The organism is Serratia sp. Nf2 (assembly GCF_003028435.1).
Taxonomy (GTDB): Bacteria; Pseudomonadota; Gammaproteobacteria; order Enterobacterales; family Enterobacteriaceae; genus Serratia; species Serratia marcescens_L.
In genome coordinates this window covers 344884-434246 of record NZ_PYTW01000004.1, presented here as the reverse complement: position 1 = coordinate 434246, position 89363 = coordinate 344884, and the positions used below count along the sequence as shown (strand labels likewise).

Genomic DNA, 89363 nt, shown 5'->3' with positions numbered 1-89363 from the left:
ATTTGCCTGGCGGCAATAGCGCGGTGGTCCCACCTGACCCCATGCCGAACTCAGAAGTGAAACGCCGTAGCGCCGATGGTAGTGTGGGGTCTCCCCATGCGAGAGTAGGACACTGCCAGGCATCAAATTAAGCGTGCTGATATGGCTCAGTTGGTAGAGCGCACCCTTGGTAAGGGTGAGGTCCCCAGTTCGACTCTGGGTATCAGCACCACTTTATTTAAAGTGGGTTTAGAAGTTCGGCAGAAAAAAGAATTTGCTTGGCGGCAATAGCGCGGTGGTCCCACCTGACCCCATGCCGAACTCAGAAGTGAAACGCCGTAGCGCCGATGGTAGTGTGGGGTCTCCCCATGCGAGAGTAGGACACTGCCAAGCATCAAATAAAGCAACAAGCCCCATGCGAAAGCATGGGGCTTTTTGTTTTATCTGTTATCTGGCGTTCTGCACGAGCATGGCCTTTTCGCTTTTCAGCCCCTTTACTCCCTCTACTCATATCTTGGCGCAGATCGCGCAATGAAACATTTTCACCTTCTCGCTGAATGCTCGACAGCGACGGAAAAAAACGCTATCTTCGGGCATCTAGAAGTCTAAACGTATAAATGGATGTGTGAGGGTTAAGCAATGCCGATTCGTGTTCCTGATGAGTTACCTGCGGTCAATTTCTTGCGCGGTGAGAATGTCTTCGTGATGACATCCTCGCGGGCAAAAACACAGGAAATCAGGCCACTGAAAGTGCTGATCCTCAACCTGATGCCGAAGAAGATCGAAACGGAAAACCAGTTTCTGCGCCTGTTGTCCAATTCGCCGCTGCAGATCGATATCCAGCTGCTGCGTATCGATAGCCGCGAATCGAAGAACACGCCAGCCGAGCATCTGAACAACTTCTACTGCGACTTTGAAGACATCCAGAACGAGAACTTCGATGGTCTGATCGTTACCGGTGCGCCGCTGGGGCTGGTCGATTTCTGCGATGTTGCCTACTGGCCGCAGATCGAACGGGTGATCGACTGGGCCAAGAACCACGTGACCTCCACGCTGTTCGTGTGCTGGGCGGTACAGGCGGCGCTGAACATCCTGTACGGCATTCCCAAGATGACGCGCGAAGTGAAGCTCTCCGGCGTTTACCCGCACCAAACGCTGCAACAGCATGCGTTGCTGACGCGCGGCTTCGACGAAAGCTTCCTGGCACCGCATTCACGCTATGCCGATTTCCCGACCGAGGTGATTCGCCAATATACCGACCTGGATATTCTGGCCGAATCCGAACAGGCCGGCGCCTACCTGTTCGCCAGCAGGGACAAGCGCCTGGCGTTTGTCACCGGCCATCCGGAATACGATACGCTGACCCTGGCGGGGGAGTATTGTCGCGACAACGAAGCTGGCCTCGATCCTGCCGTTCCGCTCAACTACTTCCCCGATGACAACCCCGCCCTGACACCGAAAGCCACCTGGCGCAGCCACGGGCATCTGCTGTTTTCCAACTGGCTCAACTATTACGTCTACCAGATCACGCCGTACGATCTGCGCCATATGAATCCGACGCTCGACTGATCTTTTCTGCTTGCCGGCGGCTGAATCGAGGCCGCCGCACTGTTGACCCTCTGCACGCCCTTCTTTTTATCCGTCACTTCTCCAAAAAATCTATTGTCCAACAAGGCGTTAGTGCGTCTTCATTAAGTTACTGGAAGCAGTTTCCTTACCTGGTGATTGTGTTATTTATCCTAACTAATTGATAATAAAGTGTTAATAAAATATTTAATAATAAAATGGAAATGGTTTTTGATTTTTATTTTTTGTTGAGTATTCTTAACTCTATCGGGATGAGATCTGACCAGTTGAGGATCGTTTCATCCGCCCTGATCCACAGTGATTTCTGATGAAAATGCGCCGGTCGCTCGGGCGCAACGATAGGAAGGAGCAAGGTCATGACGCAACAGATAGCAGGCACGGAGTTAAGGTTTACGCAGGGTTTCGCCGCAGCGGAGCGCCAGGTATTGACGGATGGAGCGGTTGAATTCTTGGCGGAACTGGTGGGGAAATTCACGCCGCGGCGCAACGAGCTGCTGGCGGCGCGTGTCCGCTGGCAGCAAAATATCGATCGCGGCGAACTGCCGGGGTTTATTTCGGAAACCGATTCCATTCGTGAAGGCGACTGGCAAATCCGTGGTATTCCGCAAGACCTGCGCGATCGTCGCGTGGAGATCACCGGGCCGGTCGAGCGCAAGATGGTGATCAATGCGCTGAACGCCAACGTAAAAGTGTTCATGGCGGATTTCGAAGACTCGCTGGCACCAAGTTGGAACAAAGTCATCGATGGCCAAATCAACCTGCACGATGCGGTTAACGGCACCATTTCCTACACCAATGAAGCCGGCAAAATCTACCAGCTGAAGCCGAACCCGGCGGTGTTAATCGCCCGCGTGCGCGGCCTGCATTTGCCGGAAAAACACGTGCTGTGGCGTGATGAAGCCATTCCCGGCGGCCTGTTCGATTTCGCGCTGTACTTCTATCACAACTATCGTCAGCTGCTGGCCAAGGGCAGCGGCCCATATTTCTACCTGCCGAAAACCCAGTCTTGGGAAGAGGCGGCCTGGTGGAGCGATGTCTTCAGCTTTACCGAGGATCGTTTCGATCTGCCGCGCGGCACCATCAAAGCGACCGTGCTGATCGAAACCCTGCCGGCGGTGTTCCAGATGGACGAAATCCTCTACCACCTGCGCGACCACATCGTCGGCCTGAACTGCGGCCGCTGGGATTACATCTTCAGCTACATCAAAACGCTGAAGAATCACGGCGATCGCGTGCTGCCGGATCGTCAGTCGGTGACCATGGAGAAGCCTTTCCTCAGCGCCTATTCGCGCCTGCTGATCAAAACCTGTCATAAGCGCGGCGCGTTTGCCATGGGCGGTATGGCGGCGTTTATTCCGAGCAAAGACGCCGAGAAAAATGACTGGGTGTTGAACAAGGTACGGGCGGACAAAGAGCTGGAGGCCAGCAACGGTCACGATGGCACCTGGGTGGCGCACCCGGGGCTGGCGGACACGGTGATGGAGGTATTCGGCAAAGCATTGGGCGATCGCCAAAACCAGCTGGAGGTGCTGCGTGAGCGAGACGCGCCAATCAGCGCCGCACAGTTGTTGGAACCGTGCGACGGCGAACGCACCGAAGCGGGGATGCGCGCCAATATCCGCGTGGCGGTGCAGTACATCGAAGCCTGGATCTCCGGCAACGGCTGCGTGCCGATTTACGGTTTGATGGAAGATGCGGCGACGGCGGAGATCTCCCGTACGTCTATCTGGCAGTGGATCCACCACGAGAAGAGCCTGAGCGATGGGCGCCCGGTCACCAAGGCGCTGTTCCGCCAGATGCTGCAAGAAGAGATGTTGGTGGTGCGTGAAGAAGTAGGGGAAGCGCGCTTTAACGCCGGCCGGTTTGAAGAGGCGGCGCGCCTGATGGAGCGCATCACCACGCAAGATGAATTAATCGATTTCCTGACGCTGCCCGGCTATGAGCTGCTGGCCTGAATTTTCCCAATCAACCCTACATGACTGAAAGGATAAAAATTATGTCTACCTCTCGCTCTCAACAGATCCAGCAGCTGGAACAGGAATGGAAATCGGCCCGTTGGGAAGGCATCACCCGCCCTTACAGCGCCGAAGACGTGATCAACCTGCGCGGTTCGGTCAACCCGGAATGCACCCTGGCGCAAAACGGCGCCGCCAAACTGTGGGCATTGTTGAACGGCAAGGCGCGCAAAGGCTACGTGAACTGCCTGGGCGCGCTGACCGGCGGCCAGGCGCTGCAGCAGGCCAAAGCCGGCGTCGAGGCTATCTACCTGTCCGGTTGGCAGGTGGCGGCGGACGCCAACAGCGCGGCGGCCATGTACCCTGACCAGTCGCTGTATCCGGTGGACTCGGTGCCGAAGGTCGTCGAGCGCATCAACAATACCTTCCGCCGCGCCGATCAGATCCAATGGGCTAACCAGATTGAGCCGGGCAGCAAAGGCTACACCGATTATTTCCTGCCGATCGTCGCCGATGCGGAAGCCGGCTTCGGCGGCGTGCTGAACGCCTTCGAGCTGATGAAAGCGATGATCACCGCCGGCGCCGCCGGGGTGCACTTTGAAGACCAGCTGGCGGCGGTGAAGAAATGCGGCCATATGGGGGGCAAAGTGCTGGTGCCGACGCAAGAAGCGATCCAGAAACTGGTCGCCGCGCGCCTGGCGGCCGACGTGCTCGGCGTGCCGACGCTGGTGATCGCCCGCACCGACGCCGATGCGGCCGACCTGCTGACCTCCGACTGCGATCCGTATGACAGCGCCTTCGTCACCGGCGAGCGCACGGCGGAAGGCTTCTTCCGTACCCATGCCGGCGTCGAGCAGGCGATCAGTCGCGGCCTGGCTTACGCCCCTTACGCCGATATGGTGTGGTGCGAAACCTCAACGCCGGATCTGGACGCCGCCCAACGCTTCGCCGACGCCATCCACGCCAAATACCCGGGCAAGCTGCTGGCCTACAACTGCTCGCCGTCGTTCAACTGGAAGAAGAACCTCGACGACCAGACCATCGCTCGCTTCCAGCAGGCGCTGTCGGACATGGGCTACAAATATCAGTTCATCACGCTGGCGGGCATCCACAGCATGTGGTTCAACATGTTCGACCTGGCGCACGCCTATGCGCAGGGCGAGGGTATGAAACACTACGTCGAGAAGGTGCAGCAGGCGGAGTTCGCCGCGGTGGATCGCGGTTATACCTTCGCGTCGCACCAGCAAGAGGTGGGCACCGGCTACTTCGACAAGGTCACCACCATCATTCAGGGCGGCGCCTCTTCGGTCACCGCGCTGACCGGTTCGACGGAAGAACAGCAGTTCTGATGCGGCAAGCTTGAAGACGTTTCACCCGGAGCCTGCATGCGCAGGCTTCTTTTTCTGGCGGGGGTAAGGATGGCGGCAAAACTGGAGTTGTTGATCGCACAGACGATCCTGCAGGGCTTCGACGCGCAGTACGGCCGCTTTCTGGAGGTGACCGCCGGCGCGCAGCAGCGCTTCGAGCAGGCGGACTGGCCGGCGGTGCAGCAGGCGATGAAAAAGCGCATCCATCTGTACGACCATCACGTCGGCCTGGTGGTGGAGCAGCTCAAATGCATCACCGGGCAGAAATACTTCGACGCCGACTTCCCCAGCCGGGTCAAAGCAGTCTATATCGACCTGTTGCCGGACTATCCGCGTTTCGAGATTGCCGAAAGCTTCTTTAACTCGGTCTACTGCCGGCTGTTTAAGCACCGCGATCTGACGCCGGACAAACTGTTCGTCTTCAGTTCGCAGCCGGAGCGGCGTTTTCGCGACATTCCGCGTCCGCTGGCGCGCGATTTCACTCCCCATGGCGATCTGCCGGCGATGCTGCGCAGCGTGCTGAGCGATCTGCCGCTGCGGCTGCCGTGGGAGGATTTGACGCGCGATATTCGCGACATCACTCAGGCGCTGCAACGTGCCTTCAGCGCACAGCAGCTGGCGGGGGCAACCTTCCAGATCGCCAACGAACTGTTCTATCGCAACAAGGCCGCCTGGCTGGTTGGCAAGCTGCGCCTGGCCGACGGCGTTTATCCGTTCTTGCTGCCGATCCACCATAGTGAATCGGGCGCGCTGTTTATCGACGCCTGCCTGACCGGTAAGGCCGAGGCCAGCATCGTCTTCGGCTTCGCCCGTTCTTATTTCATGGTCTACGCGCCGCTGCCGGCGGCGATGGTGGAGTGGCTGCGCGAGATCCTGCCGGGCAAGACCACCGCCGAGCTGTACATGGCGATTGGCTGCCAGAAGCACGGCAAAACCGAATGCTATCGCGAATACCTGACCTTTATGGCGCAGTCGCAGGAGCAATTCATCATTGCGCCGGGAGTGAAGGGCATGGTGATGCTGGTATTCACCCTGCCGTCTTTCGATCGGGTATTCAAAGTGATCAAAGACGAATTTGCCCCGCAAAAAGAGGTGACGCAGGCGCAGGTGATGGCCTGCTATCAGTTGGTGAAAGAGCACGATCGCGTTGGGCGCATGGCGGATACCCAGGAGTACGAGAATTTTGTCGTCGACAAGGCGCGCCTCAGCCCAGAGCTGTTGGCAGAACTGCGGCGCGAAGTGCCGGGCAAGCTGGAGGATCTCGGCGACCGCATCGTAATCAAGCATCTGTATATGGAACGGCGCATGACGCCGCTGAACCTGTATCTGGAGCAGGCCAACGACCAGCAGATGCGCGATGCGATCGAAGAGTACGGCAATGCCATCAAGCAGTTGGCCGCCGCCAATATCTTCCCCGGCGACATGCTGTTCAAGAACTTTGGCGTGACGCGCCACGGGCGGGTGGTGTTCTACGACTACGACGAAATTTGCTACATGACCGAGGTTAACTTCCGCGACATTCCGCCGCCGCGCTATCCGGAGGACGAGCTGGCCAGCGAGCCGTGGTACAGCATCGCGCCCAACGACGTGTTCCCGGAGGAGTTTCGCCACTTCCTGTGCGGCGATCGGCGCATTCGGCAGGTGTTTGAAGAGCTGCACAGCGATCTGTTTACGGCGGAGTATTGGCGCGGGTTGCAGCAGCGCATCCGCGAGGGGCATGTGGAAGACGTGTTCGCTTATCGCAAGAAGCAGCGGTTCAGCCAGCGCAGCGGGGCGGCGCTACCGGCCGCCACCGCTGCGATGTAAATCAGGCCTGAGCGCCCGCGACGGCGGCGCGCGCCAGTTCGGTGATGCGGGCGTAGTCGCCGCTTTCCAGCGCGTCCGCCGGCACCAGCCAGGAGCCGCCGATGCACAGCACGCTTTTCAGCGCCAGATAGCTGCGGTAATTGTCCGGCGAGATGCCGCCGGTCGGGCAGAAGCGCACCTGTGGGAACGGGCCGCCGATCGCCTGCAGCGCTTTTACGCCACCGTTGGCTTCAGCCGGGAAGAATTTAAACTCGCGCAGGCCGTAATCCATGCCCTGCATCAGCTCGGAAACGGTGCTGATGCCCGGAATAAGCGGAATAGACCCGGCGGTGGCAGCCTTAAGCAACTCGTCGGTCAGGCCTGGGCTGATGGCGAACTGCGCACCGGCCTCGGTCACTTCACGCAGCTGCTGCGGATTGATCACCGTACCGGCGCCGATGATCGCTTCCGGCACTGCTTGGGCGATGGCGCGAATGGCGTCCATGGCGCAGGCGGTGCGCAGCGTTACTTCCAGCACTCGCACGCCGCCGGCGACCAGCGCTTTCGCCAGCGGCACCGCATGTTCCAGCTTGTTGATCACGATGACCGGCACCACCGGCCCCGCCGTCAGGATCTGCTCGGCGCTTGTTTTCCACTTGTTCATGATGACGTTCTCCTCTGTGGCCGCCGCCAGGCGGCGATGCGGCCAGGCTATCGATTAAAATGTGATGCAGCAGGCGCCCTGTTCGGCGCCGGACAGCTGGCTGCGCAGCGCGCCGAACAGCTCGCGGCCGCAGCCGATGTGTTCGGCGCTCAGATCGGGTTGGCATGGCGTGCGCTGGGCCAGTTCGTCGGCGTCGACCAGCACCTGGAGCTCGCCGCTGCGGCCGTTGACGCGGATCGGATCGCCGTCGCGCACTTTCGCCAGCAGGCCGCCGGTATAGGCTTCCGGGGTGACGTGGATGGCGGAAGGCACCTTGCCGGAGGCGCCGGACAGGCGGCCATCGGTCACCAGCGCCACTTTGAAGCCGCGATCCATCAGCACGCCCAGCGGCGGCATCAGCTTGTGCAGCTCAGGCATGCCGTTGGCCTGTGGCCCCTGGAAGCGCACCACCACCACGCAATCGCGATCCAGCTTGCCGGCTTCGAACGCCGGCACGATGTCGTGCTGGCTGTCGAACACCACCGCCGGCGCTTCGATGATCTGGTTGTCGGCGGGCACCGCCGAGGTTTTCATCACCGCACGGCCCAGATTGCCGGCCATCACTTTGGTGCCGCCGTGATGCTCAAACGGCTGAGCGACGCTGGCGATCACGCTGGCGTCGAGCGAGCTGGCTACGCCTGCGCGCCACACCAGCTGGCCATTATCCAGCCACGGTTCCTGGGTGTAGCGGTGCAGGCCGAAACCGGCCACGGTGTGCACGTCTTCGTGCAGCAGCCCGTGTTGCAACAGCTCACGCACCACCAACGGCACGCCGCCGGCGGCCTGGAACTGGTTGATGTCGGCCGGGCCGTTCGGGTAGATGCGACACAGCAGCGGCACCGCCTCCGACAGCTCCGAGAAATCGTCCCAGGTGATGATGATGCCCGCCGCCCGCGCCATCGCCACCAGATGCATGGTGAGGTTGGTGGAACCGCCGGTGGCCAGCAGCGAGACGATGCCGTTTACCACCACTTTCTCGTCCACCAGGCGGCCGATCGGCAGGTAGTTGCCGGCGGTGTCGGTCAGTCGCGTCACCTGGCGCGCAGAGGCGTCGTTCAGCGCGTCGCGCAGCGGCGTGTCCGGATGCACGAAAGAGGCGCCTGGCAGATGCAGGCCCATCACTTCCATCACCATCTGGTTGGTGTTGGCGGTGCCGTAGAAGGTGCAGGTGCCGATGCCGTGATAGGAGGCGGCCTCAGCTTCCAGCAGCGCCAGACGATCGGCCTTGCCCTCGGCGTACAGCTGGCGCACGCGCACCTTTTCCTTGTTGGGCAAACCGCTGCTCATCGGGCCGGCCGGCACGAACAGCGCGGGCAGGTGGCCGAAGGAGAGGGCGGCCATCACCAGCCCCGGCACGATCTTGTCGCAAATGCCGAGGAACAGCGCGCCGTCAAACATATTGTGCGACAGGCCGACGGCGGCCGACATGGCGATCACGTCGCGGCTCATCAGCGACAGCTCCATGCCGTCCTGCCCCTGCGTCACGCCGTCGCACATCGCCGGCACGCCGCCGGCCACCTGGCCCACGGCGCCCACTGCCTTCAGCGCCTGTTTCAGCCGCTGCGGGTAGTGTTCGTACGGCTGGTGGGCCGACAGCATGTCGTTGTAGGCGGTAATGATGGCGATATCGCTGCGCACCATGTTTTTCAGCGCCGTCTTGTCATCAGGCTGACAGGCGGCGAAGCCGTGGGCCAGGTTGCCGCAGGCCAGCTGCGCGCGGTGGACGGTTTGGGAACGGGCCGCCTCGATGCGCGTCAGATAGGCGGCGCGGCTGGCCTGGGAACGGTGGATGATGCGCTGTGTGACACGGGACAAGGTTGGATTAATCATGCCTTCCTCACATTGCTGTTGTTATAGTCGCCGCCTGTGGCGGTGCCCCCGGGGGTAATTTGCAGCCCTGGTGTGCAAGGCCGGGGGCGATTTAGGATTTAAAACATCGTGAATGCAATCATGCCGATGGCGCCGCCGACGCTGCCCAGAATCGTTTCCATCACCGTCCAGGTTTTCAGCGTTTGCAGTTCGTTGGCGCCGGTAAATTTGCCGAACAGCCAGAAACCGGCGTCGTTGACGTGGCTCAGCACGATGGAGCCGCCGGCGATGCAGATAGCCAGCGCGGCCAGTTGCCCGCCGCTCAGCCCGAGCTGGCTGGTGACCGGCAGCATCAGGCCGACGGTGGTCAGGCAGGCGACGGTGGCCGAGCCCTGAATCACCCGCACCATGGCGGACAGCGCGAAGGCGGCCACGGCGATCGGCAGGCCGGCGCCGATCATGGCATCACCCAGCGCCGGCCCAACGCCGGAATCTACCAGGATCTGTTTGAACACCCCGCCGGCGCCGGTCATCAGCAGGATGATCCCGGCCGGTTGCACGGCGGCGGAGCAGATGGCCAGCGTCTGTTCGTTGCTCATGCCGCGCGGTTTCGCCAGGCCGTAAATCACGATCAGGCAGGCCAGCAGGATGGCGGTGAACGGGTGGCCGATAAACTCCAGCCACTGCTGCAGCTGCGAGCCGGGAGTGACCAGCCGCGCGCCGATGGTTTTCATGCCGACCAGCACCAGCGGGCACAGCACCAACGCCAGGCTGAAGCCGAACGACGGCAGATTGCCCTTGGTCAGCGTAGGCTCGTTCTCTTCCGGCGGCATCGGCCAGTTGACGAAGCGGCTGATAAGGCTGCCGTACAGCGGGCCGGCGATCAGCATGCCGATCACGGCCGCCACCAGGCCGATGGCGATCATCCAGCCGAAGTCGGCCTTCATCTGCGAAGCCAGCAGCATCGGCACTGGCCCCGGCAGCAGGAAGGACGCTGCGGCGGCCACGCCGGCGAACAGCGGGATCGCCAGCTTGACGATATTGCCGTCGGTGCGGCGCGCCACGGCGAACACGATGCCGATCAGCAGCACCACCGCCACGTCGAAGAACAGCGGTAGCGCGCAGATCAGGCCGGCGATGCCGAGCGCGTAGTGCGCCTTGCTTTGTCCGAATCGTTTCAGCAATTGCGCCGCAATTTGATCGAGCGCGCCGACCTCATGCAGGATCTTGCCGAACATCGCCCCCAGCGCCACGACGATCGCCAGGAAGCCCAGCGTGTCGCCCATGCCTTTTTGCATGGTGTCGGCGATATGGTCCAGCGGCATGCCGGAGAAGATGCCGGCGGCGATGGACACCAGCATCAGCGCGACGAAGGCGTGCATGCGCGCCTTCATCACCAGGAATAACAGCAGTAAAACCGAGCCGACTGCGGTACCGACCAGCGTAACGGTACTCACGCGCACACGTCCTGCGGCAGGAAGCTCTGGATATGGCGCACGGTATCGGCGATCACCGCGTCCAGCGGCTGATTGATGTCGATCGCCATCACGTCGCTTTCGTCGGCGCCCGGCTGCTCGAGCGCGGCGAACTGGGTCACCAGCATTTGCGGTTTGAAGAAGTGGCCGTTACGCGCCGCCAGGCGGGACTCGATCACCGGGAACTCGCCGTGCAGATAGATGAACGACAGGTTGCCGTTGCCGGCGCGCAGGCGGTCGCGATACTGCTTTTTCAGCGCCGAGCAGACGATGATCGACACGTTGTTGGTGCGCTGCATGGCGAAGGCGGCGTCATTGAGCGCGGCCAGCCACGGCGCGCGGTCGTCGTCGTTCAACGCTTCGCCGGCGGCCATCTTCAGGATGTTGCTGCGCGGATGCAGGAAGTCGCCGTCGAGGAAACCGGCGGAGAGTTGGCGGGCCGCGGCGGCGGCGACGGCGGACTTGCCGCTGCCGGAAACGCCCATAACGACGTAAATGCGATTTTGATTGTTGGTCATGGCTTGGCTCCAAAACACCGGGTGACGTTACCTTCGTTCAGCTTGTTGTTACCGGTAACATGTTATCGGTAACATTGTCGAAGGAAGTTTGAGCGGTTGCAATGGGCTTTCGCCGTGAGGATCGTTAACTGTGATCGGCTTCAAGCTTTTTTCCGTGTGCTAAACAGGATGCCGATAGCCTGTTACATGCTGACAACAGATCAAGGAATCAGGAGAGAGGGCGCGCAGGGGCGCCCCTCGGAGGGGGGATCAGCGCACGCCGCCGTAGGCCAGGCTGATCTCTTTCGCCGCGTGGATCACCAGCGCCCCCAGTTCGATCACGCGGTCATCGGTGATGCGCGACACCGGGCCGGAGATGGAGATGGCGGCGAAGGCTTCGCGGTGCTCGTCGAAGATACAGGCCGCCACGCAGCGCAGGCCGAGCGCGTGCTCTTCGTCGTCAAAGGAGAAGCCCTGTTTGCGGATCTGCGCCAGCCCCTCTTTCAGGTTGTGCGGCGTCAGGGTGTGCGGCGTGTAGGTGTGCATACCTTTCTTGTGCAGCAGTTTGGTCACCTGATCGTCCGGCAGGGTGGCGAGGAACGCTTTGCCGGCGCCGGAGGCGTGCATCGGCAGTTTGCCGCCGATCGGCGCCGACATGCGCATCAGCGCCGTACACTGCACCTGATCGATGATGATCGCCTGGTACTCGCTGGTATCCAGCACCGCCAGATTGACGGTTTCGCCGGACTCTTCCATCAGGCGGCGCAGCGTCGGATGCACCATCGCCAGCAGGTTGCGGCTTTGCAGGAAGCTGCTGCCGACCACAAAGGCGTGCGAGCCGATGGTCCACAGGCCGAGATCGCCAACCTGGCGCACGAATCCCTGCTGCTGCATGGTGGTGAGCAGGCGGTGAGTGGTGGAGTTCGGCAGGCCGGCCTGCTGGGCCAGATCGGTCAGCGCCACGTTGCCCTGGGCTTCCGAAATGTATTCCAACAGCTTCAGGCCACGGGTCAACGATTGTACCTGGCCGGTCGCCGCACTGGCGGCCGGGGCTGCTGCGCGGGGCTTCTTGCCGCGTTTGGCGGGAGCAGGGGTGGCCATGGATGAGATTCCTTTTTCCGTATGATGGAATTCATTTTCGTTTTTTGTCGATGAATTGCAAGTCGCCGTCAGCTCATCGGAGGTGTTGGCGCACAACCTGAAAAACTCTCAATTGTCGCCTGGCCCTTTGTCCCTACAAGCTGTGCTAGGATGACTCGTTGGTTTTTGCGGCAGTTGAGCAATGGGCTGGATGGCAATGGAAGGGGTTACAGTGACGAATCGAGTAGAACAACTGCGCCGCCAGTTAGCGCAGCGCATTTTGGTGTTGGACGGCGGCATGGGCACCATGATCCAGAGCTACCGTCTGGAGGAGCGCGATTTCCGCGGTGAGCGTTTTGCCGACTGGCGCAGCGATCTGAAAGGCAATAACGATCTGCTGGTGCTGACCAAGCCGGAAGTGATCACCGCCATTCATTACGCCTATCTCGAGGCGGGTGCCGATATCCTTGAGACCAATACTTTCAACTCGACCTCCATCGCCATGGCCGACTACCACATGGAGTCGCTGTCCGCCGAGATTAACTATCAGGCTGCCTGTCTGGCGCGCGCCTGCGCCGATGAGTGGACGGCGCGCACGCCGGAAAAACCGCGCTACGTCGCCGGGGTGTTGGGGCCGACCAACCGCACCGCGTCCATCTCGCCGAACGTCAACGATCCGGCGTTCCGCAACATCTCGTTCGATGAGCTGGTGGTGGCTTACCGCGAATCGACCCGTGCGCTGGTGGAGGGCGGCGTCGATCTGATCATGATCGAAACCATCTTCGACACCCTGAATGCCAAGGCCGCCGCTTTTGCGGTGGAAACCGAATTCGAAGCGCTGGGGGTGGAACTGCCGATCATGATTTCCGGCACCATCACCGACGCCTCCGGCCGGACCCTGTCCGGCCAGACCACCGAAGCGTTTTACAATTCGCTGCGCCACGTCAAGCCGCTGACCTTTGGCCTGAACTGCGCCCTGGGCCCGGACGAACTGCGTCAGTACGTCGCCGAGCTGGCGCGCATCTCGGAGACCTACGTCACTGCGCACCCGAATGCCGGTTTGCCGAACGCCTTCGGCGAGTACGATCTGGATGCGGCCGAGATGGCGCGCCAGGTCGGGGAGTGGGCGCAGGCCGGCTTCCTCAATATCATCGGCGGCTGCTGCGGCACCACGCCGGAACATATCGCCGCGATGGCCAAGGCGGTCGAGGGCGTGCCGCCGCGCCGGCTGCCGGAGATCCCGGTTGCCTGCCGCCTGGCCGGTCTGGAGCCGCTGACCATCGACGCCAACACCCTGTTCGTCAACGTCGGCGAGCGCACCAACGTCACCGGTTCGGCGCGATTCAAGCGCCTGATCAAAGAAGAGAAATACAACGAGGCGCTCGACGTGGCGCGCCAGCAGGTCGAGAGCGGCGCGCAGATCATCGACATCAACATGGACGAGGGGATGCTCGACGCCGAAGCGGCGATGGTGCGCTTCCTCAACCTGATCGCCGGTGAGCCGGACATCGCCCGGGTGCCGATCATGATCGACTCCTCCAAGTGGTCGGTAATCGAAAAAGGCCTGAAGTGCATTCAGGGCAAGGGCATCGTCAACTCGATCTCGATGAAGGAAGGCGAAGAGGCCTTTATCCATCACGCCAAACTGGTGCGCCGCTACGGTGCCGCGGTGGTGGTGATGGCGTTCGACGAAGTGGGCCAGGCGGACACCCGCGAGCGCAAGTTCGAGATCTGCCGCCGCGCCTATAACATTCTGACCGAACGCGTCGGCTTCCCGCCGGAAGACATCATTTTCGACCCGAATATTTTCGCCGTCGCTACCGGCATCGAGGAACACAACAACTACGCCGTCGACTTTATCGAAGCCTGCGCCGACATCAAAACCCACCTGCCGCACGCGATGATCTCCGGCGGGGTGTCAAACGTGTCGTTCTCGTTCCGCGGCAACGATCCGGTGCGTGAAGCGATCCATGCGGTGTTCCTGTATCACGCCATTCGCAACGGCATGGACATGGGCATCGTCAACGCCGGGCAGCTGGCGATTTATGACGATTTAAGCGCCGAGCTGCGCGACGCGGTGGAGGACGTGATCCTCAACCGTCGTGAGGACGGCACCGAACGCCTGCTGGAGCTGGCCGAAAAATACCGTGGCAGCAAAGATAATGACGTGGCGGTGCAGCAGGCCGAATGGCGCGGCTGGCCGGTAGAAAAACGGCTGGAATATTCGCTGGTGAAGGGCATCACCGAGTTTATCGAGCTGGACACCGAAGAAGCGCGGCAGCAGGCCGAACGCCCGATCGAAGTGATCGAAGGGCCGCTGATGGCGGGAATGAACGTGGTCGGCGATCTGTTCGGCGAGGGCAAGATGTTCCTGCCGCAGGTGGTGAAATCCGCCCGCGTGATGAAGCAGGCGGTGGCCTACCTGGAACCGTACATCGAGGCCAGCAAGCAGAAAGGCTCCACGGCGGGAAAAATCCTGCTGGCGACGGTGAAGGGCGACGTGCACGACATCGGCAAGAACATCGTCGGCGTGGTGCTGCAGTGCAACAACTATGAAATCGTCGATCTGGGCGTGATGGTGCCGACGGAGAAAATCCTGCGCACCGCGCGCGAGGAGAACGTGGATATCATCGGCCTGTCGGGCCTGATCACCCCGTCTCTCGACGAGATGGTCAACGTGGCCAAAGAGATGGAGCGCCAGGGCTTTACCCTGCCGCTGTTGATCGGCGGCGCCACCACCTCTAAGGCGCACACGGCGGTGAAGATCGAACAAAACTACAGCGGCCCGACCACCTACGTGCAGAATGCTTCGCGCACCGTGGGCGTGGTGTCGGCGCTGCTGTCCGCCACCCAGCGCGACGAGTTTGTGGCGCGCACCCGCAAAGAGTATGAAACGGTGCGCATTCAGCACGCACGCAAAAAGCCGCGCACGCCGCCGGTCGATTTGCAGAAGGCGCGCGCCAACGCCATGGCGCTGGACTGGGCCGATTATCAGCCGCCGGCACCGCGGCAGCTTGGCGTATTCCCGGTGGCGGCCGGCATCGAGACGCTGCGCCACTACATCGACTGGACGCCGTTCTTCATGACCTGGTCGCTGGCGGGCAAATACCCGCGCATCCTGGAAGACGAGGTGGTGGGGGAAGAGGCCAAGCGCCTGTTCCACGACGCCAATCAGATGCTGGATCGGCTGGCCGCCGAGCGCAGCCTCAACCCGCGCGGCGTTTACGGTCTGTTCCCGGCCAACCGCGTCGGCGACGACGTGGAAGTGTACCGCGACGAGCAGCGTGACGAGGTGCTGGCGGTGAGCCGCCATCTGCGTCAGCAGACGGAAAAAACCGACTTCCCGAACTACTGCCTGGCGGACTTCGTGGCGCCGAAAAGCAGCGGCAAGGCCGACTACTTCGGCGCCTTTGCGGTGACCGGCGGGCTGGAGGAGGACGCGCTGGCCGCGGCGTACGACGCGCAGCACGACGATTACAACAAAATCATGGTCAAGGCGCTGGCGGATCGCCTGGCGGAGGCCTTTGCCGAATACCTGCATGAGCAGGTGCGCAAGCTGCACTGGGGCTATGCCGCCGATGAGAGCCTGAGCAACGAGGAACTGATCCGCGAAAACTATCAGGGCATCCGGCCGGCGCCGGGTTACCCGGCCTGCCCGGAGCACACCGAGAAAGCGACCATCTGGCAGCTGTTGGACGTCAACCGCCACACCGGCATGGAGCTGACGGAGTCCTTCGCCATGTGGCCGGGGGCGGCGGTGTCCGGCTGGTACTTCAGCCATCCCGAGAGCAAGTACTTCGCGGTGGCGCAGATCCAGCGCGACCAGGTGGAGGACTACGCGGTGCGTAAAGGGATGAGCGTGAGCGAGGTCGAACGCTGGCTGGCGCCTAACCTCGGCTACGATGCCGACTGATTTCCTCTTTGAAGGGCGCAGCGATGCGCCCTTGTCATTTACAGCGCTTCCACGTCGATGTGCAGCGCATCGTAACGCCAATACTCCAGGTCACAATCGATCACCCGGTCGTGCTGATCGCGGTTCACCCGCGTAATGAACAGCGCCGGGCTGCCGTAGGTCACCTTCAGCATGGCGGCGGCCTGCTGCGGCAGCAGGGTGGGCAGCATGTCGAAACGCACTCGCCCGTAGTGGATGCCATAGCGCGCGGCGTACAGTGCGGTCAGCGACTGGGTCAGATCTTCGTCCAGAATGCCGGGGAAATAGGCCGGGTTGAGGTAGTGCTCGCAGTACAGCACCGCGCGCCCGTCGATGTAACGCAGCCGGCGAATGCGATAGACCTCGGCGCCGGGGGGCAGCGCCAGGCGGTTGGCCAGCGGCGCGTCGAGCGTGACTACCGCGCTGTCGATCGCTTCGGTATGGGCGGCGCGCCCCTGCTGCTGGGCCATGGCGTGAAAATGGCTGCGCTGCAGCGGGTTGTAGATAAGACGTGGGGGCGAGATGAACCAGCCGCGCCGCACCTGGCGGTAGATGACGCCCTGCGCCTCCAACTGACCGAGCGCCTCCTGCAAGGTAATGCGGGTAGTGGCGAACTGTTCGCTCAGGGCGCGTTCGGAGGGCAGCTTGCCGCCCACGGCAAACTCGCCTGCGGTGATGCGGGCGTTCAGCGTTTGGCAGATGGTCGCGACGGTCGTCGGTGCTTCACTCATACAGCGGGTGTCCCGTTTCAGTGCGTTTGGCCTCCCTTAAGGTAGACCAGCGTCGCGTTTTCGCCGTTGCAATGGGTGATAAAACTGTCGCTTTTTTAAGCTGACATATAATTATCACATTCGTCCGTTAGATTGGTTTGGTCCTTGCTGGACTAGTCCAGCCATCCCCACACTACCACCTGGAGCATCAGTTATGAAACGTTTGTGCGCTTCTGTGTTAACCAGTGCCATCGTGTTATCCAGCCAGATGAGCTGGGCCGCGGATACCGATCTGGCGGCGCTGGAGCAGGCCGCTAAAAAAGAAGGCGAAGTCAACAGCGTCGGCATGCCGGACAGCTGGGCCAACTGGAAAGGCACCTGGCAAGATCTGTTGAGCAAATACGGCCTGAAGCATGTCGATACCGACATGAGCTCCGCACAGGAGATCGCTAAATTCGATGCGGAAAAGAACAACGCGACGGCGGACATCGGTGACGTCGGCGCGGCCTTCGGCCCGGTGGCGGTGCAGAAGGGCGTGACGCAGCCGTACAAACCCTCTACCTGGAATCAGGTGCCGGACTGGGCGAAAGACAAAGATGGTCATTGGGCGTTGGCTTACACCGGCACCATCGCCTTCATCATCAACAAGCAGCAGGTGAAAGACATCCCGCACAGCTGGGCCGATCTGCTGAAGGGCAGCTATCAGGTCACCATCGGCGACGTCGGCACCGCGTCGCAGGCGGCCAGCGGCGTGCTGGCGGCCACCTACGCCATGGGCGGCGACGAGAAAAACCTCAAGCCGGGTCTGGAGTTCTTCGGCAAGCTGGCCAAGGCCGGCCGCCTGAGCCTGAGCAACCCGGTGATCGCGTCGCTGGAGAAAGGGGAAGTGCAGGTCGGCGTGGTGTGGGACTTCAACGGCCTGAACTACCGCGACCAGATCGACAAAACCCGCTTTGAAGTGCTGATCCCGTCGGACGGCTCGATCACCTCCGGCTACACCACCATCATCAACAAATATGCCAAGCACCCGAACGCCGCCAAGCTGGCGCGCGAATACATCTTCTCCGACGCCGGCCAGATCAACCTGGCGCGCGGCTATGCCCGCCCGATCCGCGCCGAGCATCTGACGCTGCCGGACGACGTCAAGGCCAAGCTGCTGCCGGCCGAGCAGTACAAGAACGCGCACCCGATCGCCGATCCGGCGGCCTGGGAACAGAGCGCCAAAGCGCTGCCGCGTCTGTGGCAGGAAAACGTCATTATGTTTATGCAGCAGTGAGTTAACGCACCATGAAAACGATCCTCGTGCTGCTGGACGGCCTCAACTACCGGGTGGCGCACGACGCCATGGGCTATCTGCAGGCCGAATGCGCGGCGGGACGCGGACGGTTGTACCTGCTGGAGAGCGAGCTGCCCTCGCTCTCCCGGCCGCTGTATGAATGCATCCTCACCGGCGTCACGCCGGTGGAGAGCGGCGTGGTGCATAATCACGTCTCGCGCCTGTCTCATCAACAAAGCGTGTTTCATTACGCGCGCGCCGCCGGACTAACCACCGCCGCCGCCGCGTATCATTGGTTCAGCGAATTGTATAACCGCACGCCGTTCGACGCCGCGCGCGACCGCCATACCGACGCCCCCGAGCTGCCGATCCAGCACGGGCATTTCTATTACGACGACGGCTACCCCGACAGCCATCTGTTCGACGACGCCGAAAGCCTGCGCCAGCGTCATCAGCCGGACTTCCTGATGGTCCACCCGATGAACATCGACGACGCCGGGCACCGCTTCGGCCTCTCTTCGCCGCAGTACCGCAATGCGGCGCGGCGCGCCGACGGTTCGCTGTCGCGCTACCTGCCTGAGTGGTTGGCGGCCGGTTATCAGGTGCTGGTCACCGCTGACCACGGCATGAACGACGATCGCAGCCACGGTGGCGTGTTGCCGGAAGAGCGCCAGGTACCGCTGTTCGTGTTCGGGGCGGGGTTCAGCCAAGATGACGCCGATCCGCAGCAAACCGAGCTGTGCGGCACGATTTGCGATCTGCTGCAGGTGGCGCATGACAAGCCGCGTTGTCGGGCGCTGTTGGCCCAGGATGCGCGATGAACGGCAAAACCAAATGGATCGCCGCGCTGTGCCTGTTGCCGTTTATCGTGCTGTTCGGCGCGTTTCAGATCGCCCCGCTGGTGTGGATCGCCGTTCACAGCTTTTTCAGCGAGAGCAGCGGCTGGGGCTGGGGCAACTATGTCGATATCCTCACCTCGCCGTTCTACCTGCAGGCCTTTCAGTTCTCGCTGGAGATCTCGCTGTGGTCGAGCGTCTACGGCTTGCTGATTGCGTTAGTGGGCAGTTACTCGCTGCGCCAGCTCGGCCAGACCCGATTTCATGACTTCGTGATGTCGTTCACCAACATGACCAGCAACTTCGCCGGGGTGCCGCTGGCGTTCGCCTTCGTCATCCTGCTGGGGCTGAACGGTTGCCTGACGCTGCTGCTGCGCAAATACGGTCTGATGGAGAGTTTCAACCTCTATTCGAAGAGCGGCCTGATCGTGCTGTATACCTACTTCCAGATCCCGCTGGGGGTGCTGTTGCTGTATCCGGCGTTCGACGCGCTGCGCGCCGACTGGCGCGAGTCGGCGGCGCTGCTCGGCGCCGGCCCCTGGCGCTATTGGCGGCATATCGGCCTGCCGGTGCTGGCGCCGGCGCTGATGGGCACCTTTGTCATCCTGTTGGCCAACGCGCTGGGCGCCTACGCTACGGTCTACGCGCTGACCACCGGCAACTTCAACGTGATCCCGATCCGTATCTCGGCGCTGGTGGCGGGGGACATCTCCCTCGATCCGAACCTGGCCAGCGCGCTGGCGATGCTGCTGGTGGTGATGATGGCGTTTATCACGGTGATCCACCAATGGATGCTGCGCAGGAGCTACCTCAATGCGCGCTCGTAACCGGATGGAGAGTGTCCATGTCGCATGCTGAACGCCTGTACCATCGCACGGTGACCGGCCTGCTGCTGCTGATCCTGCTGCTGCCGTTGGCGGCGACGCTGATTTATGCGCTGGCCACCCAGTGGGGGGCCACCATTTTGCCGGACGGTTTTACCCTGAAGTGGCTGACGGCGCTGTGGAACGACCCGCGCTTTTTGCAGGCACTGTGGCACTCGCTGCTGATCTGTTTCGGCACGCTGCTGCTGTCGGTGGTGGTGATCCTGCCGGCGATGTTTGTGATCGCTTACTACTTCCCCAAGCTGGACGCGGTGATGAACGTACTGATTCTGCTGCCGTTCGCCGTGCCGCCGGTGGTGTCGGCGGTGGGGCTGATGCAGCTGTTCGCCGCCGATCCGCTGCCGCTGCTCGGCACTCCGTGGATTTTAGTGGGCTGCTATTTCACCATCGCGCTGCCGTTTATCTACCGCGCCATCAGCAATAACATGCAGGCGATCAACCTGCGCGATCTGATGGACGCCGCGCACCTGCTCGGCGCCAGTACCTGGCAGGCGGCGCTGTGGGTGGTACTGCCGAACCTGCGAAAGGGCGGAATGATCGCCGTGCTGCTGTCGTTCTCGTTCCTGATCGGCGAGTTCGTGTTCGCCAACCTGCTGGTGGGCAGCCAGTATGAAACGCTGCAGGTTTACCTGTTCAACATGCGCAACGGCAGCGGGCATTTCACCAGCGCGCTGGTCATCTCCTATTTCGCCGTGGTGCTGCTCGTCACCTGGCTGGCGAACCTGCTGAATAAAAACAAGGGTTAACCCGATGGCTTATCTCAACGTCACCCGCCTGAACAAACACTATGGCCAGACCCAGGTGTTTCAGGATATCGATTTCACCGCCGAAGAGGGGGAGTTCGTCACCCTGCTGGGGCCGAGCGGCTGCGGCAAATCGACGCTGCTGCGCTGCCTGGCCGGCCTGACCCCGGTCGACAGCGGGCACATTTTGCTGCAGGGCCAGGATCTGGTGCCGCTGGCGCCGCAAAAGCGCGGCATCGGCATGGTGTTCCAAAGCTATGCGCTGTTTCCCAATATGACGGTGGAAGGCAACGTGGCCTTCGGCCTGAAAATGCAGAAGCTGGCGGCCGGGCAGATCGGCCAGCGGGTGCAGGAGGTGCTGGCGCTGGTGGAGCTGAGCGATCTGGCGAAGCGCTATCCGCATCAGCTGTCGGGCGGCCAGTGTCAGCGTGTGGCGCTGGCGCGATCGCTGGTCACCCGTCCGCGTCTGCTGCTGCTCGACGAACCGCTGTCGGCGCTGGATGCGCGCATCCGCAAACACCTGCGCGAGCAGATCCGGCGCATTCAGCGCGAGCTGAACCTGACGGCGATCTTCGTCACCCACGATCAGGAAGAGGCGTTGACCCTGTCGGATCGCATCGTGCTGATGAACAAGGGGCAGATCGTGCAGAGCGGCGATGCGGAAACCCTGTATACCCAGCCGGCGGATGCCTTCGCCGCCGGGTTTATCGGTAACTATAACCTGCTGACCGCCGAACAGGCCGCCCAGCTGACCGGGCGCAGCTATGCCGGCAAGGTGGCGATCCGCCCTGAATCGATTGGCCTGTTGCCGGCCGGGCAGGGGATCGACGGGGTGATCCTGGGCCACAGTTTGCTCGGGAATGTGGTACGCTATCGGATTCAGGTTCGCGGTGTAGAATTGCTGGTTGACGTGCTAAACCGGTCGGTGGCCGACCTGCGGCCCGACGGCGCGGAAATTGGGCTACACTTGGAACCTGTTGTATTGCGGGAAGTTGCATGACTTCGCAGCGCGGCGCCGGGGCCTTTCCGCCGCCGCATTAACCCTTCTCTTCTGCGGTCTGCCGCCCGCCCGCTGTCCTGCCAGACCTACGCCCGGCAGGCGGGACCGCGCGCTGTACCCGTCATCTTTTGGCCTACCGGCTGCGGCTAAGGCGAACAGAACCGTTCCGTCCGTCCGCACCGCCTGACTGGCATCGGGTATCAACCTCCTTTGGCCGGGCGTTAATGGAGCGTATCTTCCGTGCTGACCCTTCTTCACCTGCTTTCCTCCGTGGCGCTGTTGGTGTGGGGTACCCACATCGTGCGCACCGGGATCATGCGGGTTTACGGCGCCAATCTGCGGCGCGTGTTGAGCGACAGCGTTGAGAAAAAGCCGCTGGCGTTCGTTTCCGGCATCGGCGTGACCGCGCTGGTGCAAAGCAGCAACGCCACGGCGCTGCTGGTGACCTCTTTCGTCGCGCAGGGGCTGGTGGGGCTGGCGCCTGCGCTAGTGATCATGCTCGGCGCCGACGTCGGCACCGCGCTGATGGCGCGCGTGCTGACCTTCGATCTTTCCTGGCTGTCGCCGCTGCTGATCCTGGTCGGCGTCTTCCTGTTCCTCAGCCGCAAGCAGATGCGGATCGGCCAGATCGGGCGCGTCTTGATCGGCCTTGGGCTGATCGTGTTGGCGCTGGAGCTGATCGTGGCCGCCGCCACGCCGATCACGCAGGCGGCCGGGGTAAAAGTGCTGTTCTCGTCGCTGACCGGCGACGTGATGCTGGACGCCCTGACCGGCGCGCTGTTCGCCATCGTCAGTTATTCCAGCCTGGCGGCGGTGCTGCTGACCGCCACCCTGACCGCCACCGGCGTGATCTCGCTGAAGGTGGCGCTCTGCCTGGTGATTGGCGCCAATCTCGGCAGCGGCCTGTTGGCGATGATCAACGCCAGCGGCCAGAACGCCGCCGGGCGGCGCGTGGCGCTCGGTAGCCTGCTGTTCAAGTTGGTGGGCTGCGTGCTGGTGCTGCCGTTCGTCTCCTATCTGGCAGACGTGATGGCGCTACTGCCGGGCGGCAGCGAAGAGCTGGTGATCTACTTCCACGTGTTCTACAACCTGATCCGTTGTCTGGTGATGATCCCGCTGGCCGGACCGATGGCGACGCTGTGCGAACGGCTGATCGTCGACGTGGCCGCCGACGATCCGCGCATGCGTCCGCGCCATCTGGACGCCAGCGCGCTGGATACGCCAACGCTGGCGCTGGCCAACGCGGCGCGCGAAACGCTGCGGATGGGCGACGTGGTGGAACACATGATGATCCTGCAGCGCGAAGTGCTGCACGGCAAGCAAGGCGTGGATAAAGAAGTGCGGCGCCTCGACGATGACGTCGACGTGCTGTATACCGCCATCAAGCTGTATCTGGCGCAGATCCAGAAGGAAGACCTGGGTGAGGAAGACTCGCGCCGCTGGGCGGAGATCATCGAAATGGCGCTTAACCTGGAACAGGCGGGCGACATCATCGAACGCATGGCCGGCGACGTGGGCGCCAAGTCGCACGCCGCGCGCCGCGCCTTCTCGGCGGAAGGGTTGGCGGAGCTGGACGGGCTGCACGAACGGCTGATCGGCAACCTGCGCCTGGGGCTGTCGGTGTTCCTGTCCGGCGACGTCACCAGCGCCAAGCGCCTGCGCCGTTCCAAGCACCGCTTCCGTATTCTGGATCGCCGCTACGCGCACGCGCACGTCGATCGTTTGCACCAGCAAAACGTGCAGAGTATCGAGACCAGTTCGTTGCATTTGGGATTGTTGGGGGACATGAAGCGTTTGAACTCGCTGTTCTGCGCCGTGGCTTACAACGTGTTGGACCAGGATGCCAAGGATGACGATCGCGACTGGGAAGACACCCCGAGCACGCTGTAAAAAAAAACGCCCCCGGTTTTCATCGGGGGCGTTGTGCAGGAGAGGCGCGTTATTTGCCGCTGAACACGCCGGCTTTGGCGTCCGCCTGCTGAGTTGAAGCATGGCCGCTGACGAACGGTACGTTGCCGTCGACGCTTTGCTTCGCCGCGCCGCCTAACAGCCCGCCTACCGTGGCGGCCGCATCGACGCGGCCGCCGCCCTGATAGCGTTGGCCGCTGACGTCCTGCTGGCTGACCTTGCTGCCGCCCAGTTCCACCTTGCCCTGCTGGCTGCGGATCTCGCCGCCGGTCAGTTGGGTTTGGCCGCCGACCTGCAGCGCCACGCCGTGCTTACCGGTAATCGCCGACTGCTCACCGACCGCGTTGTTGTTCACCACGTCGGCATTGACCTTGAGCTGTCCCTGGCGACCCGCCGGCCCGGTGATGCTGTCTTTCACCGCGCCGCCGACGGTGCGTGCACCGCGATCCCACAGCGGGCCCTGCGGTTTCTCGCCGGCCGGCGTTGCCGGCAGCGTCACTTTGCCGTCGGCCTTGCTGAAGCTGACCGCGCCAGTGGTGTCCTGCTGCGGATCGAGGCGGCGCGCCACGCTGTTGTACTTGTCGGTGGTGGCGTCGGCCACTTTGTTCACCCCGGCGTCCAGTTTCTCTTTCACCTTACCGGCGTAGCGTGGCGTGCCCACCTTCGACAGCTTGGAGGTGATGCTGCTGCCCGGATCGTTGCTGTGGCTCAGCCCGGCATCCACATCCACCTTCACGCCTTTCTCGACGTCCTTGCGGCTTTCAACGCGCAGATCGCCGCCCACCTTGCCCTGTACGCTGTCGGCATCGACGCGCGCCCCGGCGAGGCGGGTGTCCTTACCGCTGTTGAGCGCCACGTCGCCCGCGGTGATGCCGGTGTTGGCGTGGGTGGTTTTATCCTGCTGTTCCACGCCGACCTTCAGACCGGCGCCCAGCGTATGGGTGTCTTTGCCGGTGTTCGGATCGACCTTGCCGCCGGCGTCCTTATTGAACGTTTGGCCGCCTTTGGCGTTGGCTTTAATGCCCAGGCTCCAATTGTCCTTGTGCTGCTCGTTCTTGGCGGACTCCAGCAGGATGCCGCCGTTTTTCGCCTCGAGCGCGGCGCTGCTGCCGCTGACCTTGGCGCCCTGCAGATGCAGCGCGTCATCGCCTTTGCCGTTGGCGGACAGGGTGACCTTGCCGTCTGAGGCGAGAGTGGCGCCCTGGCGTTCGGTCGCGGACTCATTCACCTTGGCGATGTCGAAGGCGCCGCCGGCGGAGAGGCTGCCGCCGGTTTTTTCCTTGCTGTCGCTGCTGCCGGCGCCCAGATCGATATTGCCGGACAGCTTGTTCTCCTTACGCGTTTGGGTCGATTCCGCCGCCTGCAGCGCGACCTTGTTGCCCGCGCTCAGGGTGATGTCGCCCTGGCTTTTGACGTCGGTGCCTTTAAGCGTCAGATCGCGGCCCGCCTTCAGTTCCACGCCCTGTTGGCCGCTGACGTTGCCGACCTGCGCGGTGCTGCTGTCGCTTTCGCCGTTGTTGGTGCCGCCGCCGAACCCGGCGCCGAAGTTTTTACTGTCGGCGGTGAAACCGCCCTTCGCCGAGGCTTTGACGTTAAAGCCGCTGTGGCTCTCGCTCTGTTTGTCGCTGGCCTGATCAAAGCGGATATCGCCGCCGGCGTTGACGGTGGTTTTACCGCTGCCGCCGTTCAGCGCGGTGCCCTGATAGACCGCGTCTTGTTTCACGTTGACGTTGATGCCGCTCGCGGCATCGATCGAGCCGGTCACCGCCTGGCTGGCGTTGCTGTTGCTGCGCTGGGTGCTGCCTTCGCCCTTGGCGTCTACGGTCAGATCGCTGCCGGTGGAGGTGTAGACGCGCACGCCGGCGCTGCCGCGGGTGTCGCGGCTCTGCTCTTCCTGGCGGTTCGTCGCGGCTTCGCTGCGGTGGCTGTCCGCCGTCAGCGTGACCGCGCCTTTGCTCGCCTGATACTGCGTGCCCTGATCGCGCACTTCGCCTGTGGCGTTGATGTCGATGCTGCCGGCTTTCACCGAGCTGACCACCGCCTGCGAGCTGCTGCTGCGTTTTTCGCTGCTGCCGCCCTGAGCGCCGATATCCAGGCCCACGTTAGGCGCGCCGATGCCGCCGATGTCGTTGATGACGCCGGTGGCGTCCAGCTTGGCCGCCTTGCCGATCGCGCGCTCGACCGGGCGGGTCACGGCGCTGTAATCGACGTTGGCGCCGATGTTCACACCGACGTCGGTTTTGGTGGTGGTGCTGCTGGCGGTGTCGGCAGCGGCCAGGTGATCGACGCCCGCGGCGTTTTCTTGATAGGCGCCGCCGACGCTGTGCTGCGCGCCTTGCTGGGTCAGCTTGTCGCGGGCGTTGACAGTCAGGTTGCCTTTGACGTCGCTGCCGGAGGTGACCGCCTTGCTGCTCTGCGCCTGCGTTTTGCTGTTCTCGTAGCCGGCTTCCACGCCGCTGCCGAGCTTGTCGATGCCGCCGGTGTAGTAGAAACCGCCGCCGATCTTGGTCTGCTCGGTGTTCGAGGTGGTTTTATCTTCGGCCGCCAGGAACGAAACCTTGTTGCCGCTGACGCTGGCGTCGCCTTTGTCGGCGACCAGTTTGGAGCCGCTGAAGATCACGTCCTTGTCTGCCTCGAGCTTCACGCTGCCGCCGCTGAGGGTGGCGCCGTGGTTCTCGGTGCGGGTGGTTTTCTCGCTGTCGCGGGTGTGTTCGATGCGCAAACCGGCGCGGTATTGCTTGTCACCGGCTTCTTTGGCGTAGCCGTTGACGGTCAGCGCGGTCTTCTGCTCATCGAGTTTTTGCTGCTGTTCGGCGGCCTTGACGTTGATGTTGCCGGTCTGCGACGTCACGCTCAGTTCGCCGCCGCTGGCGACCTGGCTGCCGATGACGTCGGTATCCTTACGGCTGACCAGCTTCAGGTTGGTATCAGACTTCAGCTCGCTGGCGGTGCTGCTCTGGTAGCTGTTGTCGGCCTTGTGCGAACTGCTGGTGATGTTGAAGGCGGTGCCGGTGCGCGCGTCGATTTTGTCCACGGTGGTGCTCAGCGCGTTGTCGATGCGCAGGCCGCCCTGCGTGGCGGTGACCAGGCCGGCTTCCTTGCCGCGCGCCTTGCTGCCGGTGAGGGTGACGCCCTGCTGGCCGTTCAGGCGCAGGGTGCCGTCACTGGTCAGCTCGGAAGCGTGGCTGACCTCGCGACGGTTGCTGTTGTTTTTGTTGTCGCCGCCGCCGATGCCGCCCCAGGAGGTTTTGTCATCGCGCACCGCTTTGGCGTTGGCGGTTTTCTGCACCCCGACCTGGATCTGGTTGTCTGCATCGATCGTCAGATCGCGCTGGGCGTGGACCTTGGCGCCCTGTGTGGAGACATTGCGACCGGCTTTCAACGTCAGTTCGCCCTGGCTACGCAGTTCGCTGGCCTTCAGGCTTTCGCTTTCATCGCTGCTGCTCCAGCTGCCGGTGCGCAGGCTGGAAGTGTGGTTGCGCTGATAGCCGCGCTCGGTGGACTTATCCTTCTCCACCAGCCCGGCGAGGTGCACGTCGCGCGCCGCTTTGACGCTCAGAGCACGGTCGGCGCTGATGTTGGCACCCAACAGGTTCACGTCTTCCCGGGTACTGACGAGTTTGGCGTTGCCGCTGGCGGCGACGGTGCTGCCTGCCTGTTGCTGCTGCTCGCGCTCACGGGTGACGTCGTATTGCCAGGAGTAGAACCAGCGGTCGTCGGTGTGGCCCTGGGTCTGTTTCAGCTGCTGACCGTCGAGCGTCAGCTTGCCGCCCTGCAGCGTGATGTCTTCGCCGCGAATATCGGTGGCGGTGAGGTGCGCATGGTTATCCGCCACCAGACTGATGTTCTTGCCTTTCAGCTCGGTGCGGGTCAGCTTCTGGCTGCTGCTGCGGTCGTTGACGTAGATGCCGCCACGGTAGTTCTGGTAGTTCTCGCCGCCGTTGCGGTTGCTGCTGGCGTCGTCAACGCGGCTTTCGCTGCGAATATCGTAGGCTTTCACCTTGAGCTCGTCGCCGGCGGCCAGCGTGCCGGCCAGCTTCACGCCGCTGCCCTGTGCGGTGTTGATGATGTTAATGCGCCCGGCCTGCATGCTGCCGAGGTAATAGCTGTCCAGCGCGGTGGTCGGCTGTACGCTGGCCAGCACCTTGCCGTCGCGCGCCACGCGGTTAAGCCCGCTGATGGCGTTGATCGCCGCCGGCGTCACGCTGCCGTTGCGATGGGTGAAGTCTTGCACGATCACGTCACCGCGGCTGTCTATCTTCGGTGCGATCAGATCCAGCACGCCGCTGGCGTTCAGGGTGCCGTTGAGGCTCAGGGTATTGCGATTATCCAGAGTGCTGTAGCCCTGCAGCAGGCCGTTCTCCACCAGCGGGTTGCCGACCACCAGCGAGGAGCGGCTGGTGTTGATGAATCCGCAACCCTGGCAGCTGATGCCGTTCGGGTTGGCCAGCACGTAGTCGGCCGCCATGCCGAAGATCTCTTGCTGGCCGTGCAGCAGAGAAGGGTTACGGCCGATCACTTCGTTGAGGATCACGCTGGCTTCGCGTCCGCCCAGATTGGGGTTGGCGCCCAGTTGGCCGGCCAGCTGCGACAGCCCCGCCTCGCGGGAGTTGTTCAGCACAGCGCCGGGCTGGTTGACGTTAAAGTCCTGGTATTGGTTGTGCGACAGCCCGTTGCCGTTCGGCGCGACGATGTCGACCACCTGCGCGCCGGTCGCGGCGGTGGAAACGCCGGGGCCGTTGGCGCCATTGGCTGCCACGATCTCCGCGGCGTAGGCGCCGGTGGAAGCGGCGAGAATAATCGCCAGTGCGGCGGCCAGTTTGCCCGCTGCTGAAAGCCTGAAGTTATTATTTTTCATCCATGTCTCTCCGTATATTGCCGTGGGGTCCTGCAAAACTGCTGATTAATTAAAAGGTGTAAGAAAAGCGCGCCAGTAACTGAACGGGATCTTCCGGCGTGGCGTGATTCGACAAGATCCAGCCGCGGCTGACCTCGAGATCGACCAGCGTTTGCCGATAGCGCAACGTGGCGCCGCTGCTCAGGCCGGCGCTGCTGCGCCACCCCGAGCTGTCCTGGCGCGGCAAAATGCGGCCGACGTCGGCGCCGAGGCGCGGCGTCAGCGTGGTGGCGCCCAGATTGAAGCTGCGCGACAGCGTGTTCTGCAGATACCAGCCGTTGTCGCCGGACTGGGTGCTGCGGCTGAAGCCGCGTACGGCGCTGCGATCGGTAAGGCTCAGCCATTCCACGCCGGGCAGCGGGTCGCGGCTGTACTGGCCGTAGAACAGGTTGTTGAGCTGATAGGTGGCGTCACCCAGTTGGAGGCGCTGGCTGAGGTTGGCGAACAGCTTGCCTTTGGTGAACTGGCTGTCGAGGTGCACCGAGCTTGGGTGGCGACCGGCCCCCAGCCACGGCAGGCCCTGTTCGACGCTGAGGTTGGCGCTGAACACCCCGTTGGGCAGAATTTGCAGGTGGCTGGCGCTCAGTTCGGCCAGGGTCAGGGTGGGGCTGCTGACCTCGAGGCGCACGCTTTCGAAGTAGTTGTCGATGCGCTTGTAGGTCAACTGACCGCTCAGGCTGTCTATCTGATCGTGATCGCGGTAAAACACGTAGTCGCTGCGCAGACCGTACTGCTGGGTCTGGCCGTGCAGTTTGACCACGTTGTGCGGCAGCTGCTGGTGGTTCTCATAGGACGAGAAGCTGGCGAATCCGCTGAAGGTGAACGCGCCGTACGGCAGCGAATAGAGCAGGGTATAGGCGCGGTTATAGCGATGAGCCGGGTTTTCCAGCGTGCTGTTGGCATTCAGGCTGACGAAGTCCGACAGGCCGAACGGGCTGTCCAGCGTGGCGGTGGCGCGAGCCAGCCACTGGCCGGTGCTTTTTTGGCCGTAATTATCCGTGCCGACGGTAATCAGCCAGGGCTTGGCATGCTGATTGCGCAAACGAATGACCGAACCGCCAACCTGGCGGCCGGGCAATATATCCAGCTTGGTGGTGTTCGATTGCAAACGGTTGGCCTGATCCAATCCCTGGTCGAGTTCGGTTAATTTCAACGGCTTGCCTTCCAGCCCCGGAAATAATAAACGGCTGTTGACCCAGCGATCGCCGCCTTCTATTTTTTCGATGAATCCTTCGGTGACGCTTAACCCCAATTCTCCCTGTGAATTAGGGCGAACAATTTGCACGCGCGCGGTGATATAGCCTTTTTGCACATAAAGGCGCGTTAATTCACGGGTCAGGCGATTGATATCGTTGCTGCTGATGCATTGTTCCGGCAGCGCGCTCAGAGCGGATAAATCGGCCGGCGAGAGCAGGGTAACGCCCTGCAGATAAACGCCGGCGATAGGCAGGCACTGCGCGGACTGCGGCAGGGCGGGCGCGGCCGGTTCCGGTTCCGCCAGCAAGCGTTGCTGCTTCAGCTGCTGATAGCGGCGTTGCTCAATCAACTGGTTGACTTCACGCGTGCTGTCTTGCAGCGCGCGGCGCGACTCCCCCATCGACATATCCCGCATCATGTGAGAGTCCGGCAGAGTTTCGGCGGAAAGGGCCGTGCTGACCAGCAGCGTCAAGGCGGTGATTTTTTTTATCATTGTAATCCATTATGAGAGGCCGCCGGGGCAGCCAGCCCAATCCATGAGGTAAACCACGGGCGGCCGACGGCCGGCCCGAAATAATGAGCGACATGCACATTGCGAGGTATCTTGATTTGCCGCAGCAAATAAGACGGTGGGTATAGATCTAAATAATAATTAGGCTGCTTCTTTTATGGTGGGCAACCCTGGCGACTTAATTAATTAAAAAAAGTGGAGCGTCTCTTCCTCTTGCCAACATTATCGGCATGGATAGGAAGAATCTGAATTTTTATTTTTCACGGATGATAGGGGATGAGGAGAATTATGACAATCCGACCAGTGGGAAATACGAAATTTCGCAGGAAAGAAAAGGGACGCAATTGTTTGCGTCCCTACAGGCGGTTTATTTTTTCTTGATAGGGCGGCCGGACCAATAACCCGCCAGCAGCGAACCTGAGAGGTTATGCCAGACCGAGAACAGCGCGCCCGGTAGCGCGGCCAGCGGGGAGAAGTAGATTTTGCCCAGCGTGGCCGCCAGCCCGGAGTTCTGCATGCCGACCTCGATCGCCAGCGTGCGGCAGGTGGATTCGTCGAAGCCAAACAGCTTGCCGCCCCAATAGCCGCTCAGCAGACCGATACCGTTGTGCAGGATCACCGCGACGATCACCACCAGACCGACCGAGGCGATGTGGCTTTGGCTGCCCGCCACCACCGCGCTGATGATCGCCAGGATGCACACCATCGACAGCGCCGGCAGCAGCGGCTCAATGCGTTTCACCGCCTTGGTCAGGGTATGGTGGACGATCAGGCCCAGGCCGATCGGGATCACCACGATCTGCAGAATGCTCAGCAGCATGCCCATGATATCGACGCTGATCTTGGCGTCGACGTACAGGCGGGTCAGCAGCGGCGTGGCGAACACTCCCACCAGCGTCGAGACCGCCGAGATGGTGACCGACAGCGCCACGTCACCCTTGGCCAGATAGATCATCACGTTGGAGGCGGTGCCGCTGGCCACGCTGCCCACCAGCACCATGCCGGCGGACAGATCCGGCGGCATGCGGAACAGCATCGCCAGGATCCAGGCCGCCAGCGGCATGATCAAATAGTGCAGGAAGATGCCGGCCGCCACCGGGCCGGGGCGCGCCAGCACGCGTTTGAAGTCGTCCAGCCGCAGCGTGACGCCCATGGCGAACATGATCAGCATCAGCAGCGGGCTGACGTAGGGGCCGATGCCGGTAAAGGTGGTCGGCGTGTAATAGGCGGCGACGGACAGCAGTATCGCCCACAGGGGGAATAAACGCGTGAGTAGTGCCAACATGCAGGTTTCCTTAGCCAGATTGAGAACGGTGGGTGTGGTTGTGTTTTATGCGGGTTCAACATGCTGAACCCCTGCAGGTTTTGAACGGATTTTTTTAGACGCAGGGGCGCAGCGTGCTGCGCCCGCAATCGGGGATAATGACTTATTCGAACAGGTTGTGGTGCAGGGTACGCACCACCTGTTCGGCTTCTTCGCCCGGCACTAGGAAGCACAGGTTATAGCTGCTGGCGCCGTAGCAGATCAGGCGGATATTGAACGGATCGAGCACGCCGAACACCTCTTTACCCACGCCGCAGGCGCGCGACAGCTGGTTGCCGATGATCGCCACCAGCGCCAGGTTTTCTTCCACTTCCACCCGGCACAGCGACGACAGCTCGGTCAGCAGCGAGGTGGTCAGCAGGCTGCCGCCGACGGAGGTAGCGCCGGTGGTGTCCATGGTCAGCGCAATGCTGACCTCCGAGGTGGTGATCAGATCGACGGAGATGTTGTGGCGCGCCAGAATGTTGAACACCTCGGCCAGGAAACCGCGTGCGTGCAGCATGTTCAGGCTGTGCAGCGTCAGCAGCGTTTGCTTGCGGCGCAGCGCCAGCGCGCGGAACAGCGGCGGGTTCTCGGTGGTGTTGCACACCAGCGTGCCGCCGGCCGCCGGATCCTTGCTCGAGCCGACGAACACCGGAATGTCGCTGCGCACCGCCGGCAGCAGGGTGGCCGGGTGCAGCACCTTGGCGCCGAAGGTGGCCATTTCCGCCGCCTCTTCGAAACCGATTTTGTCGATGCGCTTGGCCGCCGGCACTACGCGCGGATCGGTGGTGTAGATGCCCGGCACGTCGGTCCAGATATCCACCCGGCCAACGCCGAGCGCCTCGCCGAGCAGCGCGGCAGTATAGTCGCTGCCGCCGCGGCCGAGCGTGGTGGTGCGGCCTTTCGGCTCGCTGCCGATAAAGCCCTGCGTGACCACCAGTGCTTCCTGCAGGCGCGGCTGCAACTGCGCCCGGGCCAGTTCGCTGAGCGCGGCGCTGTCCGGCACGGCGCGGCCGAAGTGATCGTCAGTGCGCATCACCTTGCGCACGTCGAACCATTCGGCCTGCACGTTGCGGGCGCGCAGGATTTCAACGAACAGCAGGGTGGACATCAGCTCCCCATGGCTGACCAGCTCGTCGGTCAACGCCGTCGAGGTGGCCAGCGACGCGGCCTCCGACAGCATGGCGATGTTTTCCAGCAGGCGGTCTATTTCGTCGCGGATCACCGCCGGCGCCGTGAGGCGATCGAGAATGGCATACTGGATGCGGCGGATCTCATCAAGCTGGTAATTGCGCTTGTCGGCCTCGCAACCCTCGGCCAGGGCGACCAACAGGTTGGTGACGCCCGCCGAAGCGGACAACACCACCAGGCGGACCTGCGGGTTGGCCAGCACGACGTCGGCGCTGCGGTTCATGGCTTCAAAGTCGGCGACGCTGGTGCCGCCGAACTTGGCTACCACGGTGGAATTCTGGGGTGCTGCTTGGTTCATCTAGAAACCTCGTGTCAGGGATGCCCGTTTGGGGGCACTGTAATTCTATAGCCTTGGCACAAGGGGAGAGCGGTAAACAGGGGGCAGGCGTAGAGGTCAGGCTACGATACACCCAGAAGCGCCCCACCTTGTCGATCGCCCTGCGGGCGATCCCCTGGTGACAACCCAGGGGATTCAGCCCCTGTAGTCGATACGATAATGGCCGGCCATTATCGTACCTCGGCGTCGCTCCCCCTCGGGTGCCGTCAACGGAGAAACGGCTCCTCTGACACTCTACCTGGGCGACGCGCCTCTTCTGGCTTGCGCACCGGGTGCGCAAGTAGGCTGTTAGGAATAGCCGGTTATCGCCATTCTGTCAACGTACAGACGGTGAGGGATTTTCATCTTGTACCAGCGCGATAAGCGTACAGGGCATCGTGGGCGTGGAACCGGCGCCAATCGGGTGCAGAGAACCGTCTTCCTTTTGGCTGAATAACGGGATAACGCCCTGATGTTTTTCCAAATACTCCAGCCAACCGAAATTTTCGTTCAATTTGGTCGCTTTGATGGTGGCCCCCCTGGCGAGCAGGCTGCTCAGGCGGCCGTAGGTGGCTTCCTGATTAAATAAAATTTCATGCCGGCGGAAACGCGAACTTTCCGCGCTGGCGCCGCGCCCTTTCAGCGGCGCCCCCGACCGGATGGCAAACACGTGATCCTCGCCGAAGAGATAGCCGAAATGGTAGACCGCCAGCGCGTTCTGGTGGCGGTTGGGTGACAGCGCCAACACCTGGGCGATATTGCTCAGATCGAGATAGTTCTCGGCGTGTTCGGAGTAGGCGTGGCCATAGTAGGCCGGAATGCCGTCCATGCGCGCCTGGCGGTAGTACTCCCAACTGCTGTCGGTGACGATCACCGGCACGTTCAGCTTGATCAGCGCCTGCGCCAGCATGCGCGCCACGCTGTTGGCGCCGACGATCAGCACGCCGCGCGGCTTTTGCTGCTGCACCCGCAGCCAGCGCGCCATCATGCCGCTGGTCAGGCTTTGCAGCACCACGGTGCCGATGATGATGGCGAACACCACGGTGACCAGCCGGTCGGCGCCCTGATAGCCGCTGCGCTGCAGCGTCAGCGCGAAAAGCGAGCTGACCGCCGCGGCGACGATGCCGCGCGGGGCGATCCAGCACAGCAGCAGCCGATCGCGCCAGTGCAGGGAAGAGCGCCAGGTCGATACCGCGATGCACAGCGGCCGGGCGATGAACTGCACCGCCAGCAGCAGCAGGAGCAACGGCCAGCCCATGTTCCACAGCGCCTGGATATCGAGCCGCGCCGCCAGAATGATGAACAGCGCCGAGATCAGGATCGCCGACAGCTCCTCTTTGAACGCCAGAATATCGCTGGTGTCCACGTCGCGCATGTTGGCCAGCCAGATGCCCATCACCGTGACGGTCAGCAGGCCGGATTCGTCGGCGATGGCGTTGGAAACGCCGAAGGCGGTCAACATGATCGCCAACACCGCCAGGTTCTGCAGGTAGCGCGGCAGCCAGACGCGGCGCAGCGCCAAGCCGAGCAGGTAGCCGAACACCGCGCCGGCGATCAGGCCGACGGCGGCGGTCACGCCCAGCGTCCAAAACAGGTGGGTATAGGACTCCGCATTCTGCTTCAGTACGATGAACTCGAACACCAGCAGGGTGAAGATGGCGCCGACCGGATCGATAACGATCCCTTCCCAGCGCAGCACCTGGTTAATGTTGGCGTTCGGCCGCACCACGCGCATCAGCGGGGCGATCACCGTCGGCCCGGTCACCACCGTCACCGCGCCGATCAGCGCCGCCAGCTCCGGCGGGAAATCCAGCAGCCACCAGCTGGCGAGGCTGATGACCAGAAAGGTGACCAGCATGCCGACGGTGACCAGATTGCGCACCACGCCGCCGAGGCCGCGTATCTCTTCGAAGCGCAGCGTCAGCGCCCCCTCGAACAGGATGATCGCCACCGACAGCGACACCAGCGGAAACAGCAGATCGCCGAACAGCAGATCCGGCTGCACCAGATGCACCGTCGGGCCGAGCACGATGCCGAACAGCAACAGCGGCAAAATGGCCGGCAGGCGCAGCAGCCAGGCCAGCCACTGCGCCAGCAGCGACGCCAGGCCGATAAGCACCAACATAAGCGGGGCGGATAATTCCATAAGCGAGATCCCTTTCAAATGACGAAATAAGCAACGATGACACAGCCTGATGACAATTCGGTAACCCCGATAACAGACCGTTAGCCCAAAGTATAGAGTGAAAGCTGAAACGAGGCGGCAATGCGTTGACAGTTAGCGCCTATCGCAAGAAAAGAGATCATAATCACAGTCGAACAGGCTACAATCGGACAAACGCGTCATTTTTATTCTCAAGCCTAAGAGTGTTGCTATGAAAAATATCAATCCTAGTCAAACCGCTGCTTGGCAAGCCCTGCAGCAACATTATGCACAGATGAAAGACGTACGGATCGCCGACCTGTTCGCCCAGGACAGCGATCGTTTCTCCAGGTTCTCCGCGACCTTCAACGACCAAATGTTGGTGGACTATTCCAAGAACCGTATCACGCAGGAAACCCTGGAGAAGCTGCAGGCGCTGGCGAAAGAAACCGATCTGCAAGGCGCCATCAAATCGATGTTCGCCGGTGAGAAAATCAACCGCACCGAAGATCGCGCGGTGCTGCACATTGCCCTGCGCAACCGCAGCAACAGCCCGATCCTGGTCGACGGCAAAGACGTGATGCCAGAAGTGAACGCGGTATTGGCCAAGATCAAACAGTTCTGCGCGCGCGTCATCGGCGGCGAGTGGAAAGGCTACACCGGCAAGCCGATCACCGACGTGGTGAACATCGGCATCGGCGGTTCGGATCTCGGCCCTTACATGGTGACCGAAGCGCTGCGCCCTTATAAAAATCACCTGAACATGCACTTCGTCTCCAACGTCGACGGCACCCATATCGCCGAAACGCTGCAGGCGCTGAACCCGGAAACCACGCTGTTCCTGGTGGCCTCCAAAACCTTCACTACCCAGGAAACCATGACCAACGCCCACAGCGCGCGCGACTGGTTCCTGAGCAGCGCTGCCGATCAACAGCACGTGGCCAAGCATTTCGCCGCGCTGTCCACCAACGGCAAAGCGGTGGCAGAGTTCGGCATCGATACCGACAACATGTTCGAGTTCTGGGACTGGGTCGGCGGCCGTTACTCCCTGTGGTCGGCGATCGGTCTGTCGATCGCGCTGTCCATCGGTTATGACAATTTCGAGCAGCTGCTGAGCGGCGCGCACGCCATGGATAAGCACTTCGCCGAAACGCCGGCGGAGAAAAACCTGCCGGTGCTGCTGGCGCTGATCGGTATCTGGTACAACAACTTCTTCGGCGCCGAAACCGAAGCCATTCTGCCGTACGATCAGTACATGCACCGTTTTGCCGCTTACTTCCAGCAGGGCAACATGGAATCCAACGGCAAATACGTCGATCGCAACGGCAATCCGGTGGATTATCAGACCGGCCCCATCATCTGGGGCGAGCCGGGCACCAACGGCCAGCATGCGTTCTACCAGCTGATCCACCAGGGCACCAAGCTGGTGCCGTGCGATTTCATCGCGCCGGCCATCAGCCATAACCCGCTGGGCGATCATCACGCTAAACTGTTGTCCAACTTCTTCGCGCAGACCGAAGCGCTGGCGTTCGGCAAGTCGCTGGAAGTGGTGGAGGCCGAGTTTGCGGCGCAGGGTAAAACCCCTGAGCAGGTCAAACACGTGGCGCCGTTCAAAGTGTTTGAAGGCAACCGCCCGACCAACTCGATCCTGCTGCGCGAAATCACGCCGTTCAGCCTGGGCAGCCTGATCGCGCTGTACGAGCACAAGATCTTCACCCAGGGTGCGATCCTGAACATCTTCACCTTCGATCAGTGGGGCGTGGAGCTGGGCAAACAGCTGGCTAACCGTATCCTGCCTGAACTGGCGGGCAGCGAGAAAATCAGCAGCCACGACAGCTCGACCAATGCGCTGATCAACCGCTTCAAGGAATGGCGTTAATCGCCTGAGCTGAAGCCAATAAAAAACCCGCCGCGGCGGGTTTTTTTACATCTGCAAAAAATTACAGGTTGATCGGCACTTCGAAGCTGACGCCCGCGCCCACGTCATCGGCGGTACTGTGATCGTTATCGGTGTACCACAGACTGGTGTCGAACTTAACCTGAGACGGGAAGGTGTAACCCCAACCGACCTGAATGCCCTTCAGCGTATCGGATTTCGGGAAGGCCTTGTTGAGACTTTGGCTTTTCGGATTCACCTTGGCGTATACCAAACGGGTATTCCAGCGCTGGCTGTCATCCAGTACCAGCTCTACACGACCGGATAACATCTGACCATTGGCTCCCATAGCGTGTCCCAAGGGATACCCTTGTTGGTAATAACCGTCTTTGTAAACATAATGGTTGTACATAATATAATTATTTTCACCATTGGAACGGGTATCTGCGCTTTCAATATTCCAATTAATGGTAGTTGCTCCCCATTCAGGGTGGCCTTCTAATCCCAACAAATAAGCGTTGTGGGATGGTAACATTCCTGCTTCGTCTTCGCCGACAATCTGGCCATATAAACTGATTGGCATTCCGACCAATGGTTGCAACTTGAGCTTGAAATCAAATCCGCCTAGCTGATTGCCGGGATCGTTTTTGATATCACCGGTATTATCTTTTCCAGTTACGCCATCCCAGAAGGAACTCCAGGAGTGCGGACGGCCATCACCACCCCACATCATGATGCGTGAAGCGCCCAACTCCAGGAAGTCGGTCGGCATCATGGTCAGGCGGCCACCGATCAGCTTGGTGTTCGGCACGGCAGCGTACTGCGACAGCTGGCCGGCGGACAATTGATATTGCCAGCGGCCGATCCACGACAGCCACGGGGTTTCAAACGGCGATTGGTCGGCGCGCTGCAGCATGAAGCCCGCCACCGGGCGTGCGGCGTCGGAGCGGATCAGGCTGCCATCGTAGCCCGGGCCCCACCACTGGGAAACTTCGCCGAAGGAGAGCCACTGGTTCCAGATTTTCACCGCGCCGTAGGAGCCGTTCATATTGAATTTGGAGCCGTCGCTGACGCGCTGATCGCCTTCCACCGAACCCTGCAGACGCACGTCCCAGAATTCGCCGTTGGCGCCGGCACCGATGGTCAGGCGATCGTCGGCGTACTCATTTTGGCCAAAGCCCTGCGGGGTACCGGGTTTATCGGTCGACGCGTAACCGCTGACGCGGATGTTGGCTTTCAAGGCATCGACACGGCGTTGCACGCGGTCGATGACGTTTTTCTCGGTGTTGCTCACCGGCTTGGCTTGCGCGATAACGGAACTGATCTCTTCCTGACTCAGCGGCCAGGTGGACAGGCTGACGTTGATGACGCCGCGGTCAGACAACCAGGCGAGATCGTTACGCAGATCGTTGTCAGGGGCTACCAGGCCGGCGGCGTGGCCGGACAATGCACAGGTAAACAGGCCCGCAGCGACCAGTCCGTTAAGTTTAGCGCGCATAAAGAATTCCCTTGTTAATTCGAGGTTATTGGTTTTATGTAAAGATCTCTGTGACCCATGATAGTTGACATTTCGATTTGCTACAAATCTATAAGTCAGAAACATCTTATTATAACGTGATGAATTAAATGGGGTTTAAAGTGCTTTCGCGAGGGGCGTAATTTTTAGGACAATGCCTATATTGGCACGGTTGAATCATATTAGCGGTATTCAGAGAGAGGTTTTATGGCGAAAACGTCGCGTTCGATCATGATAGCGAAGGGGCTGCAGCGGGTGCTGAACGTGGGCTTGTTGCTGCTGGCGGCAATTCTGGTGGTATTTCTGGTCAAGGAGACCCTCCACTTGGCGAAGGTGTTATTTATCAATAGCGAAGAGTCGTCCTCTTACCTGTTGATTGAAGGCATCGTGATTTATTTCCTGTACTTTGAATTCATCGCCTTGATCGTCAAGTATTTTGAGTCGGGTTATCATTTCCCGCTGCGCTATTTTATTTACATTGGCATTACCGCGATTATTCGTTTGATTATCGTGGACCACAAAAACCCCATCGATACCCTGATCTACGCCGCGGCGATATTGGTGCTGGTGGTGACGCTCTATCTGGCCAACACCGATCGGCTGAAACGGGAGTAGCGATAAAAATGGCGGCCAATGGCCGCCAAAGACACAGGATTACCGCTATTGCGGAAAGACATCAAACGCACTGCAGTGGCACAAATTACCCCTTCACACCGCCGGCCGTCAGGCCGCCCACCAGCCAGCGCTGCGCCAGCAGGAACACGGCGGTAATCGGTATCGCCGACAGCACCGCGGCGGCGGCGAAGTCGCCCCACAGATAGTTCTGCGGGTTGAGATATTGCTGCATCCCCACCGCCAGCGTGTAGCTGTTCACATCACGCAGCAGCAGCGACGCCACCGGCACTTCGGTGATGGCGGCGATAAACGACAGAATGAACACCACCGCCAGAATCGGCACCGACAGCGGCAGCAGCACCAGACGGAACGCCTGCCACGGCGTGGCGCCGTCCAGCGCCGCCGCCTCTTCCAGCGAGTTGTCGATGGTTTCGAAATAGCCCTTGATGGTCCAGACGTGCAGCGCGATGCCACCCATGTAGGCGAAGATCACGCCGCCGTGGGTGTTCAGGCCGATAAACGGAATGTACTGGCCCAGGCGATCGAACAGGGCGTACAGCGCCACCAGCGACAGCACCGCCGGGAACATCTGGAAGATCAGCATGCTTTTCAGCAACGTGCTCTTGCCGCGAAAACGCATGCGGGCGAAGGCGTAGGCACAGGTGGTGGACAGCGTCACGATGCCGATGGCGGTGATCGCCGCGATCTTGATGGAGTTCCACAGCCACAGCAGCACCGGGAACGGCGGCGGCGTCACGCTGCCGTCGGCGTGGGTGACGCTGAAGCCGAGCGCCAGCCGCCAGTGATCCCAGGAGAGGGTTTCCGGTATCAGGCTGCCGGTGGCGAAGTTGCCGGAGCGCAGCGAGATGGCCACCACCATCAGCAGCGGGAACATGATCAGGGCGATAAAGCACAGCATCAAAATATGGGTGATCCACAGGCGCAGGCGCTGGGATTTGGGTTGAACCATGGCCATCGTTATTCTCCCTAATCGAAGTTCATCTTGCTGGCTTTCAAATTCAGGATCGCCAGCGCGCCCACCAACAGGAAGATCAGCGTGGCGATGGCGGCCGCCAGCCCGAAGTCTTGCCCGCCGCCGCCTTCGAAGGCAATGCGGTAGGTGTAGCTGACCAGCAGGTCGGTATAGCCGGCCGGCGTGGTGGTGCCGATCATGTCCGGGCCGCCGTTGGTCAGCAGTTGGATCAGCACGAAGTTGTTAAAGTTGAAGGCGAAGCTGGCGATCATCAGCGGCGTCAGCGGCTTGATCAGCAGCGGTAAGGTGATGCGGAAGAAGTTTTGCCACGGGTTGGCGCCGTCCATCGCCGAGGCCTCGTACAGATCGTCCGGGATCGCCTTCAGCAGCCCCATGCACAGGATCATCATGTACGGGTAGCCGAGCCAGGTGTTGACGATCAGGATCATGCTCTTGGCGGTGAGCGGATCGCTGAACCAGGCCGGTTTGATGCCGAACAGATGGCTGAGCATCATGTTGATCTCGCCGAAGCTCTGGTTGAACAAACCTTTGAAGATCAGGATCGAGATGAATGACGGCACCGCATAGGGCAGGATCAGCAGCACGCGGTAGATCGCCTTGCCTTTCAGCGCCTCCCACTGCACCACGCAGGCCAACACCATGCCGACCGCCACGGTGAGGATCACCGTCATCACCGAGAACACGATGGTCCAGATGAAGATCGACACGAACGGTTTCTTGATGCCCTCGTCCTGCAGCACCCGCAGGAAGTTTTTCCAGCCGGTGGTGACGGTATAGCCCGGGCTCAGGGTTTCCTGCGCCCAGCCGCCGTCGGCGTTGATCGCCTGGTAGAAGCCGGTGTCGCCGTTCGGCCGGTAGCGCACCTGAGTCTGATTATTGGTCAGCGTGCTGCCGTCTTGGTCCAGCGCATACAGCGGACGGGTGCCGGAGAACTGGCGCAGGGAGCTCATGCGCAATTCCCCGCCGTCGGGCAGTTGCGCCACCAGCTGGCTCAGCGCCTGCCGGTTCTGGGTAATCACCCGCAGCGTGGCGCGTTCGCCCTGCGGTGCGGCGCTCTGCGCCGTCAGTTTCAGGGTTTGCGGCGCGGCGGCGTCGAGGCGGAAAGGTTCGGAGATCAGCGGCTGTTCACTGTCCGGTGGCGTCAGCTGCAGGCGCCACTGCTGGTTTTCCGCCGGGTAGAGGCCGAAGGTAAAGGTTTTGCCGCTCTGGAACTGGCGCTGCATCAGCACCGATTGCGCGCGTTCAAAAGTCAGCTGGTTGGTGCTGCTGTAGTTGGTGAAGGCGATGGCGATGGTGCAAATCAGCGGGAACAGAACGAACAGCCCCATGCCGGCGACGCCGGGATACACATAGCGCCAGGCGTAGGCGCGGCGGTTGGCGAAGACGTAAAGCCCGGCGCTGACCAGGATCAGCGTCAGGATGGCGAACAGGTATTCACCCTGTGCATACATCAACACAATCAGGTAGCAGGTCACCAGGCTGAACAGGCCGACCACCAGCCATTTCAGCGCGTCGCTTTGCCACCACTTCGATTTTTTACGCGCAGGCGTCCCGGCGTGGGCGAATTGCATAGGGCGTTCCTTTCTGTGAAGCAACGGCGGGGCACTTGTCCCCTTCATACTTGAAGCTACACCTTTGTTGGCTGCGTCCGCTCACCCCGGTCACAGAGTTATCTATGCTCCCGGGGATGTGCGTACTTGCCGTCGCGGTGTCACTCCAATTATTTCGGGGATGTTAATCCCGCACGACGTCGTTACTTGGTGATACGGGTCTGCACGTCGTCCAGCGCGGCTTTCACCGTCTGACGGCCGCTGACGGCGTTGATCACCGCGCTGCGTTCGGCGTACCAGAAGGCGCTCATCTGCGGGATGTTCGGCATGATTTCCCCGTTTTGCGAGTTCTGCATGGTGGCGGCGATCTTCGGATCTTTGGCCAGCGCTTCCTGATAGGACTTCAGCGCCACCGCGCCCAGCGGCTTGTCTTTGTTGACGTCCGCCAGCCCTTCGTTGGTCAGCAGGTAGTTCTCGAGGAACTCGGTCGCCAGTTCTTTATTCGGGCTGGCGGCGTTGATGCCGGCGGTCAGCACGCCGACGAACGGCTTGGACGGTTTGCCTTTGAAGGTCGGCAGCAGCGTCACGCCGTAGTTGATTTTGCTCTGCTCGATGTTGTTCCAGGCCCACGGCCCGTTGATGGTCATCGCGGTCTGGCCTTTGTTGAACGCGGCTTCGGCGATCGAGTAGTCGGTATCGGCGTTGATGTGCTTGTTTTTCACCAGATCGACGATGAACTGCAGACCGGCCTGCGAACCGGCGTTGGCGACGCCGACATCCTTGATGTTGTATTTGCCGTTTTCATACTTGAAGGCATAACCGCCGTCGGCGGCGATGATAGGCCAGGTGAAGTAGGGTTCCTGCAGGTTCCACATGATGGCGCTCTTGCCGCCGGCGCGCAGCTGCTTGTCCAGCGCCGGGATCTCTTCCCAGGTCTTCGGCGGCTGTTTGACCAGGTCTTTGTTGTAAATCAGCGACAGCGCTTCGACGGCGATCGGGTAACCGATCAGCTTGCCGTCATAACGCACGGCGTCCCAGGTGAACGGGAACAGCTTGTCCTGGAAGGCTTTGGACGGGTGGATTTCGGCCAGCAGGCCGGACTGCGCATAGCCGCCGAAGCGGTCGTGGGCCCAGAAGATGATGTCCGGGCCGTCGCCGGTGGCGGCTACCTGCGGGTATTTTTCTTCCAGCTTGTCCGGATGCTCGACGGTGACCTTGATACCGGTGTCTTTTTCGAATTTCTTGCCGACTTCGGCCAGGCCGTTATAGCCCTTGTCGCCGTTGATCCAGATAACCAGTTTGCCTTCCTCGATCTTGGCGAAGGCGGAAGAAGAGAGCACCAGGGTGGCCAGTGCCGAGAGCGCCAGCGTGCGGGCGAGGGTAATGCTGCGAGTCATAATCCAGTCCTTCTTTTTGTGGGCACATAAATCAAGGAGAGACGTTTCGCGGTAATAGTGGGTCACAACGCGACATATTCTCATCCTCCCCCCCTCTACGCCCCTGAGATGAGGAGTGTGATCCAGTTAACGTTGCGCTCTATTCTGTGGCGTCAGGCACAAAATAGGGGGGCGATTTTTGCCAGCCGGATCACAGATTTGCCTTAAGCGCGGAACTTCTCATCGCCGCGGTCGTTCTCTCATCCTCCCGCCTCCTCCCCCATGAAAAATCCTGTTACGGATGATTACCCTTTCCGGCGACTCCCGCACTATCGGCCCATTGATTGTCAACGCCACGCGCAGCAGGGATACCGGATTTATGTCGTCAATGCCTATCGCCACTCAGCCCACCCTGTACCGGATCCATCCGGCCAGTTTCCGTGACGGAAACGGGGACGGCGTGGGCGACGCGCACGGCATGCTGGCGGCGCTGCCGTACCTGAAAGCGCTGTCGATCGACGGCCTGTTGCTGCCGCAGACGCTGGCGCCGGAGGCCGAGGCGACGGTGACGGGCGAAGGGCTGACGCTGTGGTACGCCGATGAAGCCAACCGCGTTCGCAATGCCGTCGCGCCGCAGCGGTTCGCCCACGGCGCATTGGCGCTGGACGTGATGCCGTTTAGCGTAGAGAAGCTGGTGGCGGTGCTGCACGCCCGCCGCGCCACGTTGGCGGACAGCCTGTGGAGCACCGGGGACGCCGATCAGCCAAGAGTGGTCAGCCGCTGGGGGCAGGGCGATTTGCGCTCCGCCGCCGCCTTTCTGACGCTGCTGGCGATGTTGCCAGCGCCGATCTGCCTGTATCAGGGCGAAGAGCTGGGGCTGCCGCATGCCGCCGGCCTGCAAGATCCGCGCGGCGCGCAAACGCCGATGCCGTGGCATGAGGCCCCCGAACAGGTCACCGCCGGCGAAATCAGCTGGTATCAGCAGGTGGCGATCGAACACCGTGCGCTGGCCATCAGCCGCCAACAGCACGACAGCCACTCCACCTTACGTTACTGCCAGGCGCTGTTGGCCCTGCGCCGTTCACCGCTCATCCAGCGCGGCGAATTGAACGCGGTCAGCCAGCGGGACGGCGTGGTGCGCTTACTTATTACCCATCAGGATCAATGCCTTGAAGCGCTGATAAACCTGCAGCCTTATACTCAGGCGGCCGCGCCGTCTGAGGCGACCTTGCCGTTGGCATGGCAGCACGGCGCGCAGCAAGAGGGTCATCAATGGGTTTTGGCGGGCTTTGCCTCCGCCATTTTCACACGACATGTTAACTGCGAAAGCAGGGGAGTAACGCATGGCTAGCGTGACACTGCGCAGCGTTTATAAGGCCTTCGGTGAGGCCGTGATTTCCAAAGACGTCAATCTGACCATCGAGGACGGCGAGTTTGTGGTGTTTGTCGGGCCGTCGGGCTGCGGTAAATCGACGCTGCTGCGCATGATCGCCGGGCTGGAGGACATCACCTCCGGCGAGCTGCTGATCGGCGAGAAACGCATGAATGAGGTGCCGCCTTCCGAGCGCGGCATCGGCATGGTGTTCCAGTCCTATGCGCTGTATCCGCACCTGTCGGTGGCGGACAACATGTCGTTCGGCCTGAAGCTGGCCGGCGCCAGGAAAGCGGAAATCAATCAACGGGTGAACCAGGTCTCAGAGGTGCTGCAGCTGGCGCACCTGCTCGATCGGCGGCCGAAGGCGCTGTCCGGTGGGCAGCGTCAGCGCGTGGCGATTGGCCGCACGCTGGTGGCCGAGCCGGACGTGTTCCTGCTCGACGAACCGCTGTCCAACCTCGACGCCGCGCTGCGGGTGCAGATGCGCATCGAGATCTCCCGTCTGCACAAGCGCCTGCAGCGCACCATGATTTACGTCACCCACGATCAGGTCGAAGCGATGACGCTGGCCGACAAGATCGTGGTGCTCGACGCCGGTCGCGTGGCACAGGTCGGCAAGCCGCTGGAATTGTACCACTACCCGGCCAACCGCTTCGTCGCCGGATTTATCGGCTCGCCGAAGATGAACTTCCTGCCGGTCAAGGTGACCGCGGCGCAGCCGCAACAGGTGCAGGTCGAACTGCCCAACCGCCAGTTGGTCTGGCTGCCGGTGGAAGGCGCGGGCGTTCAACCCGGCGCCAACCTGTCCCTGGGCATTCGCCCTGAACATCTGCTGCCCGGCGAAGCCTCAGAAGTGCGGCTTACCGGCGACGTACAGGTGGTGGAGCAGCTCGGCAACGAGACGCAAATCCACATCCAAATCCCGGCCATCCGTCAAAACCTGGTGTACCGCCAGAATGACGTGGTGCTGGTAGAAGAAGGTGCCACATTCGCCATCGGCCTGCCGCCTCACCGCTGCCACCTGTTCCGTGAAGACGGTACGGCATGTAAACGGCTGCACCAGGAGCCGGGCGTTTAAAGCATCAAAGTCGGTATAACAGGAGAATAATGATGACTACTCTGCGCAAACTTCCTCTGGCACTGGCTGTCGCCGCCGGTGTTCTCTCTACTCAGGCGCTGGCCGTGGATTTTCACGGTTACGCCCGTTCCGGCATCGGCTGGACCGGCAGCGGCGGTGAGCAACAGTGCTTCAAGGCCACCGGCGCCGCGAGCAAATACCGTCTCGGCAACGAATGCGAAACCTATGCCGAGCTGAAGCTGGGGCAGGAAGTATGGAAAGAAGGCGACAAGAGCTTCTATTTCGACACCAACCTGGCCTATTCGGTCTCGCAACGTTCCGACTGGGAAGACGTGACCCCGGGCTTCCGCGAAGTCAACGTGCAGGGTAAAAACCTGATCGACTGGCTGCCGGGCTCCACGCTGTGGGCCGGTAAGCGCTTCTATCAGCGTCATGACGTTCACATGATCGACTTCTACTACTGGGATATCTCCGGCCCGGGCGCCGGTCTGGAAAACATCGATCTGGGCTTCGGCAAGCTGTCCGCCGCCGTGACCCGCAACTCCGAATCCGGTGGTTCTTACGGCTACCTGGATAACGAATGGAAACAGCGTCCGACCGTCAACGACACTTTCGACCTGCGTCTGGCCGGCCTGGAGCTGAACCCGGGCGGCACCCTGGAGCTGGGCGTGGACTACGGCCGCGCCAATGCGCAGGATAACTATCGCCTGGCCGACGGCGCCAGCAAAGACGGCTGGATGTTCACCGCGGAACACACGCAGAGCATCCTGAACGGTTACAACAAGTTCGTGCTGCAGTACGCCACCGACTCGATGACCTCGCAGAACAACGGCCGTAATGAAGGCGCCACCATTGATAACAACGGCAAGATGATCCGCGTGCTGGATCACGGCGCCATCGACTTCAACGATCAATGGGCGCTGATGTATGTCGCCATGTTCCAGGACATCGACCGCGACAACAACAACGGCACCACCTGGTACACCGTGGGCGTGCGCCCAATGTACAAATGGACGCCGATCATGAGCACCCTGCTGGAAGCCGGCTATGACAACGTCAAATCCCAGCGCACCGGCGATCGCAACGGCCAGTATAAAGTGACCCTGGCGCAGCAGTGGCAGGCGGGCAACAGCATCTGGTCGCGTCCGGCCATCCGTCTGTTCGCCACCTACGCCAAGTGGGATGAGAAGTGGGGCTACGCCACCGGCGACGACACCGGGTATAACACCGGCACCGCTTACAACGACACCAGCATGCATACCTTCAGCCGCGGCAAGGATGACGAAGTCACCTTCGGCGCCCAGATGGAAATTTGGTGGTAACGACGACAGGACGGGGAGGGCTATCGGCTCTCCCCCAACCGCATTCGCCGCGGCCAGATCTCTTGCCTGATCCGCCGCGGCGCTGAAAGAGGATATAACGATGAAAAAGAATCTGCTGTCACTCTGCCTGTCGCTGGCGCTGACCGTCTGCGCGCCTTTGGCGGCCAACGCCGACACGCCGGCCAACGTTTCCGTCGCGCCGGCCATCAGCGCCGCCACGCTGCAAAGCCTGCCGTGGCAGCCGCTGCAGCCGCCGGTGTCGCAAGAGGTGAAGCTCGACGCCGTCAGCCCGCAGCTCAATCAGGGCGAGATTCAGGGGGCGATCGCCGCCTATACGCTGCCGGCCGATCGCGGCTCGCTGGAAGTGACGCTGAGCAGCCTCGCTAAAAACAATTCGCTGTATGCGCCGAGCGTGCTGGTGCTGGACGAGCATCTGCGCCCGGCGGCGTATTACCCGAGCAGCTACTTCCCGTATCAGCCACCGGGGGCGATGTCCTCCGATCGCCTCGAAGGCACGCTGAAACTGACGCCGGCGCTCGGTCAAAAACAGATTTACCTGCTGGTGTACACCACCCGCCAGGACTTGGCGAAAACCACGCAGCTGACCAATCCGGCCAAGGCCTATGCGCAGGGCGTGGGCAATGCGGTGCCGGATATCCCGGATCCGATCGCCGGCCACGCGACGACCGGCACGCTGAAGCTTAAGGTCACCGCGGAACAGGGCACCGGCAACGTGATGATCGGCATGCTGCAGCCTGCGCCGACCGTGGCGCCGGTGGTGGTGGGCTCGACCGCACCGGCCGCCGTGGCGGCACCGGCACCAGAGAAACCGGCGGAGCCGATGCTCAACGATACCGAAAGCTACTTCAATAACGGCATCAAGCAGGCGGTGAAGGCGGGCGATATCGACAAGGCGCTGAAACTGATGAATGAGGCCGAGAAACTGGGCTCGACCACCGCGCGTAAAACGTTTATCAGCAGCGTTAAAGGCAAGGGGTAATACCCGGCGCTGCCGATGCTGGCTCGATGATTGGTGCGCTTTGGCGCACCTTTTTTCATCCGCGGGCCAGCGTTGCGCCGATCAACGCCAACAGACGAGCGTTGTCCACCTGCTGCATGACGCGCACCGGCTTGCCCTGCGGCGCCGGCATGCCGACCGTCAGGCGCAGACCGTCCGGCCGCCAGCGGCGTGAACTGCCGCGCGTCAACGCCCCTTCCAGCGCCACATCCACATGGAACATCTCGGTCGTGACCAGCTGCGGCGCCAGCAGCCAGGCGATCACCAGCGCATCATGGATCCAGCAGCCCGGCAGGTGCCGCGTATGGCGTGAATAGTCGATCCACGGCTGCGTGGTGGCGCGCAAATAGCGGCACAGCGGGGTATCCGGCTGGGTCAACGCGGCCAGATCCGTCTGGGTCAGCATGGTCTGGGTAGTGACGTCCAGCGGTGCCAGCGTGATAGCGGCGCCGCTGTTCAACACCAGCCGCGCCGCTTCCGGATCCAAACCGAAATTGGTGTCCTTGATGTACCCGTCGACGTTGAACACGCCCCCCATGATCACGATCTCTTTCACCGCCTGCGCCATCTGCGGGTAAAGCTGCATGGCGTGCGCAACGTTGGTCAGCGGGCCGATCGCCGCCAGCGTGATCTCGCCGGGATGCCGGCAGATCAGTTCGCCGATGGCGATGGCGGCGTCCGGTGCGGGCGCGTTGGCCAGCGGGGGCGCGGGCAGGTCACGCCACAGCGCCGCCAGCTTTGGATCGGCGATCGGGCGGTCCAGATGTGCGCGCCACGGCTCCGGCGGCTCGCTCAGGGCGCGCGCCGCGCCGAGGGCGACAGGAACTTGATAGCCGCTCTGCGTCAGCAAGTCGGTGGCGACGGCGAAGCCCACTTCACGCGGGGTGTTGCCGGCCACGATGCTGATCAGCTCCAGCTGTAGCTGCGGTTTGGCCGCCAGCGCCAGGGCCAGCGCCAGGCCGTCGTCGACGTTGGCGCCGGGAACCCCGTTGCCGGGATCGCAATCAATGATTAAACGCATAGTAAGGTGTCCTGAAAAACCGCTAACAGCCGCAGGAACGGCGGATGCGCAGTTGAAAAGCGAATTCATGCAGCTCGGCGGGCGCGGCACCGGCGGCCAGCATGGCGATGGCCCGCTTGGCCATGGCGTCGATCGGCTGCTCGACCGCGCTGAGCGGCGGCACGCTGAATTCGGATTGCTGCGTGCCGTTAAAACAGATCAGCGCCAGATCGTCCGGCGCGCGCAGCCCATGCTCCGCCAGCGCCGACAGGCAACCGAGCGCCTGCTGCTCGTTGGAGGTGAAAACGGCGCGCGGGCGCGGGCCTTGCACCAGGCGCTGGGTGGCCTGGTAACCGCCCTGGCGGGTGTAGGGCACCTCGAAAATCCACTCGTCGCGCGGCGCGATGCCCGCCTCCAGCAGCGCATCGCGCCAGCCGTTCAGGCGATCCTGCGCGTTGAGCATGGTCAGCGGGCCGATAAAAATGCCGATGTCGCGATAGCCGTGCTGCAGCAGATGGCGGGTCGCCTGGCAGGCGGCGTCGCGCTCGTCGACGCGAATGGCGCAGACGCCGGCCTGGCTGTCGATGGTGTCTATCATTACGCAGGGGGTGCCGGAAGTGCGGATCAGATCGAACCACGGGTGGCGATCGACGCTGGTGTACAGCAGGCCATCGACCTGGCGGCGCAGCAGGTTGTTGATAAGCTCATACTCGCGCTGACGATCGTCGCCGGCGTCGCCCAGCAGCAGTACGCGGCCGCGGCTGAAGGCTTCCTGCTGCAGCGCCCGTGCCAGGGTGGCGAAGAACGGATTGGAAATATCCGGCACCACCAGCCCGTAGGTTTGCGTGCTGCCGGAGGCCAGCGCCCGCGCGATGTCGTTCGGCCGGTAGCCGGTCTGCTCGATCGCCGCCAGCACGCGCAGCCGGGTGGCTTCCGCCACCGGGCGCGGGCCGTTGTTGATCACATAGCTGACCACGGCGACGGAGGTGCCCGCTACGCGGGCCACGTCGGCGCGGGTAACGCGTCGCGCGGAGTGATTATCCACATTGAGGTCCTGTTCGCCTTCTCGCTACGCGGCATCCTGCGGCAGGTTGAGATCGCGGCCGCGGGTTTCGGGAGCAAAGAAGGTGGTGATTAAGCCGATGGCCGCCATTACAACAAAATAGCAGGCGACAGGCCACCAGTGACCGAAACCGGACAGCAGCGCGGTGGCGATCAGCGGCGCAGTGCCGCCGGAGAGGATCGAACCGAGTTCCTTGGCGAACGCCATTTTGGAGTAGCGGTTCTTCACGCCGAACAGTTCGACGCCGTAGGCCGCCTGCACGCCGAAGATCCCCAGCGACGCGATGCACATGCCGACCACGATCACCGAGATGACGATCGCCGGTTCACGGCTGTCGAGCAGCCAGAACGCCGGGAAGGCGTACAGCACCAGCAGCAGGCAGAACCCGCGGTAGGTGACGCGGCGGCCGAAGCGATCGGACAGCCAACCGGCCAGCGGGATCACCAGAAAACCGCACAGCGAGGCGATCAACACCGCCAGCGCCGGCACCGATTTATCGACCATCAGCACCTTGGCGACGTAGCCGACAATAAAGCCCTGGCACAGGTAGGAAGGGCCGTTCTCGCCGATGCGCAGGCCGAGCATCACCCAGAACGCTTTGGTGCGCTGCAGGTAGCTGCGCGTATCCGGCGCGGCCTGGACGGCGTCCAGCATGCGCTGGTGGTTTTGCTGCAGCTCGCGTTCGAAGACCGGCGTTTCCCGCACGTGGCGGCGCAGATAGAGCGCCACGCCGGCGATCAGAATGCTGGCGAGGAACGGAATGCGCCAGCCCCAGCTCATCAGGTCTTCTTTGTCGAGCTGCAGCACCAGCAGCCATACCAGCGATGCCAGTAGGGTGCCGCTGTTGGAGCCGATGGCGATGATCGACGCTACCAGTCCGCGCCGTTTGGCCGGCGCGTATTCCGCCAGCATCACCGCGCCGCCGGACAGCTCTGCGCCGGCGCCGAACCCCTGCGCGAAGCGCAGGATCACCAGGCAGGTGGGCGCCCAAACGCCGATTTGCGCATAGGACGGGATCAGGCCGATCAGCGTGGTGGAAATGCCCATCAGCGCCACGGTGGTGATCAGCACCACGCGGCGGCCTTTGCGATCGCCGATCCAGCCGAACACCAGCGCCCCGATCGGCCGCGCGATGAAGCCGACGGAGTAGGTGGCGAAGCTGGCCAGCAGGGCGACCAGCGGCGTGGCCTCGGGGAAGAACACGTCGCCGAACACCATGCCGGCCGCCAGGCCGTACAGCGCGAAATCGACGTATTCCATGGCGGTGCCGAGCCAGCAGGAGAAGGTGGCGCGCCAAAATTGGCTGCGCCCCTCTTTGGTTGCCAGGCGTTCATCGGCCGCCAGCGTGTCGGCGGTCTGTGGAGTGGCAAGCGTTGTTTCGCTCATGGCAGTGCTATCCTCTTTTGTGCTGCGCCTTGAGGGACGCGGTTAAAGATGGTTTCCCTGGTGCCGGCAACAAAGGTGTGCCGACAAATGATGTCGGACGCATGGCGATTCAACGCTGCGGTGTCAGAGTATCTACGCGCGTAGATAAAACAACGCGACAAAGATGAAACTTTGCAGGCGATCACAGAATCGGCATCGTGCCGGGGAACGAAGATAGAGAACGCGGATGGCAAAAAGATGACAGGAGCCCGGTTTTTCCGGCGGAAGCCACCGCCGTTTTCGCCACGAATCAGCCTGCCGCTTTCGTATTTCTGCGCTACAATGGGGGCCTGTTAACAGTTTGTATCGTCTGTCGCGCCGTACCGGTCGCGGCTCAGGCGAGGAGTAAAGCAATGTCTGGCATCAGGGATTCCATCCTGCCGCCGCTGGAGTGGTTGTCCGAACAGGATCCTCCGGCGCCCGCCGCCGTCAGCGACTGGCTGATGGAGTTAGGCTCCATGACCCGCCGATTTGAACGCCATTGCGCCCAGGTGCGCGTCGAACCGCAGCGCGAATGTTTCGTCACGCGCGAGGCGTTGGGCGATGAGGCGAATCACCTGCCCGACAGCCCACGCTATTGGCTGCGCGAAGTGGTGCTGCTGGGCGACAACCAGCCCTGGCTGCTGGGGCGCACGGTGATCCCGGAAAATACGCTGACCGGCCCCGACCAGGCGCTGGTGGATCTGGGCACGCTGCCGCTGGGGCGCTACCTGTTCAGCAGCGGCGAGCTGACCCGCGACTATATCCATATCGGCCGACAGGACGCGCTGTGGGCGCGCCGTTCACGGCTGCGGCTGGCGGGCAAACCGCTGTTGCTGACCGAACTGTTTTTACCGGCTTCACCGCTGTATTCAGCGGTTCCTGCATAAGAGAGGAGAGCAAGACCTTGGAGGGAAGCGTGACTCAAAGTAAATGGCGGGCTTACAGCCATTTGATGCGCATTGATAAACCGATCGGCACGCTGTTGCTGCTGTGGCCGACGCTGTGGGCGCTGTGGCTGGCCGGGAAAGGCGTGCCGCCGCTGTCGATTTTGTTGGTGTTCGTGCTCGGCGTGTTCCTGATGCGCGCCGCCGGCTGCGTAGTGAATGACTACGCCGATCGCGCGGTGGACGGCTACGTGAAACGCACCGCCGGGCGGCCGATGCCGAGCGGCCGGGTGAGCGCGAAAGAGGCCAAGGTGCTGTTCGTGGTGCTGGTGCTGATCTCGTTCTGCCTGGTGTTGACGCTCAATGCGATGACCATCTGGCTGTCGCTGGCGGCGCTGGCGCTGGCCTGGATGTATCCGTTCATGAAGCGGGTGACCAACCTGCCGCAGTTCGTGCTGGGCGCCGCGTTCGGCTGGGGCATTCCGATGGGTTATGCGGCGGTCAGCGAATCGCTGCCGCTCAGCTGCTGGCTGCTGCTGCTGGCCAACATCTGCTGGACGGTGGCCTACGACACGCTGTATGCGATGGTCGATCGTGACGATGACCTGAAGATCGGCATCAAATCCACCGCTATCCTGTTCGGCCGTTATGACAAGCTGATCGTCGGGCTGCTGCAGTTCGCGACGCTGCTGCTGCTGGTGTGGGTCGGTTATCTGGCGCAGCTCGGCGGGGCGTTTTACTGGTCGCTGCTGCTGGCGGGCGCGCTGTTCATTCACCAGCAGAAACAGATCGCCGGCCGCGAGCGCGAGGCCTGTTTCAAGGCCTTCCTGCAGAACAACTATGTCGGGCTGGTGGTATTTATCGGCATCGCGCTGAGCTATCTGCCGGTGTAACGATTCCTCTTCGCAAGAAAAAAGGCACCCCGTGGGGTGCCTTTTGTATTTCCGCGCCGGGTGAAATCACTCGTCTTGCTCTTCTTCCGCATCGGCCTGCGGCAGGACGTTGGTCTCTTCCGGCATGTTGACGCTTTCGATGGTCAGCTTGATTTCCGGCGTGATCAGATCGCTCAGCATGTTGTACACCTCGAGGGTGTGCTCGCGGATCGCATCGCCGCTGTCGTTGATATAGCCTTCTTCGCGCAGCGTCGCCACCAGGGTGGAGAACACCGCCTTGTCGAAGAACTCCGGCGCGTTGATGCCGTGCAGCACCGACAGACGTTGCGCCATGATGCGGCTCTCTTTCTCCAGCGCGCCGCGGTTGATGCTCGGGTTAGCGCTGAGGATCGACATGGTGATGGCGTAGCGTTGCAGGGTTTCGCGCACCCCGGCGGCCAGCAGCTGCAGCGGGCGAATGCGTGCCGGGTTCAGCACCAGCTCGTCGCCTTTGTCGCAGATCAACTGTTGACGGATCAGCTCGTCAATCATCGGCCGCAGCACCTCCGGCAGCTGTTCCTTGTCGTTATGCAGGAACAGCTCGGCTTTCAGCATCGGGTAGATCATGCCAATCTGGCGCAGCAGCTCGGCGCGCGACACCCGGCGGTGATGCATTACGATGCTGGCGATCAGCGACGGCAGCACCAGCAGGTGGTGGATGTTGTTACGGTAATAGGTCATCAGCACCGCCTGCTCACGCGGCAGGATGATGATGTCGCCGATGTTGTCCTTTTCCACCTCGAACTTGTTCATGTTCAGCGCGTGATCCAGCAGCTCGTCCGGCGTTTGCGTCGGCACGGTGACGTCACGCGCGTAAGGCGCATTGCGCATCAGCTGCAGGTAGCACTCCAGCTGTTCGACCAGCTGTTCGCGGGTCAGCGAACGCTGGCGCGAGGCCAGCAGCGCGGTGGAACACAGGTTCATGGCGTTGGCCGCGGCGGCGTTGTTGATACGCACCATGATCTGGCCGGCCAGATCGTTGACCGTCGGCGTCAGCCAGCTTGGGCGCTGGGCTTCGATCGGATCGATCGACTCGCGCCACTGCGGCACGTTCTGGTTGAGGTAAGCCGTCAATGGCAGCGGTTCGCCGAAGTTGACGTAACCCTGGCCCAGATTGCGCAGCTTGCGCAGGCCGCGCAGCATTTGCAGCAGGCTCTCTTTTTCCTTGGTGGCGCCACGCAGCTCTTTGGCATAGGTGCCCACTTCCATCACGTGCTCGTAACCGATGTAGATCGGCACCAGCGTGATCGGACGGGTGCCGCCGCGCAGCATCGCCTGGATGGTCATCGAGAGGGTGCCGGTCTTCGGTTCCAGCAGGCGCCCGGTGCGGGAACGGCCGCCTTCCACGAAGTATTCCACCGAGTAACCGCGGGTGAACAGCTCGCCGAGGTATTCGCGGAACACCGTCGAGTAGAGCTTGTTGCCCTTGAAGGTGCGGCGGATGAAGAACGCGCCCAGGCGACGGAAGATCGGGCCGGCCGGCCAGAAGTTGAGGTTGATGCCGGCGGCGATGTGTGGCGGCACCAGGCCCTGGTGATACAACACGTAGGACAGCAGCAGATAGTCCATGTGGCTGCGGTGGCAGGGCACGTAGACGATCTCGTGGCCGTCCTGCGCCAGTTGGCGCACGCGCTCGGCGTTGGTGACGTTGATGCCCTGATACAACCGGTTCCAGGTCCAGCTCAGCACGCGGTCGGACAGGCGCACGGTTTCGTAGGAGAAATCGGCGGCGATCTCTTCCATCAGCGCGATGGCGTTCTGCTGGGCTTTCTCGTGCGAGATCTTCTTGCTGCGGGCCTCGTCCTCGACCGCTTTTTCGATCGCTTTGGACGCCAACAGCTTGTTGAACAGATCCTGACGGGCCGGCAGGCTCGGGCCTACCGCGGCCAGGCGCTGACGCGAGAAGTGCATGCGCGCCACGCGCGCCAGTTTCTGCGCGATGGTTTTATCCGTGCCGTGCTCGGTGGCCATGCGGCGCAGCGAAACGGTGTTGGAGAAACGCACGAAGCTGTCGCGGCCGAGCCACAGCACGGCGAAGAATTTCTGCACGCCATTCAACAGACGCAGGTGCGGCGTGCCGTGGCCTTCGCGGCCCGGCGAGCGGCCGAACATCACCGAAACCGGCAGCATCTGAATGTCGAGATCCGGATTGCTGCGATGCAGATCCAGATAGTCGTGGAACAGCTTTACCGACTCTTCTTTCGGGGTGTAATAGCGGAACACGCGCGGGCCGTCGTGAATGAACACGTAGCTCGGCAGCACGGTGCCGTCGATCTCCAGCGAGTTGAGCGGATCGGGCAGATCCTGCGCCAGGCACTGGGTGCGCAGCGTCAGCAAATCCGCCTTGGAATTGTAAGGTAAAACATACAGAATCGGCCGTGAGGGATCCAACCCTAGCTCGGTAACCGGATCTGAAGGGATGACCTTACTTCTTACCAACAATTTAAGTGGTAAATTCAATATTTTATAATAAATTTTACGCCAACCTGACATAACAACGTGAAGCCTCTTGTTAGCAATGCGCCGCAAGCATACCAGAAACCGGGTAGCAGATCTGTGGTGTTCGAAAACCGAGAGCCGTCAGCGCGGACTGTTCTAGACTCTTTTTATTATGACCGACCTCTGAGAAAGGCACGAAAACATGGCAAACCAAGCAACCGGACTGACCCGCATCATCAAGGCCGCCGGCTATTCCTATAAAGGGCTTTCCGCCGCCTGGCAACACGAAGCGGCGTTCCGCCAGGAACTGGTGGTCACCCTTCTGGCTATCATACTGGCTGTCTGGCTGGATGTGGGTGCGATAGCGCGCATTTTATTGATCGGATCGGTAGCGCTGGTGATGATCGTCGAGATCCTGAACAGCGCGATCGAGGCGGTGGTGGATCGGATCGGCAGCGAACATCACGAGCTGTCCGGCCGGGCCAAGGACATGGGATCGGCGGCGGTGTCACTGGCGATCGTGCTGGCGCTGTTCGTTTGGGGCACGGTCTTATGGCAGCATTTTGGCTGACGAAAGGCGCCTACTGACTGATTTTTATTTATTCTTCGGTTCCCAATCCGCGCTTACCTGTATATACTCACAGCAAGACTGTATAAACAAACAGGGGGCGGAATGAAAGCACTAACTACCAGACAGCAAGAGGTCTACGATCTGATTCGCGATCATATTTCGCAAACGGGCATGCCGCCAACGCGTGCCGAGATCGCGATGCGTCTGGGGTTCCGTTCGCCTAACGCCGCCGAAGAACACCTGAAGGCGCTGGCACGCAAAGGCGTGATCGAAATCGTCTCCGGTGCCTCGCGCGGTATCCGCCTGCTGATGGAAGAAGAAGAAGGGCTGCCGCTGATCGGCCGCGTCGCCGCCGGCGAGCCGCTGCTGGCGCAGCAGCACATCGAAGGGCACTACCAGGTTGATCCTTCCCTGTTTAAACCGAGCGCCGATTTCCTGCTGCGGGTGAACGGCATGTCGATGCGCGACATCGGCATTCTGGACGGCGATCTGCTGGCGGTGCATAAAACCCAAGACGTGCGCAACGGCCAGGTCGTGGTGGCGCGCATCGAAGACGAAGTGACGGTCAAGCGCCTGAAAAAACACGGCAACGTGGTCGAGCTGCTGCCGGAGAACAACGAATTCCAACCGATTGTGGTCGATCTGCGTCAGCAGAATTTCACTATCGAAGGGCTGGCGGTCGGCGTGATCCGCAACGGCGACTGGATTTAATCGCTGCCCCCTCAGTGCCGCCTCTTGTATCAATCGCCCCTGTTCTGGGGCGTTTTTGTTTCTGATTTTGCCCTTCGCCACTGCTACGGGAACGTCTCATCATGCGCTTGATTTCCGCCTTCACCAGCGACACCGATAAAGCCCTGTGGCGCCTGGCCCTGCCGATGATTTTTTCCAATATCACCGTACCGCTGCTCGGGTTGGTGGACACTGCGGTGATCGGCCACCTCGACAGCCCGATCTACCTGGGGGGCGTCGCGATCGGCGCGGTGGCGACCAGCTTCCTGTTCATGCTGCTGTTGTTCCTGCGCATGAGCACCACCGGTCTGGCGGCGCAGGCGCTGGGGGCACAGAACCCGCAGGCGCTGGCGCGCGCCTTTATGCAACCGCTGGTGCTGGCGCTGCTGGTCGGGGTGGCGATCGTCCTGCTGCGGTATCCGCTGATCGAACTGGCGCTGCGGATCGTCGGTGGCGATGGCGAGGTGCTGGAACAGGCGCGGCGTTTTCTTGAAATCCGCTGGCTGAGCGCCCCGGCGGCGCTGGCCAATCTGGTGCTGTTGGGTTGGCTGCTCGGCGTGCAGTATGTGCGGGCGCCGGTGATCCTGCTGATCGTCGGCAACCTGCTGAACATCGTGTTGGATATCTGGCTGGTGATGGGCCTGGGCTGGAACGTGCGGGGGGCAGCGGCGGCAACCGCCATCGCCGAATACGCCACGCTGCTGCTCGGCCTGTGGCTGGCGTGGCGGGTGATGCGCCTGCGCGGTATCACCCTGCCGATGCTGCGTCAGGCCTGGCGTGGCGACCTGCGTCGTCTGCTGGCGCTCAACCGCGACATCATGCTGCGTTCACTGTTGCTGCAACTGTGCTTTGCGTCGCTGACCATCTTCGGCGCTCGCCTGGGAAGCGAGGTGGTGGCGGTCAACGCGATATTGATGAATCTGCTGACGTTCACCGCCTATGCGCTCGACGGCTTCGCTTATGCGGTGGAAGCCCATTCGGGCCACGCCTACGGCGCCCGGGACGACAGCCAGCTGCGCAAGGTGTGGCATGCGGCCTGCAGGCAGGCGGGGCTGGTCGCGTTGGCCTTTGGCCTGGCGTATGCCGTTACCGGCCAGCAGATCGTGGCGGCGTTGACCTCCTTGCCGGAGCTGCGTGCGTTGGCCGCCCACTATTTGCCGTGGCAGGTCATTCTGCCGCTGGTCGGGGTATGGTGCTATTTGCTGGACGGCATGTTTATCGGCGCCACGCGCGGCGCCGAGATGCGCAACAGCATGGCGGTGGCCGCGGTGGGATACGGCCTGGCGCTGTTCAGCGTACCGCTGTTTGGCAACCACGGGCTTTGGCTGGCGCTGGCGGTGTTTCTGGCGCTGCGCGGCCTGGCGTTGGGCTGGATTTGGCATCGTCATCAGGTGCGCGGCAGCTGGTTTACCGCTCGCTAGAACGGACGCTGTGCTGGGTTATTTATTAATTTTATTTATGTTTTTGTTCACTTTTGCTTACATGTTTTCAACCCTGGCATTTTTGCGTTAGCTTGTTGTTTATTAGCGTTTTTTGTTTTTATTTTGTTTCTTAATGGTTTTTTATTCTGATATTTGGCTTTTTTATTTCCATATTTAACTAGAATGAATCATGTGGCTGGCGAATGAATGGGAGCGATATTCCTTAAGGTGAAGGGAGTATCGGCCAGAAAAATTTCTGGTTAACCCCGACCGGCGACAGGGATCACTGATTCACCACAGGTTAACGGAGAGACTATGAATAAAGATCAAGCCGACGGTAACTGGAAGCAGCTTAAAGGCAAAGTGAAGGAAAAATGGGGCAAGCTGACCGATGACGATCTGACAGTCATCGAAGGGAAACGCGAACAGCTGGTCGGCAAAATCCAGGAGCGCTACGGTTACCAGAAAGAGGCGGCCGAAAAAGAGGTGAAAGCCTGGGAAGATCACACCAAACACCGCTGGTAATCTGCAGGGCCGCCATTGAAGGCGGCTTGCCCAGCGCAGGCCGGCGTCGCTCTCATCCTCTGGCGTTCCGGCCGCAGGTACAGGGAGGTACCTGACTTCGTCTTACTTCTTCTTGATGGCGATGCTGTGATCGTGTTCGGCGCAGTCATGCTTGCTGTCGCACGCCTCAACCTCCACGCAGCCGGCGCACAGACCGTGCGCTTCCACCACGCTGTGCCGCAGCGCAAATCCGGCTTCCTGCGCCAGCTTCTGCAGCGTTTCTTCTACGCCTTCGGTAGTGCGTTCGGTCACCTGGCCGCAGCGGTCGCAGATAAACAGTGCGGACGTATGCATCGGCTGTTCGAAATGGTGACACAGCACGTAGCTGTTGGCAGACTCCACTCTATGGATAAATCCTTGTTCCAGCAGAAAATCCAGCGCGCGATAGACCGTCGGCGGCTTGGCCTGCGGTTCGGCGACGCGCAGCAGATCGAGCAGGTCATAAGCGCTGATTGCACCGGGTTGCTGAGTCATCAGACGCAGCACTTCCAGCCGTTGCGGCGTCAATCGCACATTGCGTTGTTGGCAGAGGCGTTCCGCCTGCGCCAGCAGCTTTTCCTGGGTGGTTGAGTTCATCGCAAATATCCCGGTACGTAAAAAAGCCGATTTTACCATGATTACGGCGAATCGCCGAGAGTTGCCCCCTTTTCCCCTGAGGATTGCGCAGGGAAAGGCGCGCTGAGTGCGCTAAAAGAGAGATGCATCACAACTTTTCCCCGCAGGCGGGCGGCAAATCAACGTTGCCGATTTTAGCGCTGGAGAGCAGCGGACGAGAGCGGTATAACGCGTTTCACCCGCATGATGAGCAGGAGCCTTGTGTGATGACGGAAAGAGAGAAGCTGTTAAGCGGCCTGGAGTACAACAGCCGCGATGAAGAACTGATTGCTATGTACCATCGGGCCAGGGCGTTGACCAAAAGCCTGGGGGCGCTGGATTCGCATCAGGCGGACGAGAAAAACCGCCTGCTCGGTGAGCTGTTCGGCGCCTGGGGGGAGGCGAGTTGGATCGAAACGCCGTTCTGGTGCGACTACGGGCAGCATGTCCGCATCGGCAAGAACTGTTTTATCAACGTCAATGCGGTGTTCCTCGACTGCAATACCATCACCATCGGCGACAACACGCTGATCGGCCCCAACGTGCAAATCTACACGCCGAGTCATCCGCTGAAGGCCGGTGAACGCTTTAACGGTGACCCGGCTTTTCCTTTCCGCACCTCGGCGCAGCCAGTGTCCATCGGCAGCAACGTGTGGATCGGCGGTAACGTGGTGATCTTGCCGGGAGTGACCATCGGCGACGGCACGACTATCGGTGCGGGCAGCATAGTGACCGGCGACATCCCGGCCAATGTGCTGGCGCTGGGGCAGCCGTGCCGGATTATCCGCGCGTTGGAATAGGGGGAAGCAAAGGCGGTTTTCCCAACGGCGCCGATTGTCGTTATAATAGCCGTTTGCGGCCGCGCGCCGTTCGTTGAACCCAGACAGACTCAGGTAGCCAGTAACTCAGCATGACGAAAGACAACCACGCCCCAACCTACGCCGCCAATCGTTTCTCCATCGCGCCGATGCTCGACTGGACCGATCGTCATTGCCGTTACTTCCACCGCCTGCTGACCCAGGAAACGTTGCTGTACACCGAAATGGTGACCACCGGCGCGATCATTCACGGTAAGGGCGACTACCTGGCCTACAGCGAAGAAGAGCATCCGGTGGCGCTGCAGCTGGGCGGCAGCGATCCGGCCGCGCTGGCGCACTGCGCCAAACTGGCGGAGCAGCGCGGTTACGACGAGATTAACCTCAACGTTGGCTGCCCATCCGATCGCGTGCAAAACGGCATGTTCGGCGCCTGTCTGATGGGGCAGGCGACGCTGGTCGCCGACTGCATCAAGGCGATGCGCGACGTGGTGTCGATCCCGGTGACGGTGAAGACCCGCATTGGCATCGACGATCAGGACAGCTACGCCTTCCTGTGCGACTTTATCCAAACCGTCGCCGGGCGCGGCGAGTGCGATATGTTCACCATCCACGCGCGCAAGGCCTGGCTCTCCGGCCTCAGCCCGAAAGAAAACCGCGAAGTGCCGCCGCTCGACTATCCGCGCGTTTATCAGCTGAAGCGGGATTTTCCGGCGCTGACCATCGCCATCAACGGCGGAGTGAAAACGCTGGAAGAGGCGCAGCAGCACCTGCAGCATCTGGACGGCGTGATGATGGGGCGCGAGGCGTACCAGAATCCGGGCATCCTGGCACGGGTCGACAGCGAACTGTTCGGCGCGCAGACCGCAGTGCCGGACAGCGTGGCGATCGTTGAAGCGCTGTATCCGTATATCGAGCGCGAGCTGTCCAACGGCACCTATCTCGGCCACATCACCCGCCACATCCTCGGTTTGTTCCAGGGCGTGCCGGGCGCGCGCCAGTGGCGTCGCCACCTGAGCGAGAACGCCCACAAGCCGGGCGCCGATGCGCGGGTGGTGGAGCAGGCGCTGGCGCTGGTGCGTCAGCCGCGTGTCGAAATGGCGTAACTCACAAAAAGTTTGACCAACAGTTAGTCTTTTTCGCCAGGTATTCGGCGCATTGCCGGATGCCTGTCCCCTCTTTTCAATAGGTTAGCCCTTTCGTCATTCTGGCACGCTTCTTGTAATCCACTCTGCAGATACGTTGAGTTGCAAAGGAGCAATCATGTTGGAAATCTTCTTTCTCATTGGCTTTGTGGTGATGCTGATGGTGACCGGCATCTCGCTGCTGGGGATCTTCGCTGCGCTGTTGGTGGCGGCGGCGTTTATGCTGTTGGGCGGGTTGTTCGCGGTGGTCATCAAGCTGCTGCCGTGGTTGATTTTGGCGGTGGTCGGGGTATGGATTTACCGTTCGATGCAGAAACCACAGATCAGGCGTTACTGATTTTTTGCTGAATAATCAATCATTCGCGATGAAACTTGCATAACTGCCCGCCCCGCTAATGCGGCAGCGATCACAGCTTGGCAGTTTTACCCGGCGATGTGGCACATAAAGCGTGTTTTTTGCCGGACGGGGCTGTTAGGATGTTTGTCGATGCAGTGATGCGACCAATTTCATCACCGTGAGAGACAACCAAAATTCGTGTTGCTAAAGCAACCCCCTGTCTCTGGCGGACTCTGCTCTACCCCTACAAAACGCAGTACAGAAAGGGCTCCGTAAGGAGCCCTTTTCTTTTGCCGCGATCAGGGGATCAGCAGGCTGGAGCCGCTGGTGCTGCGGCTTTCCAGCACCTGGTGCGCCCGCTGGGCATCGGCCAGCGCAAATTTCTGCTCGTCCCTCACCTCCACCCGAATGGCGCCGCTGCCGATCAGTGAGAACAGCTCGTTGCTGGCGTACTGCAGCTCGGCGCGGTTGGTGACGTAGCCGTTAAGGGAAGGGCGGGTGACGTACAGCGATCCTTTCTGGTTGAGCAGCGCCAGATCGACGCCGGTCACCGGGCCGGAGGCGTTGCCGAAGCTAACCATCAGGCCGCGGCGTTTCAGGCTGTTGAGCGAGGCCTGCCAGGTGCTTTGCCCCACCGAATCGTATACCACGCCGACCTTCTCGCCGTGCGTCAGCTCGGCCACCCGCTGGGCGATATCCTCTTTGTGGTAGTTGATGGTGGCCCAGGCGCCGGCCTGTTTCGCCAGCGCGGCCTTCTCGTCGGAGCCGACGCTGCCGATCAGGCGCGCGCCCAGCGCTTTGGCCCATTGGCAGGCGATCAGCCCAACCCCGCCGGCGGCGGCATGGAACAGGAACACTTCACCCGGTTGTACGTCGTGGGTCTGGCGCAGCAGGTAGTGCACCGTCAGCCCTTTGAGGAAAGAAGCGGCACCCTGCTCAAAGCTGAGATTGTGCGGCAGCAGCGCCACTTTTTCTTCCGGCACGTTGTGGACTTCGCTGTAGGCGCCGAGCGATGACTGCGCATACACCACCCGGTCACCCGGTTTGATCGCGCTGACCCCGGCGCCGACCTTGATCACCACGCCGGCCGCCTCGGTGCCGAGGCCGCTCGGCAGGCTCGCCGGCGCGTACAGCCCGCTGCGCACATAGGTGTCGATGTAGTTGATGCCGATCGCCTTGTTTTCGATCTGCACTTCGCCGGCGGCGGGATCGAGCGGTGTAAAATCAACGTATTGCAAGACTTCCGGCCCGCCGGTGGCGGAAAACTGAATGCGCTTGGCCATATCGTTACCTCGTTTGAGTGTCTGATTTCACCCTATTCTTTTTAGTATCGGAGATCCAGTTCACCCGTGCGGAGTTCAATACCTTTTTTGCATCGGTTATGACGCAAAAATCACGTATACTCTCGCGTCAAGATCCTTCATTCGCAACCGGATAAAGACTACGTTTCATGGCAGGAAAAAAACCAACCAACAAAACAAACGCGGACGAAATCAGAGAGCGTTCCAGAGATCGTCAGATGGAAGGGCTGAAGATGCCGCCGCACTCGCTGGAGGCCGAACAGTCGGTGTTGGGCGGTTTGATGCTGGATAACGAGCGCTGGGACAACGTGGCGGAGCGCGTGGTCGCCAACGACTTCTTCAGCCGCCCGCACCGCCTGATCTTTACCGAGATGCAGCGTCTGCTGGAGATGAGCAAGCCTATCGACCTCATCACCCTGTCTGAATCGCTCGAACAGAAGGGTGAACTGGACTCGGTCGGCGGCTTCGCCTATCTGGCCGAGCTGTCGAAAAATACCCCGAGCGCCGCCAACATCGGCGCCTACGCCGACATCGTGCGCGAGCGTGCAGTGGTGCGCGAAATGATCTCGGTGGCTAACGAGATCGCCGACGCCGGCTACGATCCGCAGGGGCGCAGCAGCGAAGACCTGCTCGATCTGGCGGAATCCCGCGTATTCCAAATCGCCGAGAACCGCGCCAGCAAAGACGAAGGCCCGAAGGGCATCGAGCGCATCCTGGAAGACACCGTGTCGCGCATCGAGCAGCTGTATCAGCAGCCGCACGACGGTGTGACGGGGGTCGATACCGGCTATCAGGACCTCAACAAGAAAACTGCGGGCATGCAAAAGTCCGACCTGATCATCGTCGCCGCCCGTCCATCGATGGGGAAAACCACCTTCGCCATGAACCTGTGCGAAAACGCCGCGATGACCCAGGAAAAACCGGTGCTGATCTTCAGCCTGGAGATGCCCGGCGAACAGATCATGATGCGTATGCTGGCGTCGCTGTCGCGCGTGGATCAGACGCGCATCCGTACCGGCCAGCTCGATGACGAGGACTGGGCGCGCATTTCCAGCACCATGGGTATCCTGCTGGAGAAGCGCAACATGTACATCGACGACTCCTCCGGCCTGACGCCGACCGAAGTGCGCTCGCGCGCGCGGCGCATTTTCCGCGAGCACGATGGGCTTAGCCTCATCATGATCGACTACCTGCAGCTGATGCGCGTGCCGGCCCTGTCCGACAACCGTACGCTGGAGATCGCCGAGATTTCGCGCTCGCTGAAGGCGCTGGCGAAAGAGCTGCAGGTGCCGGTGGTGGCGCTGTCGCAGCTGAACCGAAGCCTGGAGCAGCGTGCCGATAAGCGCCCGGTCAACTCCGACCTGCGTGAATCCGGCTCTATCGAGCAGGATGCCGACCTGATTATGTTCATCTATCGTGATGAGGTGTATCACGAGAACAGCGATCTGAAAGGGATCGCGGAAATTATTATCGGTAAGCAGCGTAACGGCCCGATCGGCACAGTGCGCCTTACCTTTAACGGCCAGTGGTCGCGTTTCGATAACTACGCGGGGCCACAATACGATGACGAATAATCAGCTAAGGAACTGAAATGAAAGCGGCAACCGCTGTAATCGACCGCCGCGCTCTGCGACATAATCTGCAACAGGTGCGCCGCCAGGCGCCGCAAAGCCGCCTGATTGCCGTTGTGAAAGCAAACGCTTATGGACATGGCCTGCTGGAAACAGCCCACACCCTGCAAGACGCCGACTGCTACGGCGTGGCGCGCATCGGCGAGGCGCTGATGCTGCGCTCCGGCGGCATCGTCAAACCGATCCTGCTGCTGGAAGGCTTCTTCTGTGCCGAAGACCTGCCGGTGCTGGTGGCGAACAACATCGAAACTGCGGTGCACTGCATCGAGCAGCTCGAAGCGCTGGAACAGGCCGAGCTGGCGCGCCCGGTGCCGGTGTGGATGAAGCTCGATACCGGCATGCATCGGCTGGGGGTGCGTCCCGAACAGGCGGAGGCGTTTTATCAGCGCCTGTGCGCCTGCCGCAACGTGGCGCAGCCGGTCAATATCATGAGCCACTTCAGCCGCGCCGATGAGCCGGAGTCCGACGCCACCCTGAAACAAATCGCCTGCTTCGAGCAGTTCGCGCGCGGCAAACCGGGCCAGCGCTCGGTCGCCGCGTCCGGCGGCACGCTGCTGTGGCCGGATGCCCACAATGAGTGGGTGCGTCCTGGCATCATTTTGTACGGCGTGTCGCCGCTGGATAACGGCAGCGGCGCCGAGCATGGGCTGCAGCCGGCGATGACGCTGAAGTCCAGCCTGATCGCGGTGCGCGAGCACCGGGCCGGCGAAGCGGTCGGCTACGGCGGCACCTGGGTAAGCCCGCGCGATACCCGGCTGGGCGTGGTGGCGATGGGGTACGGCGACGGCTACCCGCGCAGCGCGCCGACCGGTACGCCGATCCTGATCAACGGCCGCGAAGTGCCGATTGTCGGCCGGGTGTCGATGGACATGATTTCGGTCGATCTCGGGCCGGACGCCGCCGATAAGGTGGGGGATGAAGCGGTGCTGTGGGGCCAGGCGCTGCCGGTCGAGCGCATCGCCGCCTGCACCGGCATCAGCGCTTACGAACTGATCACCAAGCTCACGCAGCGCGTGGCGATGGAATACATCGGCGACTGATACACAGCAGGGCCGACGCGCGTCGGCCCGTTTCTCAGCGCGTTACTTCTTTACCGCCAACCACTTGTCGATAATCTTCTGATACTCGCCGGTCGCCTTGGCCAGGTGCAGCCACTGATCGACATACAGTTTCCAGCTCAGATCGTCGCGCGGCAGCATGTAGGCCTTCTCGCCGTACTGCATCGGCTTGGTCGGATTCACCGCGCACAGCTTCGGATAGCGCTTCTGCTGGTACAGCGCCTCGGAGGCGTCGGTGATCATCACGTCCGCCTTGCGGTCCACCAACTGCTGGAAAATGCTCATGTTGTCGTGCGTGAGCGTCAGCTTGGCCTTCGGCAGATAGGCGTGCACGAAGGCTTCGTTGGTGCCGCCCGCCGGTTCCAACAGACGCACCGACGGCTTGTTGATCTGCTCGAGAGTGCGGTATTTCTTCACGTCGGTGCAGCGCACCAGCGGGATTTTGCCGTCGGTATCCAGCTTGTCGGCGAAGAACACCTGCTTTTGCCGCTCCAATGTGACGGAGATGCCGCCCATCGCAATGTCGCACTTGCCGCCGACGAAGTCCGGCGTCAGAGTTTTCCAGCTGGTCTTCACCCACTTTACTTTCGCGTCCAGGCTCTTGGCCAGCGATTCCGCCATGTCGATGTCGATGCCTTCATAGCTGCCGTCTTCCTTGAGGAAGGTATAGGGCTTGTAGTCGCCGGTGGTGCAGACCTCCAGGGTCTTTTGCTGCAGCACCTTGTCCAGGTGGGATTGCGCGCCGGCGCTGCCGGCGGCGAGCAGCAGCGCGAGGGGGAGTAGCTTTTTCATCTGGCGTCCTTTTTATACATTCGTGGTTTTATGCGTTACTTCGCCGTTAATTGTCGTTTGCTTGCATGAGTTAGCCGTTTTTTATGCCGCTTACCGGCGAAAACGCCGGGCGTTGCTGCTGTACGCGATTTAAGCGCCAGGGTGTGACGTCGGCAACGGTAAAAAAACTGGTAGGCTGTAACGTCAACATTTATTAACACAGTTTACAGGTGGCTATGTACAACATTGACGATTTTGATATGAAAATCCTGACGCTGTTACAGGCCAACGGTCGTCTGACCAATCAGGAGCTGAGCGAGCTGGTGGGGCTCTCCGCCTCCCAGTGTTCGCGGCGGCGCATCAGCCTGGAGCAGGCGCAGCTGATCCGCGGCTACCATGCGCGGCTGGCACCGGAGGCGGTCGGCCTGGGGCTGGTGGGGCTGATCGAAGTGAGCCTGATCACGCACGCGCAGGAGCAGATCGACAGCTTTCATCAGATGCTGGAGGACGTGGACGCTATCCTTGACGCTTACAAGACCACCGGCGACGCCGATTACCTGCTGAAAGTGGCAGTGGCGGACCTGCCGGCGCTGAGCGAGTTCATCAGCCAGACGCTGTCGCCGCACAAAAGCGTGGCGCATATCAAAACGGCGGTGGTGCTCAATCGCATCAAGGAAAACGGTTTGTTGCCGGTGGCGAGATAAAGCTAAAACCGAATGCGGTTTTCCGTCTATATTAGGAACGTAACGCTGTGCCCAAACCATAACAAACCAGGAGAAAACCCCCGTGTTCCAGAACGTTGACGCCTATGCCGGCGATCCTATTCTGTCGCTGATGGAAAAATTCAAACAAGACCCGCGCGCGCACAAGGTGAACCTGAGTATCGGCCTGTACTACGATGCGCAGGGCATCATCCCGCAGATGCGGGCGGTCGCCGCGGCGCAAGCGCAGTTGAACAGCGTCGAGCACGGCGCCTCGGTATACCTGCCGATGGAAGGGCTGCAACCTTACCGTTCCGCCATCCAGCAACTGCTGTTCGGCGCGCAGCATCCGATGCTGCAGCAGGGGCGCATCGCCACCATTCAGACCGTCGGCGGTTCCGGCGCGTTGAAAGTGGGCGCCGACTTCCTGAAAAGCTACTTCCCGGATTCGCAGGTATGGGTCAGCGATCCGACCTGGGAAAATCACGTCGCCATCTTCAGCGGCGCCGGTTTCAAAGTGAATACCTATCCGTATTTCGACAGCGAAAGCCTGGGCGTGAAGTTCGACGCCATGCTCGCTGCGCTGAAACAGCTGCCGAAGCACAGCATCGCGCTGCTGCACCCGTGCTGCCACAACCCGACCGGTTCCGACCTGATCCCTGCCCAGTGGGATGAGGTGGTCAAGGTGATCGCCGAGCGTGAAATCATTCCGTTCCTCGACATCGCCTATCAGGGCTTCGGCGGCGGCATGGAGCAAGACGCCTACGCCATTCGCGCCATCGCGGCGGCCGGCCTGCCGTGCCTGGTGAGCAACTCGTTCTCGAAGATCTTCTCGCTGTACGGCGAGCGCGTCGGCGGCCTGTCGGTGGTGTGCGAAAGCGAAGAGGCGGCCGGGCGCGTGCTGGGCCAGCTGAAGGCCACCGTGCGCCGCAACTACTCGAGCCCGCCGAATTTTGGCGCGCAGCTGGTGGCCAAGGTGCTGAACGACGCCCAGTTGAAAACCCAATGGCTGGACGAAGTGGAGAGCATGCGCACCCGCATTCTCGAGATGCGTCACGCGCTGGTGGACACCCTGAAGAGCGCGCTGCCGCAGCGCAACTTCGATTACCTGCTGGCGCAGCGCGGCATGTTCAGCTACACCGGCTTCAGCGCGGCGCAGGTCGATCGCCTGCGTGAAGAGTTCGGTGTCTACCTGATCCACAGCGGCCGCATGTGCGTGGCCGGCCTGAACCACAACAACGTGCGTCAGGTGGCCGAGGCGTTTGCCGCGGTGCAGTAACGCCTGTTAGTCTGAACGGACGTTCATCGGGGAGCGATAGCGATATCGCTCCTTTTTTATTGCCGGCGCGCCGCCGAAGTTGCTGCAAACCGGAGAGAGAATATACTGATTGTGGGGCGCTCACTCATGTGGCATCAGCAAACGCTAATCCTCAGCGCAAAAGCGCGTGGCTTTCATCTGGTTACCGACGAGATCGTCAACCAGTTAACCCACTTACATCGCCTGCAAACCGGCTTGCTGCATCTGTTGCTGCAGCATACCTCGGCCTCGCTGACGCTCAACGAGAACTGCGATCCCACGGTGCGAGCCGATATGGAGCAGCATTTCCTGCGTCAGGTGCCGGAACACGCACCCTATCAGCATGACTACGAAGGGCCGGACGACATGCCGGCGCACATCAAATCCTCGCTGCTGGGCGCGTCCTTGACGCTGCCCGTCAGGCACGGGCGGCTGATGCTGGGCACATGGCAGGGCATCTGGCTGGGGGAGCACCGCATCCACGGCGGAGCACGCCGTATTGTGGCCACATTACAGGGGGAATAACCCAATGAATAACAGCGCATTGCTGGAGTACTGCATGGCGAAGCCGGGCGCGGAGCAAAGCGACCAGAACCAGTGGCAGGCCAGTCAGATCAAGGTGGGCGACGTAATGTTCGCCATGGTGTGCGAGGTCGAAGGGCGGCCGGCGCTGGCGGTCAAGTCCAGCCCGGAGCTGGCGGAAAGCCTGCGTGAACACCATCCTGAGATCGTCGCCTGCGCCGGCCTGAACAAGGCGCACTGGAACACGGTGTTTCTCGACGGCAACCTACCGAACTCGCAGTTTTACACGCTGATCGACAGCTCCTATCAGCTGGTGGTGGAAGGCCTGCCCGAACACGTGCGCCAGGAACTGCGCGCCTGATTGCCGGGCGGCGCCACCGCCCGTTTTTCTCCTGTTTTTTCGTGTCAAAGCGTGATCGCGGTTTTAAGTTGGGAACGTTCCCTTTTTATTGCCGCACTAAAACAGCTACGCTTGGGCATTCAAGAAACGCGGGTAAAATTAAGGAGGCCGATATGGCCATCAGCGAAGAAAAGCGCAAGATGATCGCCGGAGAACTGTACGACGCCGGCGATGACCTGCTGCGCAGCGAACGTCGGCGCGCGCGCCAGCTAACGCATCGCTATAACCACTCCTCGCCGGAAGAGGGCGAGCTGCGCAAACAGTGGCTGGGTGAGCTGCTGGGCGGCTATCAGGGCGGTACCATCGAGCCGACCTTCCGCTGCGACTACGGCTATAACATCTATCTGGGCAAGAATTTCTACGCCAATTTCGACTGCGTGATCCTCGACGTATGCGAGGTGCATATCGGCGACAATTGCCTGTTGGCGCCGGGCGTGCATATTTACACCGCGACCCATCCGCTGGACGCTGAGACACGCGTCGGCGGCGCGGAGTTCGGCAAGCCGGTCAGGATTGGCGACAACGTGTGGATCGGCGGGCGCGCGGTGATCAATCCGGGGGTGACCATCGGCGATAATGCGGTCGTGGCCTCCGGCGCGGTGGTGACCAAAGACGTGCCGGCCAACTGCGTGGTGGGCGGCAACCCGGCCAGGATCATCAAGCAGCTATAAAAAAACGGGCGCCGTCGGGCGCCCGTTGTCATCAGGCTCGCAGCGAGTCGATATCCACCACGAAGCGGTACTTCACGTCGCTTTTCAGCATGCGTTCATAGGCTTCATTAATTTGCTGCATCGGGATCAGCTCGATATCCGATGTGATGCCGTGTTGGCCGCAGAAGTCCAGCATCTCTTGCGTTTCCGCGATGCCGCCGATCAGCGAACCGGCGATGCGGCGGCGCTTCATGATCAGGTTGAACACCTGCGGCGACGGGTGATCGTGTTCCGGCGCGCCGACCAGCGTCAGGGTGCCGTCGCGGCGCAGCAAGTTGAGGAACGGATTCAGATCGTGCTGAGCCGCCACTGTGTTGAGGATGAAGTCGAAGCTGTTGACGTGCTGCGCCATCTCCTCCGGGTTGCGCGAAATCACCACTTCATGGGCGCCGAGGCGCTTGGCGTCTTCGATTTTCGACGGCGAGGTGGTGAACAGCACCACGTGCGCGCCCATCGCCCGCGCCAGTTTGACGCCCATGTGCCCCAGCCCGCCGAGGCCGACGATGCCGACCTTTTTGCCCGGTCCCGCGCCCCACTGGCGCAGCGGCGAATAGGTGGTGATACCGGCGCACAGCAGCGGCGCGACCCCGGCCGGATCGAGATTTTCCGGCACTCGCAGCACGAAGTCCTGATCCACCACCAGATTGGTGGAGTAGCCGCCGTAGGTCACGGCGCCGGTCTGGCGGTCCTGACCGTTATAGGTACCGGTAAAGCCGTTCTCGCAATACTGTTCCAGCCCCTCATCGCAGCTCGGGCAGCTGCGGCAGGAATCCACCATGCAGCCGACGCCGACCAGATCGCCGACCCGGTAACGCGAGACATGGCCACCGACGGCGCTAACGCGGCCGACGATTTCGTGGCCTGGCACCACCGGATAAATCGTATTGCTCCATTCGTTGCGTGCCTGATGCAGGTCCGAATGGCACACGCCGCAGAACAGCACCTGAATTTGCACATCGTGGTCGCGCAGGGCGCGCGGTGGGTAATCGAAAGGCACCAGCGCAGACTTCGCATCATGCGCGGCATAGGCATGGGTAATGTTCATGGTCGCTCCAGTTATCAATGTATGGGGGACAACGCTTGGCCGGCAGCGGAGTGCCGGTGAGACGCGGCCTGAATCAGACAGGGCGGCCGCCGAGGGAACATTGATGATAAAAGCGGTGAGCGCGGAGGGAAATGCCTGAAAATGTCGAAATCTTGCCCGTTTCTGTTTGATTGCAGCGAAACGGGTCAACGTGCGGACCGCCTGAGCGACGGCCCGCACGCCGGCGATACTACTTGTTCAACAGCGGTTTCAGGAAGCGCGCGGTGTGCGACTTTTCACACTCGGCCACGGTTTCCGGCGTGCCGGCGACCAGGATCTCGCCGCCGCCGCTGCCGCCTTCCGGCCCCAGATCGACGATCCAGTCGGCGGTCTTGATCACGTCCAGGTTATGCTCGATGACCACGATGGTGTTGCCCTGATCGCGCAGCTGATGCAGTACCGCCAACAGCTGTTGGATATCGGCGAAGTGCAGGCCGGTAGTCGGTTCGTCGAGGATATACAGCGTCTGGCCGGTGCCGCGTTTGGACAGCTCGCGCGCCAGCTTGACGCGCTGCGCCTCACCGCCGGAGAGCGTGGTGGCCGACTGGCCGAGGCGGATGTACGACAGGCCGACATCCATCAGGGTCTGTAGCTTGCGCGCCAGCGCCGGCACCGCGTCGAAGAACTCACGTGCTTCTTCGATGGTCATCTCCAGCACTTCGTGGATGCTCTTGCCCTTGTACTTCACTTCCAGCGTTTCGCGGTTATAGCGCTTGCCCTTGCACTGGTCGCACGGCACGTAGATGTCCGGCAGGAAGTGCATCTCGACCTTGATCACCCCGTCGCCCTGGCAGGCTTCACAGCGCCCGCCCTTGACGTTGAAGCTGAATCGGCCCGGCGTATAACCGCGGCTGCGCGACTCTGGCACGCCGGCGAACAGCTCGCGCACCGGGGTGAAGATGCCGGTGTAGGTGGCCGGGTTAGAGCGTGGCGTACGGCCGATCGGGCTCTGGTCGATGTCGATCACCTTGTCGAAATGTTCCAGGCCGGTCACTTCGCGGAACGGCGCTGGCTCGGCGATGGTGGCGCCGTTGAGCTGGCGCTGGGCGATCGGGAACAGCGTATCGTTGATCAGCGTCGATTTGCCGGAGCCGGACACGCCGGTGATGCAGGTAAACAGGCCGACCGGCAGCGTCAGCGTCACGTCCTTCAGGTTGTTGCCGCGCGCGCCGCTCAGCTTCAGCACTTTGGTCGGATCGGCCTGCACGCGCTGCGCCGGAATGGCGATCTCGCGTTTGCCGCTGAGGAACTGGCCGGTCAGCGAGTCCGGCTGTGCCATGATGTCGTCGACGGTGCCTTCCGCCACCACCTGGCCGCCGTGCACGCCGGCGCCGGGGCCGATGTCGATCACGTGGTCGGCGGCGCGGATGGCGTCTTCGTCATGCTCCACCACGATCACCGTGTTGCCGAGGTTGCGCAGGTGGATCAGCGTTTCCAGCAGGCGCTCGTTGTCGCGCTGGTGCAGGCCGATCGACGGCTCGTCCAGTACGTACATCACGCCCACCAGGCCGGCGCCGATCTGGCTGGCCAAACGGATACGCTGCGCTTCGCCGCCGGAGAGCGTCTCCGCCGAGCGGGACAACGACAGGTAGTTCAGCCCGACGTTCACCAGGAACTTCAGGCGATCGCCGATCTCTTTCAGCACTTTCTCTGCGATCTTGGCGCGCTGGCCGCTGAGCTTCATGTTCTGGAAGAAGGTCATCGCATGGCCGATGCTCAGATCGGAGATCTCCGGCAGCGTAGTGTCTTCGACGAACACGTTGCGCGCTTCTTCGCGCAGACGGGTGCCGTGGCACGAGGCGCAAGGGCGGTTGCTGATGAACTTCGCCAATTCTTCGCGTACCGCGCTGGATTCGGTCTCTTTATAGCGGCGCTCCATGTTGTGCAGCACGCCTTCGAACGGATGGCGGCGCACGGTGGTGTCACCGCGATCGTTGATGTATTTGAATTCGATAGACTCTTTGCCGGAACCGCTCAGCACCGCTTTCTGCACGTCGGCGCTCAGGGTGTTGAACGGCGCTTCGACGTCGAACTCATAGTGCTCCGCCAGCGAACGCAGCATCTGGAAATAGTAGAAATTGCGGCGATCCCAACCGCGGATCGCGCCGCCGGCCAGCGACAGCTCGGGGTTTTGCACCACGCGATCCGGATCGAAGAACTGCTGTACGCCCAGGCCGTCACAGGTCGGGCAGGCGCCGGCCGGGTTGTTGAAGGAAAACAGGCGCGGCTCCAGCTCGCGCATGCTGTAGCCGCAGATCGGGCAGGCGAAGTTGGCGGAGAACAGCAGCTCGTCCGCTTTCTCGTCATCCATATCCGCCACCACCGCAGTGCCGCCGGACAGCTCCAGCGCGGTTTCAAACGATTCGGCCAGGCGCTGCGCCATGTCGTCGCGCACCTTGAAGCGATCGACCACCACTTCGATGGTGTGTTTCTTCTGCAGCTCCAGCTTCGGCGGGTCGGACAGATCGCACACTTCACCGTCGATGCGCGCGCGGATATAGCCTTGGGCGGCCAGGTTTTCCAGCGTTTTGGTGTGCTCGCCCTTGCGGTCTTTCACCACCGGCGCCAGCAGCATCAGGCGTTTGCCCTCCGGCTGGCTCAGCACGTTATCGACCATCTGGCTGACGGTTTGCGCCGCCAGCGGCACATGGTGATCCGGGCAGCGCGGCTCACCGACGCGGGCGAACAGCAGGCGCAGGTAGTCGTGGATCTCGGTGATGGTGCCGACCGTGGATCGCGGGTTATGCGAGGTGGATTTTTGCTCGATGGAGATCGCCGGCGACAGGCCTTCGATATGATCGACGTCCGGTTTTTCCATCAGCGACAGGAACTGGCGCGCATAGGCGGAGAGCGATTCGACGTAGCGGCGTTGCCCTTCGGCATACAGCGTATCGAAAGCCAGCGATGACTTGCCGGAACCGGACAGGCCGGTGACGACAATCAGTTTGTCACGCGGGATGATCAGGTTGATGTTTTTCAGATTATGGGTTCGAGCACCACGAACTTCGATATTGTCCATTTACACTTCCCGTCTTGATGATACACCGCGCCTGTCGCGATTTTTGCGGGGGATTTTGTGATGGATCTCGCAAAAAACCGGCACAGCCTGGTCGAAACGCATAATTATGACACAAAAAAACCTGAATGAATATCCAGTATGCGAATGCAACAAGGTCGATCGAAAAGACAATTCTGGAATGCAATTCGCACTTATTAACACGGGTGTGGTTTCGCACTCAGCGTGGTAAACTGACGCGTTTATACTGTGTAGAAATCAATCATCGGGAGAAGTGCTCATGGCCAGCAGAGGCGTAAACAAAGTAATTCTGGTCGGGAATCTGGGTCAGGATCCAGAAGTCCGTTACATGCCGAACGGCGGCGCAGTGGCCAACATTACCCTGGCGACCTCCGAAAGCTGGCGTGACAAGGCGACCGGCGAACAGAAAGAGAAGACCGAGTGGCACCGCGTCGTGCTGTTCGGCAAACTGGCCGAAGTGGCGGGCGAATACCTGCGCAAGGGCTCTCAAGTCTACATCGAAGGCTCCCTGCAGACCCGTAAATGGACCGATCAGTCCGGCGTGGAAAAATACACCACCGAAGTGGTGGTTAACGTCGGTGGCACCATGCAGATGCTGGGCGGCCGTCAGGGCGGCGGCGCACCGGCCGGTCAATCTGCCGGCGGCCAGGGCGGTTGGGGCCAGCCTCAGCAGCCACAGGGCGGCAACCAGTTCAGCGGCGGCCAGCAGCAGTCTCGCCCGGCGCAGAACAGCGCTCCGGCGGCCAGCAGCAACGAACCGCCAATGGATTTCGACGACGATATCCCGTTCTGATATCCGGCTGTTTGCAGCCAATAAAAAAGCCCCGAAGGGGCTTTTTGCATTTCAGGGACGGTTACGCCGAGAAGCCGCCGTCGATGCTCAGGCTGGCGCCGGTGATATAACCCGCCTGCGGGCCGGCCAGGTAGGCGACGAAGCCGGCGATCTCTTCGTCTTTGCCGTAGCGGCCGATCGCCATCAGCTGCTTGAGCCGATCGGCGAATTCGCCGGCGTCCGGGTTCATTTCGGTGTCTACCGGGCCGGGCTGCACGTTATTGACGGTGATGCCACGCGGGCCGAGATCGCGCGCCATGCCTTTGGTCAGGCCGACCAGCGCCGATTTGCTCATCGCATACACCGCCGCGCCGCCGAACGGCACGCGCTCGGCGTTGGTGCTGCCGATGTGGATGATGCGGCCGCCGTCGTTCATGTGGCGCGCCGCTTCCTGGCTGGCGACGAACACGCTGCGCACGTTGACCGCCAGCATGCGATCCAAATCGTCCAGCGTCAGCTCCTCGGTGCTGCCCAGCGTAAACACCCCGGCGTTGTTCACCAGAATGTCCAGGTTGCCGAAGTGGCTGACCGCCTGGCGCACCGCCTGCTGCAGCGCCGCCGCATCGGCGCTGTCGGCCTTGATGGCGAGAGCTTTGCCGCCGGCGGCGGTAACGGCGCTTGCCACCGCTTCGGCGCGATCGGCCGAGGCGGCGTAGGTAAAGGCGACCGCGGCCCCTTCGCTCGCCAACCGTTTAACGATGGCGGCGCCGATGCCGCGCGAGCCGCCCTGGACGAACGCGACTTTGCCTTGCAGAGGGTGTGCTGTGGTCATGTTATTTCTCCAAAGTGGGTGAGGATAAGGCGTTATTCCCAGTATCGGTGAAATGTCTGGCGGTCACTGTTCACAAAGAGCTTTGCCTGCCCACAACGAGAAAAGCCCCTTGCGGGGCTTCTTTCTTCCGTCGGTTGGCTGTTCGACGATCAGTTGAAGATTTCTGCGGTGCCGTACAGTTTGTTCTGGCCGCCGGCAGCGACGATGCGGTATGAGCTGGCGCCCGATGCGGCGGCTTTGCTGGCCAGTTCGCTTTCCAGCGCGCTCAGGTTGGTGGCGCCGCTAACGGAGACTACGCCGATTTTCTGGGCGTCTGCAGCGGGTTGGCTGGAAGGCAGGTCAGCGGCGAAGGTAGCGAAAGAAGCGGTAGCCAGCAGCGCAGCGGTAGCAAAAATTTTGACGTTTTTCATGATGTATTCCTCAGCGTATTGATTGGATGAGAGCCCGTTGTCTCTCGATGTGTTAAATAGTAGTGCGACAGGCTGGAATAAAAAATCGGAGAGTTTTGAGTATCTCTGTCAAATAAATTGATTGTTTTTTCACCCGCTGGCGCGCGGTAAAAATCGCCACTACCCTTTACAGACGATCTTTAACCGGAGAAGCGTAATGACGGTAAACGCGTTTATCGGCAGCTGGGCGCTGGTGTCGTCGGTGTTCAAAAACCAGAACGGCGAGCTGAATTACCCGCTGGGCGAGCAGGTTTTGGGGCGCATCCACTATGAGGCCAACGGCACGATGGCGGCGCAGCTTTACAGCGCCGTGCGGCCGCGTTTCGCCGCCGACGATTTGGCGCAGGGGTCCGAGCGGGAGATCCGCGCGGCCTTCATCAATATGATTTGCTACTTCGGCCGCTATCAGGTGGAGGAAAGCGAGCAGCGGGTGGTGCATCAGGTCGAAGGCTGTTCGTTCCCCAACTGGGTAGGCAGCCGCCAGGTGCGTTTTTACGCTTTCAGCGGCGATCGGCTGACGTTGCGCACGGTGCCCTTGCAGCTCGGCAATGGCGTGCAGGTGGGCGAACTGGTGTGGCAGCGGACAGGAGCTTCTTTATGATCATTGTTCATCATCTCAATCACTCACGGTCGCAGCGCATTCTGTGGTTTCTGGAAGAGCTGGGCGTGCCCTATCAGGTGCAACGCTACGAACGCGATCCGCAGACTATGCTGGCGCCGGCGGCGTTGAAAAAGATCCACCCGCTGGGCAAATCACCGGTGATCGTCGACGGCGATCTGACGCTGGCGGAATCCGGCGCCATCATCGAATACCTGCAGGAAGCCTATGACGCGCAAGGGATGTTCATGCCGACTGACTTCCACGCGCGCCAGCAATACCGCTACTGGCTGCACTACGCCGAAGGATCGCTGATGCCGCTGTTGGTGATGAAACTGGTGTTCAGCCGTCTCGGGCAGCCGCCGATCCCCTGGCTGCTGCGGCCGGTGGCCGGCGCGATCGGCAAGGGCGTGCAGCGCGAATATCTCGACAAGCAGATCGCGCCGCACTGCGAATTCCTCGAACAGCACCTGAACAAGGGCAGCTGGTTCGTCGGCAACGACTTCAGCGCGGCGGACATTCAGATGAGCTTCCCGCTGGAGGCGATGGCGGCGCGCGGCGCGTTGGATGATTGTCCGAAACTGCGCGGCTTTCTGCAACGCATTCACGCCCGGCCCGCCTACCAGCGGGCGTTGGAGCAGGGCGGCCCTTACGACCTGCTGAGCTAACCGGATGGGCTATACTCGATGGGGTCATTCTTCATCGGAGGTAGCCCATGGCTACGCAAATCTTCGTTAACCTGCCCGTAAGCGATCTGCCCGCCTCGATGGCGTTTTTCACCCACCTGGGTTTCACTTTCAACCCGCAATTTACCGATGACACCGCCGCGTGCATGGTGGTCAGCGACACGATTTACGTGATGTTGCTGACTCACGACAAATTCAGGATGTTTACCCCGAACCCGATCGGCGACGCCAAACAGGCCACCGAAGTGCTGGTGTGCCTGTCGCAGCCCAGCCGGGCGGCGGTGGACGAACTGGTGCGCAAGGCGGTCGCCGGCGGCGGCAACACTTATCACCCGCCACGGGACTACGGCGTGATATACGGCCACGGATTTCAGGACCTGGATGGCCATATCTGGGAATTGATGTATATGGATCCCGCCGCGGTGCAGACGCAATAATCTCGCCGTGACGGCATTCGCCGGGGCGCCCGTCGCCCCGGTTTTATCGTGCAGGCGCCATTCCCGCCACTTTCTGCATAAATTGCCGCGATCTTTAGTTGATTAGACGCTATGGAAGGCAGGATAATCGTTTGCCTTGAATAAACCACCATAAATTACCCGTACCGCGCGCTGCGAGTTAAACGTTTGCCTTGGTGCGCATCGCCGTTGGCGATGCGACGGAAGGGCAAGGATGCGGAACGTGACGTAAACGATTACGTGGCGATCGGGCGCGGGCGAGATTACCGGCCTGCTGTGACGGGCCGATTCATGAAACACAGGGGAAGTAACCTATGTCGAACTCTCAAGCGAACCACGCCGCAAAACCAACCGGCGGGCTTGATGGCTATTTTAAAATTTCCGCGCGCGGCAGCACCGTGCGCCAGGAAGTGGTAGCGGGGCTGACCACCTTCCTGGCGATGGTGTACTCGGTGATCGTGGTGCCGAGTATGCTGGGCAAAGCGGGCTTCCCGCCGGCGGCGGTGTTTGTCTCCACTTGCCTGGTGGCCGGTCTGGGCTCGCTGCTGATGGGGCTGTGGGCTAACCTGCCGATGGCCATCGGCTGTGCGATTTCATTGACCGCTTTCACCGCCTTCAGCCTGGTGCTGGGCCAGCACATCAGCATTCCGGTGGCGCTGGGCGCGGTGTTCGTGATGGGCGTGCTGTTTACCATTATCTCGGTCACCGGCATCCGCGCCTGGATCCTGCGCAACCTGCCGATGGGCGTGGCGCACGGCACCGGCATCGGTATCGGTCTGTTCCTGCTGCTGATCGCCGCCAACGGCGTCGGCCTGGTGGTGAAGAACCCGCTGGATGGCCTGCCGGTGGCGCTTGGCGCGTTCACCTCCTTCCCGGTGGTGATGACGCTGGTCGGCCTGGCGGTGATCTTCGGCCTGGAAAAACTGCGCGTGCCCGGCGGCATTCTGCTGGTGATCATCGCCATTTCCATCATCGGCCTGATCTTCGACCCGGCGGTGAAATACCAGGGGCTGTTCGCCATGCCGAGCCTGGCGGATGCTGACGGCAAATCGTTGATCTTCAGCCTGGATATCATGGGTGCGTTGCAGCCGGTGGTGTTGCCGAGCGTGCTGGCGCTGGTGATGACCGCGGTGTTCGACGCCACCGGCACCATCCGCGCGGTGGCCGGGCAGGCCAACCTGCTGGATAAAGACGGGCAGATCATCAACGGCGGCAAGGCGCTGACCTCGGATTCCCTGAGCAGCATCTTCTCCGGCCTGGTGGGCGCCGCGCCCGCCGCGGTCTACATCGAATCCGCCGCCGGCACCGCCGCGGGCGGCAAGACCGGCCTGACAGCCACCGTGGTCGGCATTCTGTTCCTGCTGATCCTGTTCCTGTCGCCGCTGGCCTATCTGGTGCCGGTCTATGCCACCGCACCGGCGCTGATGTACGTCGGCCTGCTGATGCTGAGCAACGTCACCAAGCTGGACTTCAACGATTTCGTCGACGCGATGGCCGGCCTGCTGTGCGCGGTATTCATCGTACTGACCTGCAATATCGTTACTGGCATCATGCTGGGCTTCAGCTCGCTGGTCATCGGCCGCATCTTCTCCGGCGAATGGCGCAAGCTGAACATCGGCACCGTGCTGATCGCCGTGGCGCTGGTGGCGTTCTACGCCGGCGGCTGGGCAATTTAAGCCCCGCGGATTTCCCTCGCCCGATGGGCGGGGGAATCTGTCACGGCATTTCCCTTCTTAAGATAAGTCTTCTTCTGTTCTGCACCGCGTTTTGAAAGGCACAACAAGCTTTAACGGCTGTAAAAAAAGTGATCTACTATCGGGACCAACGCAGGCCCTGAGCCGATGTCGTCTGAATCGTAGAGTCTAAGGAAAGCATGGAAATCTTTTTTACAATCCTCATTTTGATCCTGGTGGTCTCCCTGTCCGGGGTGGTGACGCGCATGTTGCCGTTCCAGGTGCCGCTGCCGCTGATGCAAATCGCCATCGGGGCCCTGTTGGCCTGGCCGCATTTCGGGCTGCACGTCGACTTTGATCCCGAATTGTTCCTGGTGCTGTTCATCCCGCCGCTGCTGTTCGCCGACGGCTGGAAAACGCCGACGCGCGAATTCCTGCACCACGGGCGTGAAATTCTCGGCCTGGCGCTGGTGCTGGTGCTGATCACCGTGGTCGGCGTCGGCTATCTGATCTACGCCATGGTGCCGGGCATTCCGCTGGTGGCGGCCTTCGCGCTGGCGGCAGTGCTGTCGCCGACGGATGCCGTGGCGCTGTCCGGCATCGTCGGCAAAGGGCGCATTCCCAAGCCAATCATGGGCGTGCTCGAGGGCGAGGCGCTGATGAATGACGCGTCCGGTCTGGTGTCGCTCAAGTTCGCCATCGCGGTGGCGATGGGCACCATGGTGTTCACCGTGGGCGGCGCGACCCTCGAATTCCTCAAAGTGGCGATCGGCGGCCTGCTGGCCGGCGTGGCAGTCACCTGGACCTACAGTAAATCGCTGCGGGTGATGAGCCGCTGGAGCGGCGACGATCCGGCGACCCAGATCGTATTCCTGCTGCTGCTGCCGTTCGCTTCTTACCTGATCGCCGAACACATCGGCGTCTCCGGCATCCTGGCGGCGGTAGCGGCGGGGATGACCATCAGCCAATCCGGCGTGATCCGCAACGCGCCGCTGGCGATGCGCCTGCGCGCCAACAGCGTATGGGCGATGCTGGAGTTCGTGTTCAACGGCATGGTGTTCATCATGTTGGGCCTGCAGCTGCCGGGCATTCTTGAAACCTCTATCCTGCAGGCGGAGCTGGATCCGACCATCCAGACCTGGTACCTGTTCGCCGACGTGGCCACCATCTACGCCGCGCTGCTGGTGCTGCGTTTCACCTGGTTGTGGGTGATGAAGAAGGCCAGCAACCGCTTTATGAAAAAGCGCCCGCTGCAGTTCGGCGACTACAGCACGCGTGAGCTGTGGGTGGCGTCGTTTGCCGGGGTGCGCGGGGCGATTACCCTGGCCGGTGTGCTGTCGATACCGCTGTTGCTGAGCGACGGCACCGCCTTCCCGGCGCGCTATCAGCTGGTGTTTATCGCCGCCGGGGTGATCCTGCTGTCGTTGATCGTCGGCGTGCTGGCGTTGCCGCTGCTGCTGCGCGGTGTGCAGGTGGCCGACAAGAGCGCCAGCAAGCAGGAAGAACGCATGGCGATCGCCATGGCGGCCGAGGTGGCGATCGAGAGCGTGAATAAAATGGAAGAGCGCCTGGTTGCCGATACCGAAGAGAACCTCGATCCGCAGGTGTTGAAAGAGGTCAGTTCGCGGGTGACGGGCATGTTGCGGCGGCGCATCGCGTCGAAAGACGATATCGAGAATGCGCTGGCGATGGAAAACCTCGAGCGGCGTTTCCGCCTGACGGCGCTGCGCGCCGAGCGCGGCGAACTGTACCATCTGCGCGCCACGCAGAAAATCAGCAACGAGACGCTGCAAAAACTGCTGCACGATCTCGACTTGCTCGAAGCGTTGCTGATCGAGCGCGAAGGGTAGATCTCAGAGGGGGGATAAACGTTTATCCGCTTTATCTCTGTCCTGAAGGGCCGCCTGTGCGGCCCTTGTTTTTTGGCTACTTGAGCGGCGGCCAGTAGTCGCGGCAGCAGGCGATCCAGGCCTGCGCGCTGTGCGACAGGTAGCTGCCCTGGCGCCAGATCAGCCCGACTTTCCACTCCATGCGCGGCTCCAGCGGCAGCCAGACCAGGTTTTCCTTGTCCAGCCAGCGGCAAACCGGCTCCGGCAGCATGGCGATGCCCACGCCGGCCTGCACCATCGAGGCGAGGAAGTCCCATTGGCCGCTGCGCACCGCGATTTGCGGTTCAAAACCGGCCTGGCGAAACGCCTTCATCAGCATCTTGTACAGGGCAAAGTCTTCGTTATAAATCAGGATCGGGCTGTCGGCCAATTCGGCGATATTGATGCGGGTGCGGTTGAGCCACTGCGGCGTGCGCGGCGCCACCACGCACATCGGATGGCCCAGCAGCGGCAGAAAGGTCAGCGGCTGTTCCGAATCGAAGGGCAGCACCGTCATCGCCAGATCCAGTTCGCCGGACATCACCGCCTGTTCGACCGACAGCCCGCCCAGCTCGGAAATTTTCAATTCGATGCCGGGGTAGGTCTGGCGAAAGCGGCGGATCAGATCGGCGATCTGCCTGCCCACCATCGGCGGAATGCCCAGCCGCAGCACGCCCTTTTTCACTGAGCTGATGTCTTCCAGTTCCGCCTCCAGCTGGCGGAATTCGTCGAGGATCGTCAGGCCGCGCTGATACACCGCCTGGCCGCTGTCGGTCAGGCGCAGCTTGCGGCCTTCGCGGATCAGCAGCGTGCATTCCAGCTCCTCTTCCAGATGCCGCAGCATCTTGCTGATGGTGGGCTGGGTGACGAACAGTTTTTCCGCGGCGCGGGTGAAGCTTTGCTGGCGCACCACTTCAACGAAGTAGCGCAGGGTGCGGACATCCACGTTAGGGTTCTCCTTGAGGGCGCTACCGGCGGGAAACTATTCCCGGACGGCATGATGTCGATAATTTTAATTCATTTCAGGCGTGGTTTCCCGGCTGCGTATACTGTAGGCCGTCAATTTATTGTTTGAGGTCATCTTTCATGTCTCTGGCGTTACGCCGCGTTGCCCCCTCCCTGCTGACCCGTTTGCAGGTGCCGATTCAGGTGGCGTTGTATGCGGCGCTGTTCCTGATCGCCGATCGTCTGGTGCAACAATTCCACCTGCCGCTTCCCGCCAATATCGTCGGCATGCTGATGCTGCTGGCGCTGATCCTGCTGCGCATTCTGCCGCTGAGCTGGGTCAAGGCCGGCTCCCGCTGGCTGCTGGCGGAAATGCTGCTGTTCTTCGTGCCGGCGGTGGTGGCGGTGGTCAACTATGCCCAGCTGCTGATGGTCGAGGGCTGGAAGATCTTTCTGGTGATCGCGGTCAGCACCATGCTGACGCTGGGCGCGACCGGGCTGGTGGTGGACAGGGTATATCGGCTGGAGATTTGGCTGCAGCGGAGGAAGCCGCGCCATGAATGATTTTATCCTCAGCCTGGCCTGCTTTCTGGCGACGCTGGCGCTGTACTTCGCCAACAAGAAACTCTATCGCCGCCGCCGCACGTTGTTGCTGATGCCGCTGGTGCTGACGCCGATGATCCTGGTGCTGCTGCTGGTGGTCACCCACATCTCCTATCAGGACTACATCGGTGAAACCCACTGGCTGCTATGGCTGCTGGGGCCGGCGACCATCGCCTTCGCGGTGCCGGTATATGAGAACCTGCATATCATCCGCCGACACTGGCTGTCGCTGACCGCCGGCGTTACGACGGCGGTGCTGGTGGCGGTGTACAGTTCGGTGTGGCTGGCGCGCCTGCTGACGCTGCCGGAAGAGGTGCAGCGCAGTCTCGCGGTGCGTTCGATTACTACGCCGTTCGCGCTGGAGGCCGCCAAGCAGATGGGCGGGCAGCCGGATCTGGTGGCGCTGTTCGTTGTGATCACCGGGGTGTTCGGCATGGCGGTGGGCGACATTTTGTTTCTGCGTCTGGCGGTGCGTAGCCGCCTGGCGAAGGGGGCCGGATTTGGCGCCTCATCGCACGGCGCCGGCACCGCCCGCGCTTATGAACTGGGGCCGCAGGAGGGCGTGGTGTCGAGCCTGGTGATGATGCTGGCCGGCATTATCACGGTGGTGGCCGCGCCGCTGATTGGCCGGCTGATGTGGTAAGACCTCTCGGGGCGGGCTCTGCCGCCCCATTTTACGTTGTCTGTCATTGGGAACGGTGCCGTTGATGGGCACCCGAAAAAACGAAGAAATTTTTCAGCATAATTTTTCCCATCGTTATAACAAAAAACGATAGATGTGCTGCGGGCAAAATTGCCGCTCATTTTAAATGACAATGAATTAATTAATCTATAAATTATTACCATAAAAACAATAAAGTATAACTTATTGATATGGAGAGGCTCTTATCGTAAGTATTGTTGCACATTAACTGTGGTGAATAATAAAAAAGAATATGAATTCCTCTCTAATTATATCGGATTAATGCAAGCGGAATACGCTCGTCATCCCTGAGTAATATCGGGGAAATAAAATGGTCATTTATTCCCTTTCGCACATTTCGCCAAAAAAAATATCCTCTCCTATACTTCACAGCTCAACAAATTGAGGCACAGGGGGAACCTCTGGATTAACCATTTCATTCTTTCTTAGTTGGGGGGAGACCCAGCTTTTCTACGGTTTTTTATTCTGACTTGAACTGTCGGACGGCCAGGCTTTGCCTAAATCCGGACGGTCCCTTTCATTAACGTAATGAAAACGTGCTAGAGAATATTATGAACAAACAAACTGATGTGAAGAGTGGGGAATTCCGTACGGGTGCTCATGTTGCGTTGGAGAAAGTCGAACTGCATGAAATTACCACCGCTCAGCGCGAGCTTTGGCTGAGCGCCAGCATGTCTGAAGGCTTGCCGTTCAATATGTGGGGATACGGCACGATAGAAGGGCCGTTGCAGATAGCCCTGCTGCGCCAGGCGATAGACGCGATCATTGAAGAAACGCCGGCGATGCAGGCCCATTTCACCGAACAAGATGGTGAGCTTTATCAATACCGTGCGGCGTGCAGTCATGATCCGCTTTCCGCGCATGACTTCAGCAGCCAGGAATACCCTGAGTTGGCGGCACAGCGCTGGATGCGGCAAGATGCCGATCGCGTTATCTCCGCGCTGGATCAGGACCTGTTCGGCTTTGCCTTACTGACGTTGGCGCCGGGCAGCTATATTCTCTACCGGCGTTTTCACCACATGCTGGTGGATGGCCGCAGCGCTGAAGAGTTCATGCGTCGCATCGCACTGTATTACAACGCGTTGGCTGAGAAAAATAGCATTCCTGAATTCAGCAATTGCAGTTTTAGCCGGCTCTATGAACACGACCTGCAGTACCGCGACTCTTCCCGCTTCGCTACCGACAAACAGTTCTGGCAAGGCTACACGCTCGCCGCGCCCCATAGCTTGACGCGTCAGGAGAAACTCGTCCCTTATTCGTCCATGCAAATCAGCAATCACACATTAACAATAAATGAGATAGCGGCGATTGATCGGGGTGCGGAAAAAGCCGGTGTACATCGCGCTCATATATTGGCGGCGGCCGTCGCATTATGTTTTCATAGTATTACTGGTCAGACCTTATTGAATTTCAGCCTGCCGGTTACCGGTACCCGAGAGCGAAACAGTATTGGTATGACCGCGAATGTGGTGCCACTGATTTTAGCCATTAACCCTGAAAGTCGTCTGGCGGATTTTGCACAACAGGTCGCTGCGGAAATAGCCAAAGTGGTTCGTCGGCAATTATATCGCGGTGAGGATATTCGTCGCGATCGCAGTACCATGAGCTCATCCTGGTTTGGTCCCGCTATCAATATCGTTTCCTTCGATCATGGCGATCCGTTTTGGGGATGTAAGACGCGCTGGTATTACGGCGGCAACATCGCCGTCAGCGATATGCAAATTCTGTTTTACGAAGATCAGCAGGCGCAAGAATTGGACGTCATGTTTGCCGATGCGCCACATGCCCATTCATTAAGCCAGCTTGAGAGTTTACAGCGGCGTTTCCAGTTTATTCTGCGGACCCTCTCTGAACAGCCTGAAGGCAGTATCGCTCAGGTGATGCAACAGATTCATGCGCAGCCTGAAGCGGACGTCAGCGGCAGTTTCTATGATCTCCGCCGACTGCCGCCGGCCGCCGGCTTTATCCGTTGGGATCGTCCTGCCGCTGAACTGGTGCGCCTCGCGACGTCACTCGGCCATCCTGCGGGCGATTGCCCGCTGAAAATCCTGTTGGCCGACCGGGCGCTGGGCGTTGGGCGCCTGGAAATGCTGCCTGACGCCGGCGATGCGGCCCCCGGTACGCTGCTTGGCGTCGACGATGCGGGTTGGAATATCGCCACGGCGGAAGGGGCGGTGCGGATCGGAGGCTGGTTCACCGCCGAAGGGGAGCTGGCGGCGGGGGAAGCGCTGGCGCGGCGGCACGGTTTGACGGTGGGCGAGCCGTTGCCGTTGCTTGATCCCTTGCAGGTGAAACGGCTGGAGGAGATACAGGCGGCCGGTGGGCACCATGCGGCTTTCTGGCAACCGCGATTGGCCCAGTTTGCTCCGGCGGCGTTCCCGGTGGCCTGGCAGCGCGAAACCCGGCCGGCATGGCAAGCTACGGCCTGGCAACACGCGGGCAAGATCGAGGTCGAATCGGTGTTGACCGGATTGGCGTTGTATCTGGGATTGATGGGCGGCGAAAGTGATTTCCAACTTGGCTGGCTGAACGCGACGGACGACGTTATCGGCGAGTCGGGCCAGGTTTGGACACTGCCGCTGCAGATCTCGCTGAATCCGACGCTGGGTTTCACCGAGGCGCAGGTGCAGATGCGACGCGAATGGCAGCAGGCGTACGCGCGTCGGGCCTACCATCCGGCATTGCTCGGCCTGGACACGCGTTCGCGCGCCTGGTCAACCGTCGTGGCGCTATTGCGCCGCGACACCTCGCCGGGATTCGACGAAGGCCAGGAGGGCGCAGCGGCGGTGAAACGCTCCGGCGCCCGGGCAGTGCTGCAGATCTGTGAAAGCAACGGCGCTTTCCGTTGGGTGTACGACAGCGCCGCGGTGGGGGACGAGCAGATGCTGCGCGCCGCGCAACATCTGCTATTGCTGCTCCGGCAGGCCGCTGCGGCGCCGAATGCGCCGGTGCGCGGCGATCGTTTACTGAGCCAGGCGGAGCGAGAGCTATTGCTCAACGTGCGCAACCGCACCCACCGTGCTTTCCCGCAGGCGTCAAGCGTGTCGGCCCTGTTTGAAGCGCAGGCGCGGCGTACGCCGACGGCGCCGGCGCTGTCTCAGGGGGAGACGTCGCTGAGCTATGCGGAATTGAACGCGCGCGCCAACCGGCTGGCGCACCACCTGACGGCACGCGGCGTGGGGCCGGAAAGCCGCGTCGCGGTCTGCGCCGCGCGCAGCCCGGAGATGATCGTTGCACTGTTGGCGATCCTGAAAGCCGGCGGCGCCTATGTGCCGCTGGATCCGGCTTATCCCGCTGAACGCCTGCACTATATCGTGCAGGACTGCGCGCCGGCGTTGCTGTTGGCGGATAGCGCCGGCCGCGCGGCGCTGGGGGCGGTGGCCGCGCCGCTGTTGGCCCTGGAAGACGCGCTGCCAGAGCAGGAGCACGATCTGCCGCCGCGCGCGCAGCCAGGCAGTCTGGCGTATGTGGTTTACACCTCGGGCTCGACCGGCAAACCGAAAGGGGTAATGGTGGAACAGGCGCACCTGATCAACCTGATCATGTGGCACTGCGAAGCGACCGGTTTGCAGGCCGGTGAGCGAACGACCAGCATGGCGGGTCTGGGTTTTGACGCCAGCGTTTGGGAAATCTGGCCGACGTTGACGCAGGGGGCGACGCTGTTGCTGCCGCCGGCAGAGGCGGCGGGCAATGGCGAAGCGCTGCTGCAATGGTGGCGCGGCAGCGGTGTGCAGGTCGGGTTTATGGTGACGCCGCTGGCTGAGATCGCACTGATGGGCGACATGCCTGCCGATCTGCGGATGCTGCTGATCGGTGGCGACAGCATCCGCCGCTGGCCGCTCCAGGCGCCGCCTGGCGTAACCATTGTGAATAACTATGGGCCGACGGAGACGACCGTGGTAGCGACTTCGGGCGAGCCGGCGGTCGGTACGGCGATGCCGTCTATCGGCCGGCCTATCGCCAACGGCCGGGCGTACTTGCTGGATGACTATGGCCAGCCGGTGCCGCTGGGTGCCGTGGGTGAGTTGTATATCGGCGGCGCGCAGGTGGCGCGCGGCTACCTGAATCTACCGGCGCTGACGGCGGAGCGTTTTCTTGCCGATCCTTTCGCGCCGGGTGGCCGCATGTACCGCACCGGCGATCTGGCGCGCTATATGCCGGACGGCAGCCTGGAGTATCTGGGCCGCAACGATCTGCAGGTAAAAATTCGCGGCTTCCGCATTGAATGCGGTGAAATCGAGTCGCAGCTGGCTATGCATGCCGCCGTGTGCGACGCGGTGGTAGATGCGCTCACGGATGGCGAAGGCGACAAACGTCTGGTGGCCTGGGTCGTGCCGCAGCCGGAAGCGGAGCGTGAGGCGCTGGCGCAGACGCTGCGCCGGGCGCTTGCCGCAACGCTGCCGGATTATATGGTGCCGACGGCCTTTGTGTGGCTGGAGGCGCTGCCGCTGTCGCCGAACGGCAAACTGGATCGGCGCGCGCTGCCGGCGCCAGCGCTGGATGCCGCCATGCGCGAAGCCTATGTCGAGCCGCAGGGGGAAACCGAAAGGCTGCTGGCTCAGATTTGGCAGGGGTTGTTGAGCGTTGAACGCGTGGGGCGTCACGACAACTTCTTTGAGTTGGGCGGCCATTCGCTGTTGGCGGTGAAGCTGATGGCGCAGCTGCGCCAGGCGGGGCTGTCGGCGAGCGTTCAGGCGCTGTTCTCCACGCCAACGCTGTCGGCTCTGGCGCAAACGCTGGTGTCGCAGCAGCGGATCCAGGTGCCGGAAAATCGGATTGTGTCGGGCTGCCGCGCAATCACGCCGCAGATGCTGCCGCTGGCCGATCTGACGCAGACTGAGATCGATCAGATCGTCGACGGTGTGGAGGGGGGCATCGACAACGTACAGGATATCTATGCCCTTTCCCCGTTGCAGGAAGGGATCTTGTTCCACCACATGCTGGCGGAAGAGGGCGACCCTTACCTGCTGTCGGCACTGCTGCGCTTCGACAGCCGGGCGCGTTTCGATCGCTGGCTGGCGGCGATGCAGCAGGTGGTGGAGCGTCATGACATTTTGCGCACGGCCTTTGTCGGTGCGGGGCTGTCCGAACCGGTACAGGTCGTCTGGCGCCGGGCGCGCTTAGCGGTGATCGAGCTGGCGCTGGATCCGGCCGCGGGGCCGGTCGGCCGTCAGCTGGAAGCGCGCTTCGATCCCCGGCGGATCCGTCAGGATCTGACGCGGGCGCCGCTGCTGTATTACGTCATCGCCGAAGAGAGCGACGGCAGCTGGTACGTCTTGCAGCAGTGGCACCACCTGATTGGCGACCACTCGACGCTGGCGATGATGGGGGAAGAAGTCAACGCCATTCTGGCCGGGCGCGGGGATACGCTGGGCAGCGCGCAGCCGTTCCGCAATGCGGTGGCGCAAGCGCGTTTGGGGCTCAGCGAACAGGAACATGAGAGTTTCTTCCGCGGCATGCTGGCGGATATCGACGAACCGGTACTGCCGTTCGGGCTCGGCAACGTACACGGCGACGGACAGTGCGCCAATACCGGCCGCCTGGCGTTGGCGCCTGCGCT

69 protein-coding genes, 1 tRNA gene, 2 rRNA genes and 1 riboswitch (1 of these 73 running past the window's edge) are annotated in these 89363 nt (G+C 61.5%); of the genes, 45 read left to right on the top strand and 27 right to left on the bottom strand.

Features of this window, described 5'->3' with window-relative positions; all coding sequences use genetic code 11:
* Positions 1–5 precede the first annotated feature (5 nt).
* From rrf (C9411_RS12240) to aceK, 7 genes are all read left to right on the top strand, one after another.
* Positions 6–121 (top strand): 5S ribosomal RNA (rrf, locus tag C9411_RS12240).
* 14 nt (positions 122–135) lie between these two features.
* Positions 136–211: transfer RNA gene (locus C9411_RS12235), tRNA-Thr, on the top strand.
* 45 nt (positions 212–256) lie between these two features.
* Positions 257–372, top strand: a 5S ribosomal RNA gene (rrf, locus tag C9411_RS12230).
* 246 nt (positions 373–618) lie between these two features.
* Positions 619–1548, top strand: a complete 930-nt coding sequence (metA, locus tag C9411_RS12225; protein WP_063988506.1) for a homoserine O-succinyltransferase — start codon at positions 619–621, stop codon at positions 1546–1548.
* A gap of 374 nt (positions 1549–1922) precedes the next feature.
* Positions 1923–3521, top strand: a complete 1599-nt coding sequence (aceB, locus tag C9411_RS12220; RefSeq protein ID WP_107227129.1) for a malate synthase A — start codon at positions 1923–1925, stop codon at positions 3519–3521.
* A 41-nt stretch (positions 3522–3562) separates the two neighbouring features.
* Positions 3563–4870, top strand: a complete 1308-nt coding sequence (gene aceA, locus C9411_RS12215; protein ID WP_004936630.1) for an isocitrate lyase — start codon at positions 3563–3565, stop codon at positions 4868–4870.
* A gap of 69 nt (positions 4871–4939) precedes the next feature.
* Positions 4940–6694: a bifunctional isocitrate dehydrogenase kinase/phosphatase gene (gene aceK, locus C9411_RS12210; protein ID WP_063988508.1), complete on the top strand. Its 1755-nt coding sequence runs from the start codon at positions 4940–4942 to the stop codon at positions 6692–6694.
* Position 6695: 1 nt separating this feature from the next.
* Here aceK and C9411_RS12205 read toward each other — a convergent pair whose 3' ends face one another.
* The 5 genes from C9411_RS12205 to iclR all read right to left on the bottom strand — a co-directional run bounded on the left by C9411_RS12205 (position 6696) and on the right by iclR (position 12258).
* Positions 6696–7337, bottom strand: a complete 642-nt coding sequence (locus tag C9411_RS12205; RefSeq protein WP_063988509.1) for a bifunctional 4-hydroxy-2-oxoglutarate aldolase/2-dehydro-3-deoxy-phosphogluconate aldolase — start codon at positions 7335–7337, stop codon at positions 6696–6698.
* 54 nt (positions 7338–7391) lie between these two features.
* Positions 7392–9206, bottom strand: coding sequence for a phosphogluconate dehydratase (edd, locus tag C9411_RS12200; protein WP_107227128.1), 1815 nt, complete (start codon positions 9204–9206; stop codon positions 7392–7394).
* A gap of 98 nt (positions 9207–9304) precedes the next feature.
* Positions 9305–10642 (bottom strand): gluconate transporter, encoded by a 1338-nt coding sequence (gene gntU, locus C9411_RS12195; protein ID WP_107227139.1) that lies wholly within the window; start codon positions 10640–10642, stop codon positions 9305–9307.
* Entirely contained in the window at positions 10639–11178 is a 540-nt protein-coding gene (gntK, locus tag C9411_RS12190; RefSeq protein ID WP_033636235.1) for a gluconokinase, read from the bottom strand. Before gntK ends, gntU begins: the two co-directional genes overlap by 4 nt.
* Positions 11179–11427: 249 nt before the next feature.
* Positions 11428–12258: a glyoxylate bypass operon transcriptional repressor IclR gene (gene iclR / locus C9411_RS12185; protein WP_004936648.1), complete on the bottom strand. Its 831-nt coding sequence runs from the start codon at positions 12256–12258 to the stop codon at positions 11428–11430.
* 196 nt (positions 12259–12454) lie between these two features.
* Here iclR and metH point away from each other — a divergent pair, with 196 nt between their 5' ends.
* Entirely contained in the window at positions 12455–16150 is a 3696-nt protein-coding gene (gene metH / locus C9411_RS12180; RefSeq protein WP_107227138.1) for a methionine synthase, read from the top strand.
* 38 nt (positions 16151–16188) lie between these two features.
* Here metH and C9411_RS12175 read toward each other — a convergent pair whose 3' ends face one another.
* Positions 16189–16899 (bottom strand): UTRA domain-containing protein, encoded by a 711-nt coding sequence (locus C9411_RS12175; protein ID WP_107227127.1) that lies wholly within the window; start codon positions 16897–16899, stop codon positions 16189–16191.
* Positions 16900–17092: 193 nt separating this feature from the next.
* On the opposite strand from C9411_RS12175, the gene C9411_RS12170 reads away from it, so the two are divergent.
* The 6 genes from C9411_RS12170 (at position 17093) to C9411_RS12145 (ending at position 23507) form a co-directional block, all read left to right on the top strand.
* Entirely contained in the window at positions 17093–18154 is a 1062-nt protein-coding gene (locus C9411_RS12170; protein ID WP_063988513.1) for an ABC transporter substrate-binding protein, read from the top strand.
* 11 nt (positions 18155–18165) lie between these two features.
* The gene (locus tag C9411_RS12165; RefSeq protein WP_107227126.1) at positions 18166–18975 is read left to right on the top strand and encodes an alkaline phosphatase family protein; all 810 of its coding nucleotides are present in this window, start codon (positions 18166–18168) and stop codon (positions 18973–18975) included.
* The gene (locus C9411_RS12160; protein WP_039569690.1) at positions 18972–19817 is read left to right on the top strand and encodes an ABC transporter permease subunit; all 846 of its coding nucleotides are present in this window, start codon (positions 18972–18974) and stop codon (positions 19815–19817) included. The genes C9411_RS12165 and C9411_RS12160 overlap by 4 nt, the downstream gene beginning before the upstream one ends.
* Positions 19818–19834: 17 nt before the next feature.
* Positions 19835–20620: an ABC transporter permease gene (locus C9411_RS12155; RefSeq protein ID WP_107227125.1), complete on the top strand. Its 786-nt coding sequence runs from the start codon at positions 19835–19837 to the stop codon at positions 20618–20620.
* A 4-nt stretch (positions 20621–20624) separates the two neighbouring features.
* On the top strand, positions 20625–21617 hold the full coding sequence (locus C9411_RS12150) for an ABC transporter ATP-binding protein (RefSeq protein WP_063988516.1): 993 nt from the start codon (positions 20625–20627) through the stop codon (positions 21615–21617).
* A 240-nt stretch (positions 21618–21857) separates the two neighbouring features.
* Positions 21858–23507, top strand: a complete 1650-nt coding sequence (locus C9411_RS12145; RefSeq protein WP_107227124.1) for a Na/Pi cotransporter family protein — start codon at positions 21858–21860, stop codon at positions 23505–23507.
* Between the two features lie 49 nt (positions 23508–23556).
* On the opposite strand, the gene C9411_RS12140 is transcribed toward C9411_RS12145, so the two are convergent.
* The 5 genes from C9411_RS12140 to C9411_RS12120 form a co-directional block, all read right to left on the bottom strand.
* Positions 23557–28383, bottom strand: a complete 4827-nt coding sequence (locus C9411_RS12140; RefSeq protein ID WP_107227123.1) for a hemagglutinin repeat-containing protein — start codon at positions 28381–28383, stop codon at positions 23557–23559.
* Positions 28384–28432: 49 nt separating this feature from the next.
* Positions 28433–30112 carry a ShlB/FhaC/HecB family hemolysin secretion/activation protein gene (locus C9411_RS12135; protein ID WP_107227122.1) on the bottom strand — a complete coding sequence of 560 codons (1680 nt, stop codon included), beginning with the start codon at positions 30110–30112 and terminating at the stop codon, positions 28433–28435.
* Between the two features lie 385 nt (positions 30113–30497).
* On the bottom strand, positions 30498–31415 hold the full coding sequence (gene panS / locus C9411_RS12130; RefSeq protein WP_063988520.1) for a ketopantoate/pantoate/pantothenate transporter PanS: 918 nt from the start codon (positions 31413–31415) through the stop codon (positions 30498–30500).
* Between the two features lie 142 nt (positions 31416–31557).
* Positions 31558–32925, bottom strand: a complete 1368-nt coding sequence (gene lysC / locus C9411_RS12125; protein ID WP_063988521.1) for a lysine-sensitive aspartokinase 3 — start codon at positions 32923–32925, stop codon at positions 31558–31560.
* A gap of 108 nt (positions 32926–33033) precedes the next feature.
* A riboswitch (Lysine riboswitch) is annotated at positions 33034–33228 on the bottom strand.
* Positions 33229–33280: 52 nt separating this feature from the next.
* Positions 33281–35089 carry a sodium:proton antiporter gene (locus tag C9411_RS12120; protein ID WP_107227121.1) on the bottom strand — a complete coding sequence of 603 codons (1809 nt, stop codon included), beginning with the start codon at positions 35087–35089 and terminating at the stop codon, positions 33281–33283.
* Between the two features lie 229 nt (positions 35090–35318).
* Between C9411_RS12120 and pgi the strand changes: the two genes are divergently transcribed.
* The gene (pgi, locus tag C9411_RS12115; RefSeq protein ID WP_107227120.1) at positions 35319–36965 is read left to right on the top strand and encodes a glucose-6-phosphate isomerase; all 1647 of its coding nucleotides are present in this window, start codon (positions 35319–35321) and stop codon (positions 36963–36965) included.
* A 61-nt stretch (positions 36966–37026) separates the two neighbouring features.
* Here pgi and C9411_RS12110 read toward each other — a convergent pair whose 3' ends face one another.
* Positions 37027–38460, bottom strand: a complete 1434-nt coding sequence (locus C9411_RS12110; protein WP_107227119.1) for a capsule assembly Wzi family protein — start codon at positions 38458–38460, stop codon at positions 37027–37029.
* 225 nt (positions 38461–38685) lie between these two features.
* Here C9411_RS12110 and psiE point away from each other — a divergent pair, with 225 nt between their 5' ends.
* Positions 38686–39093, top strand: coding sequence for a phosphate-starvation-inducible protein PsiE (gene psiE / locus C9411_RS12105; protein ID WP_033636217.1), 408 nt, complete (start codon positions 38686–38688; stop codon positions 39091–39093).
* An 85-nt stretch (positions 39094–39178) separates the two neighbouring features.
* On the opposite strand, the gene malG is transcribed toward psiE, so the two are convergent.
* The 3 genes from malG to malE all read right to left on the bottom strand — a co-directional run bounded on the left by malG (position 39179) and on the right by malE (position 43034).
* Complete coding sequence (gene malG / locus C9411_RS12100; protein WP_004936696.1) at positions 39179–40069, bottom strand: maltose ABC transporter permease MalG; 891 nt, start codon at positions 40067–40069, stop codon at positions 39179–39181.
* 11 nt (positions 40070–40080) lie between these two features.
* Positions 40081–41658, bottom strand: a complete 1578-nt coding sequence (gene malF, locus C9411_RS12095) for a maltose ABC transporter permease MalF (RefSeq protein WP_063988524.1) — start codon at positions 41656–41658, stop codon at positions 40081–40083.
* Between the two features lie 182 nt (positions 41659–41840).
* Positions 41841–43034, bottom strand: a complete 1194-nt coding sequence (malE, locus tag C9411_RS12090) for a maltose/maltodextrin ABC transporter substrate-binding protein MalE (protein WP_016930286.1) — start codon at positions 43032–43034, stop codon at positions 41841–41843.
* A gap of 358 nt (positions 43035–43392) precedes the next feature.
* Here malE and C9411_RS26200 point away from each other — a divergent pair, with 358 nt between their 5' ends.
* From C9411_RS26200 to malM, 4 genes are all read left to right on the top strand, one after another.
* On the top strand, positions 43393–44364 hold the full coding sequence (locus tag C9411_RS26200; protein ID WP_107227137.1) for an alpha-amylase family glycosyl hydrolase: 972 nt from the start codon (positions 43393–43395) through the stop codon (positions 44362–44364).
* Positions 44357–45466 (top strand): maltose/maltodextrin ABC transporter ATP-binding protein MalK, encoded by a 1110-nt coding sequence (gene malK / locus C9411_RS12080; RefSeq protein WP_038874339.1) that lies wholly within the window; start codon positions 44357–44359, stop codon positions 45464–45466. The genes C9411_RS26200 and malK overlap by 8 nt, the downstream gene beginning before the upstream one ends.
* Positions 45467–45498: 32 nt before the next feature.
* Positions 45499–46788: a maltoporin gene (locus C9411_RS12075; RefSeq protein WP_033649704.1), complete on the top strand. Its 1290-nt coding sequence runs from the start codon at positions 45499–45501 to the stop codon at positions 46786–46788.
* 100 nt (positions 46789–46888) lie between these two features.
* Positions 46889–47788: a maltose operon protein MalM gene (gene malM, locus C9411_RS12070; protein WP_107227118.1), complete on the top strand. Its 900-nt coding sequence runs from the start codon at positions 46889–46891 to the stop codon at positions 47786–47788.
* A 55-nt stretch (positions 47789–47843) separates the two neighbouring features.
* On the opposite strand, the gene C9411_RS12065 is transcribed toward malM, so the two are convergent.
* The 3 genes from C9411_RS12065 to C9411_RS12055 are packed head-to-tail and all read right to left on the bottom strand — an operon-like array spanning position 47844 to position 51255.
* Positions 47844–48827, bottom strand: a complete 984-nt coding sequence (locus tag C9411_RS12065) for a nucleoside hydrolase (RefSeq protein ID WP_107227117.1) — start codon at positions 48825–48827, stop codon at positions 47844–47846.
* 22 nt (positions 48828–48849) lie between these two features.
* A complete protein-coding gene (locus C9411_RS12060; protein ID WP_107227116.1) occupies positions 48850–49851 on the bottom strand; it encodes a LacI family DNA-binding transcriptional regulator in 1002 nt (333 codons plus the stop codon).
* Between the two features lie 24 nt (positions 49852–49875).
* The gene (locus tag C9411_RS12055; protein WP_107227115.1) at positions 49876–51255 is read right to left on the bottom strand and encodes an MFS transporter; all 1380 of its coding nucleotides are present in this window, start codon (positions 51253–51255) and stop codon (positions 49876–49878) included.
* Positions 51256–51647: 392 nt separating this feature from the next.
* Between C9411_RS12055 and ubiC the strand changes: the two genes are divergently transcribed.
* On the top strand, positions 51648–52163 hold the full coding sequence (gene ubiC / locus C9411_RS12050) for a chorismate lyase (RefSeq protein WP_060423780.1): 516 nt from the start codon (positions 51648–51650) through the stop codon (positions 52161–52163).
* 17 nt (positions 52164–52180) lie between these two features.
* Complete coding sequence (gene ubiA, locus C9411_RS12045; RefSeq protein ID WP_107227114.1) at positions 52181–53053, top strand: 4-hydroxybenzoate octaprenyltransferase; 873 nt, start codon at positions 52181–52183, stop codon at positions 53051–53053.
* A gap of 66 nt (positions 53054–53119) precedes the next feature.
* Here ubiA and plsB read toward each other — a convergent pair whose 3' ends face one another.
* Positions 53120–55585, bottom strand: a complete 2466-nt coding sequence (gene plsB / locus C9411_RS12040; protein WP_107227113.1) for a glycerol-3-phosphate 1-O-acyltransferase PlsB — start codon at positions 55583–55585, stop codon at positions 53120–53122.
* Positions 55586–55733: 148 nt separating this feature from the next.
* Between plsB and C9411_RS12035 the strand changes: the two genes are divergently transcribed.
* The 4 genes from C9411_RS12035 to C9411_RS12020 all read left to right on the top strand — a co-directional run bounded on the left by C9411_RS12035 (position 55734) and on the right by C9411_RS12020 (position 58777).
* Positions 55734–56102: a diacylglycerol kinase gene (locus tag C9411_RS12035; RefSeq protein ID WP_015379225.1), complete on the top strand. Its 369-nt coding sequence runs from the start codon at positions 55734–55736 to the stop codon at positions 56100–56102.
* A 102-nt stretch (positions 56103–56204) separates the two neighbouring features.
* Positions 56205–56813: a transcriptional repressor LexA gene (gene lexA, locus C9411_RS12030; RefSeq protein WP_025160136.1), complete on the top strand. Its 609-nt coding sequence runs from the start codon at positions 56205–56207 to the stop codon at positions 56811–56813.
* 101 nt (positions 56814–56914) lie between these two features.
* Positions 56915–58252 carry an MATE family efflux transporter DinF gene (gene dinF / locus C9411_RS12025; RefSeq protein WP_107227112.1) on the top strand — a complete coding sequence of 446 codons (1338 nt, stop codon included), beginning with the start codon at positions 56915–56917 and terminating at the stop codon, positions 58250–58252.
* Positions 58253–58567: 315 nt separating this feature from the next.
* Positions 58568–58777 (top strand): CsbD family protein, encoded by a 210-nt coding sequence (locus tag C9411_RS12020; protein WP_004936743.1) that lies wholly within the window; start codon positions 58568–58570, stop codon positions 58775–58777.
* A gap of 102 nt (positions 58778–58879) precedes the next feature.
* On the opposite strand, the gene zur is transcribed toward C9411_RS12020, so the two are convergent.
* Positions 58880–59392, bottom strand: a complete 513-nt coding sequence (gene zur, locus C9411_RS12015; protein ID WP_015379223.1) for a zinc uptake transcriptional repressor Zur — start codon at positions 59390–59392, stop codon at positions 58880–58882.
* Positions 59393–59637: 245 nt separating this feature from the next.
* Between zur and C9411_RS12010 the strand changes: the two genes are divergently transcribed.
* The 3 genes from C9411_RS12010 to pspG all read left to right on the top strand — a co-directional run bounded on the left by C9411_RS12010 (position 59638) and on the right by pspG (position 61707).
* Positions 59638–60210: a sugar O-acetyltransferase gene (locus C9411_RS12010; protein WP_107227111.1), complete on the top strand. Its 573-nt coding sequence runs from the start codon at positions 59638–59640 to the stop codon at positions 60208–60210.
* Between the two features lie 110 nt (positions 60211–60320).
* A complete protein-coding gene (dusA, locus tag C9411_RS12005) occupies positions 60321–61331 on the top strand; it encodes a tRNA dihydrouridine(20/20a) synthase DusA (RefSeq protein WP_063988533.1) in 1011 nt (336 codons plus the stop codon).
* A 157-nt stretch (positions 61332–61488) separates the two neighbouring features.
* Positions 61489–61707: an envelope stress response protein PspG gene (gene pspG / locus C9411_RS12000; RefSeq protein WP_033644411.1), complete on the top strand. Its 219-nt coding sequence runs from the start codon at positions 61489–61491 to the stop codon at positions 61705–61707.
* Between the two features lie 299 nt (positions 61708–62006).
* On the opposite strand, the gene C9411_RS11995 is transcribed toward pspG, so the two are convergent.
* The gene (locus C9411_RS11995) at positions 62007–62990 is read right to left on the bottom strand and encodes a quinone oxidoreductase (protein ID WP_063988534.1); all 984 of its coding nucleotides are present in this window, start codon (positions 62988–62990) and stop codon (positions 62007–62009) included.
* Between the two features lie 167 nt (positions 62991–63157).
* Between C9411_RS11995 and dnaB the strand changes: the two genes are divergently transcribed.
* Both dnaB and alr read left to right on the top strand, forming a co-directional pair.
* A complete protein-coding gene (dnaB, locus tag C9411_RS11990) occupies positions 63158–64582 on the top strand; it encodes a replicative DNA helicase (protein WP_063988535.1) in 1425 nt (474 codons plus the stop codon).
* A 17-nt stretch (positions 64583–64599) separates the two neighbouring features.
* Positions 64600–65679 carry an alanine racemase gene (gene alr, locus C9411_RS11985; protein WP_107227110.1) on the top strand — a complete coding sequence of 360 codons (1080 nt, stop codon included), beginning with the start codon at positions 64600–64602 and terminating at the stop codon, positions 65677–65679.
* A gap of 42 nt (positions 65680–65721) precedes the next feature.
* On the opposite strand, the gene C9411_RS11980 is transcribed toward alr, so the two are convergent.
* A complete protein-coding gene (locus C9411_RS11980) occupies positions 65722–66489 on the bottom strand; it encodes a transporter substrate-binding domain-containing protein (RefSeq protein ID WP_063988537.1) in 768 nt (255 codons plus the stop codon).
* Positions 66490–66704: 215 nt separating this feature from the next.
* On the opposite strand from C9411_RS11980, the gene C9411_RS11975 reads away from it, so the two are divergent.
* From C9411_RS11975 to maa, 5 genes are all read left to right on the top strand, one after another.
* Entirely contained in the window at positions 66705–67172 is a 468-nt protein-coding gene (locus C9411_RS11975; RefSeq protein ID WP_060443918.1) for an Lrp/AsnC family transcriptional regulator, read from the top strand.
* 82 nt (positions 67173–67254) lie between these two features.
* Positions 67255–68448 carry an amino acid aminotransferase gene (locus C9411_RS11970; RefSeq protein ID WP_107227109.1) on the top strand — a complete coding sequence of 398 codons (1194 nt, stop codon included), beginning with the start codon at positions 67255–67257 and terminating at the stop codon, positions 68446–68448.
* Between the two features lie 126 nt (positions 68449–68574).
* Positions 68575–68991, top strand: coding sequence for a secondary thiamine-phosphate synthase enzyme YjbQ (locus C9411_RS11965; protein WP_063988539.1), 417 nt, complete (start codon positions 68575–68577; stop codon positions 68989–68991).
* Between the two features lie 4 nt (positions 68992–68995).
* Positions 68996–69349, top strand: coding sequence for an MmcQ/YjbR family DNA-binding protein (locus C9411_RS11960; protein WP_038874311.1), 354 nt, complete (start codon positions 68996–68998; stop codon positions 69347–69349).
* A gap of 152 nt (positions 69350–69501) precedes the next feature.
* Positions 69502–70059, top strand: coding sequence for a maltose O-acetyltransferase (gene maa, locus C9411_RS11955; RefSeq protein ID WP_041036886.1), 558 nt, complete (start codon positions 69502–69504; stop codon positions 70057–70059).
* A gap of 31 nt (positions 70060–70090) precedes the next feature.
* Here maa and C9411_RS11950 read toward each other — a convergent pair whose 3' ends face one another.
* Both C9411_RS11950 and uvrA read right to left on the bottom strand, forming a co-directional pair.
* Positions 70091–71143, bottom strand: coding sequence for an NAD(P)-dependent alcohol dehydrogenase (locus C9411_RS11950; protein ID WP_063988540.1), 1053 nt, complete (start codon positions 71141–71143; stop codon positions 70091–70093).
* Positions 71144–71372: 229 nt separating this feature from the next.
* Positions 71373–74201 (bottom strand): excinuclease ABC subunit UvrA, encoded by a 2829-nt coding sequence (uvrA, locus tag C9411_RS11945; protein WP_063988541.1) that lies wholly within the window; start codon positions 74199–74201, stop codon positions 71373–71375.
* 277 nt (positions 74202–74478) lie between these two features.
* Here uvrA and ssb1 point away from each other — a divergent pair, with 277 nt between their 5' ends.
* Positions 74479–75012: a single-stranded DNA-binding protein SSB1 gene (ssb1, locus tag C9411_RS11935; protein ID WP_063988542.1), complete on the top strand. Its 534-nt coding sequence runs from the start codon at positions 74479–74481 to the stop codon at positions 75010–75012.
* Between the two features lie 61 nt (positions 75013–75073).
* Here ssb1 and C9411_RS11930 read toward each other — a convergent pair whose 3' ends face one another.
* Both C9411_RS11930 and C9411_RS11925 read right to left on the bottom strand, forming a co-directional pair.
* Complete coding sequence (locus tag C9411_RS11930; RefSeq protein ID WP_063988543.1) at positions 75074–75823, bottom strand: 3-oxoacyl-ACP reductase family protein; 750 nt, start codon at positions 75821–75823, stop codon at positions 75074–75076.
* Between the two features lie 149 nt (positions 75824–75972).
* A complete protein-coding gene (locus C9411_RS11925; RefSeq protein ID WP_025304435.1) occupies positions 75973–76233 on the bottom strand; it encodes a YdgH/BhsA/McbA-like domain containing protein in 261 nt (86 codons plus the stop codon).
* Positions 76234–76429: 196 nt separating this feature from the next.
* Between C9411_RS11925 and C9411_RS11920 the strand changes: the two genes are divergently transcribed.
* The 5 genes from C9411_RS11920 (at position 76430) to C9411_RS11900 (ending at position 81534) form a co-directional block, all read left to right on the top strand.
* Complete coding sequence (locus tag C9411_RS11920) at positions 76430–76873, top strand: lipocalin-like domain-containing protein (RefSeq protein ID WP_047570370.1); 444 nt, start codon at positions 76430–76432, stop codon at positions 76871–76873.
* Positions 76870–77538, top strand: coding sequence for a glutathione S-transferase family protein (locus C9411_RS11915; RefSeq protein WP_049201475.1), 669 nt, complete (start codon positions 76870–76872; stop codon positions 77536–77538). The genes C9411_RS11920 and C9411_RS11915 overlap by 4 nt, the downstream gene beginning before the upstream one ends.
* Positions 77539–77585: 47 nt before the next feature.
* Complete coding sequence (locus C9411_RS11910; protein ID WP_107227108.1) at positions 77586–77993, top strand: VOC family protein; 408 nt, start codon at positions 77586–77588, stop codon at positions 77991–77993.
* A gap of 332 nt (positions 77994–78325) precedes the next feature.
* The gene (locus C9411_RS11905; RefSeq protein WP_063988545.1) at positions 78326–79687 is read left to right on the top strand and encodes an NCS2 family permease; all 1362 of its coding nucleotides are present in this window, start codon (positions 78326–78328) and stop codon (positions 79685–79687) included.
* A 197-nt stretch (positions 79688–79884) separates the two neighbouring features.
* Entirely contained in the window at positions 79885–81534 is a 1650-nt protein-coding gene (locus tag C9411_RS11900; RefSeq protein ID WP_033636184.1) for a Na+/H+ antiporter, read from the top strand.
* A 76-nt stretch (positions 81535–81610) separates the two neighbouring features.
* Here C9411_RS11900 and C9411_RS11895 read toward each other — a convergent pair whose 3' ends face one another.
* Positions 81611–82498: a LysR family transcriptional regulator gene (locus tag C9411_RS11895; RefSeq protein ID WP_047570374.1), complete on the bottom strand. Its 888-nt coding sequence runs from the start codon at positions 82496–82498 to the stop codon at positions 81611–81613.
* A 140-nt stretch (positions 82499–82638) separates the two neighbouring features.
* Here C9411_RS11895 and C9411_RS11890 point away from each other — a divergent pair, with 140 nt between their 5' ends.
* The 3 genes from C9411_RS11890 to C9411_RS11880 form a co-directional block, all read left to right on the top strand.
* Positions 82639–83061: a CidA/LrgA family protein gene (locus C9411_RS11890; RefSeq protein ID WP_107227107.1), complete on the top strand. Its 423-nt coding sequence runs from the start codon at positions 82639–82641 to the stop codon at positions 83059–83061.
* Positions 83054–83743 (top strand): LrgB family protein, encoded by a 690-nt coding sequence (locus tag C9411_RS11885; protein WP_004936833.1) that lies wholly within the window; start codon positions 83054–83056, stop codon positions 83741–83743. The genes C9411_RS11890 and C9411_RS11885 overlap by 8 nt, the downstream gene beginning before the upstream one ends.
* Before the next feature lie 611 nt (positions 83744–84354).
* Positions 84355–89363, top strand: partial view of a non-ribosomal peptide synthetase gene (locus tag C9411_RS11880; protein ID WP_107227106.1) — the 5' portion only. 12772 nt of this gene lie beyond the right edge of the window; 5009 of the gene's 17781 nt are visible here — the first part of the coding sequence; it begins with the start codon at positions 84355–84357; its stop codon lies off the right edge, out of view.

Bases quoted from the DNA above. Each gene is read 5' to 3' on its own strand.
- metA (WP_063988506.1), top strand. From the start codon at position 619: ATGCCGATTCGTGTTCCTGATGAGTTACCTGCGGTCAATTTCTTGCGC.
- aceB (WP_107227129.1), top strand. From the start codon at position 1,923: ATGACGCAACAGATAGCAGGCACGGAGTTAAGGTTTACGCAGGGTTTC.
- aceA (WP_004936630.1), top strand. From the start codon at position 3,563: ATGTCTACCTCTCGCTCTCAACAGATCCAGCAGCTGGAACAGGAATGG.
- aceK (WP_063988508.1), top strand. From the start codon at position 4,940: ATGGCGGCAAAACTGGAGTTGTTGATCGCACAGACGATCCTGCAGGGC.
- C9411_RS12205 (WP_063988509.1), bottom strand. From the start codon at position 7,337: ATGAACAAGTGGAAAACAAGCGCCGAGCAGATCCTGACGGCGGGGCCG.
- edd (WP_107227128.1), bottom strand. From the start codon at position 9,206: ATGATTAATCCAACCTTGTCCCGTGTCACACAGCGCATCATCCACCGT.
- gntK (WP_033636235.1), bottom strand. From the start codon at position 11,178: ATGACCAACAATCAAAATCGCATTTACGTCGTTATGGGCGTTTCCGGC.
- iclR (WP_004936648.1), bottom strand. From the start codon at position 12,258: ATGGCCACCCCTGCTCCCGCCAAACGCGGCAAGAAGCCCCGCGCAGCA.
- metH (WP_107227138.1), top strand. From the start codon at position 12,455: ATGGAAGGGGTTACAGTGACGAATCGAGTAGAACAACTGCGCCGCCAG.
- C9411_RS12175 (WP_107227127.1), bottom strand. From the start codon at position 16,899: ATGAGTGAAGCACCGACGACCGTCGCGACCATCTGCCAAACGCTGAAC.
- C9411_RS12170 (WP_063988513.1), top strand. From the start codon at position 17,093: ATGAAACGTTTGTGCGCTTCTGTGTTAACCAGTGCCATCGTGTTATCC.
- C9411_RS12165 (WP_107227126.1), top strand. From the start codon at position 18,166: ATGAAAACGATCCTCGTGCTGCTGGACGGCCTCAACTACCGGGTGGCG.
- C9411_RS12160 (WP_039569690.1), top strand. From the start codon at position 18,972: ATGAACGGCAAAACCAAATGGATCGCCGCGCTGTGCCTGTTGCCGTTT.
- C9411_RS12155 (WP_107227125.1), top strand. From the start codon at position 19,835: ATGTCGCATGCTGAACGCCTGTACCATCGCACGGTGACCGGCCTGCTG.
- C9411_RS12150 (WP_063988516.1), top strand. From the start codon at position 20,625: ATGGCTTATCTCAACGTCACCCGCCTGAACAAACACTATGGCCAGACC.
- C9411_RS12140 (WP_107227123.1), bottom strand. From the start codon at position 28,383: ATGAAAAATAATAACTTCAGGCTTTCAGCAGCGGGCAAACTGGCCGCC.
- C9411_RS12135 (WP_107227122.1), bottom strand. From the start codon at position 30,112: ATGATAAAAAAAATCACCGCCTTGACGCTGCTGGTCAGCACGGCCCTT.
- panS (WP_063988520.1), bottom strand. From the start codon at position 31,415: ATGTTGGCACTACTCACGCGTTTATTCCCCCTGTGGGCGATACTGCTG.
- lysC (WP_063988521.1), bottom strand. From the start codon at position 32,925: ATGAACCAAGCAGCACCCCAGAATTCCACCGTGGTAGCCAAGTTCGGC.
- C9411_RS12120 (WP_107227121.1), bottom strand. From the start codon at position 35,089: ATGGAATTATCCGCCCCGCTTATGTTGGTGCTTATCGGCCTGGCGTCG.
- pgi (WP_107227120.1), top strand. From the start codon at position 35,319: ATGAAAAATATCAATCCTAGTCAAACCGCTGCTTGGCAAGCCCTGCAG.
- C9411_RS12110 (WP_107227119.1), bottom strand. From the start codon at position 38,460: ATGCGCGCTAAACTTAACGGACTGGTCGCTGCGGGCCTGTTTACCTGT.
- psiE (WP_033636217.1), top strand. From the start codon at position 38,686: ATGGCGAAAACGTCGCGTTCGATCATGATAGCGAAGGGGCTGCAGCGG.
- malG (WP_004936696.1), bottom strand. From the start codon at position 40,069: ATGGCCATGGTTCAACCCAAATCCCAGCGCCTGCGCCTGTGGATCACC.
- malF (WP_063988524.1), bottom strand. From the start codon at position 41,658: ATGCAATTCGCCCACGCCGGGACGCCTGCGCGTAAAAAATCGAAGTGG.
- malE (WP_016930286.1), bottom strand. From the start codon at position 43,034: ATGACTCGCAGCATTACCCTCGCCCGCACGCTGGCGCTCTCGGCACTG.
- C9411_RS26200 (WP_107227137.1), top strand. From the start codon at position 43,393: ATGTCGTCAATGCCTATCGCCACTCAGCCCACCCTGTACCGGATCCAT.
- malK (WP_038874339.1), top strand. From the start codon at position 44,357: ATGGCTAGCGTGACACTGCGCAGCGTTTATAAGGCCTTCGGTGAGGCC.
- C9411_RS12075 (WP_033649704.1), top strand. From the start codon at position 45,499: ATGACTACTCTGCGCAAACTTCCTCTGGCACTGGCTGTCGCCGCCGGT.
- malM (WP_107227118.1), top strand. From the start codon at position 46,889: ATGAAAAAGAATCTGCTGTCACTCTGCCTGTCGCTGGCGCTGACCGTC.
- C9411_RS12065 (WP_107227117.1), bottom strand. From the start codon at position 48,827: ATGCGTTTAATCATTGATTGCGATCCCGGCAACGGGGTTCCCGGCGCC.
- C9411_RS12055 (WP_107227115.1), bottom strand. From the start codon at position 51,255: ATGAGCGAAACAACGCTTGCCACTCCACAGACCGCCGACACGCTGGCG.
- ubiC (WP_060423780.1), top strand. From the start codon at position 51,648: ATGTCTGGCATCAGGGATTCCATCCTGCCGCCGCTGGAGTGGTTGTCC.
- plsB (WP_107227113.1), bottom strand. From the start codon at position 55,585: ATGTCAGGTTGGCGTAAAATTTATTATAAAATATTGAATTTACCACTT.
- C9411_RS12035 (WP_015379225.1), top strand. From the start codon at position 55,734: ATGGCAAACCAAGCAACCGGACTGACCCGCATCATCAAGGCCGCCGGC.
- lexA (WP_025160136.1), top strand. From the start codon at position 56,205: ATGAAAGCACTAACTACCAGACAGCAAGAGGTCTACGATCTGATTCGC.
- dinF (WP_107227112.1), top strand. From the start codon at position 56,915: ATGCGCTTGATTTCCGCCTTCACCAGCGACACCGATAAAGCCCTGTGG.
- C9411_RS12020 (WP_004936743.1), top strand. From the start codon at position 58,568: ATGAATAAAGATCAAGCCGACGGTAACTGGAAGCAGCTTAAAGGCAAA.
- zur (WP_015379223.1), bottom strand. From the start codon at position 59,392: ATGAACTCAACCACCCAGGAAAAGCTGCTGGCGCAGGCGGAACGCCTC.
- C9411_RS12010 (WP_107227111.1), top strand. From the start codon at position 59,638: ATGACGGAAAGAGAGAAGCTGTTAAGCGGCCTGGAGTACAACAGCCGC.
- dusA (WP_063988533.1), top strand. From the start codon at position 60,321: ATGACGAAAGACAACCACGCCCCAACCTACGCCGCCAATCGTTTCTCC.
- pspG (WP_033644411.1), top strand. From the start codon at position 61,489: ATGTTGGAAATCTTCTTTCTCATTGGCTTTGTGGTGATGCTGATGGTG.
- C9411_RS11995 (WP_063988534.1), bottom strand. From the start codon at position 62,990: ATGGCCAAGCGCATTCAGTTTTCCGCCACCGGCGGGCCGGAAGTCTTG.
- dnaB (WP_063988535.1), top strand. From the start codon at position 63,158: ATGGCAGGAAAAAAACCAACCAACAAAACAAACGCGGACGAAATCAGA.
- alr (WP_107227110.1), top strand. From the start codon at position 64,600: ATGAAAGCGGCAACCGCTGTAATCGACCGCCGCGCTCTGCGACATAAT.
- C9411_RS11980 (WP_063988537.1), bottom strand. From the start codon at position 66,489: ATGAAAAAGCTACTCCCCCTCGCGCTGCTGCTCGCCGCCGGCAGCGCC.
- C9411_RS11975 (WP_060443918.1), top strand. From the start codon at position 66,705: ATGTACAACATTGACGATTTTGATATGAAAATCCTGACGCTGTTACAG.
- C9411_RS11965 (WP_063988539.1), top strand. From the start codon at position 68,575: ATGTGGCATCAGCAAACGCTAATCCTCAGCGCAAAAGCGCGTGGCTTT.
- C9411_RS11960 (WP_038874311.1), top strand. From the start codon at position 68,996: ATGAATAACAGCGCATTGCTGGAGTACTGCATGGCGAAGCCGGGCGCG.
- maa (WP_041036886.1), top strand. From the start codon at position 69,502: ATGGCCATCAGCGAAGAAAAGCGCAAGATGATCGCCGGAGAACTGTAC.
- C9411_RS11950 (WP_063988540.1), bottom strand. From the start codon at position 71,143: ATGAACATTACCCATGCCTATGCCGCGCATGATGCGAAGTCTGCGCTG.
- uvrA (WP_063988541.1), bottom strand. From the start codon at position 74,201: ATGGACAATATCGAAGTTCGTGGTGCTCGAACCCATAATCTGAAAAAC.
- ssb1 (WP_063988542.1), top strand. From the start codon at position 74,479: ATGGCCAGCAGAGGCGTAAACAAAGTAATTCTGGTCGGGAATCTGGGT.
- C9411_RS11930 (WP_063988543.1), bottom strand. From the start codon at position 75,823: ATGACCACAGCACACCCTCTGCAAGGCAAAGTCGCGTTCGTCCAGGGC.
- C9411_RS11925 (WP_025304435.1), bottom strand. From the start codon at position 76,233: ATGAAAAACGTCAAAATTTTTGCTACCGCTGCGCTGCTGGCTACCGCT.
- C9411_RS11920 (WP_047570370.1), top strand. From the start codon at position 76,430: ATGACGGTAAACGCGTTTATCGGCAGCTGGGCGCTGGTGTCGTCGGTG.
- C9411_RS11915 (WP_049201475.1), top strand. From the start codon at position 76,870: ATGATCATTGTTCATCATCTCAATCACTCACGGTCGCAGCGCATTCTG.
- C9411_RS11910 (WP_107227108.1), top strand. From the start codon at position 77,586: ATGGCTACGCAAATCTTCGTTAACCTGCCCGTAAGCGATCTGCCCGCC.
- C9411_RS11905 (WP_063988545.1), top strand. From the start codon at position 78,326: ATGTCGAACTCTCAAGCGAACCACGCCGCAAAACCAACCGGCGGGCTT.
- C9411_RS11900 (WP_033636184.1), top strand. From the start codon at position 79,885: ATGGAAATCTTTTTTACAATCCTCATTTTGATCCTGGTGGTCTCCCTG.
- C9411_RS11890 (WP_107227107.1), top strand. From the start codon at position 82,639: ATGTCTCTGGCGTTACGCCGCGTTGCCCCCTCCCTGCTGACCCGTTTG.
- C9411_RS11885 (WP_004936833.1), top strand. From the start codon at position 83,054: ATGAATGATTTTATCCTCAGCCTGGCCTGCTTTCTGGCGACGCTGGCG.